The organism is Nonomuraea sp. 3-1Str, assembly GCF_031570565.1.
Classification (GTDB): domain Bacteria; phylum Actinomycetota; class Actinomycetes; order Streptosporangiales; family Streptosporangiaceae; genus Nonomuraea.
The window spans coordinates 54918-170260 of the sequence record NZ_JALHBK010000011.1; the positions used below are offsets into that span (position 1 = coordinate 54918).

At 73.1% G+C, this 115343-nt stretch carries 101 protein-coding genes, 1 other RNA gene and 1 pseudogene (2 of these 103 cut by a window edge); 43 read left to right on the plus strand and 60 right to left on the minus strand.

The window, feature by feature from the left end:
- Positions 1-63: the 3' end of a GNAT family N-acetyltransferase gene (locus tag MTP10_RS19180; RefSeq protein WP_310710842.1), read on the plus strand. 453 nt of this gene lie to the left of the window's left edge; the window shows 63 of its 516 coding nt (coding positions 454-516); its start codon lies off the left edge, out of view; its stop codon occupies positions 61-63.
- Positions 64-148: 85 nt separating this feature from the next.
- On the opposite strand, the gene MTP10_RS19185 is transcribed toward MTP10_RS19180, so the two are convergent.
- Positions 149-484, minus strand: a complete 336-nt coding sequence (locus MTP10_RS19185) for a hypothetical protein (protein WP_310710843.1) — start codon at positions 482-484, stop codon at positions 149-151.
- A 98-nt stretch (positions 485-582) separates the two neighbouring features.
- Positions 583-816, minus strand: coding sequence for a CDGSH iron-sulfur domain-containing protein (locus tag MTP10_RS19190; protein ID WP_310710844.1), 234 nt, complete (start codon positions 814-816; stop codon positions 583-585).
- A 444-nt stretch (positions 817-1260) separates the two neighbouring features.
- Here MTP10_RS19190 and MTP10_RS19195 point away from each other — a divergent pair, with 444 nt between their 5' ends.
- Positions 1261-1791: a nuclear transport factor 2 family protein gene (locus MTP10_RS19195; RefSeq protein ID WP_310710845.1), complete on the plus strand. Its 531-nt coding sequence runs from the start codon at positions 1261-1263 to the stop codon at positions 1789-1791.
- Between the two features lie 71 nt (positions 1792-1862).
- On the opposite strand, the gene MTP10_RS19200 is transcribed toward MTP10_RS19195, so the two are convergent.
- Positions 1863-2441 carry a TetR/AcrR family transcriptional regulator gene (locus tag MTP10_RS19200; RefSeq protein WP_310710846.1) on the minus strand — a complete coding sequence of 193 codons (579 nt, stop codon included), beginning with the start codon at positions 2439-2441 and terminating at the stop codon, positions 1863-1865.
- A 9-nt stretch (positions 2442-2450) separates the two neighbouring features.
- A complete protein-coding gene (locus MTP10_RS19205) occupies positions 2451-3149 on the minus strand; it encodes a FadR/GntR family transcriptional regulator (protein WP_310710847.1) in 699 nt (232 codons plus the stop codon).
- A 248-nt stretch (positions 3150-3397) separates the two neighbouring features.
- Here MTP10_RS19205 and MTP10_RS19210 point away from each other — a divergent pair, with 248 nt between their 5' ends.
- The 3 genes from MTP10_RS19210 (at position 3398) to MTP10_RS19220 (ending at position 6481) form a co-directional block, all read left to right on the plus strand.
- Positions 3398-5320: a Xaa-Pro dipeptidyl-peptidase gene (locus MTP10_RS19210; protein WP_310710848.1), complete on the plus strand. Its 1923-nt coding sequence runs from the start codon at positions 3398-3400 to the stop codon at positions 5318-5320.
- A 54-nt stretch (positions 5321-5374) separates the two neighbouring features.
- On the plus strand, positions 5375-6043 hold the full coding sequence (locus MTP10_RS19215; RefSeq protein ID WP_310710849.1) for a DUF4232 domain-containing protein: 669 nt from the start codon (positions 5375-5377) through the stop codon (positions 6041-6043).
- 180 nt (positions 6044-6223) lie between these two features.
- Positions 6224-6481 (plus strand): hypothetical protein, encoded by a 258-nt coding sequence (locus MTP10_RS19220; protein WP_310710850.1) that lies wholly within the window; start codon positions 6224-6226, stop codon positions 6479-6481.
- Between the two features lie 28 nt (positions 6482-6509).
- On the opposite strand, the gene MTP10_RS19225 is transcribed toward MTP10_RS19220, so the two are convergent.
- The 11 genes from MTP10_RS19225 to MTP10_RS19275 form a co-directional block, all read right to left on the minus strand.
- A complete protein-coding gene (locus tag MTP10_RS19225) occupies positions 6510-7034 on the minus strand; it encodes a GNAT family N-acetyltransferase (protein ID WP_310710851.1) in 525 nt (174 codons plus the stop codon).
- A 109-nt stretch (positions 7035-7143) separates the two neighbouring features.
- Positions 7144-10014 (minus strand): hypothetical protein, encoded by a 2871-nt coding sequence (locus MTP10_RS19230; RefSeq protein WP_310710852.1) that lies wholly within the window; start codon positions 10012-10014, stop codon positions 7144-7146.
- Between the two features lie 62 nt (positions 10015-10076).
- Positions 10077-11054 carry a porphobilinogen synthase gene (hemB, locus tag MTP10_RS19235; RefSeq protein ID WP_397334479.1) on the minus strand — a complete coding sequence of 326 codons (978 nt, stop codon included), beginning with the start codon at positions 11052-11054 and terminating at the stop codon, positions 10077-10079.
- 2 nt (positions 11055-11056) lie between these two features.
- On the minus strand, positions 11057-11857 hold the full coding sequence (locus tag MTP10_RS19240) for an aspartate/glutamate racemase family protein (protein ID WP_310710853.1): 801 nt from the start codon (positions 11855-11857) through the stop codon (positions 11057-11059).
- 1 nt (position 11858) lies between these two features.
- Positions 11859-13118 carry an FAD-dependent oxidoreductase gene (locus MTP10_RS19245; protein ID WP_310710854.1) on the minus strand — a complete coding sequence of 420 codons (1260 nt, stop codon included), beginning with the start codon at positions 13116-13118 and terminating at the stop codon, positions 11859-11861.
- A complete protein-coding gene (locus tag MTP10_RS19250; protein WP_310710855.1) occupies positions 13115-13843 on the minus strand; it encodes a hypothetical protein in 729 nt (242 codons plus the stop codon). Before MTP10_RS19250 ends, MTP10_RS19245 begins: the two co-directional genes overlap by 4 nt.
- Positions 13840-14280 (minus strand): hypothetical protein, encoded by a 441-nt coding sequence (locus MTP10_RS19255; RefSeq protein ID WP_310710856.1) that lies wholly within the window; start codon positions 14278-14280, stop codon positions 13840-13842. Before MTP10_RS19255 ends, MTP10_RS19250 begins: the two co-directional genes overlap by 4 nt.
- On the minus strand, positions 14280-14588 hold the full coding sequence (locus MTP10_RS19260; RefSeq protein WP_310710857.1) for a hypothetical protein: 309 nt from the start codon (positions 14586-14588) through the stop codon (positions 14280-14282). Before MTP10_RS19260 ends, MTP10_RS19255 begins: the two co-directional genes overlap by 1 nt.
- A 31-nt stretch (positions 14589-14619) precedes the next feature.
- Positions 14620-14832, minus strand: a complete 213-nt coding sequence (locus tag MTP10_RS19265) for a hypothetical protein (RefSeq protein WP_310710858.1) — start codon at positions 14830-14832, stop codon at positions 14620-14622.
- 56 nt (positions 14833-14888) lie between these two features.
- Positions 14889-16493: an MFS transporter gene (locus tag MTP10_RS19270; RefSeq protein WP_310710859.1), complete on the minus strand. Its 1605-nt coding sequence runs from the start codon at positions 16491-16493 to the stop codon at positions 14889-14891.
- Positions 16490-17308, minus strand: a complete 819-nt coding sequence (locus MTP10_RS19275; protein WP_310710860.1) for a hypothetical protein — start codon at positions 17306-17308, stop codon at positions 16490-16492. The genes MTP10_RS19270 and MTP10_RS19275 overlap by 4 nt, the downstream gene beginning before the upstream one ends.
- A 171-nt stretch (positions 17309-17479) precedes the next feature.
- Here MTP10_RS19275 and MTP10_RS19280 point away from each other — a divergent pair, with 171 nt between their 5' ends.
- Entirely contained in the window at positions 17480-18769 is a 1290-nt protein-coding gene (locus MTP10_RS19280) for a Scr1 family TA system antitoxin-like transcriptional regulator (RefSeq protein ID WP_310710861.1), read from the plus strand.
- Between the two features lie 160 nt (positions 18770-18929).
- Positions 18930-19760, plus strand: a complete 831-nt coding sequence (locus MTP10_RS19285; RefSeq protein ID WP_310710862.1) for an SAM-dependent methyltransferase — start codon at positions 18930-18932, stop codon at positions 19758-19760.
- Positions 19761-19776: 16 nt separating this feature from the next.
- On the opposite strand, the gene MTP10_RS19290 is transcribed toward MTP10_RS19285, so the two are convergent.
- Both MTP10_RS19290 and MTP10_RS19295 read right to left on the minus strand, forming a co-directional pair.
- Entirely contained in the window at positions 19777-20595 is an 819-nt protein-coding gene (locus MTP10_RS19290) for a DUF4253 domain-containing protein (RefSeq protein WP_310710863.1), read from the minus strand.
- Between the two features lie 238 nt (positions 20596-20833).
- Positions 20834-21955: a TIGR03118 family protein gene (locus MTP10_RS19295; RefSeq protein ID WP_310710864.1), complete on the minus strand. Its 1122-nt coding sequence runs from the start codon at positions 21953-21955 to the stop codon at positions 20834-20836.
- A gap of 120 nt (positions 21956-22075) precedes the next feature.
- Between MTP10_RS19295 and ppgK the strand changes: the two genes are divergently transcribed.
- Together ppgK and hrpA are read left to right on the plus strand one after the other, a co-directional pair.
- Positions 22076-22801, plus strand: a complete 726-nt coding sequence (ppgK, locus tag MTP10_RS19300; protein ID WP_310710865.1) for a polyphosphate--glucose phosphotransferase — start codon at positions 22076-22078, stop codon at positions 22799-22801.
- A gap of 339 nt (positions 22802-23140) precedes the next feature.
- Positions 23141-27013 (plus strand): ATP-dependent RNA helicase HrpA, encoded by a 3873-nt coding sequence (gene hrpA / locus MTP10_RS19305; RefSeq protein WP_310710866.1) that lies wholly within the window; start codon positions 23141-23143, stop codon positions 27011-27013.
- Here the strand turns inward: hrpA and MTP10_RS19310 are convergent.
- On the minus strand, positions 27003-27617 hold the full coding sequence (locus tag MTP10_RS19310) for a Uma2 family endonuclease (protein WP_310710867.1): 615 nt from the start codon (positions 27615-27617) through the stop codon (positions 27003-27005). The two genes, hrpA and MTP10_RS19310, sit on opposite strands and share 11 nt — an antisense overlap.
- 110 nt (positions 27618-27727) lie before the next feature.
- Between MTP10_RS19310 and MTP10_RS19315 the strand changes: the two genes are divergently transcribed.
- Positions 27728-28381, plus strand: coding sequence for an HAD family hydrolase (locus tag MTP10_RS19315; protein ID WP_310710868.1), 654 nt, complete (start codon positions 27728-27730; stop codon positions 28379-28381).
- Here the strand turns inward: MTP10_RS19315 and MTP10_RS19320 are convergent.
- The 4 genes from MTP10_RS19320 to MTP10_RS19335 all read right to left on the minus strand — a co-directional run bounded on the left by MTP10_RS19320 (position 28374) and on the right by MTP10_RS19335 (position 32825).
- Entirely contained in the window at positions 28374-28778 is a 405-nt protein-coding gene (locus MTP10_RS19320) for a DUF5709 domain-containing protein (RefSeq protein ID WP_310710869.1), read from the minus strand. The two genes, MTP10_RS19315 and MTP10_RS19320, sit on opposite strands and share 8 nt — an antisense overlap.
- A gap of 33 nt (positions 28779-28811) precedes the next feature.
- Positions 28812-29402, minus strand: a complete 591-nt coding sequence (locus MTP10_RS19325) for a hemerythrin domain-containing protein (RefSeq protein ID WP_310710870.1) — start codon at positions 29400-29402, stop codon at positions 28812-28814.
- A 45-nt stretch (positions 29403-29447) separates the two neighbouring features.
- Positions 29448-30998: a gamma-glutamyltransferase gene (locus MTP10_RS19330; RefSeq protein ID WP_310710871.1), complete on the minus strand. Its 1551-nt coding sequence runs from the start codon at positions 30996-30998 to the stop codon at positions 29448-29450.
- Positions 30999-31091: 93 nt separating this feature from the next.
- Positions 31092-32825, minus strand: coding sequence for an ABC transporter ATP-binding protein (locus tag MTP10_RS19335; RefSeq protein ID WP_310710872.1), 1734 nt, complete (start codon positions 32823-32825; stop codon positions 31092-31094).
- A gap of 70 nt (positions 32826-32895) precedes the next feature.
- Here MTP10_RS19335 and MTP10_RS19340 point away from each other — a divergent pair, with 70 nt between their 5' ends.
- Positions 32896-33315, plus strand: a complete 420-nt coding sequence (locus MTP10_RS19340) for a MarR family transcriptional regulator (RefSeq protein WP_310710873.1) — start codon at positions 32896-32898, stop codon at positions 33313-33315.
- 77 nt (positions 33316-33392) lie between these two features.
- Here the strand turns inward: MTP10_RS19340 and MTP10_RS19345 are convergent, their stop codons facing one another.
- Together MTP10_RS19345 and MTP10_RS19350 are read right to left on the minus strand one after the other, a co-directional pair.
- The gene (locus MTP10_RS19345; RefSeq protein WP_310710874.1) at positions 33393-34418 is read right to left on the minus strand and encodes an amidohydrolase family protein; all 1026 of its coding nucleotides are present in this window, start codon (positions 34416-34418) and stop codon (positions 33393-33395) included.
- 59 nt (positions 34419-34477) lie between these two features.
- Entirely contained in the window at positions 34478-35737 is a 1260-nt protein-coding gene (locus tag MTP10_RS19350) for a helix-turn-helix domain-containing protein (RefSeq protein WP_310710875.1), read from the minus strand.
- A gap of 100 nt (positions 35738-35837) precedes the next feature.
- On the opposite strand from MTP10_RS19350, the gene MTP10_RS19355 reads away from it, so the two are divergent.
- A complete protein-coding gene (locus tag MTP10_RS19355; protein WP_310710876.1) occupies positions 35838-37940 on the plus strand; it encodes a M6 family metalloprotease domain-containing protein in 2103 nt (700 codons plus the stop codon).
- A gap of 93 nt (positions 37941-38033) precedes the next feature.
- Positions 38034-40559, plus strand: coding sequence for a tetratricopeptide repeat protein (locus MTP10_RS19360; RefSeq protein ID WP_310710877.1), 2526 nt, complete (start codon positions 38034-38036; stop codon positions 40557-40559).
- A 45-nt stretch (positions 40560-40604) separates the two neighbouring features.
- Here the strand turns inward: MTP10_RS19360 and MTP10_RS19365 are convergent, their stop codons facing one another.
- Positions 40605-41489 carry a hypothetical protein gene (locus MTP10_RS19365; protein WP_310710878.1) on the minus strand — a complete coding sequence of 295 codons (885 nt, stop codon included), beginning with the start codon at positions 41487-41489 and terminating at the stop codon, positions 40605-40607.
- A gap of 64 nt (positions 41490-41553) precedes the next feature.
- Here MTP10_RS19365 and MTP10_RS19370 point away from each other — a divergent pair, with 64 nt between their 5' ends.
- Positions 41554-42345, plus strand: a complete 792-nt coding sequence (locus tag MTP10_RS19370) for a tyrosine-protein phosphatase (protein WP_310710879.1) — start codon at positions 41554-41556, stop codon at positions 42343-42345.
- Positions 42346-42389: 44 nt separating this feature from the next.
- Here the strand turns inward: MTP10_RS19370 and MTP10_RS19375 are convergent, their stop codons facing one another.
- Together MTP10_RS19375 and MTP10_RS19380 are read right to left on the minus strand one after the other, a co-directional pair.
- On the minus strand, positions 42390-43430 hold the full coding sequence (locus MTP10_RS19375) for a Gfo/Idh/MocA family oxidoreductase (protein WP_310710880.1): 1041 nt from the start codon (positions 43428-43430) through the stop codon (positions 42390-42392).
- A gap of 51 nt (positions 43431-43481) precedes the next feature.
- On the minus strand, positions 43482-44384 hold the full coding sequence (locus MTP10_RS19380) for a PAC2 family protein (protein ID WP_310710881.1): 903 nt from the start codon (positions 44382-44384) through the stop codon (positions 43482-43484).
- Positions 44385-44479: 95 nt separating this feature from the next.
- Between MTP10_RS19380 and MTP10_RS19385 the strand changes: the two genes are divergently transcribed.
- Together MTP10_RS19385 and MTP10_RS19390 are read left to right on the plus strand one after the other, a co-directional pair.
- Complete coding sequence (locus MTP10_RS19385) at positions 44480-44851, plus strand: ankyrin repeat domain-containing protein (protein WP_310710882.1); 372 nt, start codon at positions 44480-44482, stop codon at positions 44849-44851.
- Between the two features lie 185 nt (positions 44852-45036).
- Entirely contained in the window at positions 45037-45957 is a 921-nt protein-coding gene (locus MTP10_RS19390) for a terpene synthase family protein (protein WP_310710883.1), read from the plus strand.
- A 38-nt stretch (positions 45958-45995) separates the two neighbouring features.
- On the opposite strand, the gene MTP10_RS19395 is transcribed toward MTP10_RS19390, so the two are convergent.
- The 3 genes from MTP10_RS19395 to MTP10_RS19405 form a co-directional block, all read right to left on the minus strand.
- The gene (locus MTP10_RS19395) at positions 45996-48113 is read right to left on the minus strand and encodes an AAA family ATPase (RefSeq protein WP_310710884.1); all 2118 of its coding nucleotides are present in this window, start codon (positions 48111-48113) and stop codon (positions 45996-45998) included.
- A 281-nt stretch (positions 48114-48394) separates the two neighbouring features.
- On the minus strand, positions 48395-49279 hold the full coding sequence (locus MTP10_RS19400) for an ABC transporter permease (RefSeq protein WP_310710885.1): 885 nt from the start codon (positions 49277-49279) through the stop codon (positions 48395-48397).
- Entirely contained in the window at positions 49276-51819 is a 2544-nt protein-coding gene (locus tag MTP10_RS19405) for a CocE/NonD family hydrolase (protein ID WP_310710886.1), read from the minus strand. Before MTP10_RS19405 ends, MTP10_RS19400 begins: the two co-directional genes overlap by 4 nt.
- Before the next feature lie 97 nt (positions 51820-51916).
- On the opposite strand from MTP10_RS19405, the gene MTP10_RS19410 reads away from it, so the two are divergent.
- Entirely contained in the window at positions 51917-53104 is a 1188-nt protein-coding gene (locus tag MTP10_RS19410; RefSeq protein ID WP_310710887.1) for a hypothetical protein, read from the plus strand.
- Here MTP10_RS19410 and MTP10_RS19415 read toward each other — a convergent pair.
- The 4 genes from MTP10_RS19415 to MTP10_RS19430 form a co-directional block, all read right to left on the minus strand.
- The gene (locus tag MTP10_RS19415; RefSeq protein ID WP_310710888.1) at positions 53062-54093 is read right to left on the minus strand and encodes a CopD family protein; all 1032 of its coding nucleotides are present in this window, start codon (positions 54091-54093) and stop codon (positions 53062-53064) included. The genes MTP10_RS19410 and MTP10_RS19415 overlap by 43 nt on opposite strands.
- Positions 54090-54719 carry a copper resistance protein CopC gene (locus tag MTP10_RS19420; RefSeq protein ID WP_310710889.1) on the minus strand — a complete coding sequence of 210 codons (630 nt, stop codon included), beginning with the start codon at positions 54717-54719 and terminating at the stop codon, positions 54090-54092. Before MTP10_RS19420 ends, MTP10_RS19415 begins: the two co-directional genes overlap by 4 nt.
- A 114-nt stretch (positions 54720-54833) precedes the next feature.
- Positions 54834-55397 (minus strand): TetR family transcriptional regulator C-terminal domain-containing protein, encoded by a 564-nt coding sequence (locus MTP10_RS19425; protein WP_310710890.1) that lies wholly within the window; start codon positions 55395-55397, stop codon positions 54834-54836.
- Positions 55398-55514: 117 nt separating this feature from the next.
- Positions 55515-56855, minus strand: a complete 1341-nt coding sequence (locus tag MTP10_RS19430; protein WP_310710891.1) for a HAMP domain-containing sensor histidine kinase — start codon at positions 56853-56855, stop codon at positions 55515-55517.
- A gap of 160 nt (positions 56856-57015) precedes the next feature.
- Here MTP10_RS19430 and MTP10_RS19435 point away from each other — a divergent pair, with 160 nt between their 5' ends.
- From MTP10_RS19435 to MTP10_RS19445, 3 genes are read left to right on the plus strand one after another with little or no spacing between them, the layout of a single operon-like run.
- Positions 57016-58191: an acyl-CoA dehydrogenase family protein gene (locus MTP10_RS19435; RefSeq protein WP_310710892.1), complete on the plus strand. Its 1176-nt coding sequence runs from the start codon at positions 57016-57018 to the stop codon at positions 58189-58191.
- Positions 58188-59282, plus strand: a complete 1095-nt coding sequence (locus MTP10_RS19440; RefSeq protein WP_310710893.1) for an acyl-CoA dehydrogenase family protein — start codon at positions 58188-58190, stop codon at positions 59280-59282. Before MTP10_RS19435 ends, MTP10_RS19440 begins: the two co-directional genes overlap by 4 nt.
- Positions 59282-60802 carry an AMP-binding protein gene (locus MTP10_RS19445; RefSeq protein ID WP_310710894.1) on the plus strand — a complete coding sequence of 507 codons (1521 nt, stop codon included), beginning with the start codon at positions 59282-59284 and terminating at the stop codon, positions 60800-60802. Before MTP10_RS19440 ends, MTP10_RS19445 begins: the two co-directional genes overlap by 1 nt.
- Before the next feature lie 59 nt (positions 60803-60861).
- Here the strand turns inward: MTP10_RS19445 and MTP10_RS19450 are convergent, their stop codons facing one another.
- The 7 genes from MTP10_RS19450 to MTP10_RS19480 form a co-directional block, all read right to left on the minus strand.
- Complete coding sequence (locus MTP10_RS19450; protein WP_310710895.1) at positions 60862-61839, minus strand: YafY family protein; 978 nt, start codon at positions 61837-61839, stop codon at positions 60862-60864.
- Positions 61840-61855: 16 nt separating this feature from the next.
- Positions 61856-63727, minus strand: coding sequence for a zinc-binding dehydrogenase (locus MTP10_RS19455; RefSeq protein ID WP_310710896.1), 1872 nt, complete (start codon positions 63725-63727; stop codon positions 61856-61858).
- 42 nt (positions 63728-63769) lie between these two features.
- Positions 63770-65203 carry an Nramp family divalent metal transporter gene (locus MTP10_RS19460; RefSeq protein WP_310710897.1) on the minus strand — a complete coding sequence of 478 codons (1434 nt, stop codon included), beginning with the start codon at positions 65201-65203 and terminating at the stop codon, positions 63770-63772.
- A 102-nt stretch (positions 65204-65305) separates the two neighbouring features.
- Positions 65306-66139, minus strand: a complete 834-nt coding sequence (locus MTP10_RS19465; protein ID WP_310710898.1) for a GNAT family N-acetyltransferase — start codon at positions 66137-66139, stop codon at positions 65306-65308.
- 78 nt (positions 66140-66217) lie between these two features.
- Entirely contained in the window at positions 66218-67531 is a 1314-nt protein-coding gene (locus MTP10_RS19470) for a helix-turn-helix domain-containing protein (protein ID WP_310710899.1), read from the minus strand.
- 45 nt (positions 67532-67576) lie between these two features.
- Positions 67577-68605 (minus strand): dipeptidase, encoded by a 1029-nt coding sequence (locus tag MTP10_RS19475; RefSeq protein ID WP_310710900.1) that lies wholly within the window; start codon positions 68603-68605, stop codon positions 67577-67579.
- A 60-nt stretch (positions 68606-68665) separates the two neighbouring features.
- Positions 68666-70255 (minus strand): NAD(P)/FAD-dependent oxidoreductase, encoded by a 1590-nt coding sequence (locus tag MTP10_RS19480; protein ID WP_310710901.1) that lies wholly within the window; start codon positions 70253-70255, stop codon positions 68666-68668.
- 217 nt (positions 70256-70472) lie between these two features.
- Here MTP10_RS19480 and MTP10_RS19485 point away from each other — a divergent pair, with 217 nt between their 5' ends.
- The 4 genes from MTP10_RS19485 (at position 70473) to rnpB (ending at position 73689) form a co-directional block, all read left to right on the plus strand.
- Positions 70473-71273, plus strand: a complete 801-nt coding sequence (locus MTP10_RS19485; protein WP_310711008.1) for a Nif3-like dinuclear metal center hexameric protein — start codon at positions 70473-70475, stop codon at positions 71271-71273.
- 2 nt (positions 71274-71275) lie between these two features.
- Positions 71276-72016, plus strand: a complete 741-nt coding sequence (locus tag MTP10_RS19490) for a C4-type zinc ribbon domain-containing protein (RefSeq protein ID WP_310710902.1) — start codon at positions 71276-71278, stop codon at positions 72014-72016.
- On the plus strand, positions 72013-73284 hold the full coding sequence (locus tag MTP10_RS19495) for a bifunctional RNase H/acid phosphatase (protein WP_310710903.1): 1272 nt from the start codon (positions 72013-72015) through the stop codon (positions 73282-73284). Before MTP10_RS19490 ends, MTP10_RS19495 begins: the two co-directional genes overlap by 4 nt.
- 11 nt (positions 73285-73295) lie before the next feature.
- Positions 73296-73689: RNase P RNA component class A (rnpB, locus tag MTP10_RS19500), an RNA gene on the plus strand.
- Between the two features lie 186 nt (positions 73690-73875).
- On the opposite strand, the pseudogene MTP10_RS41980 reads toward rnpB, so the two are convergent.
- A pseudogene (locus tag MTP10_RS41980) lies at positions 73876-74067 on the minus strand (hypothetical protein); the annotation flags it as partial.
- 104 nt (positions 74068-74171) lie between these two features.
- Here MTP10_RS41980 and MTP10_RS19510 point away from each other — a divergent pair.
- The 4 genes from MTP10_RS19510 (at position 74172) to MTP10_RS19525 (ending at position 78177) form a co-directional block, all read left to right on the plus strand.
- Complete coding sequence (locus tag MTP10_RS19510) at positions 74172-74942, plus strand: class I SAM-dependent methyltransferase (RefSeq protein ID WP_310710905.1); 771 nt, start codon at positions 74172-74174, stop codon at positions 74940-74942.
- 369 nt (positions 74943-75311) lie between these two features.
- Complete coding sequence (locus tag MTP10_RS19515; protein ID WP_310710906.1) at positions 75312-76157, plus strand: helix-turn-helix transcriptional regulator; 846 nt, start codon at positions 75312-75314, stop codon at positions 76155-76157.
- A gap of 96 nt (positions 76158-76253) precedes the next feature.
- Positions 76254-77189, plus strand: a complete 936-nt coding sequence (locus tag MTP10_RS19520) for an SDR family NAD(P)-dependent oxidoreductase (protein ID WP_310710907.1) — start codon at positions 76254-76256, stop codon at positions 77187-77189.
- Positions 77190-77739: 550 nt separating this feature from the next.
- Positions 77740-78177, plus strand: coding sequence for a hypothetical protein (locus MTP10_RS19525; protein WP_310710908.1), 438 nt, complete (start codon positions 77740-77742; stop codon positions 78175-78177).
- Between the two features lie 148 nt (positions 78178-78325).
- On the opposite strand, the gene MTP10_RS19530 is transcribed toward MTP10_RS19525, so the two are convergent.
- Genes MTP10_RS19530 through MTP10_RS19545 form a run of 4 tightly spaced genes read right to left on the minus strand, consistent with a single transcriptional unit; the run spans position 78326 to position 81456 of the window.
- The gene (locus MTP10_RS19530; RefSeq protein ID WP_310710909.1) at positions 78326-79357 is read right to left on the minus strand and encodes an ABC transporter ATP-binding protein; all 1032 of its coding nucleotides are present in this window, start codon (positions 79355-79357) and stop codon (positions 78326-78328) included.
- Complete coding sequence (locus MTP10_RS19535) at positions 79354-80217, minus strand: ABC transporter permease (RefSeq protein ID WP_397334480.1); 864 nt, start codon at positions 80215-80217, stop codon at positions 79354-79356. The genes MTP10_RS19530 and MTP10_RS19535 overlap by 4 nt, the downstream gene beginning before the upstream one ends.
- Before the next feature lie 6 nt (positions 80218-80223).
- Complete coding sequence (gene modA / locus MTP10_RS19540) at positions 80224-81033, minus strand: molybdate ABC transporter substrate-binding protein (RefSeq protein ID WP_310710910.1); 810 nt, start codon at positions 81031-81033, stop codon at positions 80224-80226.
- Positions 81034-81042: 9 nt separating this feature from the next.
- Positions 81043-81456, minus strand: coding sequence for a helix-turn-helix transcriptional regulator (locus tag MTP10_RS19545; protein WP_310710911.1), 414 nt, complete (start codon positions 81454-81456; stop codon positions 81043-81045).
- A 467-nt stretch (positions 81457-81923) separates the two neighbouring features.
- Between MTP10_RS19545 and MTP10_RS19550 the strand changes: the two genes are divergently transcribed.
- Together MTP10_RS19550 and MTP10_RS19555 are read left to right on the plus strand one after the other, a co-directional pair.
- The gene (locus MTP10_RS19550) at positions 81924-83042 is read left to right on the plus strand and encodes a serine hydrolase domain-containing protein (protein WP_310710912.1); all 1119 of its coding nucleotides are present in this window, start codon (positions 81924-81926) and stop codon (positions 83040-83042) included.
- Positions 83043-83212: 170 nt separating this feature from the next.
- Positions 83213-84220: an alpha/beta hydrolase gene (locus MTP10_RS19555; RefSeq protein WP_310710913.1), complete on the plus strand. Its 1008-nt coding sequence runs from the start codon at positions 83213-83215 to the stop codon at positions 84218-84220.
- A 35-nt stretch (positions 84221-84255) separates the two neighbouring features.
- Here MTP10_RS19555 and MTP10_RS19560 read toward each other — a convergent pair whose 3' ends face one another.
- Entirely contained in the window at positions 84256-84723 is a 468-nt protein-coding gene (locus tag MTP10_RS19560; protein ID WP_310710914.1) for a redoxin domain-containing protein, read from the minus strand.
- A 41-nt stretch (positions 84724-84764) separates the two neighbouring features.
- Entirely contained in the window at positions 84765-85355 is a 591-nt protein-coding gene (locus MTP10_RS19565; protein ID WP_310710915.1) for an RNA polymerase sigma factor, read from the minus strand.
- Between the two features lie 251 nt (positions 85356-85606).
- Here MTP10_RS19565 and MTP10_RS19570 point away from each other — a divergent pair, with 251 nt between their 5' ends.
- A complete protein-coding gene (locus MTP10_RS19570; protein WP_310710916.1) occupies positions 85607-86665 on the plus strand; it encodes a helix-turn-helix domain-containing protein in 1059 nt (352 codons plus the stop codon).
- Between the two features lie 154 nt (positions 86666-86819).
- Here MTP10_RS19570 and MTP10_RS19575 read toward each other — a convergent pair whose 3' ends face one another.
- A complete protein-coding gene (locus tag MTP10_RS19575) occupies positions 86820-87986 on the minus strand; it encodes an alpha/beta hydrolase (protein ID WP_310710917.1) in 1167 nt (388 codons plus the stop codon).
- Positions 87987-88095: 109 nt separating this feature from the next.
- Between MTP10_RS19575 and MTP10_RS19580 the strand changes: the two genes are divergently transcribed.
- Both MTP10_RS19580 and MTP10_RS19585 read left to right on the plus strand, forming a co-directional pair.
- Positions 88096-89607: a histidine kinase gene (locus MTP10_RS19580; protein WP_310710918.1), complete on the plus strand. Its 1512-nt coding sequence runs from the start codon at positions 88096-88098 to the stop codon at positions 89605-89607.
- Entirely contained in the window at positions 89604-90251 is a 648-nt protein-coding gene (locus MTP10_RS19585) for a response regulator transcription factor (protein WP_310710919.1), read from the plus strand. Before MTP10_RS19580 ends, MTP10_RS19585 begins: the two co-directional genes overlap by 4 nt.
- Positions 90252-90314: 63 nt before the next feature.
- Here MTP10_RS19585 and MTP10_RS19590 read toward each other — a convergent pair whose 3' ends face one another.
- The 3 genes from MTP10_RS19590 to MTP10_RS19600 all read right to left on the minus strand — a co-directional run bounded on the left by MTP10_RS19590 (position 90315) and on the right by MTP10_RS19600 (position 94972).
- A complete protein-coding gene (locus MTP10_RS19590; protein WP_310710920.1) occupies positions 90315-92495 on the minus strand; it encodes a SulP family inorganic anion transporter in 2181 nt (726 codons plus the stop codon).
- Positions 92496-92704: 209 nt separating this feature from the next.
- On the minus strand, positions 92705-94261 hold the full coding sequence (locus MTP10_RS19595; protein ID WP_310710921.1) for a hypothetical protein: 1557 nt from the start codon (positions 94259-94261) through the stop codon (positions 92705-92707).
- Between the two features lie 183 nt (positions 94262-94444).
- On the minus strand, positions 94445-94972 hold the full coding sequence (locus MTP10_RS19600) for a YbhB/YbcL family Raf kinase inhibitor-like protein (protein ID WP_310710922.1): 528 nt from the start codon (positions 94970-94972) through the stop codon (positions 94445-94447).
- A gap of 291 nt (positions 94973-95263) precedes the next feature.
- On the opposite strand from MTP10_RS19600, the gene MTP10_RS19605 reads away from it, so the two are divergent.
- Both MTP10_RS19605 and MTP10_RS19610 read left to right on the plus strand, forming a co-directional pair.
- Positions 95264-95785 carry a PH domain-containing protein gene (locus tag MTP10_RS19605; RefSeq protein ID WP_310710923.1) on the plus strand — a complete coding sequence of 174 codons (522 nt, stop codon included), beginning with the start codon at positions 95264-95266 and terminating at the stop codon, positions 95783-95785.
- Positions 95782-97413 (plus strand): PH domain-containing protein, encoded by a 1632-nt coding sequence (locus tag MTP10_RS19610; RefSeq protein ID WP_310710924.1) that lies wholly within the window; start codon positions 95782-95784, stop codon positions 97411-97413. The genes MTP10_RS19605 and MTP10_RS19610 overlap by 4 nt, the downstream gene beginning before the upstream one ends.
- Before the next feature lie 64 nt (positions 97414-97477).
- Here the strand turns inward: MTP10_RS19610 and sepH are convergent, their stop codons facing one another.
- Together sepH and MTP10_RS19620 are read right to left on the minus strand one after the other, a co-directional pair.
- Positions 97478-100156, minus strand: a complete 2679-nt coding sequence (sepH, locus tag MTP10_RS19615; protein ID WP_310710925.1) for a septation protein SepH — start codon at positions 100154-100156, stop codon at positions 97478-97480.
- 161 nt (positions 100157-100317) lie between these two features.
- Positions 100318-101343: a protease inhibitor I9 family protein gene (locus MTP10_RS19620; protein ID WP_310711010.1), complete on the minus strand. Its 1026-nt coding sequence runs from the start codon at positions 101341-101343 to the stop codon at positions 100318-100320.
- Positions 101344-101657: 314 nt separating this feature from the next.
- Between MTP10_RS19620 and MTP10_RS19625 the strand changes: the two genes are divergently transcribed.
- Positions 101658-102707: a hypothetical protein gene (locus tag MTP10_RS19625; protein ID WP_310710926.1), complete on the plus strand. Its 1050-nt coding sequence runs from the start codon at positions 101658-101660 to the stop codon at positions 102705-102707.
- 12 nt (positions 102708-102719) lie between these two features.
- On the opposite strand, the gene MTP10_RS19630 is transcribed toward MTP10_RS19625, so the two are convergent.
- Genes MTP10_RS19630 through MTP10_RS19640 form a run of 3 tightly spaced genes read right to left on the minus strand, consistent with a single transcriptional unit; the run spans position 102720 to position 106066 of the window.
- Positions 102720-104000, minus strand: coding sequence for a D-arabinono-1,4-lactone oxidase (locus tag MTP10_RS19630; protein WP_310710927.1), 1281 nt, complete (start codon positions 103998-104000; stop codon positions 102720-102722).
- Between the two features lie 42 nt (positions 104001-104042).
- Positions 104043-104810, minus strand: a complete 768-nt coding sequence (locus MTP10_RS19635; protein ID WP_310710928.1) for a polysaccharide deacetylase family protein — start codon at positions 104808-104810, stop codon at positions 104043-104045.
- Positions 104811-104863: 53 nt separating this feature from the next.
- A complete protein-coding gene (locus MTP10_RS19640; RefSeq protein ID WP_310710929.1) occupies positions 104864-106066 on the minus strand; it encodes an MFS transporter in 1203 nt (400 codons plus the stop codon).
- A 93-nt stretch (positions 106067-106159) separates the two neighbouring features.
- Here MTP10_RS19640 and MTP10_RS19645 point away from each other — a divergent pair, with 93 nt between their 5' ends.
- Complete coding sequence (locus tag MTP10_RS19645) at positions 106160-107359, plus strand: lytic transglycosylase domain-containing protein (protein WP_310710930.1); 1200 nt, start codon at positions 106160-106162, stop codon at positions 107357-107359.
- On the opposite strand, the gene MTP10_RS19650 is transcribed toward MTP10_RS19645, so the two are convergent.
- On the minus strand, positions 107350-108312 hold the full coding sequence (locus tag MTP10_RS19650; RefSeq protein WP_310710931.1) for a ferrochelatase: 963 nt from the start codon (positions 108310-108312) through the stop codon (positions 107350-107352). The genes MTP10_RS19645 and MTP10_RS19650 overlap by 10 nt on opposite strands.
- 99 nt (positions 108313-108411) lie before the next feature.
- Between MTP10_RS19650 and MTP10_RS19655 the strand changes: the two genes are divergently transcribed.
- Positions 108412-110412, plus strand: coding sequence for an alpha/beta fold hydrolase (locus MTP10_RS19655; RefSeq protein WP_310710932.1), 2001 nt, complete (start codon positions 108412-108414; stop codon positions 110410-110412).
- Complete coding sequence (locus tag MTP10_RS19660) at positions 110412-111200, plus strand: inositol monophosphatase family protein (RefSeq protein ID WP_310710933.1); 789 nt, start codon at positions 110412-110414, stop codon at positions 111198-111200. The genes MTP10_RS19655 and MTP10_RS19660 overlap by 1 nt, the downstream gene beginning before the upstream one ends.
- A 125-nt stretch (positions 111201-111325) precedes the next feature.
- Here the strand turns inward: MTP10_RS19660 and MTP10_RS19665 are convergent, their stop codons facing one another.
- Positions 111326-111490, minus strand: a complete 165-nt coding sequence (locus MTP10_RS19665) for a hypothetical protein (RefSeq protein WP_310710934.1) — start codon at positions 111488-111490, stop codon at positions 111326-111328.
- Between the two features lie 229 nt (positions 111491-111719).
- Between MTP10_RS19665 and MTP10_RS19670 the strand changes: the two genes are divergently transcribed.
- The 4 genes from MTP10_RS19670 to MTP10_RS19685 all read left to right on the plus strand — a co-directional run bounded on the left by MTP10_RS19670 (position 111720) and on the right by MTP10_RS19685 (position 115307).
- Positions 111720-112373 carry a response regulator transcription factor gene (locus MTP10_RS19670; protein ID WP_310710935.1) on the plus strand — a complete coding sequence of 218 codons (654 nt, stop codon included), beginning with the start codon at positions 111720-111722 and terminating at the stop codon, positions 112371-112373.
- A 121-nt stretch (positions 112374-112494) separates the two neighbouring features.
- Positions 112495-113763, plus strand: coding sequence for a sensor histidine kinase (locus MTP10_RS19675; protein ID WP_397201238.1), 1269 nt, complete (start codon positions 112495-112497; stop codon positions 113761-113763).
- A 283-nt stretch (positions 113764-114046) separates the two neighbouring features.
- On the plus strand, positions 114047-114346 hold the full coding sequence (locus MTP10_RS19680) for a DUF4193 domain-containing protein (RefSeq protein ID WP_020542847.1): 300 nt from the start codon (positions 114047-114049) through the stop codon (positions 114344-114346).
- Positions 114347-114434: 88 nt separating this feature from the next.
- Positions 114435-115307: a hypothetical protein gene (locus MTP10_RS19685; protein ID WP_310710937.1), complete on the plus strand. Its 873-nt coding sequence runs from the start codon at positions 114435-114437 to the stop codon at positions 115305-115307.
- Here the strand turns inward: MTP10_RS19685 and MTP10_RS19690 are convergent.
- Positions 115304-115343, minus strand: partial view of a TetR/AcrR family transcriptional regulator gene (locus MTP10_RS19690; protein WP_310710938.1) — the 3' portion only. The gene runs 557 nt beyond the window's last position; the window shows 40 of its 597 coding nt (coding positions 558-597); the start codon falls outside the window, past its right edge; its stop codon occupies positions 115304-115306. The genes MTP10_RS19685 and MTP10_RS19690 overlap by 4 nt on opposite strands.

Consider the following 115343-nt stretch of genomic DNA (forward strand, 5'->3'; position numbering starts at 1 on the left):
TGGACGACGTTCAGGCTGACCGACGAGCCGCTCCGGCTCCTGGCGGAGCGCGCCACCGCCTGACCGGCGCCCGCATGCCGCCGGACAAGGGTCGCCGCGGGCCCCCCGAGGGTGCCCGCGGCGATCCGGAACGCCTGGTGCGGCCCGCCTACATGCCCGTGGGGGCGCGGTGCGACATGCCGCTGGACGCGCGGTCGAACACGTCCGTGTCCGCTTCCTGCCCGCGTCCCATCTCCTGCATGTGGCCGCCCATGCCCTGCATGGACTCGCGGTCGCCCTCCTCCAGACGGAGCGCGACGCCGAGGGCGAAGAACGTGGGAGCCCATTCGCCCACGAAGATCCCCCACCGATCGGCGCGGTCGAGTCCGGCGGCCTCGGTCTTGGTGGACACCATCCAGGACGCGAACGCGAGCCCGATGGACACCGTGCCGGCTACATAGGCGTGATGGGATCGGATCCCCATCTTGTGCAGCATTTTGATCATGATTCTCCCCCTTGGCTGTGGTGTGCTGCTACCCGCCCGATATGTCCAGATAACGCATGCATGCTCCACTTTGCCCGGTCTTGAGCGTGCCGTGCGGGTCAGGCGGCGGGGTCGGGATCCGGGGCGCTGCCGGCCTGGAAGCCCGCCGCCCGGTGGGAGCCGTCGCAGAACGGCTTCGTGGACGACAGCCCGCACCGGCACAGTGCCACCGTCGCCCGGCCAGGGTCGATCTGCCGCCCGTCCTGGGTCACCAGCCGGAACCTCCCGCGCACGAGGAGTGGCCCGTCCTCGCAGGGAGTCACCGTCACCTCGCCGTCACCGTCGGTATGCATCCCGCACACCTGCCCAGGCCCGAATAGCGAAAACTCACTCACCGTGACACTTCACCGCTGTGGCGAGACCGTTCAGAGGTCGGATCGTGATCATCACGCGACCAACCCCCCGAGGCGTCACCGTAAGGTCCACCGGGTGCCCGAAATGGAGCCGGACGTCACCAACGCCCCAGCCCCTCTGCCGCAGCGTGACAGTGCCGATCGCTGCCCCAGTGTCGACTCGGGACGGCGCTGCGTCCTGCCATCGGGTCACCAGAGCCCGCACGTCTACCCACCGTCGGAGCCCCTGCCCTGACGGGCCGGACGGTCCGCCGCGAGGCGCCCCGGTAGACCACGCGGCCCGATGCCCCAGCCCGCCGGGCATGATCCCTGCGAACCGTAAAAGGCGGGTTCGGACTGGACAAGCGGGCATTCGATCACGAGTGGCATGGGCATCAAGCCGCCATGCACAAGATTCTTCAGGGCAGGTCACTCCTGCTGGCGACGCTTGTCCCTGCTCTGCTCGTCACGGGCTGCGCGTCCGGTGGCGGCACGGAGGCCATGGGCGGCAGCGCGGCGAGCCCCGGCGCGCCGTCCTCGGACATGAGCTCGATGCCGACCGAGAGCGCCTCGCCGTCGGAGAGCATGGAGGCCAAGAACACGCCCAAGGGCATCGTCCAGAGCTACTTCGGCGCCATCAAGGCGGGCAAGGTGGACGACGTCGTGGCGCTGTTCGACAACGACGCGGTGGTCGCCCTCGAAGGCGCGGCGACCGCCGACGGGACCGACGCCATCCGCAAGGCCTACCAGGGGATGATGACCGGGCCGATGTCGGGCACGTACACGATCGAGGACACGGAGAAGCTCGGCGACACCTACGCGCTCGTCCGGGCGACCAGTCAGCAGGACAGCCAGAACTACCGGGAGTTCTTCATCCTGGAGAAGTCGAGCAACGGCTGGAAGATCGACCGTTTGATCAGCAACCAGTCCTCCTGACCTCGCACGCCGCGCGGTGGTCACCGGTCCGGCGGCCACCGCGCCGGGCGGCCGGGAACCCCGGAGCGGCGTCAGGCCGGGGCGGGGGGCGGCGACAGGAGCGCGTCCAGCGTGCGGACCAGCGTCTCGCCCGCCTCCTCGCGCGCCAGCCGCCCCGCCTCCACCTCGCCCGCCGCCGTGTGCAGGATCGCCAGGAACGTACTGACCAGCCACGTCACCGGCAGGTCCGTCCGGAACGCCCTCTCGTCGCGGCCCCGCACGATCAGCCGTTCCACCCGCTCGAGCGGCTCGGCGTGGCGCTCGCGGAGCCGTTCGGCCGGCAGCGCCGCGTCGGCCGCCAGGAACAGCCGGCTGTGCTGGCTCAGCACGTCCCAGGACGAGCGCACCAGCTCGGCCAGCGCCTCACGGGCGGGCCGCGCGTCGAGGTCGAGGGCCGCCAGCGTCGTGCCGGCCAGCTCGACCGTGTGGGTCACGACCGCCCCGACCAGGGCCTCCCTGGAGGGGAAGTGGCCGTAGAGCGTCACCCGGCCGACGCCCGCCTCCTTGGCGACCTGCATCACGCTCGCGCTCGGGTCGGCGCTCAGCACCCGCCGCCCCGCCTCGAGGATCGCGGCGATGTTGCGCTCGGCGTCGGCACGTCTGGTCCCCATACGGGGAGCCTAGCCGCGCGCCTGCTCCGTCCCTGCCGGCGGTGACGGCCGCAGCTCGCGTTCGTGCGTGTCGAGGATGGCCATGGACGCCTCCACGGCGCCGGAGGCGTCGCTCGACTCGATGGCGCGCAGCAGAGCCCAGTGGGAGGTGTCCGGCTCGTGCGAGGCTTGCCGCACGTCCCGGACGCTGTCGCGGACGGCCTCGCCCATGCTGTGGTAGAGGTCGGCGAGCAGCGGGTTGCGGGCGGTGTCCGCCACCCGCAGGTGGAAGGCGACGTCCGCGTCGGCGAACCCGTCGAGGTCCCCGGCCTCCCCGGCCGCGTCCCTGCGCTCCAGTGTCTCCCGCAGCGCCGCGAGGTCGTCCTCGGTGCGCCGGACCGCCGCCAGCCGGGCCGCGACCAGGTCCAGCCCGCGCCGTACGTCGATGATGTCCATGGCGGCGGCGCTGTCGAGCCGGCGGCGCAGCGCGATCCTGGACTCGTCCGTCGCGGTCACGTACGTGCCGTCGCCCTGACGCGTGGTCAGCAGGCCGGCGTGCGCGAGGACCCGCACGGCCTCGCGCACCGACAGGCGGCTCATGCCCAGGCTCGCCGCGAGCTGCGCCTCCGACGGGATCTTCGTGCCGACCGGCCACGCCCCGCCGGTGATCTCCTTGCGGAGCTGCTCGATGGCGGCGTCCACGAGCGAGGTACGGGAGACGTTCCGCATGCGTCCTCTCTCCTCCAGCCCGGGTGTCGTCAAGGTCGATGTCCTCAGGTCGCTTTCCCGGGCTCTCTCGCCCGGTGGGGCCTTCCAGCCTAAACGCGCCGGGCCGCCGGAACCGGCCCGACAGGCGTCTCCACGCGTACGGAGAGGATCTTGTCAGGCCCGCGGGCGGGTGAGAGATTGCCCGGGGGACATTTCCTGACTTCTCCTCGTTTCATCACATGCCCCCCTTCTTGTCACGGAGGACACGCGTGTCGCAATTACGCCCGGCCCTTCTGGCGGTCGCCCTCACCCTGGCGATCGCGACCCCCGCCCAGGCGGCGGCCGGCCCCGCCATCACCGTCGAGAACGGCCGCACCCAGCCGGTCTTCTCCTATGCCGACGCCGTCCGCGAGCACGTCTACGTCGAGTCGAGCGTCGACAGCGACGCCGACGGCCGGCCGGACCGGGTGCGCGTCGACGTCATCAGGCCCAAGGAGTCCGGTCCCGGGCTCAAGGTGCCGGTGATCATCGACGAGAGCCCCTACTACGACAACTCCGGGCGCGGGAACGAGGCCGAGCGCAAGGTCTACGACGCCGACGGGAACGTCACGAAGTTCCCGCTGTTCTACGACAACTACTTCGTGCCGCGCGGCTACGCCGTCCTGAACGTCGACATGCTCGGCACCACCCGCTCCGACGGCTGCCCCGACATCGGCGGCAAGGCCGACGTGCTGGGTGGCAAGGCGGTCGTCGACTGGCTCAACGGCCGCGCCCGCGCCTTCCGCTCCGACGGCACCCCGGCCGTGGCCGACTGGACCACCGGCAAGGCCGCGATGATCGGCAAGTCCTACGACGGGACGCTCGCGAACGCCGTCGCCGCCACGGGCGTCAAGGGCCTGGAGACGATCGTGCCCATCTCGGCGATCAGCTCCTGGTACCGGTACCAGCGCTCCAACGGCGTGATCTACAGCTACGACTACGCCTCCTGGCTGGCCGACTACGTCGACACCGACCCCGAGGCCAAGTGCCAGGCCGTACGGGACCGGATGGACGCCGAGGACGGCGACGACACCGGGAATCACAACCCGTTCTGGGCCGAGCGCGACTACGTCTCCGGGCTGCTCGGCGACGCCTCGAAGGTGACCGCGAGCGTCTTCGTCGTCCACACCGTCAACGACCTGAACGTCAAGCCGGACAACTTCTCCACCTGGTGGGACGCCCTCGCCAGGCGGAACATGCCGCGCAAGATCTGGGTCGGCCAGTACCAGCACGTGGACCCGTTCGACTTCGAGGGCCGCAGGGACCTGTGGGTCGACACGCTGCACCGCTGGTTCGACCACTGGCTGCTCGGCGTGCGCAACGGCATCATGACCGAGCCGCGCGCCGACGTGCAGACGGGCCCCGCCCGGTGGATCACCCAGCGCGACTGGCCGGCGCCGCTCGCGGCCAAGCTGGCGCTGCGCCCGGCCGCCGACGGCTCGCTCGGGCTCCGGCCCGCCGACCGTGGAGCCGCCGCGTCGTTCGCGGACGTGGCCCTGGACGAGGCCGACATGATCGCCGACGTGGGCACGGCCAAGCCGGGCCGGGTGGCGTTCACCACCGGCCCGCTCCCGCTCGACCTGCGCCTGTCCGGCACGCCCACGGCCGACCTCACGGTCAAGCTCGACAGGCCCACCTCCAACCTCACCGCCCTGCTCGTCGACTTCGGCGACGCCACCCGGGTGGACTGGCGGCGCGGCCAGGGCATCACCACGCTGGCCGAGGAGGACTGCCACGGCGAGAGCACCGCGGCCGACGACGCCTGCTACAAGAAGGTCGTGACCAACGTGGCGAACCGGCCCGCCGAGATCGTCGCCCGCGGCTGGATCGACGTGCAGAACCGGGCGTCGCTCAGCCGCCCGTCCCCGCTGCCGGTCGGCACGTTCGGCAAGGTCCGGTGGCAGACGCTGCCGCAGGACTACACGTTCGCGAAGGGCCACCGGGTCGCACTCGTCGTCGCGGGCACCGACAGCACCTACAGCGAGGAGCCGGGCACGGGCGCGCACGTGACGCTCGACCTGGCCGCCAGCAGCGTCTCGATCCCGTTCGCGCTGGGCACCGCGCCGGCGGACGTGCCGCAGGACAAGTCGGCCTTCCGCGGCCCGGCGCGCGTGGAGCTGCCGAAGGAGGAGCCGGAGTTCAGCTTCTTCTGAGGTTTTTCAGGTGCGATGCCCGGTTCATCCTGCCGTTGCGGGAGGATGAGCCGGGTGACCTTCCGCCCCGCCGCCCCCTCCTGGACCCCGCGGCCTGTCGTCGTCGTGGCCGCCGCCCTAGCTGCGGTCGCGGGCCTGGCGGGGTGCGGCGCGCAGGTCGCCGGCACGACGCCCGCCCTGTCCTCGCCCCCGGCGGTACTCCCGGCGGTGCCCTCACCCCTGGCCGTGGCTTCGCCCCCGGCGGCGAAGCCCTGTCCGGACGCGGGGGTGGTCATGTCCGCCGGCCCGGCGAACGCCGCGATGGGGCTGCGCGTCCAGGCCGTGACCCTCACCAACTGCGGCCGCCGGGCGCGCGTCGTGGAGGGCTATCCGCGCGTGCGGCTCCTGGACGCGGACGGCGACCCGGTGGAGGTGGCCGTCGACCACGGCGCCGAGCGGATCACCACCGCGGTCCGGGACCCCGGGCCGAGGAGGGTGACCGTGCGGCCCGGCCGTTCGGCCTCCTTCACCCTGGTGTGGCGCAACACGTACGACGACCCGAGCCGCCTCCCGGCGGTCGGGGCCACGGTGGTCGTGACCGCGGGGCCTGGCGGGCGGGAGCACCGCGTCACCCCGGACGCGCCCCTGGACCTCGGCTCCACGGGCCGCCTCGGGGTCACCGCCTGGGAGGAGTCCCCGCCTCGACCCGCCGACGAGGCGGCCAGGGGCGGGCGTGGCTCCTAGTCCGCCGAGGCGCCGAGTGAAGCCAGTGCACGGCGAGTGACGTCGGGCGGGGCCGCGGCGATGACGTCATTGAGCGCGTCCATGGAGGCATGAAGGTCGGCGATGGCCTGAGCGATGCGGTCGCGCTCCTGGTGGAGATCGGCGAGCAGGTCCGAGCAGGTGGGGACGAGACGGTCGCCGGTGTCCCGCAGGCACGCGGGCGCCGCCCCGACCCTGGCCGTCACCGTCAACGTGGGCGCCTGCAATCTCGGCGCCGCCGCGGGCTCGGTCGCCGGCGGCGCGATCGTCGCCGCCGGCGCTCTGCGCTGGACCGGCGTGGGGGGCGCGGTGCTGAGCCTGATCGGACTGGCCCTCACCTATCTCCTCCTGCCCCGGACACGGACGCGGACGCGTACGTCGGCGCAGGACGCCGAACCCGAGGCCCCCATCGCTGCCTGACCCCCGTCCACCTGTCCCGCGGGGGATGTCATGGTCCCGTGGGCACCCGGTACCGGCGCTTCTGCTCGGTGACGTCGATGAGCCGGCCCCCGTTGGCCTCGATGACCCGCCGCGAGGCCGTGTTGGTCCTGTCGCACATCACCAATGCCTGCGAGACGCCCAGCGACCGCGCGATCGGCAGCGCCGCGGCCAGCATGGCCGTCGCGTGCCCCCGGCGCCGGGCGGACGGCCGCACGTCATAGCCGATGTGACCGCCGAGCTCCTCCAACGCCGGGCTGAGCCGGTGACGGATGGCCATCCTGCCCAGGAAGCGTTCGCCGTCGGCCCACCACAGCGTCGTCATGGGGACGAACCCGTCGCGTGTGCCTGCCTCGGTACGCTCGCCCAGCAGCCGCGCGACATACGCCTCGAAAGCGTCCGGGTCGGTCAGGGCGGGCGGGTCGACGTCGCCGACGAACCAGGAGGGGGGATAGTCGCGGTCGGCCCGGAACTCGGCCACCGCCTCCAGGAAAGACGCGCGCAGCCTGGGCGTCGGATCAACGAATCGTGGCATGACCACCATGGTCCCCCGGCGAGGGCTCGGCTGCCGCCCGACGCCGTCGCGGCGGGAGCCGTCGGCCGCCGCTGGCCCGCGCCCCGGGCACCGCGGCGGCCGCATCAACCTAGTACCTGGAGCAGTTGGTCCAGTGACCGTTGCCCTCGCCGTCCAGGACGTACGCGCCCGGGTCCTTGGCGACGGTCCACGAGACCCGCAGCCGCAGCGTCCCGCCGGCGCTCGTCGTGCCGGAGGTCCTGCGGCCGTCGCCGCGCGCCACGCCGACCCAGCGGACGACGATCGTGCCGGTCTGGGTGACCGGACGGCCCTGGCAGCCGGGCCGGGCCGCGGGCACCTTCACCCTGAACGACCTGCCCGACACCGCGATGCCGCCGGCGCCGCCGGCCGACGCGATGCGGCACGTCCCGCCCTTGCAGGCGAGCGCGAACGTGCCGGTACGGCGGGCGCCCCGCCTGATCGACACCGGGGACAGGAACGCGACCGGAGCCTGCGGCCGCGGCAGCGCCACCGGCTGCTGGGGGGTCCCCGCGGGCTTCCTGGCCGGCCGCTCGGCCGGTTGCCTGGCCTCGCGTCCCGCCGGCCGGTCGGCCGGCCTCATCGTGCCGGCCACGACCGGGCCCTCCCGCTTGCCGTCGTCCGCCGCGCCGGTGTCGCCCGTGCGGTTCGCCGGGGCCCCCGCCGTGGGGGTCACGGCGGGGGCCGCGCTGGGGGCCGCGGTCGCGGCCGGCGGGACGGCGGCGGGCTCGGGCGGGGGCACCGGGACCGCGGGGCCGGGGGACGGGCGGCCGTCCGGAGCCGGCGTCAGGGCCGGGCCGTCGGAGCCCGTCTCGGTGATCACGGTCATGCGCTGGCGGGCGTTGAGACCGGACCAGGCCAGTCCCGCCACGAGCAGGCCGACGCCCACGAGCAGGCCGACGCGGGCCACGTTCCGCACCGTCAGCCCCGACTCGCCGTCGGCCGTGTCCGGGCGGTCGAGCCAGAACTCGTCGGGGCCGCCGGCGTGCAGCTCCACCACGTGGGCGTCGTGCGGTGGCGCGGGCTCGTACCGGAGCGGCGCGGTGAACGGCGGGGAGCCGACGGCCGGGCCCTCTCCCGGACCGTCGGCGCCGCGTCCGCGAGCCCACCCCGGCACGCCGTCGGCGCCCCGGCCGTCCCGCGGGGGGCGGGTGGTCTCCTCGGGGGGCCGGCGGGGCCCCGGGATGGTGATCACCCCGTGCACGCGGGCGGAGGAGGGGGGCGGCCGATGGGCGGTCCCCGGACGCCCGCCGGCGACCGGCCGGGGCGCCTGGACCGGGGCGTCGGACGGGTCGGTGGGGGAGGAGGCGCGGTCGGGGGATCCGTCCGGGGTCTGGTGCGGCTGGGCGGGGGCGCCGCTCGGTGCTCCGGCCCTGGGGCGGGCGGTGGGCGGGGCGTCGGCCATGACCGGGGCGCTCAGCGGGACGGTCCGCTTCGGCCTGGGGGAGCCGGCCACCATGCGGTCCGTCGGCAGACTCGTGGCCGCCACGCGAGCTCCCGCCGCCGGGTCCCCCGCCGCGGAGCCCCCCGCCGCCGGGGCTGCCGGAGCGGGCGCGGACGTAGGCGCGGGCGCGGGTGGAGGAACGCGCATCTGCGGCACGACGGGACGGGCAGCCCCGGTGCGGGGCGTCTGCGGCTGGGCCGTCTCCCGACGTGGCGCCTGGACCGGGGGCGCCGCCGGGACCGGGGGCGCCGCCGGGGCGGGGCGGGAGGTGAGTGGGCCATCGTCCGGGTGGTGCTCCCAGGGCGGGCCACCTTCGGCCCGGCGTGAGGGGGCCCGCTCCTGACCGGCCGGGCCGCTACTGCTGATCCGGTCATGAGCGGACGCCGCTGGAAGGTTCCGGTACGGCACGCCTCCGCGGTTGCGGCGGACGATGGCCCAGTCCGCGTCCCGGTCCGGCGACCAGTCCGGGGACTGGCCGGCCGGGTCCGGGGTCCAGGCGGCGGTCTGGGCGGCCCCGCCTGGGGTCTCGGCGACCGGCACGGAAGGCCGGCCGGACGGGGAGTCGGCGCGGGCCGCGACGGCACCCGGCACGCTCGCACGGCGCGGAAGGATGTCCGGTGGGCCGGGACGGGCGTGTTTGCTGGGTGGGCGGTGCGCGGCCGGGTCAGGTGTGTGCTCCGGGCCGGCGGCGGCCGCGCCCGCCGCCGGCCCGGAGCTTTCCCAGGTCCCCGCCGTGGGGCCGGGGACCGGAGCGATGGGCGGCGGCGCGGGCTCGGCCAGCCCGCGCGCCTGCGCCGGGAAGCCGTCCTCCCGCCACAGTCCCGCCTCGTCCGGCAGCGGCAGCGCCCAGGCGAGCTGCTCGTGCAGCGTGCCGGGCGCCGATGCGATCGGCATCTGCCGCAGCAGCGTGTCGGCCACCATGACGCGCGGCGCGCCCCGGCAGACGTCGCAGTGCGCGATGTGGCGGCTGATCCGCGCGCGGGTGCGCCGCCCGGGCGCCGAGGCCCAGTCCGTCACCCGCGACTCCAGCGCCGCGCACCCGTGACGGGTCCTGGCGGCGATGACGGCGGCGAACCACTCCTCCAGCCCGTCGGCCGCCTCCAGGATGATCGTCTCCACCTCGTCGGAGTCCGCGTCGAAGATGGTGGCGATCTCCTCGGTCGTCAGCCCGTGCCGTACCGACAGGTCGAGCAGCTCCCTGTGCGGCGGGGCGAGCGCGCGCAGGGCCTCGGGCAGCAGGTCGGCCATCCGGCCGGGCCGCGACCAGGAGCCGACGCTGGTGGGGGTGGAGATGTACGAGCGGTGCGCGCGGGCCAGCGCGTACAGCCAGGGCCGCAGCGGCGACGACTGGTCGACCCGGTCGGCCCAGGCGTGCGCGGACAGCAGGGTGCCCGCGACGGCCAGCTCGGCGTCGCTCGACGACAACTCCGTCCGGCAGTAGTCGTACAGGTGCGGCCCGTAGCCGTCGCACAGTTCGAGGATGGCCTCACGTGCGTCCTCCGACAGGGTGCGCCACATCCGGGTCGCATCTCCTCTCCGCGGTTCGGGCTTGGGGTCCGGCATCGGGGCCGCACCGGGGGTCAGCGGGGCAGCCGTTCGGCGATCTCGGTGGCCCAGTACGTGATCACACTGCCCGCGCCCGCCCGGCGGATCGCGGTGAGGCTTTCGAGGATCGCGCGGTCGCGGGTGAGCCAGCCGTTGGCGGCGGCGGCCTCGATCGCGGCGTACTCGCCGGAGACCTGGTAGGCGGCCACCGGCACGTTGACGGCGTCGGCGACGCGGCGCACCACGTCGAGGTAGAGGCCGGCCGGTTTGACCATCACCATGTCGGCGCCCTCGTCCACGTCGAGCAGCACCTCGCGCAGCGACTCGCGCAGGTTGGCCGGGTCCTGCTGGTGGGTGGAGCGGGTGCCGGTCAGCCGCGACTCGACCGCGTCGCGGAACGGGCCGTAGAAGGCGGAGTCGTACTTGGCGGCGTAGGCCATGATCGGCAGGTTGTGGTGGCCGGCGGCGTCGAGGGCGCGGCGGATGGCGCCGACCTGGCCGTCCATCATGCCGCTGGGCGCCACCATGTGGGCGCCGGCCGCGGCCTGGGCGACGGCGACGCGGGCGTAGGCGCCCAGGGTGGCGTCGTTGTCGACGTCGCCGCGGGCGTCGAGGATGCCGACGTGCCCGTGCTCGGTGTACTCGTCCAGGTTGATGTCGCCGATGACGACGGTGGCGTCGCCGACCTCGGCGGCGACGTCCGCGAGGGCGAGCTGGGTGATGCCGTGCTCGTCCCAGGCGCCGCGCCCGTCGTGGTCCTTGCTCTCGGGGATGCCGAACAGCAGCAGCCCGCCCACGCCGGCCCGCACGGCGGCCGCGGCGGCCTTGCGCACGCTCTCGCGGGTGTGCTGGACCTGGCCGGGCATGCAGGCGATGGGACGGGGCTCCGCCAGGCCCTCGCGGACGAACAGCGGCTGGATCAGGTCGGCGGGGTGCAGGCGGGTCTCGGCCACCAGCCCGCGCAGGGCGGGGGTGCGCCGCAGGCGGCGGGGACGCTCGGCGGGGTAACTCATGGTCAGTCTCCGATCACCTTGCCGAGCAGCACCCGCTCGGCGTGTTCGACGGCGGCCTGGGGCGGGCGCCGCATCCAGTAGCCGGCGGTGCTGCGCGCGGTGATGTTGAGCGCGCGCAGCTCGCACAAGTGCTCGGCCGTCTTGATCGCCAGGCCGCCGGGGTCGATGACGGGAAGGCCGTGCAGTTCGTGGACGCGCAGGTGGACGAGGATCACGTTCGGGATGCCCTCGGCCGGCACCAGCCACTGCGCGCCGGCCTTGGCGGCCTGGCGCGCGGCCTCGGTGTAGGCGTCCAGGAACGGCTCGAAGTCCTGCGCGAGCGCCCGCTGCACGACGTCCGCGCCGCGCTCGACGATCTGGTACGAGGCCAGGTCGGCGCCGGCGGCCCGGATGTTCTCGGTGATGGGCTCGGCCAGGTGCGGGATGAACCCGAGCACGCCGAGGCGGTGGCGCTCCATCCGGGCGGCCTGCCAGACCGCGTCGCCGTAGCCGACGACGGGGATCGACACCCTGGTGCGGGCCGCGGCCAGCCCGGGGTCCTGGCCGGCGCCGCTGATCCAGGCGGCGCAGCCGTCCCGCTCGGCGGTCACCGCGGTCTGCGCGAAGTAGTGGCCGAACAGCAGGCCGATCTCGCCGTAGCCCACCAGGTGCTCGGGCAGCGCCGTGCCGTACGTCTCGGGCGGCAGCGTGTGGATCTCCACGGTCGTGCCGGGGGCGGACACCAGGGCCAGGTGTTCGGCGTACAGCTTGTCCAGAAGCGGCGTGCGGCCCTCGACGGTGTGTTTCTGGAACCAGATGCGCATGTCAGCTCTGCCTCACGGAATGGGGAACGGGGTCCAGCACGCGGTCGGGGGCGCGTCCGGGCGGACGGCCGGGCAGGGTGTCGGCCCCGCCGGTCGGCATGCCGCCCGGGAGGGTGTCGAGCATCGACGCCTGCGCCAGGTAGACACGGGTGGCGTCCGGGTCGCCGGCGATGGCCCGCAGCCCCGCCATCGCGGCCGCCAGCCGGGAGGTGTCGCGGTCCTGCACGCCCGCGACGCGCGCCTCGCTGCGCGGGATCACGTGGTCGAGCAGGACGCCGCGCCGCCGCCACGCCCACGCGTCCAGCGCGGACGGCCCGGCCTCCCCGCCGATGACGTCGGCGAGGACGGCGCCGAGCTCGACGGCGTCGTGGATGCCGGCGTTCATGTTGAGCCCGCCGGCCGTGGAGGTCAGGTGCGCCGCGTCGCCCGCGAACAGCACCCGGCCGCACCGGAAGGAGCCGAGCACCCCGCGGGCCAGGCCGTACCGGTCGGCGCCGATGACCCGTACCGGGCGGCTGACCCCGGGCAGCGCCCGCCGCACCAGCGCGGCCACGGTGGAGGTGGCCAGCGGGTTGCGGGCGTCGCACGGGATGCGCACCACGATCCGCCAGTGGTCGGGCAGGGCGAGCAGGCTGCACGACTGGCCGACGTCGCGCACGTACGTCAGCGGCGCCAGCCGCGGCAGCAGTTCGTCCAGCGGCGAGTCGGTGAAGACCCGCAGTGCCTGCGTCGGGTAGCTGGAGCGGGGGAACGGCAGCCCGAGCGAGCCGCGCACGGTGCTGTGCGCGCCGTCGGCCGCCACCACGTACTTCGCCCGCGCCCAGCTGCGCCCGATGCGCAGCCGCACGCCGGTGCCGCCCTCGGCCACCCCGTCCACGGCCGTGCCGAACCGCACGTCCGCGTCCGGCTCGGCGGACAGCGCCGCCAGCAGCAGCGGGGTGAGCGACGACTGCTCCGCGTGCAGCCGGTACGGGTGCCGGGTCAGTCCGTCGAGGCTGCCCATCGCCATCTCGGCCAGGACTTCGCCGGCCCGGTCGCGCCACTGGACGCGGCTCACCACACGCCCGCGGGAGATGAGCGGCTCGGCGACGCCGAGGTGGTCCAGCAGGTCGAGCGTGGCCGGATGGAAGGTGGAGGCCCGCGACTGCCGGGCCAGGCCCGCCTCCCGCTCGAACACGGTCACCGGCACGCCCGCCCTGGCCAGGGTGAGCGCCGCCGTCAGCCCGACCGGGCCGGCGCCGACCACGGCGACGCCGCTCATGTCCGCTGCCCCTGCGCGGCCGGGCGGTGCGGGGCCCGGCCGAGCGTGATCGGCATGCCCGTCGCCCGCGACAGCGCCCACCAGGAGCTGCACAGGTTCGAGGTGAGCAGGACCCGGTCGTTGCCGGCGCCGATGGACAGCAGCGCGGGCAGCGTCGACATGCCGGTGCCGCTGAACAGCACCACCGCGTCGTCCGGCAGCCCCGCCTCCGTCACCTGCTCGACCAGCTCGGCCGGGGTCACGTTGTACGGCGAGAACCGGCCCCGGGCGCGCACCTCGACCACCCGGGTGACGTGCATGCCGGCCGCCTTCCAGAACCGCTCGGCCAGCTCCGTCAGCCACGGCTCGTACGGCGAGACGAGCACGAGGTCCTCGGCGCCGATGTGGTCGAGCGCGTCCAGCGTGGCCACCGTCGCCGTGGCGAACGGCACACCGAAACGCCTGCTCAGCTCGTCGCACCGCAGCCGGTCCTCGTCCGGGCCGAGCAGGTAGCGTGAGCCGCTGCACAGCATGACGATCGCGTCCAGCGGCAGGTCGCCGAACGAGCAGATCATCGCGGGCAGCGCCTCGTTGTACGTCTCCAGCCGCTCCGGCAGGGTCAGCCCCGGCCGTACCGGGAGCCGGGTGACGTGCATGTCGGCCCGGGAGCCCAGCAGGCGCGCCAGCTCGGGCTCCGCCGCCGGGTTCGCCGGAGGCACGATCACGCCCACTCTGCCCCGCTTCATGTGGTCCTCCCGGGGTCCAGGCCGAACAACGTCCGCAGCGCGTCGGCGTACCGCTCGCCCGAGGGGGAACCCGAGTGGCGGGTCAGGCGCGGCAGCGGCCCTTCCAGGAAGGCGTCCACCACCCGCTGGACGGCGTCGCGCACCTCGTCGCGGGCGGAGGCGTCCAGCCCCGGCGCGCGGGAGGCGAGCCGGCCCAGCTCGGCGTCCGCGACGGCGCTCGCCTTGCTCCGCAGCGCCACCGCCACCGTGCTCGCGCTCGACTCCTCCGCAGGGGCCACGGACGGGGAGGCGGGCGCCGGCACCGTGGTGATCCACGGCCGCGCGACCCCGGCCCGGCGGGGGGGGATCGCGCCGCCGATCCCCCTGCGGACGAGCCGCTCCGGCAGCACGGGAGTCCGCTCCGGCAGGACGGGCGAGGGAGCGAGTCCGGCCGTCATCAGCAACCCGACCAAGCCGCGGCCCAGAAGGCCGCCTCACGCCGCTCCCGGGCCTCGTCAACCTCGCGCCGGGCCCGCGCCTGCTCCTCATCACGGCGGGTCCGCGCGTTCTCCATCTCGCGCCGGGTCCGCGCGTCTTCCGTCTCGCGCCGGGTCCGCGCGTCCTCAACGTCGGCCGTGACGTCCAGCCGCACTCCGGCGCGCTCGGCGCCGAGCAGGTGCACCGCGGCCCCGATCACGGTGTCGGCGAACTCCCGTTGCCGTTCCGCGGCGACCTCCGCCGGGCATTCGACCTTGATGGTGACCATGGTTTCCTCCTGCGGGGGGGTGGTGAGGGGTTCAGGACGCGTGCTCGAGCGCCTGGTCGATGACGCTGATGGCCAGGTCGGACACCTGCCTGATGTGGTGCAGCCGGTGCACGGTGCGCTCGGCCGCCGCGGTGGTGACGCGGTCGTCCTCCGCCGGGCGGGGAGGCGGCGGCGCCGGCCTCTCACCACGGGCGGGAACCCCGTACGGGTGCTGGTACGGCCTGCGGATCTCGTCGGTGAGCATGGTCCACTCCTGTCAGCGCGGCTTCACGGGCGGATACACGGGACTGGTCTCGGGGCTCAGAGCCGCTCGGCGGCCCGCTGGGTGGGCAGGTGGGCGGACAGGTCACGGGCGCCGAAGCGGGCCAGCTCCTCCTCCGCCTCGTCGCGTACCTGGACGAAGCTGTCGCGCAGCTCGGCCAGCAGCCGGCGCAGCATGATCAGCTCTGCCTCGGCCTCACGCCTGGACAGGCGCGCGGCCCGGCGGCGCGGCGTTCCGGCGACGCGGGCCAGGGCCACGGTGCCGACGACCACGGCCACGATCAGGCAGCCGACCATCGCGGAGGCGAAGCCCGGCATCGGCCCGTCCAGCACCGGCTGGTCCACCAGGGCCGAGGCGCCGGCCACCCCGATCGCGCCGCCCAGCATGCGGGCCGTGTTCACGGCGCCGACCGCGGAGGCGTACTGGGTGGGATGGGCGGCCATCGTGCCGACCGTGAACGTGCCGGTGGACAGGGCGCCGAAGCCGCTGCCCAGCATGAGCGCGGCCACCAGCGTCAGGACGTTCGGGTAGGGGTTGGCCAGCATGAGGGCGCAGCCGCCGCCGAGGAGCAGGGCCCCGGCGTAGATGACCGCGTTGAGGCCGATGCGGCGCCCGGCCAGCATGGCCAGCGGGCTGCCCGCGATCATGGCGAGCGAGATGGGCGTCAGCCACAGGCCGATCGTCACGGGATCGAACCCGGAGCTCTTCAGGTACAGCGGGCCGAGGGCCAGCACCACGAACGAGGCGGCGCCGTACAGCAGGGACGCCCCGCCCGACCACAGGAAGCCGGGCCGCCGCCACAGCCGCATGTCGATGGCGCCGGCCGCGTGGCGCCACGACGTGGCGACGGCCCCGGCCAGCAGGAGCCCGGCCGCCGCCGCGCAGCCCAGGATGCGCGGGGAGGTCCATCCCCACGTGCCGCCCTGGGAGACGGCGAGCACGGCCGCGGCGATCGCGCCGATGAGCAGCAGCGTGCCGAACACGTCGGGCACGCGCCGCACCTGCCCGAAGGAGCGGGGCAGCGCGGGGGTCAGCATGAGCAGGGCGGCGGCCAGGCCGGCGCTCGGCAGGAACAGGCCGCGCCAGCCGTACTCGGCCACCAGCAGGCCGCCGCCGGCCTGGAGCGTGAGCGCGCCGATCCCGGAGGAGGCGCTCCACAGCGCCACCGCGCCGGCTCGGCGGTTGGCCGGCAGCTCGCCCAGCAGCAGGCCGAGCGAGGCGGGGAACATCAGCGCGGCGCCGACGCCCTGCGCCAGCCGCCCGCCGAGGAGGAGCGGGAAGGACGTGGTCGCGATGACCGCCGCGGCGCCCAGCCCGTACAGGGCCAGGCCGACCGCGAGGACGCTGCGCCTGCCCAGCAGGTCGGCGAAGCGGCCCGCCGTGGCCAGCAGCGCGGCCACCGCGGCGAAGTTGATCGTGCTGACCCACGTGATCTCCGCCATCGGCAGGGACGCCGCGATGGGGTCGCGGCTCAGCACGGGGATCGCCAGCGTCGTCGCCGTGCTGTCGGCCATGATCGCGATGACGACACCGCAGGCGATCAGCCGCAGGACGACGAAGCGCCCCCGGACCAGGAGCCGGGGCCGCGCCACCGGCCCGACGAACGGGCCGGCGACGTGCTCGCGAACGGGCGTCAGGGTCATCGCGGCGTCTCCGCCAGGTCCCTGCGGGCGACGGTGACGGTCTCAGGCCGGGGCACCTCGGGACGGTTCGGCACGCTGGCCGCGACCATCCGCTCGGTGATCCCGACCAGTCGCCCGGGCGCCCTGGTCCACGGGCGCGTCGAACGGCCGGCGTCCGGGCCGAGCAGCGACATGACGACCTGCGAGGCCAGCGTCAGGTGCTCGGCGCAGCGGCGGCTCACCTTGGCCTCCAGGCCGGTGACCTGCGCCAGCCGCAGCCGCAGCGGCTCCAGCGACGCGGTGCGCTCCAGACCGTCCAGCTCGGCGAGCCGGTCGGGCCAGCGCAGCTCACGGCCGACGTGGTCGCGGACCCTCATGGCGATCTCGTCGGCGGGCACCTTCTGCTCGCGCAGCCGGGTGCCGAGCGTGAAGGCCGCGCGGGCGGTACGGGTGTAGTCGGACAGCCGGCCCGCGAGGGCGGCGTCGAGCATCCGGACCCGGTGGACCAGGCACTCGGCGCTCCAGCCGAGCACCATCAGCCGCTCGGCGGCGACCTCGGTGTGCCAGCCGGCCAGCCGCAGCTCGCGGGCCATCCGGTGGTAGTGGACCCAGCGGTCGCCGTTGCCGTCCACCCAGACCTCCACGCCGCCGAGCGGCATGTTGGCGACGTGGACGCGCTTGTCGGGGGGTACCACGCGGGCGCAGATGCGCAGGATCACCCGATCGGGTGCCTGCGGAGCCCTCGGCCGCCTGGCGAACCAGGAACCGTTCTGCGGTTCGGCGGTCACTCCGGCCACCTCCTCGCCGGCGACTCTCCAGAACCGTCCGGCTGTCAAGTCTCACTTTCCAGGTGTCGGTCCGATAGTGGCGTTCTGTGGGAAGATGTGTCAACTGACACTTTCCAGTTGGGTATGGATGGCCCGCTGGAGGTTTACGGGCGGCCGAAGGCGCGCATGATCCCCGGATTCCCCTACGCTGAGGGTCTCCCGGGCGGCAGGAGGTGCGGAGTGGCGAACATCGCCGAGCGGCTGGACCTGGCGCTGAGAGAGCGGGGTTTGAGCGGCGCGCAGGTGGCCGCCGAGCTCACCGAGGCGGGCATCCCCATCACCCGGGCCTACGTCAGCCAGCTCCGCACCGGCAAGCAGGCCAACCCGACCCTCCAGGTGCTGCGCGCGCTCGCCTCCTGCCTTCAGGTCAGCGTCGGCTGGCTGGTGGGGGAGGAGTCGCTCGACTCCGGCGCGGTGGAGGACCTCCAGTTGCGGGCCGCCGCCATCGGCGCCTCCGCCTCCGGGCTGTCCGACGGCTCGCTGGCCGTGCTGCGCGGCGTCATCGACCTGGCCCGCCGGGCCGAGGGACTGCCCGAGCACTCCGCGCCCGTGCCCGAGGCCCCGGCCGTCCCGGCGGTGCCCGCGGCCAGGACGGCGCCGCCCGAGCCGGTCCGCGTGGCGCTCGGCGAGCGGCTGCGCGGCCTGCGCGAGGCGGCCGGGCTGACGGCCGAGCAGGTCGAGAGCGCGCTGGGCCGCGGCGCGATCCGCGTCGAGGCCGCGGAGACCGGCCGCGCGGCCCCCGCTCCGGCCATGGTGGAGCGGCTGCTCGACCTGTACGGGGTGACCGCGCTGCCGGCGCGCGAGCACGTGCTGTCCCTGGCCCGCGGCGAGCGCGAGCCCGCCTGGTGGGACACGAGCGCGGTGCCCGTCTGGCTCGCCACCGCCTTCGCCCTGGAGCAGCGGGCCTCGGTGATCCGCGTGTACGACCCGCGGACGGTCCCGCCGCTGCTCCAGACCGAGGCGTACGCCCGCGCCGCGATCGGCGCGGCCGGGCCGGCCACGCTCGGGCAGACCTCCGTCGAGGCGGCGGTGCGGCTGGTCCTGGCCCGCCAGGAGATGGTCTTCGCCGGCCACGGGGCCGGGCAGGGGGCCGGGCACGGGCCCGTCGTGTGGGCGATCATGGACGAGGGCGTGCTGCTGCGCTCCATCGCCGACCCGCCCGTCCACCTGGCCCAGCTCGACTCCCTGATCGACCTCGCCAAGCGTCCCGGTGTCTCCCTGCACCTGGTGCCTCTGAACGACCCGGCCTATCTGCCCCGCACGGGGCCGTTCACGCTCTGGCGTTACGCCGAGGCGTTCGAGCCCGACATCGCCTGCGCGCACACCGTCGAACGCGACGAGCTGATCACCGAGCCGGGGGCCGTCGAGGCCTACCACCAGGCGTTCGCCAAACTCTCGGTCACCACGACCACCCGCGAGGAGACGTTCGACCTGCTGAACACCCACCGTGACCGCATCGCCCGAGGATGATCGATAATTACCCGGGAAACGTATATTTCCCGATTATTTCGCTCCAATAGGTTGTATTGTTGGGACATTTGGAGCATTTTCAACTTGGTCCTCCGAGTGGGGTCGAAGGCCGCGGAACTTTCCCGTACGGCAAGGTGAGGGGAAAGGGGCGATACGTCAAATGCGTCAACGTGCCATCCGTAATCTGGCCAGGCTCGACACGGCCCAGGCGCGTGTCACCCGGATGCTCGACGCCGCCGCCGGAGGAAAGAACAACTTCGTGGCCGACCGCGACGCCGTGCGCCGCTACGACGAGGCCGCCCCCGTGACCACCGCCGCCGCCCGCGCGGTGCTCGCCTTCCTGGCCCGCGTGGTCCGCCACCTGGCGGCCGGCGGGATCGACCAGTTCGTGATCGTCGGCAGCGGGGTGCCCAGCGGATTACCTCCCGGCCGTCAGCTGCACGACCTGGCCCGCGAGGCGCTGGGCCGCTCCGGCGCCCGGGTCCTGTACGTGGAGAACGACCCGATGGTCCTGGCGTACGCCCAGGCCACCATCGAGCCCGTCACGGACCTGGTGCGCGTGGTGGAGGGCGACGTGCGGCAGGTGGAGGACCTGCTCGGCGACCGGGTGGTCAAGACGTTCATCGACTGGGACCGGCCCGTGGGCGTGCTGCTGGTCTCGGTCGCGGGCGCCGGCGACGACGACGCCCGGCACGCGATCAAGTGCCTGTGCCACGCCGCCGCCCGGGGCAGCTACCTGGCTCTGCTGCAGACCACCTTCGACGCGATCCCCGAGGAGCTGCTGCCCGCCGTCGGCGATCTGCTCGCCATGACGCTGCCGGGGCACGTCGTCCGCACCCGCGCGGAGGTGGCGGCGCTGCTGGAGGGGCTGGAGCTGGTCGAGCCGGGGCTGGTGTGGGTGCCCGAGTGGCGGCCCGACGGCCGTGACGAGGCGTGCGCGGCCCTGCCCAGCGCCTCGGGCAACTACGGCGCCGTGGCCCGCGTCCTGTGACCCGTCCGCAGGGCGGTCAGTCCCACCAGAACGACCAGGCGTGCCTGCCGATGATCTGCTCGGCGTAGCCGTGCAGGTCGCCCGGCCCCTGAACCACGTTGTCGGGACAGAACGCCCAGTGCTCGGCCGCCACGTGCAGCGCGTGCTCGGCGTCCATCGGAGGCGCCGCGACGCTCAGCTCCAGCGTGTTGAACCCCACGCACACCACCCGCGCCCCGAACCGCTCCTCCCAGCTGCGGACCACCGCCGCGAGCGGCACCATCCACTCGTTGTGGTGCAGCGCCCCCTGCCAGCCCATCACGGCCAGCGCGTCGGCGCCGCGCCGGGCGGCGACCAGGCCCAGCGGCATCCCGCGCGGCGCGAGCTGGTCGGCGTACCAGTCGGCCACCTCGCCCGGATCGGCCTTGGGCATGCCGGGCGCGGCCGGGCCGGGGCAGAGCGCGCCGTAGGGGTCGAGCTCGGTGAGGGCGTCGGGCGGCATCTGCGCCACCCATTCCTGCCACACCTCGTGCATGAACCCCTCGGCCGTGAAGTGGTCGATCATCGCCGGCTCGTCCGGCACGACCTGCCCGATCGACCAGGGCTGGGCGGACTCGTCCAGCAGCACCGGCCACAGCCCGCTCGCGGCGTGCTCGTCGCGTAAGCGGGCCCACTCGCGGCCGGACACGGGCTCGTCGCTCATCCAGAACGCCGGTCTGGCCGCCTCCCCCTGCCCGGTGTAGCCCGGGTCGGGCCAGACGAGGTCACCCGGCGGCAGAGCGACCCGCAGCGTGCGGCCCCTGCCGGCGTCGGCGAACAGCCGGCCCAGCTCGCGTGGCAGCCGATGATCTGTCATGCCCTACCGTCTCCGTACGGACCCGTCGGGGAGATGGTAGTGCCGCCCACCGACATGGCCAGGGGGGCGGCGGGACTTAGCGGGGACGGCGTCACTCGTCGGGGGCGGCGCGAATCATCGGGGGCGGCGGGAATCACTTGGGGGAGCGGTGCGGCCGGTCGTCAGGGCAGGGGCGGGGAAGGCCCGGAGGTGTTTCCGGCACGGCCGCGCCGACCGTGCCGGAAACGTCAGCGGCCGGTCAGTAACCTCCGTACGAGTGGTTCGAGTGCTGCGAGGACGTGGAGGTGGGCGCCGGGGTCGCCGTCGAGGTGGGCGTGGTGGCCGTCGAGCCGCCGGAGCCCGCGGGCCGGATGACGCCGAGCAGGCCGTGCCGGCCGCCGTCGATGCCGGCGGAGAACCACAGGGCGTTCTCGCCGCCGTTGGCCGCGGTGCCGACCTCCAGGTCCCACAGGCCGGGGAGCTGGATCGGCTTGCCGTCGGCGGTGCGCAGCGCGCCGAGGTGACGGCTGTTGCGGTAGGCGTGGACGGTGCCGTCGCCGAAGTTGCCGACGAGCAGCGATCCGGCGTAGGCGCCGCGCGGGGCCGCGGTGATCGCCCACGGCGCGTTCAGCCCGGTACGCGCGATGCGGCCGGTCAGGCGGCCCTCGGCGTTGAAGCGGCTGACGAAGCCCTTGCCCGCGCCGGCGACGGACTTGCCGGTCGCCGGGTCGCGCAGCGCGTACGCCACCCAGATGTTGCCGTTGGCGACCGCCACGTTGAACGGGGAGTAGTTCGAGGGAATGGCCGGATCCCTGAACTGCCAGCCCCGGAGCTTGATCTTCTCGAAGTCGGAGTTCCAGGCGGCGATGCGGCCGTGGGCGAAGTCGGCGGCGAGCAGGAAGTCGCCGTCGTCGGTCTGCGCGAGCGCGAGGCCCTTGTAGTCGGCGCCGCGGGTGAACGCGGCGATGAGGGCGTTCTTCGGGTCCGCCTCGGCGTTCCACCCGCTGATCGCGCCGCTGGGGCTGGCGAAGATGAACGTGGCGGGCTTGCCCTTCACGGTGAACCCGTCGGTCGGGTTGAACACCTGGCCCGTCGGGGCCCCGCCCGGGATGGCGACCTCGGTCTGCTCCTTCTTGCCGGCGCCCGAATAGACGGTGGCGCTGCCGGTGCCCGTGTCGGAGACCCACAGGGTCTTGCCCATGGCCAGACCCCAGGGGTTGACCAGCTTGGGGTCGGTGAGGGCGGCCTTGCCCCGGACGTCCGAGACGAGGCTGACGACGTCGAACCGCGCGCGGGGAGTGGCGTTGGCGTGCGCGGGAGTGGCGAGAGTGCTGCCCAGGCCGACCGCGACAGCGCAGAGTGTGATGATGCGTAACCGCATCCGTGCCTCCTTGTTAGCGCTTGTGACGCGAGATACGCGGGCGCCCCGGGGAAGGGTTCAGTATGGTCCGGAAATATCCGGCGAGGCGTTTCTTGTCGCCTGTTGGGGAGAAGGGTTGATATGGAAGTTTTGGGGATTGATATCGGTGGCTCGGGCATCAAGGGCGCACCCGTGGACGTCTCGGCGGGCAAGCTCGCCCAGGAGCGCCTGCGCATTCCCACCCCGCACCCGTCCAAGCCGGAGCCCGTCGCCGAGGTGGTACGGCAGATCGCCGACCATTTCAGCTGGTCGGGGCCCATCGGAGTGACGTTCCCCGGCGTGGTCAGGGACGGGGTGGTCCGCACCGCCGCGAACGTCCACCACTCGTGGATCGGCGTCGACGCGGCCGAGCTGTTCGGCGGCGCGACGGTGATCAACGACGCCGACGCGGCCGGCATCGCGGAGATGACCTTCGGTGAGGGCCGGGACCGGCGCGGGACCGTGCTCATGCTGACGTTCGGCACGGGCATCGGCAGCGCCCTGTTCATCGACGGCGTGCTCGTGCCCAACACCGAGCTCGGCCATCTGGAGCTGCACGGCAAGGACGCCGAGCGCCGCGCCTCCGACAAGGCCCGCGAGGACGACGACCTGGGCTGGGACAAGTGGGCCGAGCGGGTCGAGGAGTACCTGCGGCACGTGGAGATGCTGTTCTCCCCGTCGCTCATCCTGGTGGGCGGCGGCGTGAGCAAGAAGGCCCACAAGTGGCTGCCGCACGTCCGGATCGACACGCCGATCGTGCCGGCCGCCCTGCAGAACGAGGCGGGCATCGTCGGCGCCGCCCAGATGGCGGGCAGCCGGGCGGGCTGATCCGCGCGCCGTCCGGCTCGCCGATCAAGATAGTGAGCTCCCGGACGCAACCGGAACCGCGTTTCGGGAGTCTCATTGATGGGCGTGGCCGTTCACGACGCAACTCTGGGGAGAGTGGGCCCGCCGTGGACGGCCACGGCCATGCCCGGAAGAGCGCCTGCGACGACGCGGGCAGACTGCGGCACGGGCAGGCTGCGGCACGGCCAAGCTGCGGCGCGGGCGGTCATGACGCGGGCGGTCATGGCGCGGGCCGGTTATTGGGATGCGCGGCGGCCGCGGGGTCCGGCAGCATGGACCGTTGGCTCCCGGTGCACGGGGCTCAAATATCCTGGAAGCAGTATGGGAACCTCCGCGTTGTCCTCTCCGCTCACCGACATCCAGTCCCGCCTGCCCGAGCTCATGCCGCGCGACCAGCGGCGGCTGCGGCGCAGGCTCGACGGCGCGCGCCGGGTGCGCTCCCGCGAGGCCCGCGACAAGATCGCCGCGGAGATCCTCGCCGACGTCGAGCGCGCCGAGCAGCGGCTGGCCCGCCGCCGCGAGGCCGTGCCCGCGATCACCTACCCCGAGAACCTGCCGGTCTCCCAGCGCAGGGACGACCTCCTCGCGGCCATCCGCGACCACCAGGTCGTGATCATCGCCGGTGAGACCGGGTCCGGCAAGACCACCCAGATCCCCAAGATCTGCCTCGAACTCGGGCGCGGCGTCCGCGGCCTCATCGGCCACACCCAGCCGCGCCGCATCGCCGCCCGCACCGTCGCCGAGCGCGTCGCCGAGGAGCTCGGCACCGAGCTGGGCCAGGTCGTCGGCTACAAGGTGCGCTTCACCGACCAGGGCAGCGACCGCACGCTCGTCAAGCTGATGACCGACGGCATCCTGCTGGCCGAGCTCCAGCACGACCGGCTGCTGGAGCAGTACGACACGCTCATCATCGACGAGGCCCACGAGCGCAGCCTCAACATCGACTTCATCCTCGGCTACGTCAAGCAGCTCCTGCCCCGGCGCCCCGATCTCAAGGTCATCATCACCAGCGCCACCATCGACCCCGAGCGGTTCTCCCGCCACTTCGGCGACGCGCCGATCGTCGAGGTCTCCGGCCGCACGTACCCCGTCGAGGTCCGCTACCGGCCGCTCGCCGAGGACGACGACCAGACGCAGGGCATCGTCGACGCCTGCCGCGAGCTGGTCACCGAGGGGCCGGGCGACATCCTCGTCTTCCTCAGCGGCGAGCGGGAGATCCGCGACGCCGCCGACGCGCTCGGCAAGGCCGACTTCCGCAACACCGAGGTGCTGCCGCTGTACGCGCGGCTGAGCGCCGCCGAGCAGCACCGCGTCTTCCAGCGCCACACCGGCCGCCGCATCGTGCTGGCCACCAACGTGGCCGAGACGTCGCTGACGGTCCCCGGCATCAAGTACGTCGTCGACCCCGGCTATGCCCGCATCTCCCGCTACAGCCACCGCACCAAGGTGCAGCGGCTGCCCATCGAGGCCATCTCCCAGGCCAGCGCCAACCAGCGCAAGGGCCGCTCCGGCCGCACCTCCGACGGCATCTGCGTCCGGCTGTACGAGGAGGAGGACTTCCTGAGCCGGCCGGAGTTCACCGACCCGGAGATCCTGCGCACCAACCTCGCCTCCGTCATCCTGCAGATGACCTCGATCGGGCTGGGCGACATCGAGGCGTTCCCCTTCGTCGAGCCGCCGGACCGCCGTCAGGTCAAGGACGGCGTCAACCTGCTGCACGAGCTCGGCGCGTTCGACGCCGAGGGCCGGCTCACCCCCGTCGGCCGCAAGCTGGCGACCCTGCCGGTCGACCCGCGCCTCGGCCGCATGGTGCTGGAGGCCGAGAAGCACGGCTGCCTGCGCGAGGTCATGGTGATCGCCGCCGCACTGTCCATCCAGGACCCGCGCGAGCGCCCCGCCGACAAGCAGCAGCAGGCCGACGAGAAGCACCGTCGCTTCGCCGACCCCGAGTCCGACTTCCTCGCCTACCTCAACCTCTGGCACTACCTCCAGGACAAGCAGAAGGAGCTGTCCTCCAGCGCCTTCCGCCGGCTCTGCAGGGCCGAGTTCCTCAACTACCTGCGCGTACGCGAGTGGCAGGACATCTACAGCCAGCTCCGCCAGGCGCTCGGCGTCCAGCCCAACAGCCATCCCGGCGACCCACACAGCGTCCACGTGTCGCTGCTGGCCGGTCTGCTGTCGCACATCGGCGTCAAGGACGTCATGGACAAGCAGCGCCCCGCCGACGGCCGCCGCCCCATCCAGGAGTACCTCGGCGCCCGCAACGCCCGCTTCGCCGTCTTCCCCGGCTCCGCCCTGGCGAAGAAGCAGCCGCAGTGGGTCATGTCCGCCGAGCTCGTCGAGACCTCCCGGCTGTGGGCCCGGGTCAACGCCAAGATCGAGCCCGGCTGGGTCGAGCCGCTCGCCCAGCACCTCGTCAAACGCGCCTACTCCGAGCCTCACTGGGAGAAGGACCAGGGCGCGGTCATCGCGCTGGAGAAGGTCACCCTGTACGGGGTGCCGCTGGTCACCGGCCGCAAGGTCAACTACGGGCGCATCGACCCGGAGCTGTCGCGCGAGCTGTTCATCCGGCACGCCCTGGTCCAGGGCGAGTGGGACAGCCACCACGAGTTCCTGCGCGCCAACCGGCGGCTCCTCGAGGAGGTCGAGGAGCTGGAGAACCGCGCCCGCCGCCGCGACATCATGGTCGACGACGAGGCCCTGTTCGACTTCTACGACCGGCGGGTGCCCGCCGACGTGGTCTCGGCCCGCCACTTCGACGCCTGGTGGAAGAAGGCCCGCGCCGACGACGCCGACCTGCTGACGTTCTCCCCGGAGATGCTCGTCAACGAGGGCGCCGACGTCAGCACCCAGGACTACCCCGACACGTGGCGGCAGCTCGGCCAGCGGATGAAGCTGACCTACCAGTTCGAGCCGGGGGCCGACGCCGACGGCGTGACCGTCCACGTGCCGCTCCAGGTGCTCAACCAGATCGGCTCCGACGGCTTCGACTGGCAGATCCCCGGCCTGCGCGAGGAGCTCGTCACCGAGCTGATCAGGTCGCTGCCCAAGCCGCTGCGCCGCAACTTCGTGCCCGCCCCCAACTACGCCAGGCAGGTGCTGGCCAACGCCAGGCCGGGCGGCGAGCCGCTGCTGGAGGCCGTGGAGCGGGAGCTGCTGCGCCTCACCGGGGTACGCGTGCCGCACGACGCCTGGCAGCTCGACCAGCTCCCCGACCACCTGCGCGTCACGTACCGGGTGATCGACGAGCGCAAGCGGACCATCGCCGAGGACAAGGACCTCGACGCGCTCAAGCGGCGTCTCGCGCCGCGCCTGCGCCAGACGCTGTCGGCGGCGGCCGACGACCTGGAGCGGACCGGACTGCGCACGTGGAGTTTCGGCACGCTGCCCAAGGTGTTCGAGCAGGGCCGCATGAAGGGCTACCCGGCCCTGGTGGACGCCCGCGACTCGGTCTCCGTCAAGATCTTCGAGACGGAGGCGGAGCAGCGCCGCTCCCACTGGCCCGGCACGCGCCGCCTGCTGCTCCTCAACGTCACCAACCCGGCCAAGTCGCTGCTCGCCGGCCTGTCCAACCAGGCCAAGCTGGCCCTGTCACGCAGCCCGCACGGTGGCGCCGTGGCGCTGTTCGACGACGTGGTCAACGCGGCGGCCGACAAGCTCATGCTCGACCGGGGCGGCCCCGCCTGGGACCCGGTCTCCTTCGACCGCCTCTACCAGCACGTACGGGCCGAGCTGCACGACACGGCGGCGGACGTGCTGGCCAAGGTGGAGCAGATCCTGAGCGTGTGGCACGCGATCGGCACCCGGCTGGACCCGCTGCCGTCGAGCGCCTCCACGGAGGACGTCCGCGAGCAGCTCGGCCGGCTCGTGTACGCGGGATTCGTCACCGCGACCGGCAACCGGCGGCTGTCCGACGTGCTGCGCTACCTGCGGGCCATCGAGCGGCGGCTGACCAAGCTGCCGGAGGAGCCCTGGCGCGACGAGGAGTGGATGGCACGGGTGCACAAGGTCGAGGACGACTACCACGACCTGCTGGACAAGCTCCACCCGGCCCGGCGCTCGGACCCGGACGTGGTGGAGATCAGGTGGATGATCGAGGAGCTGCGGGTCAGCTTCTTCGCCCAGACGCTCGGGACCCCCACCCCGGTGTCGGAGAAGCGCATCGCCAAGGCGATGGAGAAGCTCAGCCCTTGAAGATCGAGGTGTCGAGCTCCAGGTTGACGGGATCGGGCAGCATGATCGGCGAGCCCACGTCGACGGTGGTGATCGTCCGGTAGGTGCCGTGCTGGATGTTGTGGTGGACCGTGACGATCTGAGGCGAGGCCAGGGTGTCGATCAGCAGGTAGATCGGCACGTGGCCTTGCGCGTAGAGGCGCGGTTTCTCCTCATGGTCGCGCGCCACGCTGCTCGGTGAGACGACCTCGGCGACCAGGATGACGCCCGAGGACATCAGCTCCAGCTGTCCCCAGCGCGGACAGTCGGCCGGTGAGAGGACATAGTCGGGGGCGACGGGCTCACGAGGCCCCTCGATGCAGATGTTGACGCCGCCCACGGATCCTCGCCATCCGCGCTGCCTGCGCACGGGAAGCAGCGCGTCGTGCAGGTCGGCGGCGATCCAGCTGTGCTCAGGAGTGCCCAACGGGCTCAAGATCACAGTCCCTTCGATGACTTCTGCCCGGAATCCGGGAAGGGGGGGTAGTGCATCGAACAATTCGCGGCCCGTCCTTGGAAAGGGCCCCTCAAGGGTGAACATCGGCTTCGCGCGTCGGCGCTCATCCATGACTCTGACCGTAACCATGGGCCGTCCCTCCGTAGTCGAACGGGCACGCTAAGTATTGCATGTCCTGACCCTCCGCTGAGGCGCCTACCGCCCGCCCGTACAGTTGGGGCCGACGAGAAGGGACAGGCATGATCAAGGCAGTGGTGTTCGACGTCGGCGAGACGCTCATCGACGAGACGCGCATCTGGTCACGCTGGGCCGACCGGCTCGGCGTGAGCAGGTTCGTGATGATGGGCGCGCTGGGCGGCATGGCGGCCCTGGACCGCTCGCACCGCGAGGCGTTCGAGCTCGTCCGGCCCGGCATCGACATCTCCGCCGAGCTGGCCGCGTGGGAGCGCGACGAGCCGGAGAGCCTGCGCAACCACTTCGACGCCGACGACCTCTACCCGGACGTGCGCGAGGCCCTGGCCGCGCTGCGCGACGCCGGTCTCCAGGTGATCGTCGCGGGCAACCAGCCCGCCCGCGCCCACGGCGCACTGGTGGCCATGGAGTTGCCGGCCGACTCCGTCCACACTTCCGAGGGGTGGGGCGTGTCCAAGCCCGATCCCGGGTTCTTCGCCAAGGTCGCCGCCGTCGCGGGGCGCGAGCCGTCCGAGATCCTCTACGTGGGTGACCGGCTGGACAACGACGTGCTGCCGGCCGGGCGGGCGGGCATGCGCACCGCGCTGCTGCGGCGCGGGCCGTGGGGGTATCTGCACGCCGAGCGGCCGCAGGCCGGGGCCGCCGACGTGGTCGTCGACGACCTGCACGCCCTGCTGCCGGCCCTGTCGCGCCTCACCTGAGCCGGCCGGTCCCGCCGTCGGCCCCGCCCCGCTCGCCCGGGTCGCCGGTGTCCTGGTCGCCCGAGTAGAGGGCGTCGGGGTCCAGCGTGTCGGGGTCGACGCGGACCGCGCGCTCCTCGGCCGACAGGTCGCCGGAGTCCTCGCCCCAGTCCTCGCCGACCTCGTCACTTTCGACGTCCGGTGCGAGGCCCTCGTCGGGCTGGGTGAGCCGGTGCTCCTCCCGGCGCGCCCGCTCCCGCTCCGGCTTCTCCCGCCGCAGCCGCTCGTCCAGGGTGTCCTCGTGCTGGGGGTCGTCCTCGTCGATGCGGTGATCGAGGCCGAGGTCGTCGGTCCACTCCCCGACCTCGATCTCCTGCTCGTCGGCGAGCCCGAACCTGTCCGGAGGTAGTTCGCTCATACGGCACCCATACCCCTGGGCGCGACCGGAACCCTAGGATCCGGCCTTCCGCAGAGCCTGCTCCAGCTCCTCCTTGTCCATCTGCGAACGGCCGGGGAGGTCGGCCTTCTGCGCCTCCTTGTACAGCTCCGCCTTGGTCGGCTCGGCGCCGTCCTTGGAGCCCGCCTTGGAGCCGCCTTTGGAGCCGTTCGAGGTGCCGGCGGCCTTGGTGAGGGCGGTCAGCTCCTCCTGGCGGCGCTGCTTGAAGGCGGCGCCGAGCTCCTCCAGCTTCCTGGCGTCGGCCCTCCTGGCCAGGGTCGGCAGGATCGTGCTCTCCTCTTCCTGCACGTGGTGGTTCACGGACTCGACCAGCTTGTCGAGGGCCTCCTCGAACTCGGCGCCGTCCGGGTCGGCCCGCTTGAGCGCGTCGAGCAGCACCTCCGCCTCCTTGTGCTCCTCCACGCCGTGGTGGGCGTCGATGCCGGGGTAGACGCGGTCCTCCTCGGCGCGGGCGTGCGCGGTGAGGAGGGCGTACAGCTCGGCGACGGTGGCCCGCCGGTCGCCCTGCTTCTTCTTGAGCCGCTCGAAGAGCGCCTCGACCTCGCGGTGGTCACTGGTGATGAGGGTGATGACATTGTTCGCCATGGCGGCACCTGCTACCCGCGCGACGGGCGTCCAATCGCGGCGTTCTCAGCGGCCGATCGCCGCGCCGATGAGCGCGCGCGGGTCGGCCGCGCCCGCCAGCACGCCGTCCGGCCGTACGTCGATGAGGTGCGCGTGGCCGAACGTGCTCCCGTACGGGCGGGCGGTCACCGGGTGGCCGAGCGCGGCCAGCCCGTCCGACCAGGGGGTGCCGTCCTCCAGGTCCAGGACGGTGTCGTCGGGCGCGTACCAGGTGTCGAACCCGGTGCCGGCCGCGCCGATCCGCCAGCGCGGAGCCGCGACGGCCTCGCCCGGGAGCTCGCCGTGGCGCAGCAGCCGGGTGATGACCTGGAGCAGGATCTGCGGCTGCGCGTCGCCGCCCATGGTGCCCACGACGGAGCGCAGCGCGCCGTCGGGCCGGGTGACCAGCGCGGGCGCGAGGGTGTGCGGCGGCCGGCGGCCGGGGCCGTACTCGGCCGGGTGTCCGGGCGTGAGCGAGAAACCGATGCCGCGGTTGTGGAGGTTGATCCCGGTACGAGGCTCGAAGAGCATGCTGCCGAAACCGGCGGCGTTCGACTGGATGAGGGAGACGCCCATCCCGTCGCCGTCCACCGCGCACAGGTACGTGGTGTCGCCCGGCTCGGCCGGAGCGGTGAGGCGGAGCCTCCGGGCCGGGTCGACCAGCGCCCGGCGCCGCTCGATCTCCCCGGACGACAGGAGGTCCTTGGCGTCCTCGTGCAGGAGGGCGAGCCGGTCGTGGCCGCTCACCCGGGCGGCCTCGGCCAGCAGGTGCGCCCAGAGCGGATCGCCGGGGGAGGCGGGCAGGTCGAGCCCGTCGGCGATGCCGAGCGCCATGAGCAGCAGGTAGCCCTGGGAGTTGGGCGGCATCGACCAGACGTCGTGGCCGAACGCCCGCACGGCGAGGGGGGTGACCCAGTCGGCGTTCGGCCGGGCGAGGTCGGCGCGGTCGTACTCGCCGCCGCCGAGCTCCAGCAGGCCCTCCCCGAACTCGCCGAGGTAGAAGCCGGCGCGCCCGTCCGCGGCGACGGCGCTCAGCGCCCTGGCCACGCCCGGCCGCGTCATCCGGTCGCCGGCCGCGCGGACGGCGGCGAAGTCGCCGCCGCCCGGCCGTCCCGCCGCGACGCGGGCGCCGGCGAGCATCAGCGGCGAGGCGGCGAAGCCCTGGCTCGCCAGCCTGATCGCGGGTTCGAGCAGGGAGGGCAGGGGAAGCCGGCCGTACCGCTCGTGCAGCGCGAGCCACCCGTCCACGCAGCCGGGCACGGGGACCGAGCGGATGTCGTGCAGGTGCGGCATGCGCTCGTGCCCCTCGGCGCGCAGCCGGTCGGGGTCGGCTCCCGACCCGGCGCGCCCGGAGGCGTTGAGCGCGGTCACCTCGCCGGGGGAGCCGTCGTGGACCAGGGCGAACAGGTCGCCGCCCAGCCCGCACATGTGGGGGGCGGTGACGGCGAGGACGGCGTTCGTGGCGATGGCGGCGTCGGCGGCCGAGCCGCCCCGGTCGAGCGCCGCCACCCCCGCCGCGGAGGCGAGGTGGTCGACGCTGCACACCATGCCGGATGTCGCGTATCGGGTGTCATGCACCTTCACGACCTTACGGTGGCTCCCGGTCCGGGCAAGGCCGCGGGCGGGATTCCAAGCGAGTTCGCAGGTGGCGGGGCCGCGGGGAGGGGCCGGTCAGACGGGTTCGAGGGGGCGGTCGCGGCTCACCAGGGCGGCGTAGTGGCCGTCGAGGGCCAGCAGGTCATCGTGCCCGCCGCGCTCCACGACCCGGCCCCCGTCCAGCACCACGATCTGGTCCGCGTCCCGCACGGTGGACAGCCGGTGCGCGATGGTGATCGTGGTACGGCCCTCCGCCAGCGTGTCCAGCGCCTCCTGCACGGCCCGCTCGGTCTGCGTGTCCAGGGCGCTCGTCGCCTCGTCCAGCACCAGCACCGGCGGGTTGCGCAGCAGCGTGCGGGCGATCGCGAGGCGCTGCTTCTCTCCGCCGGAGAAGCGGTAGCCGCGCTCGCCGACCAGCGTGTCGTAGCCGTCGGGCAGCGCGGCGATGTGGTCGTGGATGCGGGCGGCCTCGGCGGCGGCCCGCAGCTCCTCGTCCGTCGCGTCGGGCTTGGCGAAGCGGAGGTTGTCGGCGATGGAGGCGTGGAAGAGGTACGTCTCCTGCGACACCACGCCGACGGTGTCGGCCAGCGTCTCGAAGGTGAGGTCCCGGACGTCCACGCCGTCGATGGTGATCCGGCCGGCGGTGACGTCGTACAGCCTGGGCAGCAGGTAGCCGAGCGTGGTCTTGCCCGAGCCGGTCTCGCCGACGACGGCCAGGCTGGTGCCCGCGGGCACGGTGATGTCCACGCCGGTCAGCGCGGGCGCCTCGCCGTACGAGAAGGAGGCGTCCTCGTAGCGCACCTCGCCGCGCACGGACGGGAGCGTCCGGGTGCCCGGGTGGATGTCTACGGGCAGGTCGAGGTACTCGAAGATGCGGCCGAACAGCGCGAGGGAGCTCTGCACCTCCACGCCGAGCCGCAGCAGCGACACGGCGGGCCGGAACAGGCTCACCTGGAGCGTCGTGAACGCCACGAGCGTGCCCACGGAGATCGCGCCGGTGTAGCCGACCGCCCAGTAGATGACGGCGGGCATCGCGGCCATGACGATCTGGATGGACGCCTGCCGCCACCGTCCGGCCATGCTGGAGCGCACGCCGAGGTCGGCCAGCTCGTCCGAGGCACCGGAGAAGCGCCGGGTGAGCTCGGCCGAGCGGCCCATGGTGCGGCCGAGCAGGATGCCGCTGATCGACAGCGACTCCTGGACCATGGAGGAGATGACCGCGAGCGTGCGCTGGCGCTCGGAGGTGATGCGCCTGCGCTCGGCGCCGACGTGACGGCTGATCCACACGAACACCGGCAGCAGCACGAGCGAGATCGCGGTCAGCCGCCAGTCGAGCGCGGCCATGGCCACGATCGTGGCGATCACGGTGGTGAGGTTCGAGACGATCGAGGTGGCCGTGTTGGTGACCACGGACTGCATGCCGCCGATGTCGTTGGCGATGCGCGACTGGACCTCTCCGGTCCGCGTCCGGGTGAAGAAGGCCAGCGACATGCGCTGGAGGTGGGCGTACACGGAGGTGCGCAGGTCGTGCATGACGCGCTGGCCGACCGTGGTGGACACCAGTGTCTGCACGACGTCGAAGACGCTGGTGGTCACGGCGACGACGATCATCCCGAGCGCGAGCAGCGTCAGCAGCAGCGGGTCGCGCTGGGGGATCGCGACGTCCAGCACCTCGCGCAGCAGGAACGGCGAGGCCAGCGACACCAGCGACGACAGCAGGATCAGGACGCCCACCAGGCCCAGACGGCCGCGGTAGGCGCTGAAGAGCGTGACGACGCGCCGCAACGGCGCGCGTGGTTCGTCTGCCAAGAAGACTCCTTTCGGATGTTCACTCAAACAGAGGTTAACTCATAATTGTTCCCGACTCTAAGCTTGGGCCATGGACGACGTGGAGCTGTCCGAGCTCTTGCACCTGGTCACCCGCCGGTTGCGGCATGGCTACCTCCACCGGCTGGAGCCGCTCGGGCTGACTCCCGGGCAGGCGCGGGCGCTGCGCGCACTCATCGACGCCGGCCGGCCGCTCCGCATGGTGCAGCTCGCCGACCAGCTCCGGATCGTGCCGCGCTCCGTGACGCCCGTCATCGACGCGCTGGAGGAGGCGGGGCTGGTGCGCAGGGAGGTGGACCCGGCCAACCGGCGCTCGACGCTGGTGGTCATCACGGACGCCGGCCGGGAGGTGTACGAGCGCGCCCGCGAGGCCCGCAGGCAGGCGGGGCAGGACCTGTTCGCGGTGCTCACCGGGGAGCAGCGGGACCAGCTCAAGGAGCTGCTCGGCGCGGTGGAGGCCCAGTTCGGATAGCGCCGTCACGGGTAGCGCCGTCACGGGTAGCGCCGTCACGGGTCGCCCGGTCGGGGCGGCCCGGTCCGGGAGCCGGCTCAGGGCCGGCGTGACGCGGTCCGTCCGCCGGTGACCGTGGCCAGGCACGGCGGGCACGTCAGGAGGGCGGAGTACGGATAGCGTCCGCGCGCGTCGAACACCGCGAAGTCGGCGCGGCCGCCCGGCCCGAGCGAGCCGATCCGGCCCACGCCGCCGTCCATGCCGAGCGCCCCGGCCCCGCCCAGCGTGAGCGCCTCCACGAGCCTGCGGTCGAGCCCCCGCGTCCGCGCACCGATGGCACGGGCGCGTTCCCGCACGACGCGTGCCTGTTCGAGCAGGCCCGGACCCGCCGGGGAGAGCCCCGTGCCGAACGCGATGCGGTCGCCCTCGTCCAGCAGCGCCGGCACGTCGTCGAGCGCCTCGCCGGGTGCGGGGCAGACCGTCACCCGGGTGCCGCGCAGGCGCAGCAGCTTGCGCTCGCCGGGGTCCAGCGGGCGGGCGCGGGCCACGTGGCAGTGCGGTCCGAGGGCGCCCGCCTCGTCCAGCGCGGCGGGGGAGTCGAGCCCGAGGTCGGCCAGCAGGCGCAGCCCGAACGTCCGGGCCAGCAGCGCCACGTCCTCCAGCACCTGCGGGTCGGCCGTGCGCGGCGCGACGCCGACGCCGCCCGGCCGGTCGAGCTCCCTCATGGCGGTGATGACCGCGTCACGGCCGATCCGCTCCCACTCCTCCTCCGACGCGCACGCCACCTCGACGTACGAGAGGCCCGGCAGCCCCGGCTGGTCGGCGGGGGCGGTGACGATCTCGGCCCGCGCCGTCACGCCCGGAGCGGGGACACCGGGACCGGAGCAGGCGTCCACCAGGCCGGCCACGATCATGCCGGGCCAGCGGCGCTCCTCGGCGATCGGGAAGTACGCGAGCAGGTCGGCCCGCGGGCCGACCTGGAGCACGCGGTCGCCGCGGATGGCCACGCCGCCGTCGCGGATCGGCTCCGTGGTGATCGGCAGCACCAGGGGAGCGGAGTGGAGGACGATCGGGACGGGGGCGCGCCTGCCGAGGACCGGTCCGGCACGCTTCCCACGCGGCATCTCGGCTCCCGTCAAATCTTCCCTTTTCGTATTAAACGTGACCATGGCCAGGGGCGCAATCAGCTTCCGGGATGCGGCCCCCTCGGGCGGTAGCGGCCCGACAGCCGGGCCAGTTTGAGGCTCAGATGCAGGGCCAGCCGCTCGCCGCCGTCCTTCAGATCGGTGCCGGCCAACTCCTCCACGCGCTGCAGCCGGTAGTAGAGGGAGGTGCGGTGCAGGCGAAGCGCCCGCGACGTGGCCACCGCGCTGCCCGCCAGGTCGAGGTACGTCTCCAGGGTCTCCAGCAGGGGGAGGTGCTGATCGTCGCCCAGGAGGGGTTCGAGGCCGGGGTGCAGGTCGTGGCCCGGCAGGTGGGTGAGCATCCGGTAGACGCCGAGCCGGGTCCACTCCGCCGTCCGGCCGGTGGCGGGCACGCGGGCGGCCACCTCGGCGGCGTGCCGGGCCTCGGCGTACGAGGCGGCGGCCCCGTGCAGGGCGGGCCGGGGCCGTCCGACTCCGACGGTGACCGGGACGGGCATGGCCGCATGCAGCTCCTCGGCCGTGGCGAGCGCCGGCGCCCCGGACTCACCGGGACCGCCCGAGACCCCGCTGCCTGAGACCCCGCTGCCCGAGACCCCGCCGCCGGAGGGGCCGCCGGCGGCGATCAGCAGGACGACGTGGTCGTGGCGGACCAGGTGCAGCGGGTGGTGGCCGGTCAGCCGCCGCCGCAGCGTCAGGGCGCCCTGCTCCAGCGCCGCCCCGGTCTCCCCGCCGGACGGCGCTCCCCCGGCGGCGGGGCGCGGAAGGGGGCGGGCGACCAGGGCCGTCACCGGCTGGGCGCGGGGGAAGGCGCCCGCCTCGACGAGGCGGCGGGCGGCGTCGTGCTCCCCGAGCATCAGCCCCGCCACCGCCTCCAGCTCCCGGTGCGCGGGCAGTCCCGCGGCCAGGCTCTCGTGCAGCAGGGTCAGGCCCAGCGCGGGAGCCGCCGCCGCGGCCTCGGCCACCTGCGCCTCCGTCAGGGCCGGTCCGGCGTCGATGAACCACAGGAATCCCAGCAGCCCGCCGTCGTGCCGTACCGGGACGCACACCCGCGGCAGCAGCCCGAGGGCGGGCGCGCCGGGGACCCGCAGCGGGCCGGGCGCGTCGTGGATCCCGGCGGCGGCCAGCCACCGGCGGGCCTCAGGCGCGGCGCGGCGGCGCAGGATCGAGTCGCGGCGGACGTCGTCCATGGCGCCGGTCTGCTCGCTGTGTGCGAGCACCCGGTGCAGCCGGTCCTCCACCAGCAGGGGATGTCCGAGGCGCGCGGCGAGGTCGTCCACGCTCTGCTGCAGGGCCGCCACAGCTCACCTGGGCATTTCAACATATGTCGGAAGACTTGCCACAGGTCTTCCCTACAACTGCGCGATGATCTCTGTCAACATCGCCTATAGCGTCCCATCCGTGAACGCCCCGAAGAAGCTGTTACGAGGTCTCCTGACCGCCCTGGTACTCGTACCGGTGAGCCTGATGGCGACCCCCGCTTCCGCCGCGCCCCCCACCGACGACCCCGACCTCCCCTGGCGCCGGGCCCTGTGGCCCCAGACGCAGCCGTGGCAGCAGGACGGCCCCGACACGCAGGAGCTGCGCTCCCGGCCCACCGCCGACATCGCGCCGATCGACCCGCAGAACTGGGAGAACCCCGACCACATGACGTGGTCGGACTACAAGAAGGTGCCCGGCACGAGCTGGAACGACCCGGCGGTCAAGGGCTCCAAGCGCACCTTCAGGGGCGCCCTGGTGCTGCTGGACTACCCCAACCAGCCGTTCGTGGTCACCCAGCCCAAGGGCTCGACCATCTTCCAGAACCCGAGCGCCGAGGCCCACGACGTCCCCCGCGACCAGGTCGCCAAGTTCTACCAGGACTTCCTCAACACCCCGAACGACCTCAACAAGGGTCACACCATCCACGAGTACTGGATGGAGGACTCCGGAGGACGCGTCGGCGTCGAGCTGACCGGCTTCGGCCCGTACACGATGCCCGGCAAGGACCACGAGTACGCCATGGAGTACCAGGCGGACGCCTGCCCGGCCGGCGACACCTGCAACCGCAACCTGCGCGCCGACGGCAACGCCGCCTGGCTGGCCGCCGTCGGCGAGGAGACCGTCAAGCAGTTCGACTTCGTGTTCTACCTGAGCGCCGGCCAGGACGAGTCGTCCACCTGGCAGGAGTTCGGGATGATGAAGTTCCCGGACAAGGAGTCGGTGCCCGACGAGTGGGGCCCGCCGGACCCCGCCCTGCCCAACGCGTCCAAGACCCGCTACGTCGACTGGACGTCATGGCAGTCCGGCTCGACGTTCTGGCCCAACGCCCGCTTCGGCGTCGACTCGGTCCAGGCGGAGAGCTCCGGCATGTCCGTCTACGCCCACGAGCTGAGCCACATCATGGGCGTCGCCGACAACTACAACAACCCCTACGGCACGCCGCTGCGCCGCGCGTACTCCGGCATCTGGGAGATGCTCAGCCGCGGCACGTTCAACGGACCCGGCGGCCCGCACAGCCGCTGGCTGATCCCGCCCACGTCCGGCTCCTCCATGGGCGCGCAGCACATGCTGCGCAACAAGATCAAGCTGGAGATGGTCGACGAGCGCAACGTGCTGAGCCTGTCCCGCGACGCGCTCGCCGAGTCGGGCCTCGTGACCGCCCGGGTGACGGCCCGCGCCGTGCGGCCCGGCCAGGACGGGCTCATGGGCCTGAACATCGCGTTCGGCAGCGGAGACAAGAGCCCCGCCTGCGACACCAGGACCGACCCCCTGTGCGACGGCGGCGGCTACGACAACTACACCGTCGAGGTCGTCGACCGGATGGGCACCGACTCCTTCACCCCCGACTCCGGCGTGCTGCTGGCCAAGACCAAGGACCAGGACCGGTCGCCGTTCATCTGGGTGGTCGACGCCAACCCGCAGGACATCGGGATGACCGACTACGTGCTGCCCGACGGCACCAAGGTGCCGATCACCATGGGCGACTACCGGCAGCTGTCCGACGCGCTGTTCCACGCGGGCACCGGCTCGGGCAGCGAGTACGAGTTCGCCGACCAGGCCAACCGCCTGCACTTCTACGTCACCGACGTCAAGCGCGACCGCCAGGGCGTGCTGTCGTACACGGTGGCGGTGCGCTCGCTCGACGGCGCCGGCCCGCAGAGGCGCGGCGTCCGCGTGCTGCCGGGCGCCGGGGTCCCGGCCGGCAAGAACGTGTCCCGGTGCTCGTTCCCGCTGCTCAACACCGGCAAGGCCGCGCCGGCGCAGGGGCAGCATCCCGAGGACGTCAGCGCCTACCTCGGCTCCGACGTCTACCGGCTCAAGGCCGAGGTCAAGGGCAAGGGCTGGACCGCCCAGCTGCCCAACGAGCTGGCGTCGGTCGCGTTCGGCAAGCAGGCCGGCGTGACCGTCAACGCGGTGCGCGCCTCCGGCGGCGACCGGCTGGCCACCGTCACGCTCACCGCCACCTCGGAGAGCGACCCGGCCAGGACGGCCACGGCCACCTGCCACGTCATCGGCCTCTGACCCCGTCGCGGGGTACGGCCGGCACCCGGCCGTACCCCCTCCCTCCGCGCGAACACACGGACCCCGCGAGAAGACACGGAAAGAGAGGTCTCCTTGACAGGGCAGCCGCCGGACAAGCCGGAGCCGCGGCGTCGCCGGATCCCGGTGGCCGCGCCCGTCGCGGCGGGCCTGGCCGCGGCCGCCGCCAGCATTTTGGCCGCCTCCCTGGAGTGGGACATCCCGTCCGTCGCCAAGATCGGCGTGACGGCCGGCGCCGCGCTCCTCGTCGGCCTGACCACCTGGGCCACCACCGAGGCCAAGCCCAGGGCGCTGCCGAAGGGCGACGCCGCCGCCACCCGCGCGCCCGACCAGTGGCCGCCCGTGCCGGAGCACTTCACCGGCCGTGCCGAGGCGCTGGCCGAGCTGCGCGACGTCTTCGCCGCCCGCCGCAACGCCAGTGACGTCACACCGCCGCTCGTCGTGTCCGTGTACGGCAGGGGCGGCGTCGGCAAGTCCGCGCTCATGTCCCGGTTCGGCCAGGAGGTCGCCGGCTGGTTCCCCGACGGGCGGCTGCACGCCGACCTGCGCGGCGGCGTGGACGCCCCGGTGCGCCCGGAGGAGGTGCTGATCGGGTTCCTGCGCGCGCTCGGCGTCCGGCTCACCACCGACCCCGGCGGCCTGGAGGAGCTGCGGCGGCTCTGGCTCACCTGGACCAAGGGCCGCCGCATCCTCATCGGCCTCGACAACGCGCACAGCCCCGACCAGGTCAAGCCGCTCATCCCGGCCGAGCCCGGCTGCGCGGTGCTGGTCACCTCGCGCCAGCCGCTGTTCCTCAACGGCACGCACGACACGCGGCTCGGCGTGTTCAGCGAGGCGCAGGGGGTGGAGCTGCTGGCCCGGCTAGCCGGCAGCGCCCGCGTGGTCGACGACCTGGACGCCGCCAAGGAGATCGTCCGGCTGTGCGACCGCCTGCCGCTGGCCATCGGCATCTGCGGCGGCCGGCTGGCCACCCGCGAGCAGTGGACGCTGCGCGAGATGGCGAACCGGCTGCTCGACGAGCGCCGCATCCTCGACCAGCTGGAGCTCGCCCCGACCGTGGACAAGAGCGTCCGCGCCTCCGTCCAGCTCAGCTACGACGACTGCACCGGCATGCAGCGCCGCCTGCTGCGCCTGCTGTCCGAGCTCACCTCGCCCGACGTGCCCGGCTGGGTGGCGGGCGAGCTGCTCGACATCTCCGTGCTCGACGGCGCCGACCAGCTGGAGGCGCTCATCGACGCCCAGCTCGCCGAGTGCTCGGGAACCGATCAGACCGGCACCATGCGCTACCGGCTGCACGACCTGGTCCGCGTCTTCGCCGCCGAGCCGGCCGCCGAGGAGGACGAGGGCCGTCGCCGCGACGCCGTCGAGCGGGTCCTGTCGGGCTACCGCCGCCGCGCCGAGGCCGCCGCCCAGGACCGCTGGCCGCAGGACTGGAGCAAGGCCGGCCGCCGCTCCAGCGCTGAGGGCCAGGTGCACGCCGGCGACTGGCTGAACGCCGAGCGGCTCAGCCTCGTCGCCCTGGCCGAGCTGGCCCGGCGGCACGAGCTGTGGGAGCTGACCTGGGGGCTGGCCCGGGCGTTCTGCTCGCTGTGCCACTCGCTGCGCGCCTACTGGTCCGACTGGCGGGCGGTCGCCGAGCTGGGCTGCGAGGCCGCGCTGCGCACCGGCGACCGGCGCGCGCTCGGCATCTCCCTGCTGGACCGCGCCGCCGTGCAAGGCGGGCTGGGCGCCCACGAGGCGGGCCGTGTGGACGCCGAGCGGGCGCTGGAGCTCTTCGTGGAGCTGGGCGAGACGTGGTGGGCGGCCCGCGCCAGGCGGGCCATCGGCATGTCGCTGTTCTCCGACGGCCACCTCGACCGCGCCCAGGAGCACCTGGCCGGGGCGATCGCCGCGTTCCGGGCCGAGGACGACCAGTGGTGGATGGCCCGCACCCAGCGCAACCTGGCCGAGCTGCGGCTGTCCGAGCGGCGGCCGGAGGAGGCCAGGGAGCTGCTGGAGGACTCGCTGGCCGTGTTCGAGCGGGCGGGCAACCGGTACTCCGAGGCGCAGACGCTGCGCGCGTACGGGGAGGTGCTCGCCGCCCAGGCGCGCGGCCTGCGCCGGGAGGGCGAGCACCGGGCCGCGCTCGACGGGTTCACCAGGGCCGGGCACAGCCTGAGCCGGGCCGCGGAGATGTTCCGGCAGCGCGGCGAGCTGTGGGAGGAGGCGCGCTGCCTGCGCGCCGCGGGCGAGGTGGGCGACCCCGCCAACGGGCTGCGCGAGCTGGAGTACGTCCGGCGCGCGGAGGACATCCTCGCGGCGCTCGGCGACTCGTGGGGCGTGGCCCGCACCGCCCTGTCCGCCGGGCGGGCGCTGGCCCGGCTGGGCCGTGTCGAGGAGTCGGAGCGGGAGCTGCGCCGCGCCGTGGAGGCGTTCGAGGAGCTGGACGACCGGTGGTGGATGGCGCTCAGCCTGCGTCACCTCGGCGAGGCGCACCTCGACGCGGGTGGCGCGGCGTCGGCGGTCGGCCCGCTGCGCGAGGCGCGGGAGATCTACCGCAGCCTCGGCAACGAGGCCGGCATGCGCCGCACCCTGGAGCTGCTGCGCCGCGCGGAAGGCTGACGCGGAAGGCCGACGCGGAAGGCTGACAGGGACAGGGGCGGGCGCTCAGGTGAGCGGGGTCCTGAGGAGCTCGCCCGCGGTGCGGCGCGCCTGCAGGACGCTCTCCTCGAACAGCCGGCGCACCTGCCGCGCCTGCTCCTCCAGCTCCCTGATGTGCCGGCGCGCCAGGTCGTCGCGGACGGTGTCGGCGACCAGGCGCTGGTAGTCGGGAGTGCGGGCGGCCAGCGTCTCCAGCCTCTGCTGCGCGTGGAACACCTGGTCGGCGCGGCTCACCTGCCGGGCGTACTGCTCCAGGTGCCGCACCCGCTTCGACAGCGACGTCCACGCCGCGTCGAGGGCCGTCGTGTACGGCCGGAACGCGTCCTCCAGGCCGGAGGGCAGGACGCGGGGGACGACCTTGCGGTGCTCGGCGTGCATGGCCGAGAGCCGCGACAGCCGGTGGGCGATCTGCCACACCTCCTCGGGCAGCGTCACCTGGTTGTCGATGGTGTCGATCAGTCCCGCCCGGTGCACCGCGGAGCACAGGACGGCGTCCACGGCGTCCTGCGCGCGGCGCAGCAGCCGCTGGCACGGGTAGTCGAGGTCCTCCGGCAGCACGTAGTGGGCGGCGTACTGGCGGGCCAGCCGCCCCCGCCGGCGCAGGTCGCGCCGGTCCGCCGCCACGCTGAGCTCGCGGGTGAGCGCGATCGTGCCGAGGCCGGCCGCGGCGACCGCAGCCACGATCGGCCCTCCGGGCAGCCTGACGACCAGGACGGCCAGCAGGGTGACGACAGTGAGGAGGATGAGCGCCACCTGGCCCCGCGCGGACGCGGGCTCCGTGCCGGTCCGGGCCATGCGGAGGAGGTGAGGAGCCGACCACAGCCGGGCCCAGACGTCCCGGGGCAGTGATGGATCGATCACCAGCCGGGGAGGCAGAGCGTGTGGAGTCACATGTTCATGTTGCGTTATGAACCTCGAATCCGCTGAGGATCGACAGACATATAGGGTCTAAGCGATGAACGCGATGACGAGATGGATCGACCTGGAAGGCGCCGTCAACGTCCGCGACCTGGGCGGTCTGCCCACCGTCGACGGAGGCGTGACCCGTTACGGCCGGATCTTGCGGTCGGACAACCTCCAGGGGCTTACGCACCGCGACGTGTCGCACCTGGTCGGCGAGCTCAAGCTGCGCCACGTCGTGGACCTCCGCTCGACGGCCGAGGTCACCCTGGAGGGCCCCGGCCCGCTGGCCCGGATGCCCGAGGTGACGCACCACCACCTGACGCTGTTCACCGAGGGCGGCAGGCACACGGACGTCGAGGCGGACACCATCGACGCCGACAAGGTGCTGCCCTGGCAGGAGCGCCAGCTCGACGAGGACCTGCGGATGACCGGGTTCTACTACGGTTATCTGCGCGACCGGCCCGACTCGGTGGTCGCCGCGCTGCGGGCCATGACGCTGGACGACGGCGCGGCCGTGGTGCACTGCGCGGCCGGCAAGGACCGCACCGGCGTGCTGTCGGCGCTGGCCCTGGAGACGGCGGGCGTCACCCGGCAGGCGATCGTGGAGGACTACGCGGCGACGGGAGAGCGCCTGGACGCGGTGCTGCGGCGGCTGCGCTCCAGCGCCACGTACCGCGACGACCTCGACTCGCGGCCGGCCGACGACCACATGCCGAGGCCCCGCTACATCCAGCAGTTCCTGGCGGTGCTGGACGAGCGGTTCGGCGGGCCGATGGGGTGGCTGGCGGCACACGGCTGGACCGACGAGGACACCGGGGCCATGCGGGCCCGCCTGCGCGACTGAGCGGGCCGCTTCCAGGACTTTCGGGACTTCTCCTGGCGGCTTCCTCAGGCGAGGGTGACGACCGTGCGCTCGGCCGCCGAGCGGCGGGCCGCCTCAAGGACGGCCAGCGCCTCGGTCACGCTCTCCGGCGTGACCGGCGGCGGCGCCCCGTCGCGCAGGCAGGCGGCCACGCCCCGGTAGAAGTCGAGGTAGGCGCCGGGCAGTGTGGGCACCAGGCCCTGCCGCTCGTCGGTGCCGAGCGTGCCCCAGCGCTCCTCGGGCTCCTCGCCGAACCCCGCCGAGCCCGGCGCCAGCCCGGCTCGCAGCCGCTCCTCCTGCACGTCCAGGCCGTCCTTCACGTACGCGGCCAGCGAGCCGAGCACCCGGAACCGGGGCCCGGGCCGGGCGGCCAGCGCGCTCGCCCACAGGTGGGACCGGGCGCCGCCGGCATGGGTGAGGGCCAGGAAGGTGTCGTCGTCGCCGGAGACGCCCGCGCGCCGCACGTCGCTCTCGGCGTAGACCTCGCGCACCGGGCCGAGGAGCTGGACGGCCTGGTCGACGAGGTGGCTGCCGAGGTCGTAGAGCAGGCCGCCGATCTCCTCCTCGCCGCCCGTCTCGCGCCAGCCGCCCTTGGGCCGCGGCCGCCAGCGCTCGAAGCGCGACTCGAACCGGTGGACCTCGCCCAGCGCGCCGCCCTTCACCAGCTCCCGCACGGTGAGGTAGTCGCCGTCCCAGCGGCGGTTCTGGAACACGGTGAGCATGAGGCCGCGCCGGGCGGCCAGCTCGGCGAGCTCCCGGGCCTCGGCGGCGGTGCGCGCGAGCGGCTTGTCCACGACGACCGGCTTGCCGCGCGTGAGCGCCTCGGTGGCGAGCGGCACGTGGGTGCGGTTGGGCGAGGCGACGACGACGAGGTCGCACAGCTCCCAGAGCCGGTCGGTGCCGGGCACGGCCGTCGCGCCGTAGCGGGCGGAGACGTCGGCGGCGCGATCGGCGTCGCGGGTCACCACCGCCGACAACGTCAGGCCCTCGGCGGCGTGGATCAGCGGCGCGTGGAAGTACGCGCCCGCCGTGCCGTATCCGACCAGGCCGACCCGGATGTCGCTCATCGAGCCAGCCTAACCGGTGCCGGCCGGCCCCCCTGTCCCGCCGCCCGCCGCCTACTCGTCGTCGCGCTCGGCCAGGAAGCGCTCGAACTGGGCGGCCAGCTCGTCGCCGGTGGGCATCTGCGCCGCCTCGGCGATGAGGTTCTCCCGGTCCGCGCCGCCGGCGAACGCGTCGTACTGCTGCTCCAGCCCGGCGATGGCGGTCGACAGCTCGGTCGACGCCTGGATCTGCTCCTCGATCTCGGTCGTGGTGCGCCGCGCCGCCTCGCGCAGCGCGTCCATGGGGAACACCAGCCCGGTGCTCCGGGTGACCGCCTCCAGCGCCGTCACGGCGGCCTGGGGGTACTCCGCCTGCGCCAGGTAGTGCGGCACGTGGACCGCGTACCCGAGCGCGTCGCGGCCCTCGGCGCCCAGGCGGTACTCGATGAGCGCGGCGGCGCTGCCTGGCACCTGCACCCGGCCGAACGAGCTGGTCTGATCGGCGTTGAGCAGCTCCGGACGGCTGGCGTGCGGGGTGATGCCGAGGGGGCGGGTGTGCGGCACGGCCATCGGGATGCCGTGGACGGTGATCAGCCTGCTGACGCCCAGCCGCTCGGCCAGCGTGCCCACGGCCCGGGTGAACAGCTCCCACTCGCGGTCCGGCTCGGGCCCGGTCATCACCAGGAACGGCACGCCGGTGGAGTCCTTCACCGCGTACAGGGCCAGCTCGGGGGTCTCGCAGGACACCCACCGGTCGGTGTCGAACGTCATGACGGGCCGGCGGGAGCGGTAGTCGAGCAGGCGGTCGACGTCGAACCTGGCCACCACCTGGTGATCCAACTCGGCGAGCACGTGCGCCAGCGCGAGCCGCCCGGCGCCGCCGGCGTCCACGAAGCCCTCGAAGTGGTAGAGCAGCACCGGATCGGCCGGCTCCGGCACGTCGTCGGCCAGCTTGTAAAGATCCGTCGGGTCGAACACGTTTGGACAGCCTTTCCCTAGCTACTCTCTCCTGAAACCCACGGCGAGCCAGAACGATTCCGTCCACGGCACCCTATCGAGGCAGAATGGGACACATGGACGGGGATCCGGAGCTCGACGAGCTCACGGCCAAGCTGTTCGACCTGGCCAGGAGGGGTGAGACGGAAGCCCTGCGCGCTTATGTGGAAGCCGGGGTGCCCGCCGACCTCACCAACGGCAAAGGTGACACCTTGCTGATGCTGGCGGCCTGTCACGCTCACGCCGAGACCGTGCGCATGCTCGCCGGGCACGGCGCCGATCCGGACCGGACCGACGAGCGTGGCCGGACGCCGCTGGCGAGCGCCGTGTCCAAGAAGGAGTCGGCCGTGGTCAGGGCGCTGCTCGACGCGGGAGCGGATCCCAGGGCCGGGCGCCCGTCCGCGGAGGACACGGCCCGCATGCTCGCAGACGATCAATTTCTCGACTAATTTCGTCAAATGGGCAAATAGCGACAAATGGGGGAAAATGCGCTGAAATGGCATTGAAGTAATCTACTGTGGCCTTTCGTGCTGTCCCTCGTCATGCTGTAGGCGTGGCTACTTCTGCGAATCCGTTCACGAGGCGACCCCTTCGCATCCCCCCGCTGCCATGCCCGTTCCCCAACGAGATCAACGTGCACGCCACGGAGGTCGACGCGGAGAGCCACGCCTGGCTGGCCGCCTCCTGCATGCTCGCCGGCGCCGACACGATCGAGCACTTCCGGCGCTCCCAGATCGGCCTGCTGGCCGCACGGACCAACCCGGCCGTCCCGCGCGACAGCCTCCGGCTGATCAACGACTGGTACAACTGGCTGTTCGCGTTCGACGACGCCTTCTGCGAGGGGGAGTTGATGGGGTCCCGGGCCTCGGCGCTGGCCCGGGCCCTGCCGCCGATGCTGGAGATCGTCGACTGCCGCAGGAAGCCCGACCCCGCCGACCCGTTCGGGGTCGCCCTCGACGAGCTCCTGCACCGCATCTCCGAGTACGCCACTCCGGCGCAGGTGGACCGGTGGCGCATCACGGTGAAGGAGTACCTGTTCGCCCAGATCTGGGAGGCGGCCAACCGCGAGGTCGACCTGATCCCCGCCCCGGACGACTACATCCTGATGCGCCGCATCACCGGAGCCACCTTCACCTGCTTCGCGCTCATCGACGTGGGCGGCGGCTACCGGCTGGAGGCGGAGGAGTGGCACCACCCGGACGTGCGCGCTCTGTCCGACCTCGCGTGCGACCTCATCGGCTGGGACAACGACCTGCTCTCGTACGCCAAGGAGCGCGACCGGGACAAGGCCCGGCACAACCTCGTCACGGTGCTGGCCACCCATCGGAGCCTCACCCTGCAGCAGGCGCTGGAGGAGGTGGCGCGCATGCACGAGGCGGCGATCACCGCGTTCGTCGCGCGGCGCGCGGCCCTGGAGCAGTGGGCGTCGCAGCCCGTCCGCAGGTATGTGCGGGGCCTGGAGAACTGGGTGCGGGGACACATCGCGTTCTCGCTGGGCAGCGCCCGTTACGTGCACGCCTGGCCCCCGGGCACCCGCTGGCCGCACGCCGACTGACGCGACGGGCGGTCTCCGCGCGGGCCCATGGGGGTGGGTCAGGCGTCGAGGCCGTCCAGCTCACCCAGCGCGAGCGCGGACACCTCGTCGAGGTCGAGCCGCGAGCCCTCGTCGAAGGCGGCGCGGTAGGCGGCCTCGCCCATCGCCTTCTGGCACTCCTTGACACACTGCTCGTGGTCGCTGGTCAGGAACGGGGCGCCGAGCATCGGCAGGCCGGCCGTCCGCCAGTTCTGGTGCAGCGCGCCCAGCAGCTTCGCCGCCATCGTCGTCTCCTCCGCGGCGGCGAAGATCCGGGCCATGGTCTCCAGGCCCAGCAGCGTGCCCAGCGTGTCGTGGAAGTGGCGCTTGATCCGCACGCCCTCGCGTGAGCTCTCCAGCGCCTCGGTGGTCCGCCTGGTCGCCAGCCGGGTGATCGACAGCGCCCACTGCGCGTAGGAGCTCACCCAGAGCTCGCCCCGCTCACGGCACACCTGCAGGCAGTCGACCAGCAGCGACTCCGCCTCGAACAGCTCGCCCTGCGACGACAGGACCAGCGACAGCTCGACGATCGCGGGCAGCAGACCCGGGTTGAGCTCCTTGTTGTCGGTGTTGAACTCGATGGCCACGCCCAGCAGCGCGCTCGCCTTCTGCAGGTCGCCCTGGAGCAGCGCGGCGGTGCCCTGCATCTTGGAGGCCAGGATCACCGCTCGGGAGTCGCCCACCCGGACCGCCTCGGCGCTGCACTTCTCGGCCGCCTCCAGCGCGCCCGCGCTGTCGCCCTGGGCGCTGCGCACGTACGACAGCACCCACAGCGCCTTGCAGCGCTCCTTGCTCACGCCCGGGTTGGCGTGCAGGGCCCGCTCCAGGTACAGGCGGCCCTCGCGGGCGAAGCCGCAGCACACCCACATGAACCACAGCGACGACAGCAGCGTCAGCGCCTGCACCGACGAGCCGGGCGTCCGCAGCGCGTGCTCCAGGGCGACGCGGACGTTGTCATGCTCCTGGCGCATCCGGACGAACCAGTAGATCTGCCGGGGCCCGGACCAGGCGTCCTCGCCGCGCTGGGCCAGGCTCAGGTAGTACTCCAGGTGGCGCTGGCGCATCCGCTCGCGCTCGCCCAGCTTCTCCAGCCACTCCTCGCCGTACTCGGCGAGCGTGTCGATCAGCTTGTAGCGCACGCCGGCGTGGTTGCTCCGGATCATCAGCACCGACTTCTCCACCAGGCCGGTCACCAGGTCGGTGATCCGCGCGGCGGGCAGCCGCTCGTCCGCGCACACGAACCTGGCCGCGTCCAGCTCGAAGTCGCCGGCGAACACCGACAGCCGCGCCCACAGCAGCCGCTCCGCCGGGTCGCACAGCTCGTGGCTCCAGCCGATCGCCGCACGCAGCGTCTGGTGGCGCGGCAGCGCGGTGCGGCTCGCGCCCGCCAGCAGGCTGAAGCGGTCGGCCAGCAGCTCCACGATCTGCTCCACCGACAGGGCGCGCAGGCGCACGGCCGCCAGCTCGATGGCCAGCGGGATGCCGTCCAGGCGCCGGCACAGCTCGGCCACCGCCCCGATGTTGCGCTCGTCCAGCAGGAATTCGGGCATCACCGCCCCGGCCCGCGCCGCGAACAGTTGCACCGACTCGTTGGTGAACAGGCTCTCCGCCGGGTCGTCGCCCGGCACCTGCAGCGGCGGCACCGGCACCACGTGCTCGTACGGCAGCTGCAGTGACTGGCGGCTGGTGGCCAGCACCTTCAGCCGGGGATTGCTCTCCAGGAGCTCCTCGGCCAGCTCGGCGCAGCTCTGCACGAGGTGCTCGCAGGTGTCGATGATGAGCAGCATGTCGCGGTCGGCCACCCACTCCGACAGCGACTCCGAGGCGGCCCGCGACGACTGGTCGGCGATGCCCAGCGCGGCGGCGATCGTGTGCCTGACCATGCCGGCGTCCTGCAGCCGGGCCAGGTCGGCGAACCAGACGCCGTCCTGGAACTGGGAGCGCACCAGGTGGGCCAGCCGCAGCACCGTCCGCGACTTGCCGACCCCGCCGATCCCCGTCACGGTGACCAGCCGCGACTCGCCGAGATGCCGCTTGAGGTTGGCGAGAAGGCGGGTGCGCCCCACGAAGCTCGTGAGCTCCGCCGGCAGATTGCCCTCTCGCCGCCAGCCGGTCGGGGTGGCCATGGGCAGCCTCACGTGGGGGTAGGCGACAACCTGCCCTGGCATCGTACCCTCGCCGCCCGCGGATGTCCGGTCGCTCGGGCGGCCTTGTGGGTCAGGTTTGTACGTCTCGATAGCATGGATGCCGTGAGTGAACTTCTCCCGGAGCAGACGTCCGACGACACCGACCGCGGCTGGGGCGACGAGCGCGACGAGGACCCGGACGCCTTCTACCTCGACAACAAGCCCCCGCACTGGGCCTGACCCTCCCGCGCCGGACGACATGGCAGGACGAGAGATTCAGATGAGCGGGCCCGTCAGCTGACCACGTCCTTGTGGCGGAAGCGGCGGAAGGCCACCGCGACGAGGACCGCCGCGTAGGTGACCGACACCGACGCGCCCCTCACCATGCCGCTCAGATCGGGTTCGGGCGCCAGCGCGTCCAGCCACGCGGTGTTCCAGAACGTCGGCAGGAACTCCCGCACCGGCCCCAGCGCCTCCACGGCCTGCAGGATGGTGCTGACGATCCACAGCCCCACGGCCCCGCCCACCGCGCCGAGCGGCGAGTCGGTGACCGTCGAGATCAGGAAGGCCAGCGCCGCCACCACGAGCTGGCTGACGAGCGCGTACGCGATGACGATGCCGAAGCGCGGCAGCACGTCGAGCGCGGCGATCGTCTCACCCGTGCCGGGCACCTGGATGTCGTGCCAGCCGAACGCGAGCGTGCCCGCGAGCAGCGCCATCAGCGGCAGGCACACGACGGCCGTGGCCGAGTAGCCGAGCGCCACGATCAGTTTCTGCCGCAGCAGCCGGTCGCGCGGCACCGGCGCGGCCAGCAGGTAGCGCAGCGACGACCAGCTCGCCTCGCTGGACACCGTGTCGCCGCAGAACAGGGCGACCGCCACCACGAGCAGGAAGTTGGCCGACACCGACAGCACGAACGCCGCGAAGTTCAGCCCGCCGGCGGTCGCCAGGTCGGAGATGCGCAGCGTCGCCTGCTGCTGGCCCCCGCCCTGGGGGCCGAGCTGGAAGGCCAGGACGAGGACCCACGGCAGCGCCAGCAGCAGCGCGAACATGGCCAGCGTCCGCCGGCGCTTGAACTGCCGGACGATCTCCACGCGCAGCGGCAGGGTGCGGCGGGGCGCGTAGCCGGGGGCGTGGGACGGCGCGTGACCGCCGGCCTGGCTGGGGGAGGCGGTCACGACTTCTCTCCGATGAGATCGAGGAACACGTCTTCCAGGCGGGGGCCGTGACCGTTGGTCCGCACCGCTCCCTCCAGGAGCACGGACACCGGCCCGGCCGACACCAGGCGGCCCCGGTGCATGACCACGACGTGGCTGCAGGTCTGCTCCACCTCCGCCAGCAGGTGGCTGGAGACGATGACCGTGCGGCCGTCGCGGGCGTAGCGCTTGAGCACCTCGCGCATCTCCCGGATCTGGGGCGGGTCGAGCCCGTTGGTGGGCTCGTCGAGCACGAGCAGGTCGGGCAGGCCGAGCATCGCCTGGGCGATGGCCAGCCGCTGGCGCATGCCCTGCGAGTACGTGCGCACGGCCCGCTCCAGCGCCTTGCCCAGGCCCGCGATCTCCAGCGCCTCCTCGAAGTGCGCGTCGGCGACGGGCCGGCCGGTCGCCGCCCAGTAGAGCTCCAGGTTGTCCCGCCCGGACAGGTGGGGCAGGAATCCGGGCCCCTCCACGAACGAGCCCAGCCGCGACAGCACCGGCGCGCCCGGCGTGACCGGGTCGCCGAAGATGCGGATCTCGCCGCCGTCGGGCCGGATGAGGCCCATCATCATCCGCATCGTGGTGGTCTTGCCCGCGCCGTTGGGGCCGAGCAGGCCGAGCACCTGGCCGCTCTCCACCCGGAACGACAGCCCGTCCACGGCCTTCTCACCGTTGCGGTACGCCTTGGTGAGCCCGCTGATCTCCAGCGGCACGTCCGCGCCGGACGCGGACCCGGTGACGGAGGCGGCCCGCGGCGCGGGCCTGGGGCGGGCGCGGCCCGTCGCCAGCAGGACCACGGCCACGACGACACCGGCCAGCGGCATGGCCCACACCCACCAGGCGACGCCGGTCGCGGGCGTCTCCAGCGCGGCGACCGTCGGCACGGCCAGGGCGGGCGAGGCCAGCCCCACCTGGTACGAGGCCGCCTCGGCCGGCGTGGCGTAGCCCATGTCGGTGGTCGCCACCGTCAGCCGCAGCCGGTGCCCGGCGGCGAAGAGATGATCGACGGCCGGCAGCGCGACCGTCGCCTCGGCGCTGGTCGCGCCCTCCGGGATCGTCACCCGGAACGGCGCGACCAGCCCGGCGGGCAGCGTGGGCGGCTGGACGCCGTCGGCCACGTCGAGGAGCTTGGCGAACAGCGTCACCTGCCCCTTGCCCGACACCTTGAGCCGTACGGACGGGCTGCCGGTGAGCTGGAGCGGCGCGGTGAGCGGCGCGGAGTCGAAGGAGGCGCTCTGGCCCGGCATGTCGAGGGACACGCTCACGTTGGTCTGGCCGCCGCCCAGCAGGCCGTTGACGCCCGGCACCGTGGAGATCGCGGCGGGCGCGCCGCCGGGCGGGTTGACGACGTTCTGGTCGGGGCCGGTCAGCGTGACGGCGGTGGCCGCGGTGCCGCCGAGGCCGGGGTAGGCGCCGGTCTCCGGGTGCAGCCGGACGCGCTGGCGGGTGCCCGGGTCGCGCCCGGCGTCGCGGGTCACCGTGAACGCCCGCGCGACGGGGGAGCCGTCCTCCTTGAGGTGGCGGCCGAACCAGGCGGCCGTCTGCTCGTACAGCCAGTCCTCCTCGCCGTTGCCGCCGTCGTGGCCCCCGTCGAACCAGGCGACGCTCACCGGCGTGCCGGCGGCGGCGATGGCCCTGGCGTTGGCGTCGGCCTGCCCGAGCGGGAACAGCGAGTCACGCTGGCCCTGCAGGAGCAGCGTCGGCGCCTTGATGCGGCCGGCCACGGTGACGGGGCTGGAGGCGCGCAGCACGGCGATCGCCTCGGGCGTGGCCCGTCCGGTCTGGGCGACCTGCTGGTAGACGCCGCAGATCTCGGGCGTGAAGCGGCCGCAGCGCGCCTCCTCGGCCGTCAGCGGCCGGGCGCTGCGCCGGCTCAGCGCGCCCAGGCCCTGGATCTCGCCGCCGCCCCGGCCGAAGAAGAAACCCGCCCACATGCGCTTGAACACGCCGTTCTCCGGCCCCTTGCCGGTGGCGTCGGGGAACAGCGCGTCGGCCAGGTCGGCCCAGGTGATCTGCGGGACGATCGCGTCGACGCGGGTGTCGTAGGCGGCCGTCATCAGCGCGATGGACCCGCCGTACGAGCCGCCGGCGATGCCCACCCGCGGGTCGCCCGGCCCGTCGAGCCGCACCTCCGGCCGCTTGGCCAGCCAGTCGACGAGCTGCTTGACGTCCTTGACCTCGTAGTCGGGGGAGTTGAGCGCGATCTGCCCGGTCGAGCGGCCGAAGCCGCGCGCCGACCAGGTGAGCACGGCGTAGCCGTCACGGGCCAGCCGCGCGGCCTGGTCGCGCATGCCGTCCTTGCTGCCGCCGAAGCCGTGGGCGAGCAGCACGGCGGGGGCCTTCCCGCCGCCGGTCGGGGCGTAGAAGGTCGTGTCGAGCTCCACGCGCTGGTCGCCCGAAGGGCCGTCGAGGACGACTATCCGCTGCTCGCTGTCGCGCACGTCGGGCGCCGACGGCCACGCCAGCCACGCCCCCACTCCGGCCAGGATGAGCGCCACGAGGAGGGCGACCGCACGTTTCATGAGCGAGAGCCTACTTTCCGCACCTGAGAGGACCCTGAGATCTCGTCCTGGCCGCATCGCTTCGCCAGGCGTGGACGGTGGGCGCGATCGCCGTAAGATGCAGCCCGTGAAGGCACCAGCAATCGTCAGAAAGGCCGCCGCCTGGGCGGTTCCCTACTGGACGCGGGGACCGGCGGGCCGCGAGACGCCCGAGGACCTGTTCCGGGTCCTCTACTACGGGTGGCTGGTGGCGCTCACCCTCAAGCTGCTCGGCTCGGCGTGGGACGTCTCGTGGCACTTCAAGTGGCTGCGCGACGACCTGGCCCCGCCCCACCTGCTCAACTCCGCCGGCACCGCCCTGGCCCTCGTGCTGACCATCGTCCACGGCTACACCGGTTACGGCGTCGACCGGGCCGCGCTGCGGCTCATCCAGTGGGGCACGGGCATCTTCCTCGTGGCGGTGCCGCTCGACCTGATCAACCACCGCGTCAACGGGCTCGACATCACCTCGTGGAGCCCGTCGCACATCATGCTCTACCTCGGAACGTTCTTCATGATCGCCGGCGTCATCCGGGGCTGGTACACCGGGGCGCCGCCGGGCCGGGAGCGCACGGTGCTGCTGGGCGCGTTCTTCGCGTTCTTCCTGGAGAACGTGCACTTCCCCGAGCAGCACCAGGAGTACGGCGTGCTGTCGATCGGCGCGTGGGACAACCACGCGACCTACGCCGAGCCGATCCTGCTGCGGTTCGCGGCCGACCAGATGGGCCGCTCCGTCGACCGGGAGATGATGACCGCGTTCGCGCTGCCCGTGCCGGACGCCCTCTACCCCGTCTACGCGGTGGTCGCCGGGCTGAGCGTGCTCGTCGTGGCGCGCATGCTGATCGGCAGGTTCGGCGCGGCGACGCTGGTGGCGGCGGGCTATGTCGGGTTCCGGACGCTGGTCTGGCCGCTGCTCACCTTCACCGGCTTCCCGCCGTCGGCCGTGCCGTTCTTCCTCGTCGTCGGCGGGCTGTGCGTGGACCTCGCGTTCGCGGTGCGGATGGCGCCGGCCCGGGCGCTGCTCGGCGCCGTGGGCGTCACCGCCGCCGTCTACGGCGCGCTCGCGGCGCAGAGCGCGCTCATGGGCCAGGTGTACGGCGCGGTCAAGGGCCAGACGGGGCTGCTGGGCGCGCCGCCCCTGGCCACCGGCACGGCTGTCTGGGCCGGGGCGGGGCTGCTGGCGGCCTGGCTGGCCTTCGAGTGGTGGAGCGGCCGGGCCGGCCGTCAGCCGATCGAGGCCCGGGGGATCGCCACCGCCACTCCGTAGGCCAGGCCCATGACGGCCAGCTCGGCCGTCGCCCACGCCACCACGGCCGTGGCCGCGCCCCCGCGGATCGCCGGCAGCAGCCGGTAGCGGATGTGCGCGGCCAGCGGCACCAGCAGCGCCACCAGGGTCAGCTTGGCCAGCACCAGCAGGCCGTACTCACTGGTGAGCAGCGCGCCCGGCAGCTCGACGCCGGGCGTGAGCGCCATCGTGCCGAGCCCCGTCACCAGCCCGGACAGGCCCACCAGCAGCAGGCAGACCGTGGCGATCCTGGAGAAGCGGGGCAGCACGACCGCCAGCAGCTCGCGGCGCGGCGCGACGAACACCATCACCGCGGCCAGGCCGCCCGCCCACGCCGCCGCCCCCATCACATGGGTCTCCATCGAGATCATGATGGGGTCGTGCCAGACCGAGTTCACCGCGTGGCCGGTCACCGGGATCGGCAGCAGCCCGAACAGCGCCACCACGATCCGCAGCTCGGCCGGCACCTTCTCGCCGAAGCGCACCGCCATGAGCCCGATGCCGGCCGCGGCCAGCGCGCACGCGGCGCTGAACAGCAGTCCCTGCCCGGTGCCGACACTGTCGACGTAACCGGCGATCATCGCGGGCGTGGGCACGACGCCGGGGTTGAGCTCGGCCGTCTGGAAGACGATCGTGAGCAGCGCGCTCGCCGCCCACACCCACGCGGCGGTGACGGTCAGCGGCCGTACGCGGCGCATGACCGGCTCGGTGCGCTCGGGGGCGTTGAAGCCGAGCAGCTTGGGCAGCAGGCTCGTGCCGACGACGGCCACGGCGGCCAGGTCGAGCACCACCCGCACGACCGGCAGCCCGTACGCCACGAGGGGGCCCGGCATGGGGATGCCGGGCACGGCCTCCTGCGCGGTCAGGCCGGAGGCGACGACGGCGGCGACGCCGGCGCAGGCCAGGAACCCGCCGGCCCCCACGCCGCCGCCGACGGCGACCCCCCGCCGCGGGGGAGCTTCGACGCTCACGCGCGCCCCTCCTCGCCGGAGCCGCCCGCGGGTCCGCCCGTGGGTCCGCCCACTGGACCGCCCTCTGGGGGCTCACCAGGGGCGAGCCGGGAGCGGCGCAGGGCGACGCCGGTGCCGGCCGCCAGCAGCAGGAGCGCGGCCACGATCCACACCACGGCCATGCCCGCTCCGCCGTTGGCCGCCGCCTCGGCCGCCCGCGCGGTGTCCGCCTCGCCGGCCGCGGCGCTCTCCGCGGGGGCCGCGGAGCCCGCCGGGGACGCCGCCGCCCCGGCCGTGAGGCGGAAGCTGATCTTCCCTGTCACGGGGTGCCCGTCGGCCGACAGGATCCGGTAGCCCACCACGTACGCGCCCGCCGCCGTCAGCGGCCGGACCTTGACCGTCACCTTCTCGGCGGCCACGGACGCCGCCCCGTCGGCCATCGCCGCTCCGTCCGGGCCCGTGACGCCCACCTGTGCGTATCCCTGGCGCACCGCCTGATCGAACACCAGCGTGATCTGCGCGGGGGGCGCCGCCAGCGCCGCCCCGTCCTTGGGGTCGCTGCTGATGAGCACGTTGTGCGCGCGGGCCGGGAGCGAGATCCCCACCGCGGCCGACGCGAGCAGCAGGACCGTGAGTAGCCGCCTCACCGATCGAGAACCTTCCCTTGAACGCGTTCCAAACCCGTCTATGCTCCCACCCGTGACGGACCTGCTCGCCAGGCGGGCCGGAGCCGGACCACCGCGGGGCGCGGCCGGCGGCGGTCACAGGTCGGCGGGGGTCAGGCCCAGCTCGGCCGCGGCGGCCGTCCGGATGAGCTGGTTGGCGCGGCGGCGCGACAGCGCCTTGGGGTGGACCTGGATCTGGATGGCGAGCCCGTCGATGAGCGCGAAGATGCGCCAGCTCGCCCCCTCCGGGTCCTCGCAGTCGAACTGGCCGTGCCTCACCCCGTCCTCGATGATGCCCCGCAGCACCTGCCGGCCCTGCTGGTCCAGCCTGCGCGTGGTCTCCTCCAGCTCGGCGCTGCGGATCGACTCCGCCCAGGCGTCGATCCACAGCCGCCAGCCGTCGGCCGACCCGGCCGGGGAGCAGCGCCTGAGCAGCGTGCGCAGCCGTTCCAGCGGGGGCCGCTGCAGGCGCTCGATGCTCTCCAGCGTGTCGCGGTGCAGGCGGGCCGCGTAGGCGAAGGCCTGGGCGAACAGCCGGTCCTTGGTCTCGAAGTGGTAGAAGAGCAGCGCCTGGCTCACGCCGGCGGCCCGGGCGATGTCGAGTGTCCTGGTGTGCCCGAACCCCTGCGAGGAGATCACCTCGCAGGCTGTCTTGAGCAAGTCCTCACGTCGTAATCGGCTGAAACCTGGTGTCACAGCGGGCCACTCTAACTAGTGACCAGAGCGAGATATAGGACAAACCAGGCATGGGTATGGGAGCGTGACCAGCAGGTGCGGTCAGACCGCCCTGAGCGGCAGCCGCAGGACGAACCTGGCCCCGGCGTCGGAGTCCTCCAGGGTGAGCGTGCCGCGGTGGGCGTGGGCGATGTCCCGGGCGATGGACAGGCCGAGCCCGGTGCCCCCGGCGTCGCGGTTGCGGGAGGCGTCGAGCCTGGTGAAACGCTGGAAGACGAGCTCGCGCTGCTCCGGAGCGATGCCGCCGCCGTCGTCCACGACCTCCAGCGTCGCCTGGCCGTCGGCCTTGCGCACGGTGACGCTGACCGTGGACTCGGCGTGACGCTCGGCGTTGTCGAGCAGGTTCGTCAGCAGCCGGGCGAGTTGCAGGCGGTCGCCGGTCACCACCACGCCCTGCTCGAGCGTGGTGGCGAGCTTCTTCGCGCGCGGCCTGGCCGTCTCGGAGCCCACCAGCTCCGCGAGGTCCACCGGCTCCCGGACCATGGGCGACCCCGCGTCCAGCCTGGCCAGCGTCAGGAGGTCGGTCACGATGGCCTGGAGCCGGTCGAGACTGGACAGCAGGGCGCGGCCGATCTCCGGCCAGTCGGCGTCCTCGGGGTGCAGCATCGCCTCCTCGACCTGGGCGCGCATCGCGGTGATCGGGCTGCGCAGGTCGTGGGAGGCGTCGGAGGCGAACCTGCGCTGCTGCTCCACCGCCGCCTCCAGCCGGTCGAGCGTCTGGTTGGCGGTCTGGGCCAGCGACGTGATCTCGTCCGCCCGGCCCGGCACGGGCACGCGTTTGCCCAGGTCACTGCTGGTGATCTCGGCGAGTTTGTCGCGGATCTCCTCCACGGGCGCCAGTGTCCCGGCCACCACCCGCGACACGCCGAACCAGGCCAGCGCCACCATGGCCACCGAGATGCCGATGAGGAACGCCAGCACGGCCGGATGGACGTACCAGGGCACCGTGCTCCCGACGGCGTACACCATCCAGTCGCCGTTCTGCTGGTAGACCCGGAAGACGGACATGAACTCGCACCGGCCCGGCCAGTAGGGCAGGTCGCAGATCACCTGCATGCGGGTGGCGCTGTACACGTCGGGCACGACGGCGCTCATGCGCGGCCTGCCGACGAGGTTGTCGGTGGAGGCGATCACCCGTCCCTGGGCGTCGACCACCTGGATGCCGTCCAGGTCGCTGGAGATCACGGTGGGCAGCGCGCCGCGTTTGACCAGGTGGACCACCTGCAGGCCGGAGGTCAGCACCTCCGTCTTGCGGTAGTCCTCCGCGGTGCTGTGAACGGCCCAGAGCACGAACGCGTTGACCACGACGCTGAGCAGCACCATGGCGATCCCCGCGAACAGCGTCAGGCGCGTCCGGATGGACCTGCCGAACCGTGTGACCAATCCTTTCCCCCCGGTGATCAGATGATCACACTAAGTCGCTCTCGTCCTAATCAACGGAGATTCACCGGCAAATCCGGATAAAAGGTGCATAAGTCGGTGCTCTATGCCGGTCCAGCGGGGCTGGTTAGAGTAAGTGAACACTGATGCCGGAGGAGAGAACGTGAATCTCGACGAGTACCGGCGGGCCGCCAGGGCATGGCTGCTCGAGAACGCGCCCACCGGCGACACCGCCGGCGAGGACGCGGTTTCCCACGCCAAGGACTTCATGGCCAGGCTGTACGACGCCGGCTACTCCGGCATCACCTGGCCCGAGCGATGGGGCGGCCAGGGCCTGACGCAGGCCGAGGAGCGCGCGTTCGCCGCCGAGGCCCGCCACTTCTCCCTGCCCACCTACGTCTTCTCCATCGGGCTGGGCATGACCGGGCCCACCCTGGTGGACCGGGGCACCGACGAGCAGCGCGAGCGATTCGTCCGGCCGCTGCTGCGCGGCGAGGAGATCTGGTGCCAGCTCTTCTCCGAGCCGGGCGCCGGCAGCGACGTGGCCGCCCTGCAGACCCGCGCCGTCCGCGACGGCGACCGCTGGATCGTCAACGGGCAGAAGGTGTGGACGTCGGTCGCCCAGCACGCCGACTGGGGCCTGCTGCTCACCCGCACCGACCCCGAGGCGCCCAAGCACCGGGGCCTGACCATGCTCGTCGTCGGCATGCGCGACCCCGGCGTGACGGTCCGGCCGCTCAAGGACATGACCGGCCGCGCCCACTTCAACGAGGTGTTCCTCGACGACGTGGTGGTGCCCGACGCGCACCGGGTCGGCGACGTCGACGACGGCTGGGGCGTCGCCGTGACGACCCTCCTGCACGAGCGGCTGTCGATCTCCTCCGGCGTCGGCATGGGCCGGGCCAAGGACGACCCCACCTCGCTGGAGGCCCTGCGCCGCACCGCCGACACCAGCGACCCGCTGGTCCTCGACGAGCTGGTCGAGCTGCACATCCGCAGCCGGGCGCTGGCCCTGTTCAACCAGCGGCTGGCCCAGGAGGCGGAGGCGGGCCTGTTCCCCGGCGCCCGCGGCAGCGCCGCCAAGCTGCTGCTGGCCGAGCTGACCCTGTTCGAGGCCGACCTCGCCACCCGGCTGGCCGGCCCCTCCGCCGTCGCGGGTCCCGGCGACGCGGGCCCGCTCGCGCACGCGATCTCGCTGGCCCCCGCCATGTCGCTGGGCGGCGGCACCAACGAGATCATGCGCAACATCATCGGCGAGCGCGTGCTGGGCCTGCCGCCCGGACCGCGCGTGGACAAGACCGTGCCGTTCAAGGACCTGAAGGTGGGGACGCAGGGATGAGGCTCGTGCTCACGCCGGAGCAGCGGGAGCTCCGGGAGGCGGTCCGCTCGTTCCTGGCCGCCGTCTCGCCGCTGCCCAAGGTCCGCGAGGGCTACGACCCCGCGGTCCACGCCCGCCTCAACGGCGAGCTGGGCCTGTCCGGGCTGATCGTCCCCGAGGAGTACGGCGGAGCGGGCGCCGGCATGGCCGAGCTGGCCGTGGCGCTGGAGGAGACGGGCGCGGCGCTGCTGCCGGGACCGTTCCTGGCGACCGCGTTCGCCGCCCTCGCGCTCACCCGCGTACCGGACAAGGAGCTGCTGACCGGGATCGCCGAGGGCCGGATCGCCGCCACGCTCGCGCTGCCCGTCACCTCCCGGCACGTGACGGCGCGGGCCGCGGGCGGCGGAGTGGCGGGCGGCGGGGTGGCGGGTGGCGGGGTGGCCGGGGTGACCGTGCGGGGGACGCTGCCGCAGGTGCTGAGCGGCACGGAGGCCGCCGTGCTCCTCGCCACGGCTTCCGCCGGGGACGGCCCCGTGCTGGTGGCGGTGGACCTCGACGGCCCCGGCGTCACCCGGACGCCGCTGGAGACCCTCGACCTCACGCGCGGCCAGGCCCGGGTGGAGCTCGCCGACGCGCCCGCCCGGGTGCTCGGCCCGCTCGGCCCGGACGGGGCCGCCGCCGTGGGCGACCTGGTGGCCGTCGCGCTCGCCGCCGAGCAGCTCGGCGTGCTGCGCGCCGCGCTGGACGCCATCGTCGCCTACGCCAAGATCCGCGTCACCTTCGGCCGCTACATCGGCTCCTACCAGGGCGTCAAGCACAAGCTGGCCGACATGCACTGCAAGCTCGAACAGGCCGACTCCATCGTCCGCTACGCCGCCTGGGCCGCCGGCGAGGCGCCCGCCGAGCTGCCGCAGGCCGCCGCGCTCGCCCAGGCGTACGTCGGCCGAGCCTGCTTCGAGGTGGCCCGCGACCACCTCCTGCTGCACGGCGGCGTCGGCTTCACCTGGGAGCACGACGCGCACCTGTTCTACAAGCGGGCCAAGGCCGACGAGGTGCTGCTCGGCCCGCCCCGCGTCCACCGCGCCCGCCTCGCCGCCCTGATGGAGGCGTGATGGCGGCCGACGAGCCCACGGCGGGGCATCCGCCGGGTTTCTACGCGCTGGCCGCCGCCGACCCCGGCCGGCTCGCGGTGATCGACGCCGACGGCACCCGGACCACGTACGGCGAGCTGCTCGCCCGCGTCAACCAGGTCTCCCACGGCCTGCGCGCCCGCGGGCTCGGCACCGGCGACGTGGTCGCGGGCGTGCTGCCCAACGGCCTCGACGCCGTCGTCATGCTCATGGCCACCGGGCAGATCGGCCTGTTCTACGTGCCGGTCAACTGGCACCTCACCGAGCCGGAGATCGCCTACATCCTCGGCGACTGCGACGCGGGCCTCGTCGTCACCGGCGAGGCGTACGCGGACAAGGTGCCGGCCGGCGCCGAGATCGGCACGGCCGGGCTCGCCCAGGGGCAGCCGGACACCGCGCCCGGCGGGCGCACCTCGGGCGCCGTCATGTGGTACACCTCCGGCACCACCGGCTTCCCCAAGGGGGTGCAGCGCCGGCTGTCCGGCGCGGAGCCGGAGGCGGTCGCCCCCCTCTACACCTGGTTCCTCGGCGAGGTGGTGGACCTGACGCCGGGCGAGGGCGTGCACCTGGTGACCTCGCCGATGTACCACTCCGCGCCGTGCGCGCACACGCAGTTCGCGCTGCACCTCGGGCACACGGTGGTGATCACGGCCGGGTTCGAGCCGGTGCACGTGCTGGAGCTGATCCAGCGCCACCGGGTGACGAACGCCATGATGGTGCCGACCATGCTGCACCGCATGCTCCAGCTCCCGCGCGAGGTCCGGGCGTCGTACGACGTGTCCAGCCTGCGGCAGGTGATCCACACGGCCGCCGCCTGCCCGGTGGCGGTCAAGCGGGAGATCATGGAGTGGTGGGGGCCGGTGCTGTACGAGTACTACGGCTCGACCGAGTCCACGATCGCGTTCGCGGTCAAGCCGCGGGAGTGGCTGGCCAGGCCCGGCACGGTCGGCCGTCCCGCGCCGACGTTCGAGGCGCGCATCCTCGACGAGGACGGCCGCGAGCTGCCGCCCGGCGAGCCGGGCATGGTGTACGTCAAGTCGAGCCTCGGCCGGTTCGAGTACCGCAACGACCCGGCGAAGACGGCCGCCAGCATGCGCGGCGAGTGGTACGCCCCCGGCGACATCGGCTACCTCGACAAGGACGGCTACCTGTTCCTCTGCGACCGGCGCAGCGACCTCATCGTCTCCGGGGGCGTCAACATCTACCCGGCCGAGGTCGAGGCCGCGCTCCTGGAGCACCCGTCGGTCGCCGACGTGGCGGTCATCGGGGCGCCGGACGAGGAGTGGGGGCACCGCGTGGTCGCGCTCGTCCAGCCCGCCCCCGGTGCCACGCCGGGCCCGGAGCTGACGGCCGAGCTGCTGGAGCACTGCGCGCCGCGCCTGGCCCGGTTCAAGCACCCCCGGGTGGTGGAGTACCTGGAGAGCCTGCCGCGCACGCCGACGGGCAAGCTGTCGCGCTCCAAGGTCCGCGAGGCGTACCTGTCGCGGCTCACGGACTCATGACACCGGCGGGCTCATGACACCGGCGGCTCATGACACCGGCGGCTCATGACGCCGGCGGCTCATGACGACGGCCGGCGGGCCGCGGCCCGCCGGTACCGCTCGCCGAGCACAGCCACCGCCTCCACCAGCTCCGGCGGGTCCAGCACCTCGAAGTCCACGCCCAGGAACCCCAGCCACGCGGCCATCCCGCCCACGTCGTCCCCGCCCAGCCGCAGGAGGCAGGTCGCCTCGTCCACCGGCTCCGGCTCCAGGCCGGGAGGCAGGTGGCCCACCTGCCCGGCCGGGGCGTGCAGCAGCACCGTCGCCCGGTAGCGCCACATCGCGGTGTTGACGCCCTTCTCCACGTACATGGCCACGTCGCCGTCGCCGGGCAGCTCCCGCGGGGCGAACCGCGGCCCGGACGGGACGCGCGGGCGCAGCCGGTCCACGCGGAACGTCCGCCAGTCCTCCCGCCGCACGTCGTAGCCCAGCAGGTACCACCGGCCGCGCCGGTGCGCCAGCCGGTACGGCTCCACGTCGCGCGCCGTCACCTCACCCTCGTGGCCGGTGTAGTCGAAGCGCAGCCGCTCCCGGTCACGGGCGGCGTTGGCGATCGTCGTCAGCACCTCCGGGGCGACGGAGGGGGCGACGGAGGGGGCGCTGCCGGGGACCTGCACCGTGTAGGCGTTCAGGGCGCTCACCCGGTGCCGCAGCCGCGACGGCAGCACCTGCTCCAGCTTGGCCAGGGCGCGCACCGAGGTCTCCTCGATGCCCTCGACGCCGCCGCCCGCGGCCCGGCCCAGCCCGACCGCCACCGCGACGGCCTCCTCGTCGTCCAGCAGCAACGGCGGCAGCGCGGCGCCCGCCCCCAGCCGGTAGCCGCCCGCGACACCGGGCGTGGCGTGGACCGGGTAGCCGAGGCTGCGCAGGCGCTCGACGTCGTTGCGGATGGTCCGGGTCGACACCCCGAGCCGCCCGGCCAGCTCGGGGCCCGACCACTCCCTGTGCGCCTGGAGCAGGGACAGCAGCTTCAGCAGGCGCGCGGACGTTTCCAGCATGCGCCCAGTCTGCCGCCTATCGAGGAAGGCCCGCTTCCGCGTTCAGGTCTCCCGCCACGGCCACGACGAGCTTGCCGAGGTGGTGGCCGTCCTCGCTGCGGCGATGCGCGTCGGCGGCCCGCTCCAGCGGGAACACCCCGGCGATCGGCAGCCTCAGCGCCCCGGCGCGCACCAGCGGCAGCACCTCGGCGAACACCTCCTCCAGGGGCGCCCCCGGCGACCCGGTGGAGAAGACGACGCCGTGCCGCGCGGCGCCCGCCGGGTCGGCGATGGTGACCACCCGCGCCGGATCGCCGGTGAGCCGCACCGAGAGCCCGAGCACGTCCCGGCCGGAGGCGTCCAGCACCAGGTCAACCGGACCGGGCAGCCGCTCCTCCAGCCCGTCGCCGTAGGTCACCGGGTGGACGCCGATCTCGCGCAGGAAGGCGTGGTGCCGCTCGCCCGCCGTGCCGACGACCGTGGCGCCCCGGGCCACGGCGAGCTGCGCGGCGACCAGGCCGACACCGCCCGCCACGGCGTGGATCAGCAGCGTGCGGCCGGCCGGATCGCCGAGCAGGCCGAGCGCGCGGTAGGCGGTCTCGGCCGCCACGGGCAGCGCGGCGGCCCGCTCGTACGCCAGCCACTCGGGCTTGGCCAGCAGGTCGCCGGCGGAGGCGAGCGCGTGCGTGGCGAGCGCCCCCGTGGCGCGGCCGAACACCGGCCGCCCCCCCTCCCAGCGCGTGACGCCCGGCCCGACGGCGTCCACCGTGCCCGCCAGTTCGAGGCCGGTGCCCGAGGGGCCGTCCGGCGGCGCCCCCATCAGGCCGGAGCGGATCTTCCAGTCGACCGGGTTCACCCCGGCCGCCCTGACCGCCACCCGGACCTGCTCGGGTCCCGGCTCGGGCGGCGGCGCCTCCTCCAGCTCCAGCACCTCCGGGCCGCCGTGACGGCGGTAGCGCACGGCCTCGGCCGTGACCAGCAGCACCGCCTTGCCCACCAGCTCGCGGCCGGCCAGGGCGGCGTGGGCCTCCGCGGCCTCCCGCAACGGCACCGCCTTGCCGACGACCGTGGACAGGCGGCCCGCCGCCGCCTCGGCCAGCGTCCGGCCGGCGAGCGTCCGGAACTCCTCAGGCGTGAACTGGACCTGCTCCATGCCGACCAGCCGGGCCCCCCGGCGCTCCGCCTCCGCCGGGTCCACGGGCGCCGGTGAGCCGTCCGCCGCGCCGTAGGCGAAGAACACGCCGCCCGGCGCCAGTCGCCCGAACGCCGCCACGCCCACCTCGCCGCCCACGCCGTCCAGCACCACGTCGTACTCGCCGGTGATCTCGTCGTAGCCGGTCGTGTCCGCGGCGCCGAGCCCCGCGGCCGCCGCCCGCTTGGCGGTCCCGCGCGCCGCCGCGGTCACGTGGGCGCCCGCCGCGGCGGCCAGCCGCACCAGGGGCAGGCCGAGCGCGCCGCCCGCGCCGGTCACCAGCACGCGGGAGCCCGGCTTGAGCTCGGCGGCGTCGATCAGGCTGAGCGCCGCCGGGCCCACCTGGATGAGCGCGGCGGCGTCGCGCAGCCGCACCTCGCCGGGCACCGGCACGACCGTCGCCACGTCCGCCACCGCCAGCTCCGCGTACCCGCCGCCGGAGGGCAGCAGCGCGGCCACGCGCCGCCCGGCCCACGAGGGATCGACCCCCTCGCCGGTCGCGAGCACGCGCCCGGCCACGCCGGTGCCGGGCACGTAGGGCGGCTCGTGGGAGAACCACTCACGCCCCCACCCCGACCGCAACTGCGCGTCCAGCGACATGACGTCCACGACCGCCACGCCGATCAGCACCTGTCCCGGCCCCGCGACGGGGTCCGGAGCCTCCCGCGGCTCCAGCACCTCGGGCCCGCCGAACCTCGTCACCTCGATGGTCCTCATGCCACCGAGCATGCAACCCCAAGCGCGATTGAGGTCAAGCCGCTATCCGCCCAGCAGCTTCTGCGTCTGCTGGACGACGGTCAGCACGGTCAGCGTGCCGAAGAAGGCGATCGACCAGACCAGCGCGGCCAGCCGGTACGACCGGACCTTGATGACGGCCGGAAGGGCACGGCGGTTCAGCACGATGAGCAGGATCGAGTACACGAACATCATCACGGCCGCGAAGCTCGCCGACAGCACCAGCAGGATCAGCGGCTGGTCGAAGCCGAGCAGCAGGACGGCACTGCCGACCAGCGTCATGGCCCAGACCACGATGAAGTAGACCCGGTTGACCGAGACGGCCCGGTCCCTCAGGTAGACGGTCTTGATGGTGTCGGACGCCAGCCGCGAGGTGTAGTCCACGATGCCCATCGCCGAGGCGAACAGCGCCAGCGCCCCGATCACCCAGAACAGGACCCCGAACCACGTGCCGACCTCGCTCTGCAGCGTCTCGCCCTCCACCTTGAGGAACCCGATGCCGTTGGCCAGGCCCGGCTTCCCGTGCACGGTCGAGTAGGCCAGCATCGACATGAACGCGATCGTCAGGAACGACACCAGCGCGAACGTGGTGGCCTGCTCGACGTTGGCGAAGCGCCACCAGGCCCGCCACCGGGCCATGTTGGCCTTGGTGGGCGCGAACTGGAAGCCCGTCGAGGAGGCCGCCTCCTCGTGCCCGGTGACCGGGCTGACCAGGCGCGGCACGTACAGGCCCATGCCGAAGCCCTTGTCGCGGATCCAGTTGCTCTGGCACAGGTTCTGCCCGCCGCCCGCGCCCGCGTAGGCGATGGCGCCCATGAGCAGCGCGAAGTCCAGCGGCGGCACCGGGACGCGGGCGCCCACCGTCAGCCCCTTGCCCAGCTCCACCCAGCTCTGGGCGGTGATGGCCAGCACGACCGCCACCACCACCAGGATCGTCACCAGGGCGATCTTCACGAAGATCACCCGTTCCAGCGCGACGTAGATGACCGGCGCCAGCGTCAGCCCGAGCGCGATCACCAGCAGCATGCCGATCGCGATCCAGCGCACGCTGCCCTGGCCGGAGCCGGTCAGGTACGTGACCATGGTGGCCGACGTGGTCACCCAGCCCGGCCACAGGTTCGACGCGAGGGTCATCGCCACGAACACGATGCCCCAGTGCCGCCACATCCGGCTGAACCCGGTCAGCGCGGTCTCCCCGGTGGCCAGCGTGTAACGCTCGATCTCCATGTTCAGGAACCACTGCGTGATGATGCCGATCGCCGCACCCCAGATGAACACCAGCCCGACCTGGGAGGCGATGTACGGCCAGAGGATGAACTCGCCGGAGGCGAGCCCCACGCCCGCGCCCACCAGCCCCGGGCCGATGATGCGCCAGGGGGAGCGCGGCGGTTCGGGCAGGTCGCGGACAGTGACGGACGGCAGGACTCGTGCGGGGACGGTCGGAGTGAACTCCGTCATCGCGGATCTCCTTGTTCGACTCCCGGCGGGAGCTCAAACCAGCGGAAACCCGTTTATTTCCTGGTTTTCACTGACATATTCACATTTGCACAACATCCGCGGTCAAGCTCCGAGAGCAGATCCGCCCGCGCCGCGTGTCGCCACCACGTACGCGCCGGCGTCCGTGAACCCCACCACCCGGCCGCCCTCCCGCATCAGACCGCCCAGCACGTCACGCACGGCCAGCCGCCACGCCTTGGCCGCGCCCGGGTCCCGCCGCCGGAGCGTCTCGATGTCGTGCGGCGTCGCCACCAGCACCACCGGCCCGTCCGCGCGCCCCCTCACCGGCCGCTCGTCCTCCACACCCAGCCCCACGGTGTACGGCGGGGGCGGCGTGTCGGCGGGCGGCCCGGCCAGGTCCCAGACCGTGACCAGCCGGTCGGACTCGTCGCCCTGGTTGATCGCGTCGGTCATCGTGCCGTAGAAGCTCTCCACGTACGCCTCCGGCCGGGCGCCGAGCTTGGCCAGGTTGAAACGGGCGTTGCGCCGCACCAGCGGATCGAAGGTCCAGCTGATCCGGTCCAGTCCGTGCTCCCGGCACCAGGCGCGCTGGTGCAGCTTGAGCGCGTACCCGATGCCGCGGCCGGCCCGCGCGCCGGTCACGTGCGAGTGCAGCGTGCGCTCCGCCGCCCGGAACCCGACCGACGCGCCCACCATGACGTCGTCCTGGTAGGCGGCGGCCACGTAGCCGCCCGCGTGCGCGAACGTGATCATCAGTTCGAGGGTGACGGGGGGATCGCCCGGACTGAAGTGCCAGATGTCGTCGAAGAGCCGGTAGACCTGCTGGAAGTCGCCGATCGCGTGCAGCTCCCGGACCACCACCCCGACCCGGGCCGCGGCCTCCTTCGCGTCCCGTCCGGCGGCGTCGCCCCCGGCCGCCGCCCGCTGCTCACCCATCACGCACGCCCTTTTCCGTCATGCCCCTGTGCCTCGTGCCGCTGTGCCTGATGCCCCCGTGCCTCATGTCGCTGTTCCTCACGCCGCGGGCCCCCATGCTCCTGTGCCCGGGTCCGCGCTCCTGCCCGCCGTGCCCCGGCTCTCGGCGTCACCGGCGGCTTCGGAGGCCAGGGCGTACCCGGCTCCCCGGCCGTCGGCCCGCCGTACCAGCCGCCCCGCCGAGACCCGTACGGCGCTCTCCGTCTCGTCGCGCACGGACGCCGTCCCGGCCGCCGCGGCGACGCGCCCGCTCTCGTCGCACACGACCCGCACGCCCGGCCACGCGCCCGGAGGCAGGGCCGCCCGCAGGTGCGCTCCCACGCGGGCCAGCGCGAACCGCGCCAGCGGCCCCAGCTCACCCGGGTCGCCCGTCACCACGACCACGGTGACCGGCAGTCCGGCGGGCGCGGCCCGTACGGCCTCCTCCAGCGCGGAGAGCCGGCGCAACCCGAGGAACAGCAGCAGCCCGTCGCCCCCCAGATCGACGGGCGTCCCCCGCAACGCGTCCGTGGCCGCCGGGGGCGCCCATGGGCCGTCCGCGGCGTACGGCTCCAGCGCCAGGACGGGCGGCAGCGGGGCGGGGCCGGGATCAAGCCCGGCGAGCCGCTCGCACGCCCGCACGAGATCCTCCCGTGCCTCTCCCGGCTCTGCCCACCCGTGACCGTGTCCGAGAACGCGCCCGTGCTCGCGCTCCTGATCGCGTCCGAGATCGTCCCCCTGATCGTGCCCCCGATCGTGCTCCTGATCGTGCTCGTGACCGGTGCTGCGACCGTCGGCAAGGCCGGAGGCGAGCGCGGCACGCTGGGACGCTCCCTGGAGCATGGTCAGCGCCGCCGCCGCCACCCGCACCAGCCGCCGACCGGGCCGCGCGTCGAGCCGCTCCATGGCCAGCCCGAGCAGCGTCGCGTACAGGGTCATGAGCTGCGCGAACGCCGACCGGCTCGCCTCGTCGGCCTGCACCTGCGGCACCAGCTCCCGCCACACGGCCGTCGCGCTCCCCGGCACGGGGTCGTCCAGCCATGCCCGCGCGACCGCTCCGAGCACCGCGGCCACGTCCCCGCCCGCTCCGGCCGCGGACGGGCGCCCGGAACGCGCGTCCCCCAAGAGCGGCCCGTCGGGCCCGTCGGGCCTGTGCGACCCGTCCGGTCGGTAGGCGTCGGCGAGGACGGAGAAGAACAGGGCCCGTTTGCCGGGGAAGTTCGAGTAGACCGCGCCTCGCGTGAGCCCCGCCCGCTCCGCTATGTCGTCGATCTTGACGTCGCGGAAGCCCCGCCCGGCGAACTCCTCACGCGCCGCGGCCAGGACGCGCGCCCGGTTGCGCTCCTGCGACTCCGCCCTCGTGATCCTCCCCATCCGCTCACGATATCGCCCTGGCCATCGCCCGGATCAGGCCCCCGATCAGGCCAGTCGCTCCCCGAGGAACCGGCGCAGGTTCTCCCCGATGATCTTGCTGACGTCCTTCTCCCGCAGGCCGCGCCGGAGCAGTCCCTCGGTCACCAGAGGCAGCCCCCGGGGTCCCTCCAGACCCGGGACGGCCGCCTTCCCGTCCACGCCTCGCGGGTCCAGGTCCTCGCAGCAGGGCGGGGTCAGGTCCTCCATGACCTCGCGGATGAAGTCGGGGCCGAGGCCGACGTGGTCGACGCCGGCCACGCCCACCACGTGTTCGATGTGGTCCAGCACGTGGTCGAGCGTCGCGGCCCGGGCGTCCTCGGTGAGGAAGGGGGCGAAGAAGTTCACGCAGATGACGCCGCCGGTGGCGGCCACGCCGCGGATCTGGTCGTCGGTGAGGTTGCGGTGGTGGTCGCGCAGCGCGCGGGCCGCCGAGTGCGTGGCCATGACCGGCTCGGTGGCCAGCTCCAGGACGTGGGCCACTCCCGGCGCGCCCAGGTGCGACACGTCGAACACCATGCCGAGCCGTTCCATCTCCTTCAGCGCGGCGACGCCGTGCGTGGTCAGGCCGCTGCCGGTCGCGTCCTCGCCGCTGCCGTCGGCCAGCGGCGTGCGGCCGAAGTGCGCGATCGAGGCGATCCGGACGCCGAGCCGGTACGCGGTCGAGATGAGCTCCACGCTCGCGTCCAGCCCCGGCATGCTCTCCAGCGCCAGGACCAGCGCGATCCGGCCCGACTCCAGGGCCTCCTCCACGTCGGCGGCCCTGAGGCAGAGCCGTACCTCCTCGGGGTTGCCCTCGGCGATCACGTGCGCGCACTCCATCATGCGCAGCGTCTGCCGCAGCGCCCCCTCGGGGCGGTACTGGTCGTCCACGAACACCGGCAGCACCTGGAGCCGGACCCCGCCCTCCCGGAGCTGCGGCAGCCACTGCTCGCGGAAGAAGGCGGCCCACCGCTCGGGCGGGCGGGCCGAGACGGCCATGAGGAGGTCGTTGTGGGCGTCCGCCACGACGGAACGGCGATGGAGGGATGAGGTCATGCACCGGACGCTACCGCCCACATCCCACCGAATCCGCGGGGTGCGTCCGCACCAGGCGGGTCAGGGGGCGGGGCGCACGTGCCGGTACGCGCGCCGCGGCGGGCGGGACGTCAGTCTGCGGTAGAGGGTGGTGGTGCCGGGCCAGTTGTTGGTGACCCGGCCGTCGGCCGTCTTGTACCAGCTGCGGCAGCCGTCCTGCCACACCATCCGCCCCATCGCGTCGCCGAGCCGCCGCCTCCAGGCCCCCATCGCCTCCGGCCGCACCTCCATCGGCCCGTGCGCGGACAGGTGCGGCAGGCAGGCCATGACGTGGTTCACCTGGCATTCCAGCATGAAGACGATCGAGTTGTGACCCAGGTTGGTGTTGGGCCCGTACAGCAGGAACAGACTCGGGAAGCCGGGCATCGAGATCCCGAGGTACGCCTCCGCGCCGGCGCCCCACCGCTCCGCGAGGTCCGCGCCGTCGCGGCCGGTGACACTCATCGGCGCGAGGAACTCGGTGCTCCGGAACCCGGTGGCGTAGACGATCGTGTCGGCCGGATGGAGCCCCTCGGCCGTCTCGACACCCTCCGGCGTGATACGGATGATCCTCTCGGTGACCACGTCGACGTTCGGCCTGGTCAGGGCGGGATAGAAGGCGCTGTCGATGACGACGCGCTTGCAGCCCGGCGGGTAGCCCGGGGTGAGCTTGGCGCGCAGGGCCGGGTCCGGCACCTGGCGATGCAGGTGCCCGAGGGCGCGGTTGCGCAGCAGGTCGGCGCTCCAGCCCCGGGCGAGGGCCGGGTACAGGGCCGCCTCGGCGTACCGGTAGATCCACTCGCGGTACGCCCGCTGCGCACCCGGCACGTACCGCAGGGCGAGCCTGGCCCAGGGGCCGAACGCGGCGTCGGGCTTGGGGATCACCCAGTTCGGGGTGCGCTGGAAGACCTCCAGCCGTCCGGCGGCCCGGGCGACGAGGGGGATGAGCTGGGCGGCGGACGAGCCGTTGCCGATCACGGCCACCCGTCTGCCCGTCAGGTCGTGGGCGTGGTCCCAGCGGGCGGAGTGAAAGGACGTACCCGCGAAGTCGGAAATTCCAGGTATGTCGGGGAGGTGGGGGCGGTTGAGCTGCCCCACGGCCGCCACCACCACATCGAACACCTCCACGGAGCCCTGTGCTGCGGGGGCGGGCGCCGCGGTGGCGGGCGCTGCGGCGTCCGGTACTGCGGAGGCGGGTGCTGCGGCCTCCGGTGCCGCGGAGGCGGGTGCCGCGGCCGGATGCGCCTCCGCGGGCTCCGCGGGCTGCGCTGGGGAAGCCGGCGCGGTGGTGACCTGCCATCGGGAGCCGTCGAAGTCGGCGCTCACGACCTCGGTATTGAACCGGATCTTCCGCCTGACGCCGTATTTATCGGCGCAACGATGTAAGTAGCCCAGAATTTCGGGCTGCTCCGCGTAGCGCCGCGTCCAGCTCGCGTACCGCTCGAACGAGTACGAGTACAGGTGCGACGGGATGTCGCAGCCCGCGCCCGGATAGGTGTTGTCCCGCCACGTCCCCCCGAGGTCGCCCGCCTTCTCGAACACCGTGTACGTCGTGATGCCGGCCCGTTCCAGCCGGATGGCCATGCACAGCCCGCCGAACCCCGCTCCGATGATCGCGATCCTGGGTGCCATCCACGCCTCCTCGAAGGATGAGGAACCAGCTCACGGTACGCCCGGCCCGTCCCGTACGACAGCCCTCGACGACCACGGCGGCGCCTGCTGCCAGGACTGCGACGTCGCCCGGCGGGCCCGCGGTCGGACCACGACATCTGTCGGGACGGGCCGGCGGGCGGCCGCCGTCGGGGACGGTCCGCCCCGCCGTTCCCGATAGTCTGCCCAGGTGGCTGCAGTGACGCTGGCAGAGGTGATCGAGGTGCTCGAGGCGGCCTACCCGCCCGCCCGGGCCGAGTCGTGGGACGCGGTGGGCCTGGTCTGCGGAGACCCCGCCCAACCGGTGCGGCGGGTGCTGCTCGCGGTGGACCCGGTGACGTCCGTGGTGGACGAGGCCGTCGAGTGGGGCGCCGATCTGATCGTCGTCCACCACCCGCTCTACCTGCGCGGCACCACCACCGTCGCCGCGAACACGCCCAAGGGCCGCCTCCTCCACACCCTGATCAAGCGCGACATCGCCCTCTACACCGCCCACACCAACGCCGACGTCGCCAACCCCGGCGTCTCCGACGCGCTGGCCCGCGCCGTCGGCCTGGTGGGCGACCTGGTGCCGCTGCAGCCGTTCCCGGACGACCCGTGGCGCGGCCTGGGACGCGTCGGCGAGCTGCCGGAGCCGGTGACGCTGGAGGAGTTCGCGGTCGCGGTGGCCGGCGGCCTGCCGAAGACGTCGTGGGGCATCCGTGTCGCCGGCGACCCGTCGCGCCGCGTGGCTCGCGTCGCCGTCAGCGGGGGAGCGGGCGACTCGCTGCTGGAGACGGCCCGCGCGGCGGGCGTCGACGCCTTCCTGACCGCCGACCTGCGGCACCATCCGGCCAGCGAGTTCGCCGAAGCGGGCGGCCCCGCGCTGATCGACGCCGCCCACTGGGCCACCGAGTGGCCCTGGTTGGACGGCGCGGCGTCCATCCTGCGCGGCGGTGGCGTTACCGTTGAGACGCGCGTCTCCGCCGCGGTCACCGATGCTTGGACAAAAGGATATTGATCATGAAAGCAGCCCCTGACGCCCAGAAGCGACTCCTCGACCTGGCAGAGCTGGACGCCGTCGTCGACCGGCTCGCCCACCGTCGCCGCACGCTGCCCGAGCTGGCCGAGATCGACGAGCAGTCCAAGCGCTACGCCAAGCTCGCCACCGAGGTGATCGAGGCCGAGACCGAGGCCGGCGACCTCGCCCGCGACCAGACCAAGGCCGAGGGCGACGTCGACACCGTCCGCGCCCGCGCCGAGCGCGACCAGAAGCGGCTCGACTCCGGCGCCGTGACCTCGCCGAAGGACCTCGCCAGCCTCCAGTCCGAGATCGCCTCCCTGCACCGGCGGCAGGGCGACCTCGAGGAGGTCGTCCTGGAGATCATGGAGCGGCGCGAGGCCGCCGACAGCAAGGTCACCGACCTGCGCGCCAAGGCCGACGAGCTGGCCGCCGCCCGTGCCGCCGCCGAGGACCGCCGCGACGCCGCGCTCGTCGAGATCGACAAGGAGGCGGGGGAGGCCCAGGGCCGCCGCGCCGCCGTCGCCGGCGACATCCCCGCCGACCTGCTCGCCCTGTACGAGAAGCTCAGGCAGCAGTACGGCGTGGGCGCCGCCATGCTGCGCGGCGGCCGTTGCCAGGGCTGCAAGGTGGCCCTGTCCATCGCCGAGATGAACCGCATCAAGGCCGCCCCCCACGACGACGTGGTGCGCTGCGACGAGTGCCGCCGCATCCTCGTCCGGACCGCAGAGTCGGGCCTGTGACGTCGTACGTCATCGAGGCAGACGGCGGCTCGCGCGGCAACCCCGGGCCGGCCGGTTACGGTGCCGTGGTCCGCGACGCCTCCGACGGCCAGGTGGTGGCGGAGGCGGCCGAGGCCATCGGGGTCACGACCAACAACGTCGCCGAGTACCGCGGCTTGATCGCCGGCCTGCGCGCCGTCCTCGGCGTGGCCGGTGAGGGCGCGGCCGTCGCGGTGCGGATGGACTCCAAGCTGGTCGTCGAGCAGATGGCCGGCCGCTGGAAGATCAAGAACGAGGGGCTGCGCCCGCTCGCCGTCGAGGCGGCCGAGCTGGCGCGGCGGCTGCGCGTGACGGAGTGGACGTGGATCCCCCGCGCCCGCAACACCCACGCCGACCGCCTGGCCAACGAGGCCATGGACGCCGCCGCCAAGGGCCTGCCCTGGAGACGCTCGGACTCCGCCGGCATCGAGACCGCAGCGGCGCCGCGCCCCGGAGCCGCAGGCCCGAGGCAGGGCGACCAGACGGACTTGCTCGACCAGCCCACCACCTCCCCCGGCCGTTCCGCCGGGGCCGTCTCCGACGACCTCTCGGCGCCCACGGCCTCCGTCGCCGCCGCGCAGGAGCGGCAGGGCGGCGTGCGGTCCCAGGGCACCGGCTGGGGCCCGCCCACCCGTGTGGCCACCTCCCTGCTGCTCCTGCGGCACGGCGAGACGCCGCTCTCGGTCGAGCGCCGGTTCTCCGGCCTCGGCGACGCCGAGCTGACCGAGCACGGCCTCGCCCAGGCCGGGGCGGCGGCCGAGCGGCTGTCCCGGCCGCCGTACAAGCTGGACGTCATCGTCAGCTCGCCGCTCGCGCGCGCCCGGCGCACCGCGCAGGCGGTGGCCGAGCGGACCGGCCTGCCCGTGGAGGTGGACGACGACCTCAGGGAGACGGACTTCGGGGCGTGGGAGGGTCACACGTTCACCGAGGTGCAGCGGCGGTGGCCGGAGGAGCTGACCCGCTGGCTGGCCGACCCCGGCACGGCCCCGCCCGGCGGCGAGAGCTTCACCCGGGTGGCCGAGCGCGTCCAGCGGGCCTCGGACCGGCTGCTCGAACGCTACGAGGGCCGTACGGTGCTGGTCGTCTCGCACGTGACGCCCATCAAGACGCTCCTGCGGCTGGCCCTGATGGCCCCGCCGGAGGCGCTGTACCGGATGCACCTCGACGTGGCCTGCCTGTCGCTGGTCGAGCACTACGCCGACGGCCGCTGCGTGGTGAAGTCGTTCAACGACACCGCCCACCTGCGATAGTCTCACGGAGACGAGCCGGCCGGGCGACCGCGTCGGGCCCCTTCACGGGGCTCGCCGAGGAAGGTCCGGGCTCCACAGGGCAGGGTGGTCGGTAACACCGACCCGGGGTGACCCGCGGGACAGTGCCACAGAGAACAGACCGCCTCCCGTCCGCGGGAGGTAAGGGTGAAACGGTGGTGTAAGAGACCACCAGCGCCCACGGTGACGTGGGCGGCTCGGTAAACCCCACCCGGAGCAAGGTCAAGAAGGGACGCTCTCCGGAGCGTCCCGCGCGCGACGTTCGAGGGCTGCCCGCCCGAGCCGCGCGGGTAGACCGCTTGAGGCCGCCGGCAACGACGGCCCTAGATGGATGGTCGCCCCTTCGGCAACGAAGGACAAAACCCGGCCTACAGGCCGGCTCGTCACTTCCACCCCTCTGATCAGGGGGTGAGGGTACATATTTCCTTCTTGCTTCTTGTTCCGGCTCTGTTCCGCCAGGTCTTTCGCGATCTCAGCGTCGATCGCGCCGCGCCCAAGGTCCTCGTCTTCCGGGAACAGGTGCCCGTACGTGTCGAACGTCTCGCTGACCGTCGCGTGACCGAGACGCCGCTGAATGCTCTTCGGGTTGAGGCTCGCCGCGATCAGGGTCGAGGCGTAGTAGTGGCGGAGGTCGTGGAACCGCGTCCCCTTGGGAAGGCCGGCCTTCTCGACGGCCTCGCCTTTTCTCGCTACCTGGCATCTTTTCCAGGAAAGTGGCGGATGATTATTCCCTTGGTTCAGCCCGGCTCTGACTGAGCGCTTCATCTGGCGGATATGCACGTGAGCCGGCGAGTTCCGCGCGCGGTTGAGAAGCGGGCAAGTCTGATCTGACCGGCATTCATATCCGTGTCGCCGCACACTGGGCCAAAATGGCCCGCATGCCTACCACACCCGAAGATCACGTTGAGACCGCACATTCCTCCCCGTCCAACGCCTACGACATGATCGCCGAGGGGTACGCGGCCGAGAACGACACAAGCCTCCTGAACGCGTACTACGAGCGGCCCGCGATGCTGGAGCTCGCCGGGGACGTGACCGGCCGGCGGATCCTCGACGCCGGCTGCGGCTCGGGTCCCCTGTTCTTCGCGCTGCGCGATCGAGGCGCCATCGTGACCGGCATCGACGCGAGTGCCGGGATGCTGGAGCTGGCCCGACGGCGGCTGGGCCCCGACGCGGATCTGCGGGTCGCCGACCTGGCCGGCCCGCTACCCTTTCCCGACGGCGCGTTCGACGACGTCATCGCGTCCCTGGTGCTGCACTACCTGGAAGACTGGGGACCGACGCTGGCCGAGCTGCGACGCGTCCTGAGGCCTGGCGGCCGACTCCTCGTCTCGGTCGACCATCCTTTCGTGATCCCCCTCATGCGTCACAGGGCCGGGGAAAAGCCCAGCTATTTCGGAACCCGTAACCGGATCGAAGAATGGACCATGGGTGGGCAGACCGCCCAGCTGAGCTTCTGGGACCGGCCGCTGCACGTGATGACCGAGGCCTTCACCGCGGCCGGCTTCCGCATCAGCGTCATCAGCGAACCGCCGTTTGTGCCGGAAGCCCGCGAACTGTTCCCCGAGGAGTTCCGCGAGATCGAGCCCCCTCGCACGAGGTTCCTGTGCTTCTTGTTCTTCGTTCTAGGTGCCGACTGACGGCGCCTGGTAACGATCAATTGTGGTGGTTGAGCGTTTCAGCGGGCGATTCCCGCCAACTGAAGTGCTCAGTCACACCGGCAGTTCTGGCCCGCACTCCTGAAGCTGCGGTGAACCGCTAAGCAGAGGAGTCCGGGGCCGGGGAGAGGTCAGCCTGCTTCGGCGGAGTCGAGATGGCGGGTGTCACCGAGGTCGACGACCGTGCTGGTCCAGCCGTTCCTGTGGCTTTCCTCCCGTCTCTGCTAGGCAAAGTGATCCGGCCAACTGCGGCGATGGGGGGGCTGAACCCGTCCCGTGATTCGTGTGGGCATCTGTCACTGGGACTCTCAGGGCCAGGACAGGGTGTTACATGCATCGCATACTGGGGCGATGGAGTCTTGGGAGTTCGGTCGGACGGTGCGCCGCTGGCGTGACCGGGTGGAGCCGGAAGTGGTAGGGCTGCCGACGAGCAGCCGACGCCGCGCAACCGGCCTGCGGCGAGAGGAACTGGCCGGGCTCTCCGGCATCTCGACTGACTACCTGACCCGGCTCGAGCAGGGACGGGCGACGTCCCCCTCCCCTCAGGTGGTCGAGGCGTTGGCCCAGGCGCTGAGGCTCTCCGACACCGACCGCGCACTCCTCTTCGAGCTCGCCGGCCATCGAACCCCTGGTCGAGGTGTCGTGCCGGCGCGGCTCACCGCCAGCGTGCAGCGTCTCCTCGACCGGCTGGCGGACACTCCGGTGGCCGTCTACGACGCGACCTGGACTCTCCTGGCCGCCAACGCCCCTTACGACGCGCTCATGGGCCTGACGACGGCGTGGCACGGAGTTGAGCGCAACGCGCTCTGGCGCAACTTCGTCGGTCCCGGCAATCGAGTCGTTCACTCGCCGCGGGAAAAGGCGGAGCTCCTGGCGGGACAGGTGGCCGACCTACGTCGTACGGCCGCACGGTACCCGGCAGACCGTCAACTACGCACGCTGATTCAGCGGCTCATCGCCCACAGCCCACACTTCGCCGAACTCTGGGAGCGTGATGATCCTGGGCCGGACCAGGAGCCGTCCAAGCGCAAGCTGGTCGATCACCCCGCGGTCGGACCGATCAACCTCGACTGCGATGTCCTCTTCGTCGCCACCGATGACGTGAGACTCATGGTCTATACCGCCGAGCCCGGCACCGAGGATGCCGAGCGCCTGGCTCTCGCCGTCGTCCTGGGCAACCAGCAGTTGGTCGAGTAGATACGACGGCGGCCCAGGCCGGCTGATGCTGGCTCTGGCAGTCCTACGAAAACCGGACGACTGGTTGGCCCGAGGCGACTGCCCAAGAGTTGTGGGGTGACTCAAAAGAACCCGCACAGCACGTCGCCCGACCGGGCGTGGATCATCACTGGGCCGACGTCCGGCATCGGCCGGCGTACCGCTTTGGAGATGGCCGATCACGGCACTGTCGTGCTCGTCGGCCGAGACCGGGCGCGGCTCGGCGGGGTCGAACGGGAGATTGCCGCGATGGGCGGCCGGGCAGCCTCGGTCGTCGCTGACTTCTCCGACATCGCGAGCGTACGGCGCGCGGCCTCGGAAATCGTCGCCCTCGGCCTGCCGATCGCCGGCTTGCTCAACAACGCCGGCATCATGCCGCTTGAGGCCCGTACAACGTCGCACGGCTGGGACCTGACGTACACCACCAACCACCTCGGCCCCTTCGCGTTCACCGAGGCGCTGCTCCCTCATCTGCCGGACGGCACCCACGTGGTGTTCGTATGTTCCGCCGTCGAGGACCCCGAGCGCCGGCCCGCCGTCGTTGCCGGCTTCCGTGGCAGTCGCTACATCTCTGCCGAGGCCAGCGCTCGTGGCGAGTGGGAACCGGGCGGGGCGTCGCGACCCGGTCTGGATGCCTACGCGACCTCGAAGCAAGGCAACCTCGCCACGGTCCTGGCGTTCGCACGTGAGACCCCCCGGCTGCGCTTCAGCGCGGTCGAGCCAGGCTTCAGTCCTGGCAGCGGCCTCGGACGGGACGCGGGCACCGTGGCTGTGTTCGTGTCGAGGTACGTCCTGTCGCCGATCGCCCCCCTCGTCAAGTACTGGAGCACCCCGAAGCGAGCCGCTCGGATGATCACTCGAGTCCTCACCGACGCCACGGCTGTCACCGGCGTCTATTACGACGAGAACGGCAAGCCGATGGTCGGCTCAGTTCAGGTGAACGACCCTCAGTTCAGCGACCGGGTCGTCGCCGAGACGCGTGCTCTGCTCGCCACCGTCCCGAGCGCCGAGTGACCGCGCAGTTCGCGTTCGTCGCCGGCGTTCCCTCCGGCATTCGGCCGGGCCTTGTCACCGCCTCGGCCTGCGCCGGCGTCCACGGGCCGCCTCAGTGAGCGGCACAGCACGCCTACGGCGGTGGCGGAGAAGCTTGGCGAAGAAGCGTCCGATGCGCTTCGGCCGAACCCCTTCGCCGGGATTCGCTTCCTCGGTGATCGCGGGTGTGGAAGGGTGACGGCTCATGGCCTGGCTCCTGATGTAGGCAGGTTGCCGGGTCATGGGCCGGGGTTCGGTGTTGGAGTCATCGGGCCCCGGCCGCTTGTTGGTTTCGCGTGGAAGGCGCTGCGGGAACGCTGCAGCGGAAGGGGCCGCGGGCACGCTGCATAGGTGCGCGGCTGAGTGTTGTCGGACCTGTCTGGACATGGCCGCGTCTTCGGGGGAGTGGCCGGATGCCGGGGGACGGGCTCTTTCGAGGAAGCTCAGCACAGAAAGTGACGGCGATCAGGTCTTAACAGAATGCGTTCGTACGATTACTCTCGGCTTACAAACTCTGTCCAAGGAGAGCACAATGAGAGTTTCCCCCCGCATAGTCGCCGCGGCCACCGCAGTCCTTGTCGCCGGTGGCCTGCTCACTGCTGCCCCGCCCGCCAACGCCGCGACCGTTACAGAGTTCGTGTATGTGGTGAACAACCTGTCGGAGAGGCTGGTGGTCCACGTAGGAGAGACGAACGCAACGTATGGGCTCGCCGCCGGTGGCGAGCATTGGCTCAATATCAGGGCTCCCTGGGTCGGCAACCAGGGCGAGATGGGCAAGAGCATCACCATCCAGCGGGGCACACGAACCATCTACTGGGTGTTCCAGGACTACTGGAACGCCCAGGATCAGATCAAATACAGCACGACGAACAGCTACGAGCAGAGCGTCCCCGTCGCTGGTAAAAGTACTGGCGGTGGCGAGAGGAGACTCACCATCGTCGTGAACGGCTCACTGTTCATAGATGATTGATGGCGTTTCCGAGGGTCGGGTGGCGTCGATCGATCGGACGGCTGTTCCGTCGTTCCCGAGGTGCTGGTGTCGGGGCGGGAGCTGACGGTGCAGGGTTCGCCGAGACGGATGGCGTTGCCGTCGTGGCGGCCGTCCGGCGGGAGCTCGTTCACGCGGGGTAGGCGTGGGTCTCGGTGGCCTTGACCGAGGCCCAGATCTGCTGGCCGGGAGTCAGGTCGAGGTCGGCGACGGCGGCGGGGGTGATGTCGGCGAAGGCGGTGATGGGGCCGTCGAGGTGTACGCGGACGTTGTCGCCGTGCCGTTCGATGCCGTCGATGCGGGCCTGCCACAGGTTGCGCGGGCTGCCGTCCGGGCGCGTTCGGTAGAGGGCGACGGCGGCGGGCGGAAAGGCGACGAACGCGGGCCCGCCGAGCTGCTCCGAAGTGTGCAGCGGCAGCTCGCCGACCTTGACCCGGGGGCCGTCGGCCACGCCGCGATACAGGTTGAGCCCGACGAGTCGGGCGACGTAGTCGGTGCGGGGACGGCGGGCGACCTCGGCCGGGGTCCCCTGCTGCACGATGACGCCCTTCTCGATGACGATCAGCCGGTCGGCCAGCACCATCGCGTCCAGCGGATCATGGGTGACCAGGACGGTGACGCCGTCGAAGTCGGCCAGGTGGCGGCGCAGCTGGGAGCGGATCTCCAGCCGGGTGTGGGCGTCGAGCGCGGCCAGCGGCTCGTCCAGCAGCAGCAGCTCGGGCCGCACGGCCAGCGCGCGGGCGAGCGCGACCCGCTGGGCCTGGCCGCCGGAGAGCTGCCGCGGCTTGGCGGCGGCACGGTCGGCCAGGCCGACCCGCTCCAGCAGGGCGGCGGCGGTGCGGCGGGCCTCGGCCTTGGACACGCCCTGGCAGCGCGGTCCGAAGGCGACGTTGTCCAGCGCCGTCAGGTGCGGGAAGAGCAGGTAGTCCTGGAAGACCATGCCGATCGGGCGGCTCTCGGCGGGCAGCGTGTGCAACGGCCTGCCGCCCAGGCGGATCTGACCGCCGGAGGTGCGGGCGAGTCCGGCCAGGGCACGCAGCGCGGTGGTCTTGCCCGCGCCGTTGGGGCCGAGCAGCGCCACGACCTCGCCGGGGGCGACCTCCAGGGCGATGTCGAGGGTGAAGGCGGGCCTGGTGACCACCAGCCGGGCGTCGAGGGTCATGACGCGCCCACCCACCGGTCGCGCAGGCCGGCCAGGATGATCACCGAGACGGTCAGCAGCATCAGGCTGAGCACGATCGCCGCCTCCGGCTCGGTCTCCAAGGCCAGGTAGACCGCCAGCGGCATGGTGCGGGTGGTACCCGGGAAGTTGCCGGCGAACGTGATCGTCGCGCCGAACTCGCCCAGCGCCCGCGCCCAGCACAACACCGCCCCGGCCACCACGCCCGGCATGACCATCGGCAACGTCACCCGCCGGAAAACCGTCCAGCGCGAGGCGCCGAGCGTGGCCGCGGCCTCCTCGAACCGCTGGTCGGCCCCCCGCAGCGCGCCCTCCACGCTGATCACGAGGAACGGCATCGCCACGAACGCCTCGGCGACGATCACGCCCGCCGTGGTGAACGGCAGCGTGATCCCGAAGGTGGCATCCAGCCACTGCCCGACCAGCCCGCGCCGCCCGAGCACCAGCAGCAGCGCGACGCCGCCCACCACCGGCGGCAGCACCAGCGGCACGGTGACCAGGGCCCGGACCAGCCGCCGCCCGGGAAACGACACCCGGGCCAGCAGCCAGGCCAGCGGCACCCCGAGCAGCAGGCACACGGCTGTGGCGGTGGTGGCGCAGACCAGCGACAGCCGCAACGCCTCCAGCACGTGCGGCTCGGCCAGCCGCCGCAGCAGCGTGGACCAGGGGGCGCGGATCAGCAGCCCGGCCAGTGGCAGCACCAGGAACGCCAGTCCCACCAGCGCGGGCACGACCAGCATCCACGGCAGCCGCCCGGAGACCTCGCGGCCCGCGGCCGGGCTCCCGGCCGGCCCGCCACGCGGACCCGCCGAGCCGAGCTGTTCCGGCGCAGAGGAGCTCATCCGGGATCAGGGACCCTCGAAGCCGGCCTTGGTCAGCACGTCCTTGCCCTGCCGCGACAGCACCAGGTCGACGAACTGCTTGCCCAGGTCACCCGCGGGCCCATCGGAGAGGGCGGCGATCGGGTAGTCGTTGACCGCCTTGTCCGCCTCCGGGAACGCGATGCCCCGCGCCTTGCCCGCCGAGGCGATCACGTCGGTCCGGTAGACCAGCGCCGCGTCCACCTCGCCCAACTCGACCTTGGTCAGCGTGGCCTTGACGTCCTGCTCCAGCGTCACAGGCTTGACCTTGAGCCCGGCCGCGTCCAGCGCCTTGACCGCCGCCGCCCCGCACGGCACCTGCTCGGCGCACAACGCCACCTTCACCCTGGGATCGGCCAGGTCCTTGAGCTCGTCCACCTTGGCCGGATTGTCGTTCGGTACGGCGATCTGCAGCTTGTTGCGCACGAACGTGGTCGGCGAACTCGCCGGCGTCGCGTCGGTGACCGTCTTCATCGTGGCCGGGCTCGCCGCGGCGAACACATCCGCCGGAGCCCCCTGGACGATCTGCTGGGCCAGCGTCGCGCTGGAGCCGAAGTTGAACCTCACCGTCGTACCCGGGTGCTCGGCCTCGAAGGACCTGCCGAGCTCGGTGAACGTCCCGGTCAGCGACGCGGCCGCGAACACCGTCACCTCCTTGACCCCGCCACCGTCGGCCGGCGCCGACGAAGCCGGGGCCGCGGACGTGGCCGGTGCGCCGGAGCCGCAACCGGACAGGCCCGCCAGCGCGAGCGCGACGGGCAGGGCGATCGTCCATCGGGAGAGACGCCTGAACACCAAGGGGGCTCCTCACACATGACCGGCCACGCGCTCGTGACCGGGAACCTCCACGACGACGTTGGTGGACTTGATCACGGCGACCGCCACCACCCCCACCTCCAGGCCCAGCTCGTCCGCGGCCTGGCGGCTCATCAGCGACACCACCCGGAACGGCCCGGCGGCGAGCTCCACCTGTGCCATCACCGCGTCGCGGATCACTTCGGTGACGATCCCGCGAAAGCGGTTACGCGCCGAGGAGCGGCCACCATCGCCGTCCTCCTCGATCTGCGAGCGGGCGAAGGCGGCCAGGTCGGCGCCGTCGATCCGCCGGTGGCCGTGCTCGTCCCGCCCGGCCCCCAGCCGGCCCGCGTCCACCCACCGGCGGACCGTGTCGGAGCTGACCCCGAGCAGAGCCGCGGCCTCGCTGATCCGAAACGTCGTCACAAGCCCTCACGATACCTGCCGCATATGCCAGCCTGGAGAACTGGCTGCCCTCGTATCAGCGGCATGATTCAGTGCTCCGCCATGGCATGCACGAGCCGGCGTCACGACCCTTGGTGTCTCCCGCCGCGGGCTGCTGACGGAAAAGTCCCGAAGGCTAGAATGGACAGTCACTCGCTGAGGCGGTGATGGCGGCGATGGGAGTTTTCCAGGCTGGGAACGGACTGAGGACGCGCCACGGAGGACATCGTCCCGGGAAAGCGCGCCCCGTCCGTGGCGCTGCGCTCGCCTCCTGCCTCGCCCTTTCGATCGCGAGCTGCTCAGGCACATCCGGGCCGACGACCGTGGCGCTGTCGGACACGTCGACCGGGCCGGCCCATGCGTCGCGGCCCGGCACGCCGACCGCCACCCCCTCTCCACCGGGGCGGCCGGCGCTGAAGCGCATAGACCCCGCCGCGTTTCAGGCCGTCGTGGCCGCCGCCGCCAAGAAGCTGCTGGTCCCCGGGGCGGTGGTCCTGCTACGCACCCCGCAGGGGAGCTTCGTGGCGACGGCCGGCACCACGAAGCTGGGCGCGCGGACGCCGCCGGACGCGGACACTCATGTCCGGATCGCCTCCAACACCAAGACCATGACGGCGGCGCTGATCGTGCTGCTCGCCCAGGATGGCAAGCTCCGGCTCGACGACCCGGTGTCCGCATACGTTCCGGATGTGCCCAACGGCAGGAACATCACCATCGCCGAGCTGCTGAAGATGCGCAGCGGCCTGGACAACTACACGGACGCGCCCGAGCTGGCGGCGGCGCTGGATGCCGACCCGACGAGGGTCTGGACACCGCAGGAGGTGTTGGCCATCGCGTTCCGGCACCGGCCGCAGTTCCCGCCCGGCGCGTCGTACAGCTACAACAACACCAACTACGCATTGCTGGGTCTGATAGCCGAGAAGGCCGGTGGGCGCCCATTGGGCCGGCAATTCCAGGACCGACTGTTCGGCCCGCTCGGGCTGCGGCAGACCTCGCTTCCCGCCGCCGACGACAATTCCCTTCCCGACCGCCACTCGCACGGCTACATGTACGGCGGATCCTCCTACGGGATGGTCGACAAGCCGTACCCCGCCGGCATGCGGGCCGCCGCACGGAAAGGAACGCTCCGGCCCGTCGACTACACCTACCAGAACCCCTCCTACGCCACCGCCGCCGGTGGGGTCATCTCCACGGCCGACGATCTGGCCACGTGGATCCGGGCACTGGCATCCGGCAAGGTCCTGGACGCCGAGTACCAGCGCCAATGGCTGCGCAGCCGGCAACCCGAGGACCCGGACACCCCCGATGGGCAGCAGTACGGCTACGGCATCACCTATCAATGTTTCGGGCCGAGAGCGTCGATGTACTACCACGGCGGCGAGCTTCCGGGCTTCAACTCGTTCATGGGTTACGACGCGGACAACGACGTGACGCTCGTGATATGGACGAACCTGACCCTGTCGCCCGACGGCAGGACCACGGCGAACGCCCTGCTGCCGACAGTTCTCGACGAGGTCTACGCCGGGCTGTCGTTGTCGCCCACGCCCTCCCCGGCCACCACCAGGTAATGCGGTCCACGGTGTGCCCCGCCGGGACCCATGACATGCGCCTGCGCCGGATACCCGCCAGATGGCGGGCAACATCCGCCATGTCGCGGTCGAATCATCCGTCCGCCCCCGCCCATGATGATGCACAGCGCCGCCGAACGGCTGTGACGCCCCGGAGACCGGAGGGACTCATGAGCACCGACCCGCCTTCCCCCCAGACAGGCTCCACCGTGGGCGCGCCGCCGCCGTTCGACCCGGAGCTGGCGGCGGCGCTGCCGCTGATCAACGAGCACATCCCCCCGTCGATCACCACGGACGTCCTGAGCACGCTGCGATCCGGGGCGGCAGAGGCGGGCTTCACCATCCAGACCGACCTCACCAGAGGAGGGGCGTTCCACGTCCAGGAACGGACGGTGCCCGGCCCTGCCGGCGACCCCGACATCTCCCTGCTGGTGTGCCGTCCGGTGGGAGCGGACACGCCGCTGGCCGCGCTCTACCACACGCACGGCGGCGGGATGATCGTCGGCGACAACCGCGTCGGCATGGAGGAGCTCCTTGGATGGGCGGCTGAGCTGCGGCTCGTGGTCGTGTCGGTGGAGTACCGGCTCGCACCGGAGCACCCGCACCCCGCGCCGGTGGAGGACTGCTACGCGGGCCTCGTGTGGACCGCCGAGCACGCCGAGGAGCTGGGGATCGACCCCGAGCGCATCGTCGTCGCGGGCGCCAGCGCCGGTGGCGGACTGGCCGCGGCGCTCGCCCTCATGGCCCGCGACCGCAAGGGCCCGGCCCTGGCCGGCCAGCTCCTCATATGCCCGATGATCGACGACCGCAACGACACCCCCTCCGCCGTGCAGATGGCCGGACTGGGCGTCTGGGACCGCGTCAGCAACCACACCGGCTGGACGGCACTGCTCGGCGAGCGGCGCGGCGGGCCCGAGGTGTCCCCGTACGCGGCCCCGGCGCGCGCCGACGACCCGTCCGGCCTGCCACCGGCGTTCGTCGACGTCGGCTCGGCGGAGACCTTCCGCGACGAGGCGGTCACGTACGCCTCACGCATCTGGCAGGCCGGCGGACGGGCGGAGCTGCATGTGTGGCCGGGCGGGTTCCACGGGTTCGACGGGATGGTTCCGCACGCCGCCATCTCCCAGGACGCCAAGGCGGCCCGCCTCCGCTGGCTGCGCCGCCTCCTGAGCGCCTGACGACGCTCGACCCGCCCGGGGACGACGACGTCCGGTCAGGCGGGGGAGCGGAGACCCCGGACGGCCGCGGTGATCCCCTTCTTGTCGTAGCTGCCGGTGGGCATGGTGGCGCCGTGAGCGTGGCGGATGACGCCCTGGGAATCGACGAGGATGCTGCCCGACTGCTGCAGCGAGCCGAAGACCTTCCTGCTCAGGCCGATCATCTCGTGCGGGGTGTCCCGGCGGCCGACGACGACGGGGAACGGGATCTGGCGCTTGACCTTCCACGCGGCCGCTTCCTGACGGTCCTCGGGAACTGCGACAAGCACCTGAACGTCGTCGGCCGCCAACTCGTCGCGGCACCGGACGAGGTCCTGGACGTGCCGGTTGCAGATCGCGCACGACGTGGACCGCATGAAGTAGATCAGCACGGCATGACCGCCCCGGTGGTCGGACAGGCGGACGGTCCGGCCGTCGGTGTCCTCCAGCAGCAGGTCGGGCGCGGGTGATCCGGTTTCGAGCATGGCGGGACTTCCTCTTCGAACTCGGGTTGTGGGAATGCGGTCTACACAGGCCGGGCGGTGGTGGGTCCGGAGTCATGCGGGCCTTCGGCGGGGCCGGTCATGCCGCCCAGGCTGAGCCGGAGGCTGGTGCGGGCCCGGTGCAGCTGGGACTTCATCGCGGCGTTGCTCAAACCGAGCGACTCCGCGACTCTCCGCCCCGGGTAGCCCAGTACGTCCCGCATGATCAACACTCTGCGCTGGACATGGGGCAGCTCCTGGATCGCCTGCGCGACGCGTTCGGCTTCCAGGCGCTGGATGGCCTCGTCCTCGGCCGACGTCGCCAGACCGGCTTCGGCCTCGTCATCGCGCTCGATCAGCACGTGCGCGCGGCGCAGGCACTCGTTCCGGACGATTCTGAACATCCACGATGCCAATGCCCCCGTGGCGCGCAGTGAGCCGATCTTCCGGTAGAGGATGATCAGCGCTTCCTGCGCGGCGTCCTCGGCATCCTGCGGGGACGCGCAAAGATGCTCCGCGAAGCGCCGCACGTGGGAATGGGCGCCATGGAGCACCGCAGTGATCGACTCGCGATCGCCGGCCTGCGCCGCCTTGATGAGCTGCGTGCTCGCCCAAGATCGGTCAGCCACGTCCACGCCCTCGCTGTCGCCGGAACCAGATCCTGACGAGCGCCTGCCGCATCGCCGGCATCACGACGTCACCCATCCCCATCTCCTACCTCAGTGTGGCCATCACCTCATAAGAGGCCCCCGCACCGCGAAAGGATTCGCCGGAATCCGAGCTGATCTCGCCGGGCGCACACGGAGCGGCCCGACGGCGGACCTCAGCCCAGTCCGTTTCCCTGGAGCGGAGCCGCTCCTCCATCAAGGTGAGGCAGAATGAGCCGATGAAGGACCTCGTGGGGCGAGTATCCGCGCTCGATCCCGACGCCGGGGCGGCCGTCAAGGTCATCGCCTACTTCGACCGGCTCGGCGAGACGCGGGCCGGCCTGGAGGCGATCGTCCGTGCGGCCGCCGTGCTGGCCGGCTGCCCCACCCGCCTCGTCGACGACGAGCGCCATCTGCGCATCCGAGCGCTGCCCGACGGGCGGCACGAGGACGCCGCCACCCCACCCGATCCCGGCTGGCCGACCGAGCAGGTACGGAGCGGCTCGGCCCGGCTGTGGCTGGAGCGCCCGACGCCTGCCGGGCCCATCGACGCCATCGTGCTGGAACGGGCCGCCGTCGCGGCGCGTGGCGTCCTGGACCGCGCCTGGGGCGGGGCGGCCGGCCGCGCGCCACGCGAGGACCCCGCCCTGGTGGAGTTGCTGCTCAACCCGGGCGCGTCCGACCAGGCCCGGCTGCGCGCCGCCCGCACCCTCAAGCTGGAGGAGAACGCGCTGTTCCGAGCCGTGGCCGTGGCCGGCGGCGCCGCCCGGATCGAACGGAGCACGACAGCGCCCCCCGAGCCGGGCACCCGCCAGGGGCCGCCTGAGCGGCTCGGGGTCGGCCGTGCCGTTCCGGTGCTGGAGCTGCCCGGGTCGTTCCGCTCTGCGCGTCTGGCGTTGCGGCTCACGGCCGAGGGCACGGAGCAGGACCCGGGCCCTCGGGTGGTGTACGCGGACGACCTGGGTGCGCTGGAGCTCCTGGCCGCGGCGGTGGACCCCGGCGGCCGGCAGGACGTTCCCGACGTCCGGGCGCTCGACCGCGCCGGCGCGGCGGCGCCCTGGATGCTCGCCACGCTGCACGCGGTCGCCCAGGCCGCGAGCGTGCGGTCCGCCGCCGGGGAGCTGACGATCCACCACTCGACCCTGCTGGACCGCCTGACCCGCGGCGAGCACCTCCTGGGCTGGAACGTGCGCACCCCTCAGGGGCGGCTGCGGCTGCAGTTGGCCTTCGCCGTACGACGCCTGCTCCGTCACCCGGACCCGCGAACGCCCTCACCACCGGCCCCGGCCCCCGCCTGACGGCACGCCGGACAAGCGGATCACCGTACGGGGGGCACGCCGCAGAGACGGGTCGTCATGCGGACGGGTCGTCGTGCGGACGGGTCGTCGTGCGGACGGGTCGTCGTGCGGACGGCTCGCGGTGCGAGCCTCGCCGACGGCGGCCGTCAGCTGGTCAGGAACCCCAGAACTTCACCTCCGGGTAGGCAGCCGAGGGCCCGTCCAGGAGAGGACGGCGCTCGCCGCGCAGGTGCGCGTCGAGGAACGCCGTGACGTACGTGCGGGTGATCCGCAGCGAGCGCTCGCCGTCGATCGGGTACGCGGGCAGCCCGAGCTGCGGCTGGAGCACCGCGTAGTCCACGAAACTCGAGTGCTCGGCGCCCGTCACCGTCAGCCACCGCTTCCCGTCGCCGGTCACGTGCTCCCAGAACGTGTCCCACGAGCCCTTCTCGCCGCTGGTGCTCGGCTGCTGCCTCGGATTGCCGATCATCATGAACGGCTTGCTGATCGGCTTCGCGGGCGTCCTGGGGTTGTAGGAGCCGTCCAGGTTGACCGCGGCCCGGATGCGCCCGCTCAGGGGCAGCAGGTGAGCGGCGCTCTGCCCGCCGACCGAGTGGCCCACCATCGCGATCCTGCGCTCGTCGATCAGCCGCTTCCAGCGGCCCGCCCTGGCCAGCCGGTCAAGCACGAACTCGGTGTCCGCGGCCCGGACCCGCGCCACCTTCTCGCCCAGCTCCGGCGTGTTGCCGCCCTTGCCGGCCTCGAACGTGACCGTCCTGCCGTCCGGGAACGTGGTCGCCACGGACTCGTACGTGTGCTCGATGCCCGCGACCACGTACCCCTTGCTCGCGAACTCCTCGGCCAGCGAGGTCATCGTCGCCCGGGGGAACTTCATGCCGGGGGACATCACGACGAGCGGCCTGCCACCCTTGCTGCCCAGCGCGGGGGAGTCCACCCGGGCGTACGTCGTGGTCCTCGCGAGTGTGTCGGGCGGCAGGTCCCTGAGCTGGGGCACGTCGCGCAGGATCAGCTCGGACTCCTGGGGCGTGACGTACGGCGCCGGCTTCCCCGTGGCCGCGCGGGCCGGATACCAGACGGACACCATCAGCTCCCGGGCCTTGCGGTCGGGCACCCACGGGTCGGGACGGCTGGAGTCGACCAGGTGCAGCGTCGAGCGGCCGACCGGATGGGGACCCGTCGGCCGTGGCAGGGCCGGCGTGACGACGGACGTGGAGCGCCCGCCGGCACCCGGCGAGGCGGCTGCCGGGGCGGGTCGCATGAGCGTCGTGGTGCCGGCGCAGGTGAGCGCGAGCAGGAGGCCCGCGATGGCTGTCTTTCTCATGCCGCTCACCTTGCTGGACGACCGGGCTGCACCATCCCCCTCGAAAGAGACGGAGCACCCTCGACTTTCGTAGGGGGCCGGTCGCCCGAACCCTCGATAACCTCGGGCCATGACGTACGGCGATGGAAGCGTCATCGAGCGCATCACGCCGTGGGCGCTGGGCGCGATGGTGTTCGTCCTGTCCATGGCCTCGGCCTCCGGCGCGCTGGGCGTCGCCACGGGACTGCCCTGGCCGGTGCCCGCGGCGATGGCCGCCGCGTCGGGAGCGGCCGCGGTGTTCGTGGCGGTGGAGGAGCGGTCACCGGGCCGGGTGAACGGGCGCGGGTTGTGGCTGCTCGCCGTGGTGGGCGCCGTCGCCCAGGTGTGGCTGGTCATGTGGCCGGCCGCCGCCGCGGCCTCCTACTACGCGGGCACGCGGCTGCGCGGGCGTGGCCTGTGGCTCTACTGCGGTGGCGCGGTCGCCGTGCTCTTCACGGGCGGGGTCGTCTCCCGTCTCGGGGGCGGTTACCGCATGCTGGTCGCCGGCACCCCGGCCAACGTGGTGCTCATGGGCGGCGCGCTGCTGGGCCTGCCGCTGGTGGCGGGCCTGTGGACGCGGGCCCGGCGGCAGGTCATCGACGCGATGCGCGACCAGGCCGACCAGCTCCGGCGCGAGCAGGTGCTGCGCGCCGACCAGGCCCGGGCACAGGAACGCGCGCGCATCGCCCGGGAGATGCACGACGTGGTCGCGCACCGGGTGTCGCTGATGGTGCTGCACGCGGGGGCGCTGGAGGTGGGCGCGCCGGACGGGCGCACGGCCGAGGCCGCGGCCCTCATCGGCCGCGTCGGCCGCGAGGCACTGACCAACCTGCGCGAGGTCCTCGGGGTGCTGCGCTCCACGGATCCGCCCGTACGAGGGCCGGGTCAGGGGTCCGGGGATCCCGTCCGGGAGTCACGTTCCGGCACGGGGGATCACGTGCGGGACCCGGCCCGCCCCTCCACCGGCTCGGCCGAGGAACCACGTGCCGATGCGGCCGGGAGATTCCGCGCCGCGTTCGCCGGTCCCGCAGCGGATCAGGCGGAGCCCGCCGACTCCGCCCGGGTTCGGGACACCACGAGTGGTCCCGCGTCGGGTGAGCGTGCGACAGGTGGGGCCGAACGCCATCCTCAGCCCACGCTCGCCGACGTCGACCGGCTGCTCGACCAGTCACGCGCGCTGGGCGTCGTGGTGAACCGCCACGACGAGGGAGTCGCCCGCCCCCTGGCCTCCACGGTCGAGCGCACCGCTTACCGCGTGATCCAGGAGGCCCTGACCAACGCGCACAAGCATGCAGGTGACACCCGGATAGACGTGCTCGTCCGGTATCTGCCCGCGGACCTGGAGGTGGTGGTCCGCAACACGGCACCGTCCGCGCCTGGCAGCGGGCCGCCGGACCATGGTGGTCCGCGGGGCGAGGGCGGGCCACGCCCGGGTCAACGGGGCGGTGGGCTGCCGGGGTCCGGGTGGGGGCTGGTCGGGCTGCGGGAGCGTGTCGAGCTGGCCGGGGGCAGGCTCGTGGCCGGTCCACAGAACGGTGCGGGGGCCCAGGACGGGCTCGGGCCGGAGGCGTTTCAGGTGCTGGCCCGGATACCGGCTCCATGATCCGGGTTCTGATCGTCGACGATGAGGCGCTCGTCAGGTCCGGGCTGCGGATGATCCTGGAGGCGGCGGGCGACATGGTGGTGGTCGGCGAGGCGCGCGACGGTGACGAGGCCGTGTCCGCCGCCGCCCGGCTCAAGCCCCACGTCGTCCTCATGGACGTCCGCATGCCCGGCACCGACGGCCTGACCGCCGCGGCACGCCTGATGGACACGCCGGAGGCGCCCAAGCTGGTCATGCTGACCACGTTCGATCTGGACGAGTACGTTCACGAGGCGCTGCGGGTCGGGGCGGTGGGGTTCCTGCTGAAGGACACGCCGCCGCGCGAGCTGGCCGCCGCCGTGCGCGCGGTCGCGGCCGGGCACGCCATGCTGTCGCCCACGGTGACCAAACGGGTGATCAGCTCGTTCGCCGGCAGGGGGCCGTCCCGGGCCGAGATCGCGCGCGGCCGGCTGGCGTCGCTGACCGCCCGGGAAGAGGACGTGGTCAGGGCCGTGGCCCGCGGGCTGTCCAACGCCGAGATCGGCCGCGAGCTCAAGCTGACCGAAGCGACGGTGAAGGCCCACGTCAGCCGCGTGCTGGCCAAGCTCGGGCTGGCCAACCGGGTCCAGGCGGCCATTCTGGTCCACGACGCCGATCTGGGTTGAGGGTGGCTCGCCGACGCTTACCACCCTCCGCCGCTCGTTCCGCGGAGGGATACGCGTACGGGGTCAGATCTTGACCGCCATCGTGGACGGCAGCGGCGGCAGCATGTGGACCCGGGCCGAGCCGATGTCGAAGTACAGGCCGACCAGCTCCAGCCGTCCCGCCCGTACCTGCTCGTCGACCTTGCGGTGGGTGCGGAGGTTCTCCAGCTGCTGCTGCACGTTGACGCGGCAGAGCTGGTCCAGCGCCCGCGCGTCGAGCGGCTCCTCCGCGTTCTCGATGAACCTGGCCAGGCTGTGGTGGCCGTGCCGCAGCCACCGGCGCAACCCCGGCAGGCTGCCGGCCTTCACGCCGCCGCTCAGCAGCCCCGCCATCGCCCCGCAACCCGAGTGCCCGCACACGGTGATCGTGTGCACGCCCAGCACCTGCGTGGCGTACTCGATGGCCGCCACCACCGAGTCGTCGTGCGGCTCGGCGCCACGGCGAGGCACCAGGTTGCCGATGTTGCGGACCGTGAACAGGTCGCCGGGCCCGCTCGCCGTGATGAGGCTCGGCACGACCCGCGAGTCGGCGCACGTGATGAACAGGTGCGACGGCTGCTGCTTGTGGGCCAGCTCGGTGAGGATGGGCCGCACCAGCGGCGCCGTACGCCGGTGGAACTCCCGCGCCCCCGCCGTCAACCGGCACTCCGGCCGGTCGGGCGGCCCCAGCTTCGGCTCCGGGGACGGCTCCGGGTGGCGGGCGGGCCGGTGGTGCCGGTGCGCCCACGGCAGCCACCACCGGTCGGGCGCCGCCAGCGGCGTCTTGGCCGGGTACATGCGGGCGCCGCTCGCGGCCAGCGCGTACCACTCGTCGTGCATCTCGTCGATCTCCACCGTGCCACCGGACCGCTCGTGGTTGAGCCGCCAGGAGTGGATGGCCTCGAAGGCGGCGTTGTCCATGAAGTCGATGTTCAGGTCGAGGTCCACAGCGGCGCGTGGCGGGATGGCGCGCAGCTCGTGGGTGAGCCGCGGCACGCCCAGGAACGTCAGCGACCCGCAGATCGCCACGTGCCACCGCCCGCCGTCCACCGGCTCGTACGTCTTGACCGTCACCCACGTCAGCCGCCGCAGCGCCAGCACCGCGGCCAGCGCCAGGCCCGCCACCACGCCCTCGGCCAGGCCGAGCACGATCACCGCCAGCATGGTGATGACGTAGACCGGCACCTCGCCGTGGCCGTGGACCTTGCGGATGTGCCCGAGGTTGACCATCTGCACGCCGATGAACACCAGCAGCGCGGCCAGCGCCTCCATCGGGATGAGCCGGATCGTCCAGCCGAACCCCAGCGCGAACACCAGCACCCACACCCCGTGCAGGATCGACGACCAGCGGCCACGCGCCCCCGCCTTGACGTTGGCGGTGCTGCGCACGATCACCCCGGCCACCGGCAGACCGCCGAGCGCGCCGGTGACCATGTTGGCCACGCCCTGCCCGGTCAGCTCCTGGTCCAGGTCGGCACGCGGCCCCGCGTGCATCCCGTCGACGGCGACGGAGCACAGCAGCGACTCGACGCCCGCGAGCAGCGCGACCAGCAGCACGGCCGCCACCACCTCGTGCCAGTCGCCCTGCGGCAGCACCGGGAACTGCCAGGCGCCGAGACTGCCCGACAGGTCGACCCGGGTGACGTCCCACTGGAAGGCCCATGCGGTCACCGCGGCGACGAGCAGCGCCGCGAGCGGGGCCGGCACCACCCTGACCTGCTTCGGCAGCCGGGCCCACAGGGCGAGGACCGCGATCGTGAGCAGCCCCACCGCCACCGTGTGGCCGTGCATCGCGGCCACCTGCGCGGGCAGCTCCACGATGTTGGCCAGGGCCGAGCGTTGCGGGCTGCCGCCGAGCACGATGTGCAGCTGGGACAGGGCGATCACCACGCCGACGCCGGCCAGCATGCCGTGGATCACGGCGGGGGAGACGGCCAGCGCCGCCCGCGCCGCCCGCAGCAGGCCGAGCACGAGCTGGACCGCTCCGGCCAGCAGGGTGATCATGCAGGTGGCCCGCCAGCCGTACGTCTGGACGAGGTCCGCCACCACCAGCGAGAGGCCGGCGGCGGGCCCGCTCACCTGGACGACGGAGCCGCCGAGCGCTCCGGCCACGATGCCGCCCACGACGGCGGCTACGAGACCTGCGGCGAGGGGGGCACCCGAGGCCATCGCGATCCCCAGGGACAGGGGCACCGCGACGAGGAAGACCACGAGCGAGGCAGGCACATCGTACCTGAGAGTCCTCAGCGCGTTACTGTGAGTGTCGCCGGTCATGCGGCAAACCCTAGTGCCCCGCCGGGGCGGGGCTCGAAGGGTCGTCGTCGGGCTTTACGCAATCCAGGGCTGACACGGCGGCGCGCCTGGCTGCGGACCCCCGCGGCCAGGCCCTGGGCGGGCACCGGGACCGGGGCCGGGCAGGCGGCCCCGGTGGCGGATCAGCGGTAGTAGTCCGGAAGGTCCGGCTCGGCCGGGGCGGTCGGGGCGGTCGGGGCGGCCCGGCGGCGGCCGCGACCGCCGCCGTTCTGGCTCGGACGGCCCGCCTCGGGCGTGCCGTACATCTCGTTGTAGCTCGGCCAGCCGCCCGTGCCGCCGCTGGACGGCGACTCGGGCCAGCCCGGACCGCCGACCTGACCGGCCGCGGAGGCGAAGTCGCCGGTCTCGTACGCGATGGACGGTGGTACGGACGGCGCCGACAGCACGTCGTCGTGGGCGGAGACCGCGCGCGCCGGAGCGGTGGGGACACCCGTCGCCGGCGAGGGGCCGGTCAGCGGGTCGGAGTCGTCGGCCACGGCCCAGCCGGGGCGGACCTCGTACGACGTCGGATAGGAGCCGGACGGCCGCTGCGGCTCGAACGCCGGCCACGACCCGGCCGGACCGGGGGTGGGGGCGGGAGCAGGGGCGGAGGCCGGCGCGTCGTCCAGGATGTCGTGCGACGGCCAGGAGCCGGAGGTGGTGGGCGTGGCCGGGGTCGTCCAGGTGCCGTCGAGCGCGTCGGCGCCGTTGTAGGCGGCCGGGAACGGGTCGCTGGTCGGCGCGCCGTGGATCGGCGCGACGGGAGTGGCGGGGAAGGAGCCGCTGTTCGCCGGGGTGAACGCGCCGCCCGCGGCGGCGAACGAGCCGGTGGCGGGGAACGAGCCCGTGGACGCGTTGCTGGACAGGGAGCCCGTGGAGCCCACGGCGGGGAAGGAGCCGCTGGCGGCGGGCGTCCCGTTGGTGGACAGCGAGCCGCCGGAGGACAGCGTGTCGGGACGGCCCGAGGGCACCGGCTGGGCGCCGACCCCGAGGATGGACATGACGTCGGCGGGCGGGGCCGAGAACGTCACCGTACGCTGGTCGGCCAGGTCGGACGCCGAGGGGGCGGGGCGGGGCTGCACCGGCTCCACCAGGTCGGCGAGGCCGGCCGTGGGGGCGGGGACGGGGGCCTCGCGCCTGGAGGGCCGCTGCGGCAGCGGCGCCTGGACGGTGGTGGCGTCGGGATCGGCGACGGCGGCCTCGCGGCGGGCGGGGCGCTTGCGCTCGCCGGTGCGCTCCCGGCCGGCGGGCCGCTCACGGCCGGCCGCTCTCTCGGGCTCGCGCTCGTCACGCTCGACGGGACGGGAGGCGCCCTTGCGCGCCGCCACGGTGCCCCCGGCGCCGAAGCCGCCCTCGGTGGCGTCGCTGCGGATGTTGGCCCAGAACTCCTCGTCCTCGTCGTCGGAGGTCGGGTTGCCCCACTCGTCGACGCCGCGCTTACCGCGCTGACCGGTGCGGACCGGTTTGGCCTTCACCTCGTCTATGGGGCTGAAGTCGGGACTGAAGTTGTTCATGCGGGGTTCGTGGGCGGCGAACTCGTCGGTGGACCTGGCGTGGGTCTGCTCCTCCTTCTCGGCCATCTGCTTCAGCCGCTCCGGAGGAAGCGAGCTCTCCCGCTTGCTCATCGAACGCATGCCCAGTGCCACGACAGCGAGCACGAGGAGCACGACAGCGACCAAGCTGACTACGACCGCGATCATTGCACCACCCTCAAAGCCATGGCCTCCCTGTGGCACCGGTGAGATCGCGCGGCCATCGACGCGACCTGCCCCCATTGATCACCAGCGCCTGACAATTGGATCTGATTGTGTCGGACCACTGCGAGCGTTGTCACACCCTAAGCGAAGAATTGGTAACGATTACTACACTGAGTGTTTGATATCTCACTCGATGTTCACCGCCGTCAGGCGACCCCTGGCGATGGTCTTGCCGGCGATCTCCTTGAGAATCTCGGGGAGCGCGGCGTCCTTCTTCGCCTCCACCTTCCCCTGCAGCGTGTAGACCGTGAAGCGGTAGCTCACGTTACGCGCGCACGGGGGCTGGTAGCCGACCTTGCCACTGGTCACCTGGGCCTGGCCGGAGCCGTCCGGAGGCGTCTCCGAGGCGCCGGGGCCCAGCTCGGTGGTCGTGGCGGGGATGTTGTAGAGCACCCACTGCACGGCCGACTCCGACTGCGTGTGGGAGTCGACCACGATCGCGATCGACTTCGCCTGAGGGAGCGGCTCGCTGGACCAGCGCAGCGGCGGGCTGCCCTCGGTGCCCTCGCACGAGTACTCGCGCGGGAGCGGCTCGCCCTCGCGCAGCTCGGGGCTGGAGACGTTGATCTGCGCGATCTCCTTGGCCTCGGACCGGCCCACCAGGAAGGAACTGCCACATCCCGACAAGGCGAGCATGGCCGTCACCGCTGTCACAGAGACAACGAAGGGCCCCATGCGTCCAGTCGTGTTACACAGCCCCATGTCGCATGATGCTACGCGGCCATGAGGCGTGCGCCGACCGTTTCGCGAAGGTCGGTCAACGGTAAAGAGCGTCAAAGGGGCGGGAAACCCGACATCAAGCCGGTGAACTCGCAGGCGGGCACCACCTTCACCTTTCTCGGCACCTTCCCCGAAGAAGAGGCCCGGCGCGAACGGCCGTCCGTCGTCCACAGGGGACGGTCGCCGGGAGATCGCCGGGACGCCGCGCGGCTTAAGCTGGTTTGCGTGACCCCAACTGGCCCGCTACGCGATCCCGCGCACCGCGTCTCGCCCAAGGCCGTCAGGCTCTGGCTGATGGAGGCGCTGATCGCCTTCGTGCTGCTGATCGGAGGATCGCTCCTGGCCGGAGGGTGGGTCGGCGGCAGCGGGTGGTCGTGGGTGCCCGCCTGGTTCGCGGACCACCCGTGGCTGCTGCCCGTGGTGGTGGGCGTCCTGACGACGCCGTTCCTGCTGGCGGAGCCGTTCGTGCGCTACGCCGTGCACCGCTGGGAGCTGTCGGGGGACGTCGTGTACGCGCGGACGGGCTTCCTGACCAGGGAGTGGGTGTTCGTGCCGGTGAGCCGCATCCAGACGGTCGACAAGGCCCAGGGCTGGCTGGAACGCGCCCTCGGGCTGGCGACCCTGGAGATCCGCACCGCCTCCCACGCGGGCTCGTCCACCATCAAGGGGCTCGACTACCAGGTGGCGGCGGGGCTGGCCGAGCGGCTGGCGCACCGCGCCGAGGAGCTCAGGGACGACGCGACATGACCGCCCCCGCCCAGCCGCCCCAGGACCCGCCTTCCGCCGAAGGCGCCGCGGGGCCTCCGGGGCCGGTGACGAGCGGGCCCCGCGTTCCGCTGCGGCTCAGCCCCAAGGTGCTGCTCATCGACCCTGTGCGCATGGTGCCGTCCCTGCTGCTGCCGCTGGTCGGCCTCCTGTTCGTGGGCGGCTTCTCCGGCCGCTCGTACGTCTGGGCGGCCGTCGGCCTCGCCGGGACCGTCGCGTTCGCCGTGGTCAGGTGGGCCACGCTCACGTACGAGGTGCTGGGCGACCGGCTGGAGATCAGGCGTTCGCTCGTCAGCCGCTCCGTCCGCACCATCCCGCTCGAACGCATCCGCGGCGTCGACGTGTCCACCCCGCCCCTGCACCGGCTCCTCGGCCTGGCCGTACTCAAGGTCGACACCGGCGCGAGCGGCAGCGACGAGGAGGGCAGGCTCGACGGCGTCACGCTCGCGGAGGCCGAGCGCCTCAAGGCGGTCCTCCTGCGCCAGGTCCGCGCCGCCGAGGCTCCCGCCGGCCCGCGGGCCGCGTCCGCCGACCGGCCGCCCGTCGCGCCGGGCTCCGGCGCCGGCCGCACGATCATCGGGGTGCCGCGCGTGTGGCTGCTGTACGGCCCGCTGTCCGGCGCGTACCTGCTCACCCCGTTCGCGCTGGCCGGGGGCGCCGTCGGGCTGGCGTTCCAGTGGGGCGACGACCTCGGCTTCGGCCGCGACGCCGCCTGGACGGCCGGCGAATGGCTCTGGCACCACCCGTACCTGCTGCTCGGGGTCGCGGTGCTGCTCGTGCTGGCGATGCCGTTCGCGGGCGGCGTCATGTACGCGGTGTTCAACTGGGACTTCCGGCTCATGGACCGCGACGGCTACCTCGTGGCGGAGCGGGGGCTGATCAACCGGCGCAGCGTGACACTGGAGTCCAGGCGGGTGCGCGGGTACGAGATCGTCGAGGGGTTCGCCGAGCGCTGGGCCGGGGTCGCGCGCGTCTGGGCGATCGTGACGGGGCTCGGCGACTCCTCGACGCGCGGCCAGCTCCTGCCGGACGTCCCGAGGGCCGTCGCCGTCCAGGTCACGGCCGACGCCATCGGCCCCTACCGGGCGGAGCTGCGGCCCCACCCGCCGATCGCGCGCAACCGGCGCCTGTTCCGCGCCGTCTCCCCGTGGGCGGCGCTCGCCGTCCTGGCGGTGCTGGGGGAGGCGGTGACGGGGTCGCCGCTGTGGCTGCTCGTCGCCGTGCCCGCGCTGCTGCTGGCCGGCCTGGGGGTGCCGCTGGGGATCGACCGCTACCACTCGCTCGGCCACGGTTACGACGGGGTACGGCTGTCGGTGCGCTCGGGCTCGGTCCGCCGGGCGCAGGCGGTGGTCGAACGGCGCGCGGTGGTGGGCTGGCGCGTCAGGCAGACGTGGTTCCAGCGGCGGGCCGGCGTTTTCACGCTGATCGCCGGGGTCGGGGCCGGGAAGGGCGGCTACGCGGCGGTGGACGTGTCCCGGGCGCAGGCCACCGGGCTGCCGGCCGAGGTGACACCGGACTGGCTGGCGCCCTTCCTGACCGGGGCCGCCGCGCCGGGTCCGGCCGCATCCGGCGGCGCCGTTGACGCGCCCGGCGACGGGTCACACGGGTAGGCGTGGCGGGGGCGATCCTGGGGACGCCGTCCCGTAGGCGTCGCCCAGGATGTCGCCTTCTCCGTCAGTCCTGGCGGCGGGCGCCGAACATGATCTCGTCCCAGGTGGGCACCGAGGCGCGACGGCCCCGCGAACCCTTGCGCGCCTGCCGGGCCGCCGGCGCGGGCGGCGGCGACGGCACAGGCACGGGAGGGCCGTCCTTGGCCGGTCCTCGCTTGCCCTTGTCGCTGCGGGTGTCGGGCTTGGGCTCGGGCTTGGGCTCGTCGCCCTTGGCCGGCGCGTCCTGGGTCTGCCCGTCCTTGGTCTGCCCGTCCTTGGCCTGCGTGTCGTTGGCCGGCTCGTCCTCGGCGGTCTCGCGCCCGGCGGCCTCGTCCTTGGCTGCCTCGGCCTTGGAGGTGGTCTCTTCCCTGGGCGTGTCGCTCTCGGTTGCGTCGCTCTTGGAGGTGTCGCTCTCGGGCGTCTCGGCGACGGGCTGCCGGCTCTTCGACGGCTCGTCCTCGGGCGGGGCGGCCTTGGCCGCGTCCTCCTGGGCCGGGGCGTCGCCTTCTGACCTGCCGGCCGGGACGCTTGCGGCCTGGACCGGGACCGGGACCGGGGCGGGCTTCGGCTTGGGAACGGGCGGCTTGGACTCCTCGGGGGCCGCCGTGGTCTGCGCCGGCGTTCCGGAGGCGGCGTCCGCGTCGGGCTCGGCGGCCTTCGCGGGCTCGGCGGCCGGAGACGGGGCCGGAGTCGCCGTGGCGGCCACTGCCTGGTCACCGGTCTCGGCGGCGGCATCGCTGACGACCGCCGTGTCGACCGGGGGCGTCTCGGCGACGGGCTCCGCCACGATCTCCGCCACGGGCTCCGCGATGGGCGCGTCGGCGGGCGGGCTGGTGGGCTCCGTGACGGGAGCACTGGCGGCCTCGGTGGCGGGCGCGTCGGTGGGCTCGGTGGCGGGCTGCGTGGCGGGCGTACCTGCGGGCTCGGTGGCGGGGTGCGTGGCGGCGTCCGGGGCGGTCTCGGGCTGTGCCGTGACTGACGGCTCGTTCTGTGCGGTCGCGGTCTGCGCCGCCTCGGAGCTCGTGGGCGGCGCGGCCTCGGAGGTCGTGGTGTGTGACCCTTCGGAGGTCGTCGCCTGCGCAGGCGCGGGGACGTCGCCGTCCGTCGGCTGCTCGTCGGCGACCGGTGCCGGCGTGGCCGGGGTGACGGGCGTGGGCTCCTCCTGGGTGGAGGGCTGGGTCGTCACGGACTGAGCGTCCTCCGGAGAGGCCGGGGCGGCGGTGTCCTGCGGGGCCGTGGGCGTCGCCGGCTCAAGGGATGCCGTGGGCGTCGCCTGCTCAAGAGACGCCGTGGGCGTCGTCTGGTCAGGAGCGGCTATGGCTGTCGTCTGTTCGGCGGTGTCCTGGGCGGCGGCGGTGGGTGCCGGCTCCGTCTCAGTGGGCTCCGAGGGGCCGGCCTCGGGCGTCAAGCCCGCATCCGACGGATACGTGATGGCAGGCGGGAACGCGGTGGCAGGCGGGAACGTCGGGGTCGGCTGGTCGGCCGCCGGGGCCGGCGGGGACGCCGGGGTCGGCTGGTCGGCCGGAGCGGCCGGGGTCTGGTCCGGGGCCGGGGCCGCGGGACGCGGCTGGGACTGGTGCGTGGTGTCACGCGTCGACGGGGTGTAGTACGCCTCCGCGTCGTGTCCGGTGGCGCGGTCCCCCGTACGTGCCTGCCCGAAGTCCGGCAGCCAGGCCGGAGAGGCGCCACGGCGCGAGGCGTCGCCGGGGCGTGCCTGCGTGGCCGCGCGGTCGGCGGCGGCACCGCCGCTCGCGCCCGTGGCCCCGTGCTCCGCCGCCGGGTCACTCGCCGGGTCGCGATCCGCCGAGCCTCCACCCGTCGTGCCTGGAGCAGACGTCCCCGCAGAAGACGTGCCCGCAGAAGACGCCCCTGTAGAAGACGCGGACGGAGAAGACGCGGACGTGGAGGAACGGTCGTAGCCGAAGTCGGTGGGCGGACGCGTGTAGATGGACTCAGCGCCGCGCGCCGGAGACTGGAAACCCACGGCGGGCTCCTCGGACTCCGGGTCCCGCCGCACCACCGACGGGAACGGCACCGGGTCCGAGGCGAGCGGCGGCACCGGCTGCAGCTTGGCGACCCGCGGCGTGAACGGCGTGACCGTCGTGTCCTCCACCGGAGGGCTCGGGTCGAAGTCGGCCGACGACAGGCGCAGCGCCTCGTCGTCGTGGGGCGCCACGTGGCGGCGGCGCGGGTCGAAGAGCCATTCGGCGTGACGCGTGTGACCGTTCCACACGTAGCCGAGCTTGACCCGCCAGAGCCCGTCGTCGCGTTTGGCGGAGTCCCAGTCGATCTCGTCGGTGGGCACGCCGCGGCGGGTGAGCCGCTCCGCGACCAGCTCGCCGAGGGTGGGACCGGACGAGGACTCACCGGGCATCCGCACGGCGACGCGCTGCGCCTGCTGCGCGACGTACTCGCGTTCCTGGAGCACCGGCCCCTCGAACCAGCGGACGCGTTCGACCGGGATGCCGGCGGTCGCGGCGATCTCCTCCGCGGTCTCTCCGGCGCGAATGCGCGCCTGGATCTCCTTGGGGCGCAACGGGCTCTCCACTTCGATCTCGTACTGGCCGAGACGGGAGAAGTTGCCGCGGACGGCAGCACGGAGCCGGTCGTCCACGGGAAGTGTGAAGCGGGTGCCTCGCCCGGCAGTTGCCAGCACGAGATAGGTGCCGTCCTCACTTACCGCGACGAGTCGGAGCTCCTGCATGCGAGTCCCTTCGTCAGCGTCGCCATTCTTCCCCCGGACCCTTGAGTCTCTCGCGTGTGCCGGTTGCCTGCCAGCACCGTACCCGGCATGTCCGAACATCGCCTTCCTGGGATAGCCCCGGGGCGATGTGACGCCGGTCACATTTGTCGTTTCCATCCTTTTCAGACCCCACCGGTCCGGAGAGCCCTCGACGGATTCTGGCGAATCGCGACCGTTCCTGCCGTCCACTTCGGCCAAGACGTGGGAGTGAACGGCCAGGTGGCTGGGTGGAGCCCCAGGTCGTGGAGGTCCGTTTCTCGGGGTTCCGGATCGCGTGGGCGCAGGTTCCGGATGGCCGCTTCGGCCTGTCGCGGGCCTGCAGTCACGGGCACGCCGGAGCGCGCGAGCCGCCGCACGGCCGTGTCGAGTGCGGGCGAGCCGGTGGTACGCGCCTTCGCGGCAGCCATCCGTGCCGGTGCGCCGGCGTTCGGGACGGCGGGGGGTGCGACGGTGACGCCGAGGAGCGCGACGGCGGGCCTGCGGGCGTGCCGCCGAACCCAGTCGAGTCCGGCGACCGTGTCCGAGAGACTCCCGGTCGCGCCGCAGCCCAGCACCCGTACCGAGGCGATGCCGGCCCGTGGCGCCACCCCGTGCTCCCGGCCCGCGGCCAGGCGGGCCGCGCGTGTGCCGTGTCCCGTGCAGTCGTCCCCGGTTCCGCCCGTGGCGTCGAACGCGTGCCAGGCCCGGTCCCCGAACTCCTCCCGCCCGGCGTCGAGCCCGCTGTCCACCACGTACACGGTCACCCCGCCACCCACGGCGACGTCCCCCGCGAAGACGGCACCGCTCGGGACGGCCCGGCGGTCGCGAAGCGGGCGGGTCGGCAGGTCCGGCTCGACGGCCCGCACGCGCGGGTCGGCCCGCAGCTCGTCCACCTCGGCGGCGCTGAGCCACGTCGCGAACCCCGGCAGCGCCGCCGTGTAGTAACGCCGCACCCTCCACCGCACCTCGCCGACGAGGTCGCGCGCGGCGGCCCGGTCGCGGGCTGTGACCAGGTACGGCCGGGTGCTCTCGGCGACGATCGGCCGGGCGGCGAGCCCGGAGGCGGGCGTCATGGCCAGGGAGGCCACGGTGGCCGCGGCCGTAGCCACCGCGGTGGCGACGTACACCGAGGGAACCCGCAGGGCGGACGGTACGCGCAGGGCCGACATCACGCGCAGCCCTTCGCCGCGAGAGCGGGCGGAGGCCGGCGCGGAGGCCCGCGCAGAGGAGACACGCGCGGAGGAGGAGCGCGTGGAGGAGGAGCGCGTGAGGGAGGCGCTTGCGAAGGGGGCGCGCACGGAAGGAACGCGCGCGACCCGAACGTACGCGGAGGGGACGCGCACGAAGCGCAGGCCGGATCGTCGGAGCACGAGCTATGAGGCTGCCTGTCACGCGGGTCACAGGAACAACAGGACACGCCCTCGCGTCTATTCACGAGAAAGCTCTTTACCTTGCGCATGACGAGAGGGGACTGATCCGGGGGATGGGCGGCGAGCAGCAGAAGTTCGAGCTGAGCGTGCCGCAGATCGGGGGAAGCGCCCTCGCGGCGGTGACGGCCGCGGTGGCGGCGTCCTACCTCGGGGTGGCGGGAACGGTGATAGGCGCCGCGGTGATGAGTGTGGCCAGCACGGTCGGCACCGCCGTCTACACGCACTACCTCAAGCGGACGGGCGACCAGGTCATCCGGCGTACGGTGGTCGCCCGGCGGTGGCAGGTGCGGGAGCACGGCGCGGTGGAGGACGAGGGCCAGGGGGCCCTCGCCGCCGCGGCCCACGCCACGGTCGGCGCCGCCGCGCCGGACCACACGCGCACACTCAACGGCGTAACAGTCGCCGCACCGCCGGTGACCAGCCCGCCGGTGGTCAGTTCGCCGGTGACGGAGCCGCTGGTGACGGAGCCGCCGGTGACGGGGCGGGAATACGCGGGTGAGGAGGACGCGACGGTCGTGATGCCGCCGGTCACCGCCCCTCTCCCCGCCCAGGCCGGTGACCGTACCGAGCCGTTGGCCGCCGTGACCGCGCTCGCGCCCGCCGTACCACCCGTCGCCGACCGCGGCGGCTCCCGAGGCAGGATGCCGGCCTGGGGAAAGGTGGCCGCCGCCGCGGGACTGGCGTTCGGGGTGAGCATGGGCAGCATCCTGGCCTACCAGGGCGTCACCCGTGCGACGGTCCACGAGCAGCTCACCGGCCAGGTGCCCGCCTCCGCGCCGAAGCACCCGACGGTACGCCGCGAGGAGTCGTCCCACGATCCCGCGCCGCAGGTCAGCACGCCGTTCTCCGGCGAGCCCGAGACCGCCGGCCCGCCGCGGACCGCCACGCCGAGCCCCACCCTGAGCCCCACGCCGACGCCCTCCCGGAGCCGGGGCACGAGCACGCCGACGGCCACGCCCACGCCGGCCCCCACGGCCACGCGCACGCACACCGGGTCGGCCCGGCCGACCGAGGCCGCCACCACCGCGCCGCCGGAGGAGACCGGCGAGCCGGACGTGGTGGAGGAGGAGCCGCAGCCCGACAGCGACGTCCTGCTCCAGTGAGGGAGGAGGGCGTCAGGCGCCGAGGACCTGGTCGAGGTACGCGTTGGCGAACAGGCGGTCCGGGTCGAGCCGGTCCCTCAGCGCCAGGAAGTCCGCGAAACGCGGGTAGACACCCTTGAGGTACGCCGCGTCCCGCGTGTGCATCTTGCCCCAGTGCGGTCGCCCGCCCAGCCGCACCATGATCTCCTCCACCCCCTCGAAGTACGCGGGATGGGGCGTCGGCCGGTACATGTGGCACGCCACGTACCCCGTCGCCCGCCCGTACGCCGTCGAGAGCCACGCGTCGCCGGGCGGCGACACCCGGACCTCCACCGGGAAGGTGATCTTCCAGTCCATGCGCTCGACCAGGTCACGCGTCTCGCGCAGGGCCTGGGCGAGGTGCTCGCGGGGCACCGCGTACTCCATCTCCAGGAAACGCACGTCGCGCCGGGAGGTGAAGACCCGGTAGGAGGCGTCGACCGCCTCGGAGTCGCCGAGCGCCGCCGCACTGACCGTGTTGATGCGCGGGATGAGCGCGGGGAAGCGGGCGCCGGTGGCGCAGGCCGCGCCGAAGAGGGTGTTCTCCAGGAACACGTTGTCCAGCCAGTGCTTGAAGGCGCCGGGCGGGCTCGGCGGGCCGGGGTCGCGGTTGTTGGTCTTGACCAGGCAGGTGTCGGTGTGGGGCAGCCAGAAGAAGTCGAGGTGCTCGTTGCCGGCGGTGAGCTGGTCGAGCGTGTCGAGGATGCCGGTGAGGGTGGCGCGCCGGCGCCGGTTGCGCAGCAGGAACGCGGGCTCCACCCGGAACGTCACGGCGGTCAGCACCCCGAGCGCCCCGAGCCCGACCCGGGCCGCGTCGAACAGGTCGTCGCCGGGGACCGCCGTGGTCAGGGATCCGTCGGCGAGCACCAGCTCCAGCTCGGTCACCTGGTCGGCGAGGCCGCCGCTGTCGCGGCCGGTGCCGTGGGTGCCGGTCTGGATGGCGCCGGCGACGGTCTGCTCGGTGATGTCGCCCATGTTGGCCAGGGCCAGGCCGCGCTCGTGCAGCAGCTCGTTGAGGACCTTGAGCGGCGTGCCGGCCAGCACGGTGACGCGGTCGCCGTCGAGGGAGCGGACGCCGGTCAGCGCCGTGGGGCGGAGCAGGAGGCCGTCGGTGAGGGCCACCCCGGTGAAGGAGTGGCCCGTGCCGACCATGCGGACGCGCCGCCCGGAGGCGGCGGCGTCGCGGACCGCGCGCGCGACCTCGTCGGCCGAGGCGGGCGCGCGTACCTCGGAGGGGCTGATCGACTGGTTGCCGGCCCAGTTCGTGAAGACCATGGACGCCCCTTCGAGGCTCGTTCCGTCAAACGCGAACGATACTCAGTTCTGCCAGCCCTCAGGAAGCGGGAAGGCGTCGCCGGGCTCGAGGTTCTGCCTCTTCACGACGTCGGACACCGTGACGAGGTGGAAGCCCTTGGCCTGCAGGGTCTTGATGAGGGCCGGCATCCCGTCGACGGTCTGCTTGACCCAGTCGTGCATCAGGATGATGCTGTCCTGCTGGGCCACGGCGAGCGTCTGCTTGTGGATGGCGTCCACGTTCTTGGTGTCCCAGTCGCGGGAGCCGGCCGTCCACAGGATGATCGGCATGTCGAACTCCGCCGCGACCTCGGACACCTGGATGTCGGCCAGCCCGTACGGCGGGCGCAGCAGCTTGGGCTCGACGCCCGCCGCCTTCTTCACCTCGTCCTGCGTCTTCTGGATCTCGTTCCGGATGGCCGCCGGTTCGAGCTTGGTGAAGTCGGGGTGCGTGTAGCTGTGGTTGCCGAGCTCGTGGCCCTCCTTGGCCATGCGCTTGACGTACGCCGGACGGGCCTTGACGTACTGGCCCTCCAGGAAGAACGTCGCCTTGGCGTCGTACTTCTTCAGCGTGTCGAGCAGCGTGCCCGCGTACTTGCCGGGACCGTCGTCGAAGGTCAGCGCGATGCACTTGACCTGCTCGCAGTCCACGGGCGCCTTCTTGGCGGCCGTCTTCGCGGCGGCGGCCGTCGGCTTGGGCGTGGGGGTCGGGGTTGCGGCCAGCGCAGGTCCCGGGATCAGGGCGACCGTTACAGCCGCGATGGCCAGAAGTGAACTCTTTTGTCGGGACATAACGAAGCATCCAATGTGAACGGTGTTGCGAGGGATGTCCCGACGGTATCGGATCAACTCTCGGCCGGTGAAGCCGCTTCGGGAAGTCTCAGCAAACCCGAACCTCCGGCGCCCACGACCGCGGCGAGGGCCGCGGCGGCGAGCGGGAGGACGTACGCGCTGGACGCGCCGACGGCCTCGGTGAGCCGCCCGCCGGCCCACGCGCCGAGTGCCACCCCGAACCCGATGGACGTGGAGATCCACGCCATGCCCTCCGTGAGCAGCGACGGAGGAACCAGCCGCTCGGTCAGCGAGAAGCCCGTGATGAGCGTCGGCGAGATCGCCAGCCCGGCCAGGAACAGCGCGCCCGCCATGACGAACGTGTCGCCGATGAACATGATCGGCGTCAGCCCCGCCACGAACACCACGAGCGCCCGCAGGAACCGTCCCCGCAGCGAGATCCGCCAGTGCCGCGACCCGAACCACAGCCCCGACACCATCGACCCGCCCGCGAACGCGGCCAGCAGGAACCCGGCCGCCCCCTTCACGCCGTGCTCCTCGGCGAACGCCACGGTGATCAGGTCCACCGAGCCGAACACCGTGCCCAGCCCCAGGTAGACGCAGGCCAGCAGGGCGATGCCGGGGATGAGGATGGGCGTGCCGCCGCCGCCCCGGGAGGACTGCACGGGCGGCTGCGTGCGCCGCTGCGCGGCCAGCGCCAGCGACCCGCCGAGCATGCACACCAGCGCCACGGTCAGCCCCGCGTACGGGCTGATCTCGGTGGCGAGGATGGTCACCAGGGCCGGGCCCGTGACGAAGATCACTTCGTCGGCCACGGACTCGAACGCGAACGCGGTGTGCAGCCGGGACGAGCCGCCGTGCAGCGCCGACCAGCGGGCCCGCACCATCGAGCCGAGCGACAGCGACGTGGCGCCGACCAGCAGCGCCGAGACGTACAGCGTCCACTGGGGCAGGCCGAAGCCCGCGCTGAGCATGAGGGTGGCCAGCGCGAGCGCGTTCAGTGAGGCGAACGGGACGATGATCCGGCCCTGGCCGAACCGGTCCACGAGCCGCCCGGTGAGCGGGGCGGCGACCGCGAAGGAGACGTTCGTGGTGGCGGCCACGGCGCCGGCGGTGGCGTACGAGCCGCTGAGCGCCGAGATCAGCAGCACGATGCCGATGCCCAGCATGGACATCGGCATCCGGCCGATGAACGCGGCCAGCACGAACCCCTTGACGCCGGGCCCGTCGAACAACCCCCGGTACGGCCCGACCACCTGATGCCCCCCTTGTCGCTGCCCGTTCACCTTGTCATGGCCGATGTCCGTTCGGCACCGGATTTTCTCGCCGATTCGGCTAACGTGTCCCGCGTGTCCGGTCTTCCCTCCTTACGGTCCGTGCTCCTCGTGGCGGCGGCCGTGGCCGTCATGACGGCGCTCGGCGGGGGAGTGGCCGTCCTGCTGGGCGGCGACCCGCACGACGCCGCCCGGCAGCCGGTACGGCGGGCCCAGCTCGGGGAGCGTCAGCAGATACGGCTCGACCAGCTCGTACCCACCACCGCGCCGGCCAGGAACGACGCCGAGCCGGCGGCCGGCGGGCCGGGCGTCACCGTCACCCCGCCCAGCATGATCGCCATCGCCCGCGGCGAGGTGCCGAAGAGCGCCCGCCTGGCCCTGGCCAAGGTCAGGAACGTGCAGAAGGTCGTCGTCGTGGACGCGGGCGCCGTCCAGGTGGCGGGCACCTCGCTCAACCTGCTGGCGGTCGAGCCGGCCGCCTTCCGGTCGTGGACGCCGAAGGCCGTCGCCGAACACCCCGGCGTCTGGGGCGCGCTGGCGCGCGGCGAGCTGGTGGCCGACGCCGCCGCGACCCGCCGGCTGGGGCTCGTGCTGGGCGCCGAGTACCAGGTGGACGGCGGCCCGCGGCTGCGCGTCGCGGCGTCGGCCGCGCTCGGCCTGCGCGGCGTCGACGGCCTGGTGAGCGCCGGCCGCGGCCAGGAGCTGCGGATGGCGCGCGGCGTCGCGGTGCTGCTGCACGGCAAGGGCGGCGCGATCAGCCAGGCCCGCGTGCGCCGGCTGCTCGGCGCCGGCTCCCAGGTCGTGTCGCTCGTTCCCGAGAAGGCCCGGGAGAAGAAGAAGCCCCAGGCCCCGGCCACGGCCGCGACCGCCGCCCCCACCGCTCCGGCAAGGGGCCGCCCCGCCAGCTACCTGGACCTGTACAAGCAGTCGGCCACCCGCTGCCCCGGCCTGTCCTGGACGGTGCTGGCGGCCATCGGCCAGGTCGAGAGCTCACACGGCCGCAACAACGGGCCGTCCAGCGCCGGGGCGCTCGGCCCGATGCAGTTCATGCCCGCCACCTGGAAGGTGTACGGCGTGGACGGCGACGCCGACGGCAAGGCCGACATCTGGAGTCCGTACGACGCGGTGCCCGGAGCCGCCAACTACCTGTGCGCGAACGGCGCCGGGAAGGGCGGCGAGAAGCTGCGCAAGGCGATCTGGTTCTACAACCACTCCTGGGACTACGTGAACAAGGTCATGGGCGTCGCCGAGGGCTACGCCCGCGCCTACACCTGAGCCCGGGCCGGTCCCGGCCGGACCGGGGAGGGGCAGCAGGTCAGCGGGCACGGCACGGGCTCCGGCTCGTCCATCAGCTCGCGCACCATCCGCACGAACGCGGGATGGGTGCCGGCCGTCGCCGCCCGCTCCATCGGCAGCCCCAGCTCGGCGGCCACCTGCCGGGCCTCGGTGTCCAGGTCGTAGACGACCTCCATGTGGTCGGAGACGAACCCGATCGGCACCAGCACCACCGCCGGGGCGTCGACCTTGCGCAGGTGGTCGCACACGTCGGGCTCCAGCCACGGCACCTGCGGCGGGCCGCTGCGCGACTGCCACACCAGGTCCCACGGCTGCGTGCGGCCCAGCGCCCGGTTGACCAGCTCGGCGGAGCGGCGCAGCTGCGCCTCGTACAGGCCGCCCTCGGGGCCGGCGGTGCGGGCCATGCTCAGCGGGACGCTGTGCGCCGTGAACACCAGGCGGGCGTCGTCGCGGCCCAGCCGGTCGAGGGCCTGCCGGGTGTGGTCGGCCATCGCCTCGACGAAACCGGGATGGTCGCCGTAGTGCCGCATCTTGACCAGCTCGGGGCCGTCTTCGAGGGAGATGCGCTCGATGTCCTCGTAGTACTGGCGGCAGCTGGAGTAGCCGGCGAACGCCGAGGTGGCGAACACCGCGGCCCTGCGGACGCCGTCCTCCTTCATCCGCCGCACCGTGTCCTCGCCGAACGGGTGCCAGTTGCGGTTGCCCCAGTACACCGGCACGCCCGCCACCGGGCGCAGCGCCTCGACCAGGTCGCGGTTCTGCTGGTTGATCGGGCTGACCCCGCCGAAGCCCAGGTAGTGCTCGGCCACCGCCAGCAGCCGCTCGCGCGGCACGCCGCGGCCCCGCACGACGTTCTCCAGGAACGGCATGACGTCGTCGGGACCCTCGGGGCCGCCGAAGGACAGGACCAGAAGCGCGTCGTAGTTCCCCACGTGCCAACCCTATGCCGGAGTGCGCGCGGTCCCCCGCGAGGGATGTGAGCGACCGAGCCGCCGCACGTGGTGCGGCCATGAACAGGTAGGTTCGATCGGGTGAGCGCATTCAACGACATACGTGATTACGTGGCCATCCCTCGGGTTCTCTCGCTGAAGCTCGCGCCGGACGGATCCCGGCTCGTGTCCGTCGTGCAGTCGCTCAACCCCGACGGCAAGTCGTACGGCACGGCGCTCTGGGCGGTCCCCGTCGACGGTGAGCCGTACCGCCTGACGCGGTCGTCCAAGGGCGAGAGCGCGGCCGCGTTCACCCGCGCGGGGGACGTGCTGTTCACCTCCGCCCGCCCGGACACCACGGCCAAGGACGCCGGAGAGGAGGTGCCGGCGCTGTGGCTGCTGCCGCGCGCGGGCGGCGAGGCGCGGCAGGTGGCCGCGCGGCCCGGCGGCATCTCGTCCTTCCGCACGGCGGGCGACGTCGTGGTGTTCGCCTCCGACGTGCTCGGCGGCGAGGAGGCGGCCGAGGAGGAGCGCCGCAAGGCGCGCAAGGACGCCGGCATCAGCGCGATCCTGCACGAGGGCTACCCGGTGCGCTACTGGGACCACGACCTGGGCCCCGGCCGCACCCGGCTGTTCGCCGCCCGCCTCGGCGATGACCGCCTGGAGGACGTGCGCGACCTGACGCCCGACCCGGGCGAGGCGCTGCGCGACGCCACGTTCGACCTGACGCCCGACGGCGCGACGCTGGTGACGACCTGGCGGGTTCCGCTGCCGCGCGGCGAGGTGCGTACCGAGCTGGTCGCGATCGACGTGGCCACCGGCGAGCGGCGCGTGCTGTTCGGCGACGACGCCCACGACTTCGGCGGCCCGATCGCGGTCTCGCCCGACGGCGCCCGCGTCGCCTGCTCCCGTGAGCGGCTCACCGCGCTCGACGTGCCGGCCCGCTCCGAGCTGTGGATCGGCGACCTGGCCACCGGCGAGGGCCGCGTGTACGCGCCCGATCTGCTGTTCCACATGGACGTGGAGTGGGCGCCCGACTCCTCGGCCGTCTACGTCGCGGCCGACCACCAGGGCCGCCGCCCCGTCTTCCGCGTCGCGGCGGGCGAGGACCCCGCGGAGCCCGTCCGGGTCACCGAGGACGACGCCTCCTACCTCGGGCTCAACGCCCCGGCCGACGGCCGGTTCCTGTACGCGCTGCGCAGCGGCGTCGGCATCGTGCCCGGCCCGGCGCGCATCGACACGGCGCAGGGCGGCGCGGCGGCCGAGATCGCCGCCCTGCCCTCGCCCGCGCCCCGCCCCGAGCTGCCCGGCACGCTCACCGAGATCTCCGCCACCGCCGACGACGGCGTGCCGATCCGCGGCTGGCTCGTCCTGCCGGAGGACGCCTCCGCCGACGACCCCGCGCCGCTGGTGGTGTTCATCCACGGCGGCCCGCTCGGGTCCTGGAACGACTGGCAGTGGCGCTGGCAGTCGTGGATCATGGCGGCGCACGGCTACGCGGTCCTCATGCCCGACCCGTGCATGTCCACCGGCTACGGCCAGGCCATGATCGACCGCGGCTGGGGCGACTGGGGGCCGCGCACGATGGCCGATCTCGACGTGATCGTGGACGCCGCCGTGGCCAGGGACGACATCGACGCCGGGCGGACCGCCGCGATGGGCGGCTCCTACGGCGGCTACATGGCCAACTGGATCGCCGGCCACAGCGACCGCTACAAGGCGATCGTCACCCACGCCTCCCTGTGGAACCTCGAACAGTTCGTCGGCACGACCGACGCCGCCATGTACTGGCAGCGTGAGTTCGGCCCGGCCGGCTCCGAGCGCTACGCCAAGCTGTCGCCGCACCTGTCGCTGGGCGAGATCCGCACCCCGATGCTCGTCATCCACGGCGACAAGGACTACCGGGTGCCGATCGGCGAGGCGCTGCGCCTGTGGTGGGACCTCCAGCGCACCGAGGTCGAGGCGAAGTTCCTCTACTTCCCCGACGAGAACCACTGGATCCTCAAGCCCGGCAACGCCGTCGCCTGGTACGAGACCGTCCTGGCGTTCCTGGCCCAGCACGTGCTGGGCGAGGAGTGGAAGCGGCCGGAGTCGGTGGCGTGATGAACGAGTTCGCGCGGCTGGCCGAGGAGATCGCGCGCGAGGCGGGCGACATGCTGCTCGCCAAGCGGCCGACGATGTCCGAGGTCGTCGAGACGAAGTCCAGCCCCACCGACGTGGTCACCACGCTCGACACGGCGTCGGAGCGGCTGATCCGCGCCCGCATCCAGGAGGCCAGGCCGGGCGACCGCGTCCTGGGCGAGGAGGGCGGCGAGGCGGGCGGCGACTCCGGCGTGCGCTGGATCGTCGATCCCATCGACGGCACCGTCAACTTCCTGTACGGCCTGCCGGAGTGGGCGGTGTCGATCGCGGTCGAGGTGGACGGCCAGGTCGTCGCCGGCGTCGTCAACGTGGTGCCGCGCGGCGAGGTGTTCATCGCGGCGCTCGGCGAGGGCGCCTGGCTGGGCGCCGAGCGGCTGCGCTGCAACACCGGGGTGCCGCTGGCGCAGGCGCTGGTCTCCACCGGGTTCGGCTACGACGCCCGGCGGCGAGCCGTCCAGGGGAGGGTGCTGGCCGAGGTGCTGCCCCGGGTGCGCGACATCAGGCGCGGCGGCTCGTGCGCGGCGGACCTCTGCTCGGTGGCGGCGGGCCGCGTGGACGGCTACTACGAGCGGGGCGTCAACCGCTGGGACTACGCGGCGGCCGGGCTGATCGCCGCGGAGGCGGGGGCGCGGGTGGCGGGCCTGAACGGCAAGCCTGCCTCTTCCGAGCTGCTGCTGTGCGCGGCGCCGGGGCTGTTCGAGGAGCTGCACGACCTGCTCGCGCCGCTCGACCCCGAACGCGACGCCTGACCGCTCCCGGCCGGCCCGCGCAGACGTGGAACGGCCGGCCTCGTGGACACGTGAAACGGCCGGGCCCCCTTCAGGAGGGGCCCGGCCGTTCCTACGCGTGATCAGCGGGTGTGTTTCGCGCCTGATCAGCAGGGCAAGGGAATGCCGTGATCGTCCGCCAGCCGGCGCAGGTCCTCGATCTCGGCGGTGAGGGTGTCGGCGAGGTAGTCGTCGCCGGCGCTACGGGCCTGCTGGAGGCCCTGGTAAGCCTGGTCGAGGCGGCGTTCGATCGTCGTGGTGAACTCGCCCATCTCACCTACTTTCTGCGGGGTTCGAGCTTCCCAGGGAGAAGCGGCACCCATACGAGGCCGTGCCCTCATGGCACGTCGATGGATGTCCCGCTGGCATACCCAGGGCCCTCGCTGTCCGAAACATGAATTCTCGGATGCGTTGCGGCAGGTTGTCGGCGCATGCCTTACCGTGCGCTTATCGAAGGCGTGTGCAGAATGAGTGCCGAGAATGGGAGAGGGGTGCACGGGCGTGCGAGTGCTGGTGGTTGAGGACGAGCGGGTGCTCGCCGACGCGATCGCGACCGGCCTGCGGCGCGAGGCCATGGCGGTCGACGTCGCCTACGACGGCGGCGGCGCGCTGGAACGCACCTCCTACATCGACTACGACGTGATCGTCCTGGACCGCGACCTGCCGGTCGTCCACGGTGACGAGGTGTGTCGCCGCCTGGTGGAGCAGCGCTCGGCCTCGCGGATTCTCATGCTCACCGCCTCGGGCGACGTGGACGACAAGGTGGAGGGGCTGGGCCTGGGGGCCGACGACTACCTCGCCAAGCCGTTCGTGTTCATCGAGCTGGTCGCCCGGGTGCGGGCGCTCGGCCGCCGCTCGGCCCCGGCGCTGCCGCCGGTGCTGGAGCGGGCCGGTGTCCGCCTCGACCCGGGCAAGCGGCTGGTCGAGCGCGACGGCCGGGAGATCATGCTCACCAAGAAGGAGTTCGCGGTCCTGGAGGAGCTGATGCGCGCCGAGGGCGCCGTCGTCAGCCAGGAGGACCTGCTGGACAAGGCATGGGACGAGAACATCGACCCGTTCACCAACGTGGTGCGGGTCACCATGATGACGCTGCGCAAGAAGCTGGGCGACCCGCAGGTGATCGAGACCGTGCCCGGGGTGGGGTACAAGCTGTGAGCCGTGCCCTCCCGGGCGGTGTCGTCACAGGGCCGGTGAAGGGGCGGGCGAGGGGCCCGGCGGAGGGGGCTGTGTGACCGAGAGGCAGGAGCGGCGCGAGAATCCGGTGCCCACGCACCCCATGATCAGCCCGCATTCGGAGCGCAAGGCCACCCGGCCGAACGAGGCGCCGCCGCCGAGCGGCCCGCCGGTCTGGGACGGCCCGCCGCCGCCCAGCTACGCGCCCGTCCAGCGGTCGGCGCGCGAGCTGGTGAGGGAGCTGCCCGGCAGGGTCAGCATCCGCTGGCGGCTCACCCTCACCTACAGCGCGCTGTTCCTGGTGGCGGCCGGCGTGCTGCTGTTCTCCATCTACGCGATCGTCGGGCGGGCCATCGACGAGGCGTGGCTGCCGCTGGACCTGAGCGGCGTCGATCCGATCGACGCCGCCATCACGCAGCGCCGGTGGGGCATCGCGCAGCAGCAGGCCGTGCAGACGGCGCGCGACGTCCTGCTGAGCAGCTCCGTGCTCGCTCTGGTGGGCGTGGGCATCCTGGCCCTCATCCTCGGCTACTTCGTCGCCGACCGGGCGCTGCGCCCGGTGACCCAGATGACGACCACGGCCCGCAAGCTGTCGGAGAGCAACCTCGCCCACCAGCGCATCGACCTGCGGGGCCCCGACGACGAGCTGAAGGAGCTGGCCGACACCTTCGACGCCATGCTCACGCGGCTCAACGTCGCCTTCGACACCCAGCGCCGGTTCGTGGCCAACGCCTCCCACGAGCTGCGCACCCCGCTGACCATCAACCGGACGGTGCTGGAGATCGCCCTGTCCGATCCGGAGGCGTCGGAGGACCTCAAGGCGCTGGGCCGTACCCTCCTGGAGGTCAACGCCCGCAACGAGAAGCTCATCGAGGGCCTGCTGCTGCTGGCGCGCAGCGAGCGGGAGCTGGCGGTGCGCAAGCCGCTGGACGTCAAGGACGTGGCCACGTCCGCCGTCGAGCAGGTGACGCCGTTCGCCGAGGAGCACGGGGTCACGATCACGACCGAGCTGGTGAGCGCGCCGACCGTGGGCGACCCGGTGCTCCTGGAACGCTCCGTGAGCAACCTGCTGGAGAACGCCGTCAAGTACAACGCCCCCGAGAACGGAAAAGTCTGGATTCGGACGGGAATGGTGGACGGGGCCTTGGTTGTTCAGGTGGCCAACACGGGACAGCACGTCCCGGCGTACGAGGTCAACAGCCTTTTCGAGCCGTTCAGAAGGCTCCACGCGGACCGCGTGGACTCGGCCAAGGGGGCCGGCCTCGGACTGTCCATCGTGCGCGCCGTGGTGCAGGCTCACGGCGGCAACGTGACCGCCGTGCCACGAGAGGGCGGAGGACTTGTGGTGACCATCCGGCTTCCGAGTCGCTGATCCGGCGTGTTGGTCGGGTGGGGGCGTCTCGTTCTTGCCGCACATGTGGTTGGATGTGCCGTCGAACACGGTGGTGCGGGACGCCAGGCTGTGGGTTTGGCCATATTTGGCTAACCATTGCCGATGGCAGAAGGCCCTGACGTGTTGGGAGGTTCAGTGTTCGTTCAACCGGGGTACCGATGCACAATCTCCCCACCGGAGCGGGCACAAGACACACCTGCCAGACGTTAGAAGACGCGCGACGAGCGCGAAGACATATGGATGAGGGGGATGGAGTAGCACCATGGCTACCGACTACGACAGCCCGCGCAAGACAGACGACGACCTCGGTGAGGACAGCCTGCAGGAGCTGCAGGCCAGGCGCACCGACAAGTCGTCCGGCAGCATCGACATCGACGAGACCGATCTCGCCGAATCGCTAGAGCTGCCCGGCGCGGATCTGTCCAACGAAGAACTCAGCCTGCGGGTGATCCCGCGCCAGGCCGACGAGTTCACCTGCTCGCGGTGTTTCCTCGTGCACCACCGCAGCCAGCTGGCCTCCGAGAAGAACGGCCAGCAGGTCTGCCGGGAGTGCGCGGCCTGACCACGGAGCGAGACAGCTCGCCCGCGGCGGCATGGAACGACGCCGCCTGGGCAACGAGCTGTCGCGACCAGAGGACGGAGGCTTCCGCGTGGCCCGACCGGACAGGCATCAGCGAGACAGCGACGAGCCGCACGACCACAAGGACGACCGACACCGGCAGGACGGGGACCGGCAGGACCGGGACCCGCGGCCGGACGACGAGCTCGCCGGCACCGAATCGGAGGTCGGCGAGCTCGTCGGCAAGCTCACCGAGCCCGGCCAGCTGGAGCCGGCCGAGCGGCGCAGGCTGCTCGGCCGTCTAGCCCGCAGCCTGAGCTCCGGCCAGTGGAAGGCGCGCGCCGAGGGCACCGGGCGGGGCCGCTGGCTGGCCGACATCTTCCTCAGCATCGCGCCCCGCATCCCCATCCGCGACCTCCACACTCTCTCCGAGCACCACCATGGCCTGACCGGCGAGCAGCTCGCCGACGACCTCATCCGCACCGCCCAGAAGGCCACCATGACGGTCGGCGCCATCGGCGGAGCGCTCGCCGCGGCCGAGTTCGCCGCGCCGCCCCTCCTTCTGTCGGCCCCGGCCCAGCTCGTGGCCGAGACCATCGTGGTGGCCGCCATCGAGGTCAAGCTCCTCGCCGAGCTGCACGAGGTCTACGGCGTGCGCGTCCAGGGCACCGGCCCGCAGCGCGCCGCCGCGTTCACCGCCGCCTGGGCCAGGCAGCGCGGGATCGACCCCCTCGCCCCCGCGTCCGTCACCCTCGCGCTCGGCGCGGCCACCAAGACGGCTCTGCGCAACCGCCTCATGCGCACGCTCGGCCGCCACCTGACCACACTCGGCCCGTTCCTCACCGGCGCCGTGGCCGGGGGCACGCTCAACCGCATGGCCACCAAGAAGCTCGGCCAGGCCATCCGCGACGACCTGCGCGGCAAGCTGCCCCCTCCGCCGCCCCAGCGCGGGATCGGCCGCTAGGCGTCCGGACCGCGCAGGCCGTCGAAGGTCATCCGC

Coding starts and splice junctions, on each gene's coding strand:
- hemB (WP_397334479.1), bottom strand. CDS start 11,054: ATGAGTTACCCCGCCGAGCGTCCCCGCCGCCTGCGGCGCACCCCCGCC.
- MTP10_RS19265 (WP_310710858.1), bottom strand. CDS start 14,832: ATGCTCACCGACGAGATCCGCAGGCCGTACCAGCACCCGTACGGGGTT.
- MTP10_RS19680 (WP_020542847.1), top strand. CDS start 114,047: ATGGCTACCGACTACGACAGCCCGCGCAAGACAGACGACGACCTCGGT.
- MTP10_RS19190 (WP_310710844.1), bottom strand. CDS start 816: ATGCATACCGACGGTGACGGCGAGGTGACGGTGACTCCCTGCGAGGAC.
- MTP10_RS19660 (WP_310710933.1), top strand. CDS start 110,412: ATGAACGAGTTCGCGCGGCTGGCCGAGGAGATCGCGCGCGAGGCGGGC.
- MTP10_RS19555 (WP_310710913.1), top strand. CDS start 83,213: ATGAGCACCGACCCGCCTTCCCCCCAGACAGGCTCCACCGTGGGCGCG.
- MTP10_RS19240 (WP_310710853.1), bottom strand. CDS start 11,857: ATGCGCATCTGGTTCCAGAAACACACCGTCGAGGGCCGCACGCCGCTT.
- MTP10_RS19200 (WP_310710846.1), bottom strand. CDS start 2,441: ATGGGGACCAGACGTGCCGACGCCGAGCGCAACATCGCCGCGATCCTC.
- MTP10_RS19610 (WP_310710924.1), top strand. CDS start 95,782: ATGACCGCCCCCGCCCAGCCGCCCCAGGACCCGCCTTCCGCCGAAGGC.
- MTP10_RS19635 (WP_310710928.1), bottom strand. CDS start 104,810: ATGTCCCGACAAAAGAGTTCACTTCTGGCCATCGCGGCTGTAACGGTC.
- MTP10_RS19470 (WP_310710899.1), bottom strand. CDS start 67,531: ATGGGGAGGATCACGAGGGCGGAGTCGCAGGAGCGCAACCGGGCGCGC.
- MTP10_RS19410 (WP_310710887.1), top strand. CDS start 51,917: ATGCAGCCCGTGAAGGCACCAGCAATCGTCAGAAAGGCCGCCGCCTGG.
- MTP10_RS19575 (WP_310710917.1), bottom strand. CDS start 87,986: ATGAGAAAGACAGCCATCGCGGGCCTCCTGCTCGCGCTCACCTGCGCC.
- MTP10_RS19245 (WP_310710854.1), bottom strand. CDS start 13,118: ATGAGCGGCGTCGCCGTGGTCGGCGCCGGCCCGGTCGGGCTGACGGCG.
- MTP10_RS19225 (WP_310710851.1), bottom strand. CDS start 7,034: ATGCCACGATTCGTTGATCCGACGCCCAGGCTGCGCGCGTCTTTCCTG.
- MTP10_RS19285 (WP_310710862.1), top strand. CDS start 18,930: ATGCGTCAACGTGCCATCCGTAATCTGGCCAGGCTCGACACGGCCCAG.
- MTP10_RS19585 (WP_310710919.1), top strand. CDS start 89,604: ATGATCCGGGTTCTGATCGTCGACGATGAGGCGCTCGTCAGGTCCGGG.
- MTP10_RS19525 (WP_310710908.1), top strand. CDS start 77,740: ATGAGAGTTTCCCCCCGCATAGTCGCCGCGGCCACCGCAGTCCTTGTC.
- MTP10_RS19270 (WP_310710859.1), bottom strand. CDS start 16,493: ATGACCCTGACGCCCGTTCGCGAGCACGTCGCCGGCCCGTTCGTCGGG.
- MTP10_RS19560 (WP_310710914.1), bottom strand. CDS start 84,723: ATGCTCGAAACCGGATCACCCGCGCCCGACCTGCTGCTGGAGGACACC.
- MTP10_RS19455 (WP_310710896.1), bottom strand. CDS start 63,727: ATGAGGACCATCGAGGTGACGAGGTTCGGCGGGCCCGAGGTGCTGGAG.
- MTP10_RS19580 (WP_310710918.1), top strand. CDS start 88,096: ATGACGTACGGCGATGGAAGCGTCATCGAGCGCATCACGCCGTGGGCG.
- MTP10_RS19475 (WP_310710900.1), bottom strand. CDS start 68,605: ATGACCTCATCCCTCCATCGCCGTTCCGTCGTGGCGGACGCCCACAAC.
- MTP10_RS19325 (WP_310710870.1), bottom strand. CDS start 29,402: ATGGCGAACAATGTCATCACCCTCATCACCAGTGACCACCGCGAGGTC.
- MTP10_RS19345 (WP_310710874.1), bottom strand. CDS start 34,418: ATGCCGCGTGGGAAGCGTGCCGGACCGGTCCTCGGCAGGCGCGCCCCC.
- MTP10_RS19530 (WP_310710909.1), bottom strand. CDS start 79,357: ATGACCCTCGACGCCCGGCTGGTGGTCACCAGGCCCGCCTTCACCCTC.
- MTP10_RS19255 (WP_310710856.1), bottom strand. CDS start 14,280: ATGACGGCCGGACTCGCTCCCTCGCCCGTCCTGCCGGAGCGGACTCCC.
- MTP10_RS19185 (WP_310710843.1), bottom strand. CDS start 484: ATGATCAAAATGCTGCACAAGATGGGGATCCGATCCCATCACGCCTAT.
- MTP10_RS19340 (WP_310710873.1), top strand. CDS start 32,896: ATGGACGACGTGGAGCTGTCCGAGCTCTTGCACCTGGTCACCCGCCGG.
- MTP10_RS19625 (WP_310710926.1), top strand. CDS start 101,658: ATGGGCGGCGAGCAGCAGAAGTTCGAGCTGAGCGTGCCGCAGATCGGG.
- MTP10_RS19370 (WP_310710879.1), top strand. CDS start 41,554: ATGAACGCGATGACGAGATGGATCGACCTGGAAGGCGCCGTCAACGTC.
- ppgK (WP_310710865.1), top strand. CDS start 22,076: ATGGAAGTTTTGGGGATTGATATCGGTGGCTCGGGCATCAAGGGCGCA.
- MTP10_RS19405 (WP_310710886.1), bottom strand. CDS start 51,819: ATGAAACGTGCGGTCGCCCTCCTCGTGGCGCTCATCCTGGCCGGAGTG.
- MTP10_RS19490 (WP_310710902.1), top strand. CDS start 71,276: ATGAAAGCAGCCCCTGACGCCCAGAAGCGACTCCTCGACCTGGCAGAG.
- MTP10_RS19445 (WP_310710894.1), top strand. CDS start 59,282: ATGGCGGCCGACGAGCCCACGGCGGGGCATCCGCCGGGTTTCTACGCG.
- MTP10_RS19595 (WP_310710921.1), bottom strand. CDS start 94,261: ATGATCGCGGTCGTAGTCAGCTTGGTCGCTGTCGTGCTCCTCGTGCTC.
- MTP10_RS19535 (WP_397334480.1), bottom strand. CDS start 80,217: ATGAGCTCCTCTGCGCCGGAACAGCTCGGCTCGGCGGGTCCGCGTGGC.
- MTP10_RS19260 (WP_310710857.1), bottom strand. CDS start 14,588: ATGGTCACCATCAAGGTCGAATGCCCGGCGGAGGTCGCCGCGGAACGG.
- hrpA (WP_310710866.1), top strand. CDS start 23,141: ATGGGAACCTCCGCGTTGTCCTCTCCGCTCACCGACATCCAGTCCCGC.
- MTP10_RS19440 (WP_310710893.1), top strand. CDS start 58,188: ATGAGGCTCGTGCTCACGCCGGAGCAGCGGGAGCTCCGGGAGGCGGTC.
- MTP10_RS19450 (WP_310710895.1), bottom strand. CDS start 61,839: ATGCTGGAAACGTCCGCGCGCCTGCTGAAGCTGCTGTCCCTGCTCCAG.
- MTP10_RS19195 (WP_310710845.1), top strand. CDS start 1,261: ATGCACAAGATTCTTCAGGGCAGGTCACTCCTGCTGGCGACGCTTGTC.
- MTP10_RS19480 (WP_310710901.1), bottom strand. CDS start 70,255: ATGGCACCCAGGATCGCGATCATCGGAGCGGGGTTCGGCGGGCTGTGC.
- MTP10_RS19675 (WP_397201238.1), top strand. CDS start 112,495: ATGATCAGCCCGCATTCGGAGCGCAAGGCCACCCGGCCGAACGAGGCG.
- MTP10_RS19665 (WP_310710934.1), bottom strand. CDS start 111,490: ATGGGCGAGTTCACCACGACGATCGAACGCCGCCTCGACCAGGCTTAC.
- MTP10_RS19290 (WP_310710863.1), bottom strand. CDS start 20,595: ATGACAGATCATCGGCTGCCACGCGAGCTGGGCCGGCTGTTCGCCGAC.
- MTP10_RS19205 (WP_310710847.1), bottom strand. CDS start 3,149: ATGCGGAACGTCTCCCGTACCTCGCTCGTGGACGCCGCCATCGAGCAG.
- MTP10_RS19385 (WP_310710882.1), top strand. CDS start 44,480: ATGGACGGGGATCCGGAGCTCGACGAGCTCACGGCCAAGCTGTTCGAC.
- MTP10_RS19570 (WP_310710916.1), top strand. CDS start 85,607: ATGAAGGACCTCGTGGGGCGAGTATCCGCGCTCGATCCCGACGCCGGG.
- MTP10_RS19250 (WP_310710855.1), bottom strand. CDS start 13,843: ATGAAGCGGGGCAGAGTGGGCGTGATCGTGCCTCCGGCGAACCCGGCG.
- MTP10_RS19460 (WP_310710897.1), bottom strand. CDS start 65,203: ATGACGGAGTTCACTCCGACCGTCCCCGCACGAGTCCTGCCGTCCGTC.
- MTP10_RS19515 (WP_310710906.1), top strand. CDS start 75,312: ATGGAGTCTTGGGAGTTCGGTCGGACGGTGCGCCGCTGGCGTGACCGG.
- MTP10_RS19315 (WP_310710868.1), top strand. CDS start 27,728: ATGATCAAGGCAGTGGTGTTCGACGTCGGCGAGACGCTCATCGACGAG.
- MTP10_RS19320 (WP_310710869.1), bottom strand. CDS start 28,778: ATGAGCGAACTACCTCCGGACAGGTTCGGGCTCGCCGACGAGCAGGAG.
- MTP10_RS19630 (WP_310710927.1), bottom strand. CDS start 104,000: ATGGTCTTCACGAACTGGGCCGGCAACCAGTCGATCAGCCCCTCCGAG.
- MTP10_RS19375 (WP_310710880.1), bottom strand. CDS start 43,430: ATGAGCGACATCCGGGTCGGCCTGGTCGGATACGGCACGGCGGGCGCG.
- sepH (WP_310710925.1), bottom strand. CDS start 100,156: ATGCAGGAGCTCCGACTCGTCGCGGTAAGTGAGGACGGCACCTATCTC.
- MTP10_RS19465 (WP_310710898.1), bottom strand. CDS start 66,139: ATGGGTGAGCAGCGGGCGGCGGCCGGGGGCGACGCCGCCGGACGGGAC.
- MTP10_RS19230 (WP_310710852.1), bottom strand. CDS start 10,014: ATGTGGCGCACCCTGTCGGAGGACGCACGTGAGGCCATCCTCGAACTG.
- MTP10_RS19295 (WP_310710864.1), bottom strand. CDS start 21,955: ATGCGGTTACGCATCATCACACTCTGCGCTGTCGCGGTCGGCCTGGGC.
- MTP10_RS19620 (WP_310711010.1), bottom strand. CDS start 101,343: ATGTCGGCCCTGCGCGTACCGTCCGCCCTGCGGGTTCCCTCGGTGTAC.
- MTP10_RS19510 (WP_310710905.1), top strand. CDS start 74,172: ATGGCCCGCATGCCTACCACACCCGAAGATCACGTTGAGACCGCACAT.
- MTP10_RS19310 (WP_310710867.1), bottom strand. CDS start 27,617: ATGGTTACGGTCAGAGTCATGGATGAGCGCCGACGCGCGAAGCCGATG.